Annotated in this window: 116 protein-coding genes (1 of these 116 running past the window's edge); 27 read left to right on the forward strand and 89 right to left on the reverse strand. The window is 33.2% G+C overall.

The annotated features are described in order from the left end of the window. The 32 genes from GXM16_RS08405 to GXM16_RS08560 form a co-directional block, all read right to left on the reverse strand. Window positions 1–662: the 5' portion of an oligosaccharide repeat unit polymerase gene (locus GXM16_RS08405; protein WP_163393947.1), read on the reverse strand. Its footprint begins 526 nt before the window's first position; 662 of the gene's 1,188 nt are visible here — the first part of the coding sequence; the start codon lies at window positions 660–662; its stop codon lies beyond the left edge, outside the window. A gap of 69 nt (window positions 663–731) precedes the next feature. Further along, window positions 732–1,625, reverse strand: coding sequence for a glycosyltransferase family 2 protein (locus GXM16_RS08410; RefSeq protein ID WP_163393948.1), 894 nt, complete (start codon window positions 1,623–1,625; stop codon window positions 732–734). A gap of 15 nt (window positions 1,626–1,640) precedes the next feature. Beyond that, on the reverse strand, window positions 1,641–2,606 hold the full coding sequence (locus GXM16_RS08415; RefSeq protein ID WP_163393949.1) for an NAD-dependent epimerase/dehydratase family protein: 966 nt from the start codon (window positions 2,604–2,606) through the stop codon (window positions 1,641–1,643). Continuing rightward, window positions 2,600–3,043: a dTDP-4-dehydrorhamnose 3,5-epimerase gene (locus GXM16_RS08420; RefSeq protein WP_163393950.1), complete on the reverse strand. Its 444-nt coding sequence runs from the start codon at window positions 3,041–3,043 to the stop codon at window positions 2,600–2,602. The genes GXM16_RS08415 and GXM16_RS08420 overlap by 7 nt, the downstream gene beginning before the upstream one ends. Next, window positions 3,031–4,146: a CDP-glucose 4,6-dehydratase gene (rfbG, locus tag GXM16_RS08425; RefSeq protein WP_163393951.1), complete on the reverse strand. Its 1,116-nt coding sequence runs from the start codon at window positions 4,144–4,146 to the stop codon at window positions 3,031–3,033. The genes GXM16_RS08420 and rfbG overlap by 13 nt, the downstream gene beginning before the upstream one ends. Next, complete coding sequence (rfbF, locus tag GXM16_RS08430) at window positions 4,131–4,928, reverse strand: glucose-1-phosphate cytidylyltransferase (RefSeq protein WP_163393952.1); 798 nt, start codon at window positions 4,926–4,928, stop codon at window positions 4,131–4,133. Before rfbF ends, rfbG begins: the two co-directional genes overlap by 16 nt. 92 nt (window positions 4,929–5,020) lie before the next feature. Next, window positions 5,021–6,220: a glycosyltransferase family 4 protein gene (locus GXM16_RS08435; protein WP_163393953.1), complete on the reverse strand. Its 1,200-nt coding sequence runs from the start codon at window positions 6,218–6,220 to the stop codon at window positions 5,021–5,023. A gap of 20 nt (window positions 6,221–6,240) precedes the next feature. Further along, window positions 6,241–7,143 (reverse strand): NAD-dependent epimerase/dehydratase family protein, encoded by a 903-nt coding sequence (locus tag GXM16_RS08440; RefSeq protein WP_163393954.1) that lies wholly within the window; start codon window positions 7,141–7,143, stop codon window positions 6,241–6,243. A 58-nt stretch (window positions 7,144–7,201) separates the two neighbouring features. Next, window positions 7,202–8,728: a lipopolysaccharide biosynthesis protein gene (locus GXM16_RS08445; RefSeq protein ID WP_163393955.1), complete on the reverse strand. Its 1,527-nt coding sequence runs from the start codon at window positions 8,726–8,728 to the stop codon at window positions 7,202–7,204. Further along, a complete protein-coding gene (locus GXM16_RS08450) occupies window positions 8,729–9,901 on the reverse strand; it encodes a hypothetical protein (RefSeq protein ID WP_163393956.1) in 1,173 nt (390 codons plus the stop codon). 21 nt (window positions 9,902–9,922) lie between these two features. Continuing rightward, window positions 9,923–10,660 carry an oxidoreductase gene (locus GXM16_RS08455; protein ID WP_163393957.1) on the reverse strand — a complete coding sequence of 246 codons (738 nt, stop codon included), beginning with the start codon at window positions 10,658–10,660 and terminating at the stop codon, window positions 9,923–9,925. 73 nt (window positions 10,661–10,733) lie between these two features. Continuing rightward, complete coding sequence (locus tag GXM16_RS08460; RefSeq protein WP_163393958.1) at window positions 10,734–12,032, reverse strand: glutamate-1-semialdehyde 2,1-aminomutase; 1,299 nt, start codon at window positions 12,030–12,032, stop codon at window positions 10,734–10,736. An 8-nt stretch (window positions 12,033–12,040) separates the two neighbouring features. Further along, window positions 12,041–12,787: a cytidylyltransferase domain-containing protein gene (locus GXM16_RS08465; protein WP_163393959.1), complete on the reverse strand. Its 747-nt coding sequence runs from the start codon at window positions 12,785–12,787 to the stop codon at window positions 12,041–12,043. Further along, window positions 12,787–13,803, reverse strand: a complete 1,017-nt coding sequence (locus tag GXM16_RS08470) for a Gfo/Idh/MocA family protein (RefSeq protein WP_163393960.1) — start codon at window positions 13,801–13,803, stop codon at window positions 12,787–12,789. The genes GXM16_RS08465 and GXM16_RS08470 overlap by 1 nt, the downstream gene beginning before the upstream one ends. Continuing rightward, entirely contained in the window at window positions 13,803–14,852 is a 1,050-nt protein-coding gene (locus tag GXM16_RS08475; protein WP_163393961.1) for a nucleotidyltransferase family protein, read from the reverse strand. The genes GXM16_RS08470 and GXM16_RS08475 overlap by 1 nt, the downstream gene beginning before the upstream one ends. Continuing rightward, window positions 14,839–15,951 carry a UDP-N-acetylglucosamine 2-epimerase gene (gene neuC, locus GXM16_RS08480; protein WP_163393962.1) on the reverse strand — a complete coding sequence of 371 codons (1,113 nt, stop codon included), beginning with the start codon at window positions 15,949–15,951 and terminating at the stop codon, window positions 14,839–14,841. Before neuC ends, GXM16_RS08475 begins: the two co-directional genes overlap by 14 nt. Next, window positions 15,948–16,970 (reverse strand): N-acetylneuraminate synthase, encoded by a 1,023-nt coding sequence (gene neuB, locus GXM16_RS08485; RefSeq protein WP_163393963.1) that lies wholly within the window; start codon window positions 16,968–16,970, stop codon window positions 15,948–15,950. The genes neuC and neuB overlap by 4 nt, the downstream gene beginning before the upstream one ends. 2 nt (window positions 16,971–16,972) lie before the next feature. After that, window positions 16,973–17,599, reverse strand: a complete 627-nt coding sequence (locus tag GXM16_RS08490) for an acetyltransferase (protein WP_163393964.1) — start codon at window positions 17,597–17,599, stop codon at window positions 16,973–16,975. Beyond that, a complete protein-coding gene (locus tag GXM16_RS08495; RefSeq protein ID WP_163393965.1) occupies window positions 17,589–18,734 on the reverse strand; it encodes a LegC family aminotransferase in 1,146 nt (381 codons plus the stop codon). The genes GXM16_RS08490 and GXM16_RS08495 overlap by 11 nt, the downstream gene beginning before the upstream one ends. A gap of 2 nt (window positions 18,735–18,736) precedes the next feature. Next, entirely contained in the window at window positions 18,737–19,924 is a 1,188-nt protein-coding gene (locus GXM16_RS08500; protein WP_188726535.1) for a UDP-N-acetylglucosamine 4,6-dehydratase, read from the reverse strand. Between the two features lie 35 nt (window positions 19,925–19,959). Further along, window positions 19,960–21,024: a Wzz/FepE/Etk N-terminal domain-containing protein gene (locus GXM16_RS08505; RefSeq protein ID WP_163393966.1), complete on the reverse strand. Its 1,065-nt coding sequence runs from the start codon at window positions 21,022–21,024 to the stop codon at window positions 19,960–19,962. 106 nt (window positions 21,025–21,130) lie between these two features. After that, window positions 21,131–23,551, reverse strand: coding sequence for an SLBB domain-containing protein (locus GXM16_RS08510; protein ID WP_163393967.1), 2,421 nt, complete (start codon window positions 23,549–23,551; stop codon window positions 21,131–21,133). A 49-nt stretch (window positions 23,552–23,600) separates the two neighbouring features. Beyond that, a complete protein-coding gene (gene rfbB / locus GXM16_RS08515; RefSeq protein WP_163393968.1) occupies window positions 23,601–24,647 on the reverse strand; it encodes a dTDP-glucose 4,6-dehydratase in 1,047 nt (348 codons plus the stop codon). Between the two features lie 12 nt (window positions 24,648–24,659). Next, window positions 24,660–25,667 (reverse strand): mannose-1-phosphate guanylyltransferase, encoded by a 1,008-nt coding sequence (locus tag GXM16_RS08520; protein ID WP_163393969.1) that lies wholly within the window; start codon window positions 25,665–25,667, stop codon window positions 24,660–24,662. A gap of 30 nt (window positions 25,668–25,697) precedes the next feature. Beyond that, a complete protein-coding gene (locus tag GXM16_RS08525) occupies window positions 25,698–26,981 on the reverse strand; it encodes a nucleotide sugar dehydrogenase (protein ID WP_163393970.1) in 1,284 nt (427 codons plus the stop codon). A 292-nt stretch (window positions 26,982–27,273) separates the two neighbouring features. After that, on the reverse strand, window positions 27,274–27,750 hold the full coding sequence (locus GXM16_RS08530) for a UpxY family transcription antiterminator (protein WP_163393971.1): 477 nt from the start codon (window positions 27,748–27,750) through the stop codon (window positions 27,274–27,276). Between the two features lie 11 nt (window positions 27,751–27,761). After that, entirely contained in the window at window positions 27,762–29,153 is a 1,392-nt protein-coding gene (locus GXM16_RS08535; RefSeq protein WP_163393972.1) for a UDP-glucose 6-dehydrogenase, read from the reverse strand. Between the two features lie 22 nt (window positions 29,154–29,175). Further along, window positions 29,176–30,159 (reverse strand): SDR family oxidoreductase, encoded by a 984-nt coding sequence (locus tag GXM16_RS08540; RefSeq protein WP_163393973.1) that lies wholly within the window; start codon window positions 30,157–30,159, stop codon window positions 29,176–29,178. 10 nt (window positions 30,160–30,169) lie between these two features. After that, window positions 30,170–32,623, reverse strand: a complete 2,454-nt coding sequence (locus GXM16_RS08545; protein ID WP_163393974.1) for an exopolysaccharide transport family protein — start codon at window positions 32,621–32,623, stop codon at window positions 30,170–30,172. A 13-nt stretch (window positions 32,624–32,636) separates the two neighbouring features. Further along, complete coding sequence (locus GXM16_RS08550; RefSeq protein ID WP_163393975.1) at window positions 32,637–33,428, reverse strand: polysaccharide biosynthesis/export family protein; 792 nt, start codon at window positions 33,426–33,428, stop codon at window positions 32,637–32,639. A gap of 69 nt (window positions 33,429–33,497) precedes the next feature. After that, window positions 33,498–34,118, reverse strand: coding sequence for a recombination mediator RecR (recR, locus tag GXM16_RS08555; RefSeq protein ID WP_163393976.1), 621 nt, complete (start codon window positions 34,116–34,118; stop codon window positions 33,498–33,500). Window positions 34,119–34,297: 179 nt separating this feature from the next. Next, entirely contained in the window at window positions 34,298–34,663 is a 366-nt protein-coding gene (locus GXM16_RS08560; protein WP_163393977.1) for a CoA-binding protein, read from the reverse strand. A gap of 153 nt (window positions 34,664–34,816) precedes the next feature. On the opposite strand from GXM16_RS08560, the gene GXM16_RS08565 reads away from it, so the two are divergent. Beyond that, entirely contained in the window at window positions 34,817–35,446 is a 630-nt protein-coding gene (locus GXM16_RS08565; RefSeq protein WP_163393978.1) for a MarC family NAAT transporter, read from the forward strand. 81 nt (window positions 35,447–35,527) lie between these two features. On the opposite strand, the gene ctlX is transcribed toward GXM16_RS08565, so the two are convergent. From ctlX to rpsL, 37 genes are all read right to left on the reverse strand, one after another. Then, window positions 35,528–36,463, reverse strand: a complete 936-nt coding sequence (gene ctlX, locus GXM16_RS08570) for a citrulline utilization hydrolase CtlX (protein ID WP_163393979.1) — start codon at window positions 36,461–36,463, stop codon at window positions 35,528–35,530. 65 nt (window positions 36,464–36,528) lie between these two features. Beyond that, window positions 36,529–37,443, reverse strand: a complete 915-nt coding sequence (locus tag GXM16_RS08575) for a dimethylarginine dimethylaminohydrolase family protein (protein WP_163393980.1) — start codon at window positions 37,441–37,443, stop codon at window positions 36,529–36,531. Between the two features lie 64 nt (window positions 37,444–37,507). Continuing rightward, a complete protein-coding gene (locus GXM16_RS08580) occupies window positions 37,508–38,785 on the reverse strand; it encodes a citrate synthase (protein WP_163393981.1) in 1,278 nt (425 codons plus the stop codon). Between the two features lie 155 nt (window positions 38,786–38,940). Next, window positions 38,941–40,233, reverse strand: coding sequence for a phosphopyruvate hydratase (eno, locus tag GXM16_RS08585; RefSeq protein ID WP_163393982.1), 1,293 nt, complete (start codon window positions 40,231–40,233; stop codon window positions 38,941–38,943). Window positions 40,234–40,343: 110 nt separating this feature from the next. Continuing rightward, window positions 40,344–41,453, reverse strand: a complete 1,110-nt coding sequence (gene carA / locus GXM16_RS08590; protein WP_163393983.1) for a glutamine-hydrolyzing carbamoyl-phosphate synthase small subunit — start codon at window positions 41,451–41,453, stop codon at window positions 40,344–40,346. 239 nt (window positions 41,454–41,692) lie between these two features. Further along, entirely contained in the window at window positions 41,693–42,184 is a 492-nt protein-coding gene (gene rplQ, locus GXM16_RS08595; protein WP_091496644.1) for a 50S ribosomal protein L17, read from the reverse strand. Between the two features lie 63 nt (window positions 42,185–42,247). After that, window positions 42,248–43,240, reverse strand: coding sequence for a DNA-directed RNA polymerase subunit alpha (locus tag GXM16_RS08600; protein ID WP_008464329.1), 993 nt, complete (start codon window positions 43,238–43,240; stop codon window positions 42,248–42,250). 21 nt (window positions 43,241–43,261) lie between these two features. After that, complete coding sequence (rpsD, locus tag GXM16_RS08605; RefSeq protein WP_007803679.1) at window positions 43,262–43,867, reverse strand: 30S ribosomal protein S4; 606 nt, start codon at window positions 43,865–43,867, stop codon at window positions 43,262–43,264. 91 nt (window positions 43,868–43,958) lie between these two features. After that, on the reverse strand, window positions 43,959–44,342 hold the full coding sequence (gene rpsK / locus GXM16_RS08610) for a 30S ribosomal protein S11 (RefSeq protein ID WP_007803677.1): 384 nt from the start codon (window positions 44,340–44,342) through the stop codon (window positions 43,959–43,961). 8 nt (window positions 44,343–44,350) lie between these two features. Then, the gene (rpsM, locus tag GXM16_RS08615; RefSeq protein ID WP_012022478.1) at window positions 44,351–44,725 is read right to left on the reverse strand and encodes a 30S ribosomal protein S13; all 375 of its coding nucleotides are present in this window, start codon (window positions 44,723–44,725) and stop codon (window positions 44,351–44,353) included. A gap of 2 nt (window positions 44,726–44,727) precedes the next feature. Beyond that, the gene (gene ykgO / locus GXM16_RS08620) at window positions 44,728–44,844 is read right to left on the reverse strand and encodes a type B 50S ribosomal protein L36 (RefSeq protein ID WP_002987490.1); all 117 of its coding nucleotides are present in this window, start codon (window positions 44,842–44,844) and stop codon (window positions 44,728–44,730) included. A gap of 12 nt (window positions 44,845–44,856) precedes the next feature. Beyond that, entirely contained in the window at window positions 44,857–45,072 is a 216-nt protein-coding gene (gene infA, locus GXM16_RS08625; protein WP_007136545.1) for a translation initiation factor IF-1, read from the reverse strand. A gap of 7 nt (window positions 45,073–45,079) precedes the next feature. Next, window positions 45,080–46,426 (reverse strand): preprotein translocase subunit SecY, encoded by a 1,347-nt coding sequence (secY, locus tag GXM16_RS08630; protein WP_163393984.1) that lies wholly within the window; start codon window positions 46,424–46,426, stop codon window positions 45,080–45,082. 12 nt (window positions 46,427–46,438) lie between these two features. Next, window positions 46,439–46,891, reverse strand: coding sequence for a 50S ribosomal protein L15 (gene rplO / locus GXM16_RS08635; RefSeq protein WP_163393985.1), 453 nt, complete (start codon window positions 46,889–46,891; stop codon window positions 46,439–46,441). An 11-nt stretch (window positions 46,892–46,902) separates the two neighbouring features. Next, window positions 46,903–47,085 (reverse strand): 50S ribosomal protein L30, encoded by a 183-nt coding sequence (gene rpmD, locus GXM16_RS08640; protein ID WP_017495010.1) that lies wholly within the window; start codon window positions 47,083–47,085, stop codon window positions 46,903–46,905. A 12-nt stretch (window positions 47,086–47,097) separates the two neighbouring features. Next, window positions 47,098–47,622: a 30S ribosomal protein S5 gene (gene rpsE, locus GXM16_RS08645; protein ID WP_157486071.1), complete on the reverse strand. Its 525-nt coding sequence runs from the start codon at window positions 47,620–47,622 to the stop codon at window positions 47,098–47,100. Window positions 47,623–47,625: 3 nt separating this feature from the next. Then, entirely contained in the window at window positions 47,626–47,976 is a 351-nt protein-coding gene (gene rplR, locus GXM16_RS08650; protein WP_017495012.1) for a 50S ribosomal protein L18, read from the reverse strand. An 11-nt stretch (window positions 47,977–47,987) separates the two neighbouring features. After that, a complete protein-coding gene (gene rplF / locus GXM16_RS08655; protein WP_031456036.1) occupies window positions 47,988–48,530 on the reverse strand; it encodes a 50S ribosomal protein L6 in 543 nt (180 codons plus the stop codon). Between the two features lie 18 nt (window positions 48,531–48,548). Then, window positions 48,549–48,947, reverse strand: a complete 399-nt coding sequence (rpsH, locus tag GXM16_RS08660; RefSeq protein WP_017495014.1) for a 30S ribosomal protein S8 — start codon at window positions 48,945–48,947, stop codon at window positions 48,549–48,551. A 104-nt stretch (window positions 48,948–49,051) separates the two neighbouring features. Continuing rightward, the gene (rpsN, locus tag GXM16_RS08665) at window positions 49,052–49,321 is read right to left on the reverse strand and encodes a 30S ribosomal protein S14 (RefSeq protein ID WP_031456037.1); all 270 of its coding nucleotides are present in this window, start codon (window positions 49,319–49,321) and stop codon (window positions 49,052–49,054) included. A gap of 3 nt (window positions 49,322–49,324) precedes the next feature. Beyond that, complete coding sequence (gene rplE, locus GXM16_RS08670) at window positions 49,325–49,876, reverse strand: 50S ribosomal protein L5 (protein WP_007803652.1); 552 nt, start codon at window positions 49,874–49,876, stop codon at window positions 49,325–49,327. 2 nt (window positions 49,877–49,878) lie between these two features. Beyond that, a complete protein-coding gene (rplX, locus tag GXM16_RS08675; RefSeq protein ID WP_053470828.1) occupies window positions 49,879–50,193 on the reverse strand; it encodes a 50S ribosomal protein L24 in 315 nt (104 codons plus the stop codon). Window positions 50,194–50,204: 11 nt separating this feature from the next. After that, window positions 50,205–50,573, reverse strand: a complete 369-nt coding sequence (rplN, locus tag GXM16_RS08680; RefSeq protein WP_007803649.1) for a 50S ribosomal protein L14 — start codon at window positions 50,571–50,573, stop codon at window positions 50,205–50,207. A 2-nt stretch (window positions 50,574–50,575) separates the two neighbouring features. Beyond that, the gene (gene rpsQ, locus GXM16_RS08685) at window positions 50,576–50,836 is read right to left on the reverse strand and encodes a 30S ribosomal protein S17 (protein WP_007803646.1); all 261 of its coding nucleotides are present in this window, start codon (window positions 50,834–50,836) and stop codon (window positions 50,576–50,578) included. Window positions 50,837–50,853: 17 nt separating this feature from the next. Next, window positions 50,854–51,045: a 50S ribosomal protein L29 gene (rpmC, locus tag GXM16_RS08690; protein WP_163393986.1), complete on the reverse strand. Its 192-nt coding sequence runs from the start codon at window positions 51,043–51,045 to the stop codon at window positions 50,854–50,856. Window positions 51,046–51,058: 13 nt separating this feature from the next. Beyond that, the gene (gene rplP, locus GXM16_RS08695; RefSeq protein WP_017495016.1) at window positions 51,059–51,484 is read right to left on the reverse strand and encodes a 50S ribosomal protein L16; all 426 of its coding nucleotides are present in this window, start codon (window positions 51,482–51,484) and stop codon (window positions 51,059–51,061) included. Window positions 51,485–51,503: 19 nt separating this feature from the next. Beyond that, window positions 51,504–52,265, reverse strand: a complete 762-nt coding sequence (gene rpsC / locus GXM16_RS08700) for a 30S ribosomal protein S3 (protein WP_007803635.1) — start codon at window positions 52,263–52,265, stop codon at window positions 51,504–51,506. Between the two features lie 5 nt (window positions 52,266–52,270). Then, the gene (rplV, locus tag GXM16_RS08705) at window positions 52,271–52,684 is read right to left on the reverse strand and encodes a 50S ribosomal protein L22 (RefSeq protein ID WP_007803631.1); all 414 of its coding nucleotides are present in this window, start codon (window positions 52,682–52,684) and stop codon (window positions 52,271–52,273) included. Window positions 52,685–52,690: 6 nt separating this feature from the next. Then, window positions 52,691–52,969: a 30S ribosomal protein S19 gene (rpsS, locus tag GXM16_RS08710; protein ID WP_012022488.1), complete on the reverse strand. Its 279-nt coding sequence runs from the start codon at window positions 52,967–52,969 to the stop codon at window positions 52,691–52,693. 6 nt (window positions 52,970–52,975) lie between these two features. Next, window positions 52,976–53,800 carry a 50S ribosomal protein L2 gene (gene rplB / locus GXM16_RS08715; protein WP_008464287.1) on the reverse strand — a complete coding sequence of 275 codons (825 nt, stop codon included), beginning with the start codon at window positions 53,798–53,800 and terminating at the stop codon, window positions 52,976–52,978. 9 nt (window positions 53,801–53,809) lie between these two features. Next, a complete protein-coding gene (gene rplW / locus GXM16_RS08720) occupies window positions 53,810–54,100 on the reverse strand; it encodes a 50S ribosomal protein L23 (protein WP_012022489.1) in 291 nt (96 codons plus the stop codon). Between the two features lie 7 nt (window positions 54,101–54,107). Continuing rightward, window positions 54,108–54,737, reverse strand: a complete 630-nt coding sequence (gene rplD, locus GXM16_RS08725) for a 50S ribosomal protein L4 (protein WP_163393987.1) — start codon at window positions 54,735–54,737, stop codon at window positions 54,108–54,110. Beyond that, the gene (gene rplC, locus GXM16_RS08730) at window positions 54,737–55,354 is read right to left on the reverse strand and encodes a 50S ribosomal protein L3 (protein WP_163393988.1); all 618 of its coding nucleotides are present in this window, start codon (window positions 55,352–55,354) and stop codon (window positions 54,737–54,739) included. Before rplC ends, rplD begins: the two co-directional genes overlap by 1 nt. A 402-nt stretch (window positions 55,355–55,756) precedes the next feature. Further along, on the reverse strand, window positions 55,757–56,062 hold the full coding sequence (gene rpsJ, locus GXM16_RS08735) for a 30S ribosomal protein S10 (RefSeq protein WP_007803605.1): 306 nt from the start codon (window positions 56,060–56,062) through the stop codon (window positions 55,757–55,759). A gap of 10 nt (window positions 56,063–56,072) precedes the next feature. Continuing rightward, a complete protein-coding gene (gene fusA / locus GXM16_RS08740) occupies window positions 56,073–58,229 on the reverse strand; it encodes an elongation factor G (RefSeq protein WP_163393989.1) in 2,157 nt (718 codons plus the stop codon). Between the two features lie 10 nt (window positions 58,230–58,239). Beyond that, window positions 58,240–58,716, reverse strand: a complete 477-nt coding sequence (gene rpsG, locus GXM16_RS08745; protein WP_026727879.1) for a 30S ribosomal protein S7 — start codon at window positions 58,714–58,716, stop codon at window positions 58,240–58,242. A 24-nt stretch (window positions 58,717–58,740) separates the two neighbouring features. After that, window positions 58,741–59,124: a 30S ribosomal protein S12 gene (gene rpsL / locus GXM16_RS08750; RefSeq protein WP_007136570.1), complete on the reverse strand. Its 384-nt coding sequence runs from the start codon at window positions 59,122–59,124 to the stop codon at window positions 58,741–58,743. A gap of 181 nt (window positions 59,125–59,305) precedes the next feature. Between rpsL and GXM16_RS08755 the strand changes: the two genes are divergently transcribed. The 4 genes from GXM16_RS08755 to rlmB all read left to right on the forward strand — a co-directional run bounded on the left by GXM16_RS08755 (window position 59,306) and on the right by rlmB (window position 66,422). Further along, a complete protein-coding gene (locus GXM16_RS08755; RefSeq protein ID WP_229684279.1) occupies window positions 59,306–61,009 on the forward strand; it encodes a BamA/TamA family outer membrane protein in 1,704 nt (567 codons plus the stop codon). Between the two features lie 84 nt (window positions 61,010–61,093). Continuing rightward, on the forward strand, window positions 61,094–64,168 hold the full coding sequence (locus tag GXM16_RS08760) for a SusC/RagA family TonB-linked outer membrane protein (RefSeq protein ID WP_163393991.1): 3,075 nt from the start codon (window positions 61,094–61,096) through the stop codon (window positions 64,166–64,168). Between the two features lie 17 nt (window positions 64,169–64,185). Beyond that, window positions 64,186–65,598, forward strand: coding sequence for a SusD/RagB family nutrient-binding outer membrane lipoprotein (locus tag GXM16_RS08765; RefSeq protein WP_163393992.1), 1,413 nt, complete (start codon window positions 64,186–64,188; stop codon window positions 65,596–65,598). A gap of 89 nt (window positions 65,599–65,687) precedes the next feature. Further along, window positions 65,688–66,422, forward strand: a complete 735-nt coding sequence (gene rlmB, locus GXM16_RS08770; RefSeq protein WP_163393993.1) for a 23S rRNA (guanosine(2251)-2'-O)-methyltransferase RlmB — start codon at window positions 65,688–65,690, stop codon at window positions 66,420–66,422. Between the two features lie 114 nt (window positions 66,423–66,536). Here the strand turns inward: rlmB and GXM16_RS08775 are convergent, their stop codons facing one another. Then, on the reverse strand, window positions 66,537–67,304 hold the full coding sequence (locus tag GXM16_RS08775) for a rhomboid family intramembrane serine protease (RefSeq protein WP_163393994.1): 768 nt from the start codon (window positions 67,302–67,304) through the stop codon (window positions 66,537–66,539). A gap of 217 nt (window positions 67,305–67,521) precedes the next feature. On the opposite strand from GXM16_RS08775, the gene GXM16_RS08780 reads away from it, so the two are divergent. Next, a complete protein-coding gene (locus GXM16_RS08780) occupies window positions 67,522–68,799 on the forward strand; it encodes a replication-associated recombination protein A (RefSeq protein WP_163393995.1) in 1,278 nt (425 codons plus the stop codon). Between the two features lie 14 nt (window positions 68,800–68,813). Here the strand turns inward: GXM16_RS08780 and GXM16_RS08785 are convergent, their stop codons facing one another. The 4 genes from GXM16_RS08785 to GXM16_RS08800 are packed head-to-tail and all read right to left on the reverse strand — an operon-like array spanning window position 68,814 to window position 71,450. After that, a complete protein-coding gene (locus GXM16_RS08785) occupies window positions 68,814–69,557 on the reverse strand; it encodes a hypothetical protein (RefSeq protein ID WP_163393996.1) in 744 nt (247 codons plus the stop codon). Between the two features lie 2 nt (window positions 69,558–69,559). Then, window positions 69,560–70,246, reverse strand: coding sequence for a YjjG family noncanonical pyrimidine nucleotidase (locus tag GXM16_RS08790; RefSeq protein WP_163393997.1), 687 nt, complete (start codon window positions 70,244–70,246; stop codon window positions 69,560–69,562). A 3-nt stretch (window positions 70,247–70,249) separates the two neighbouring features. Beyond that, on the reverse strand, window positions 70,250–70,939 hold the full coding sequence (gene radC, locus GXM16_RS08795) for a RadC family protein (protein ID WP_163393998.1): 690 nt from the start codon (window positions 70,937–70,939) through the stop codon (window positions 70,250–70,252). Window positions 70,940–70,949: 10 nt separating this feature from the next. Further along, a complete protein-coding gene (locus GXM16_RS08800) occupies window positions 70,950–71,450 on the reverse strand; it encodes a GNAT family N-acetyltransferase (protein ID WP_229684278.1) in 501 nt (166 codons plus the stop codon). Between the two features lie 53 nt (window positions 71,451–71,503). Between GXM16_RS08800 and GXM16_RS08805 the strand changes: the two genes are divergently transcribed. Next, a complete protein-coding gene (locus GXM16_RS08805; protein ID WP_163393999.1) occupies window positions 71,504–72,133 on the forward strand; it encodes a DUF1287 domain-containing protein in 630 nt (209 codons plus the stop codon). A 101-nt stretch (window positions 72,134–72,234) separates the two neighbouring features. On the opposite strand, the gene GXM16_RS08810 is transcribed toward GXM16_RS08805, so the two are convergent. After that, window positions 72,235–73,590 carry a UDP-N-acetylmuramate--L-alanine ligase gene (locus GXM16_RS08810; protein WP_163394000.1) on the reverse strand — a complete coding sequence of 452 codons (1,356 nt, stop codon included), beginning with the start codon at window positions 73,588–73,590 and terminating at the stop codon, window positions 72,235–72,237. 64 nt (window positions 73,591–73,654) lie between these two features. Beyond that, on the reverse strand, window positions 73,655–74,314 hold the full coding sequence (locus GXM16_RS08815; RefSeq protein ID WP_229684276.1) for a tetratricopeptide repeat protein: 660 nt from the start codon (window positions 74,312–74,314) through the stop codon (window positions 73,655–73,657). Window positions 74,315–74,476: 162 nt separating this feature from the next. On the opposite strand from GXM16_RS08815, the gene GXM16_RS08820 reads away from it, so the two are divergent. After that, window positions 74,477–80,764 carry an alpha-2-macroglobulin family protein gene (locus GXM16_RS08820; protein WP_163394002.1) on the forward strand — a complete coding sequence of 2,096 codons (6,288 nt, stop codon included), beginning with the start codon at window positions 74,477–74,479 and terminating at the stop codon, window positions 80,762–80,764. A gap of 99 nt (window positions 80,765–80,863) precedes the next feature. Here the strand turns inward: GXM16_RS08820 and GXM16_RS08825 are convergent, their stop codons facing one another. From GXM16_RS08825 to hpt, 5 genes are all read right to left on the reverse strand, one after another. Beyond that, the gene (locus GXM16_RS08825; RefSeq protein ID WP_163394132.1) at window positions 80,864–83,008 is read right to left on the reverse strand and encodes a S46 family peptidase; all 2,145 of its coding nucleotides are present in this window, start codon (window positions 83,006–83,008) and stop codon (window positions 80,864–80,866) included. A gap of 176 nt (window positions 83,009–83,184) precedes the next feature. Continuing rightward, window positions 83,185–84,186, reverse strand: coding sequence for a GTPase ObgE (gene obgE, locus GXM16_RS08830; protein ID WP_163394003.1), 1,002 nt, complete (start codon window positions 84,184–84,186; stop codon window positions 83,185–83,187). Window positions 84,187–84,274: 88 nt separating this feature from the next. Next, window positions 84,275–85,549 (reverse strand): hemolysin family protein, encoded by a 1,275-nt coding sequence (locus GXM16_RS08835; RefSeq protein ID WP_163394004.1) that lies wholly within the window; start codon window positions 85,547–85,549, stop codon window positions 84,275–84,277. 200 nt (window positions 85,550–85,749) lie between these two features. Beyond that, complete coding sequence (locus GXM16_RS08840; protein ID WP_163394005.1) at window positions 85,750–86,322, reverse strand: adenylate kinase; 573 nt, start codon at window positions 86,320–86,322, stop codon at window positions 85,750–85,752. A 71-nt stretch (window positions 86,323–86,393) separates the two neighbouring features. Further along, window positions 86,394–86,924, reverse strand: a complete 531-nt coding sequence (hpt, locus tag GXM16_RS08845) for a hypoxanthine phosphoribosyltransferase (RefSeq protein ID WP_163394006.1) — start codon at window positions 86,922–86,924, stop codon at window positions 86,394–86,396. A 183-nt stretch (window positions 86,925–87,107) separates the two neighbouring features. Here hpt and GXM16_RS08850 point away from each other — a divergent pair, with 183 nt between their 5' ends. From GXM16_RS08850 to GXM16_RS08890, 9 genes are all read left to right on the forward strand, one after another. Further along, on the forward strand, window positions 87,108–88,385 hold the full coding sequence (locus GXM16_RS08850) for a PQQ-dependent sugar dehydrogenase (RefSeq protein WP_163394007.1): 1,278 nt from the start codon (window positions 87,108–87,110) through the stop codon (window positions 88,383–88,385). Between the two features lie 221 nt (window positions 88,386–88,606). Then, on the forward strand, window positions 88,607–90,703 hold the full coding sequence (locus GXM16_RS08855; protein WP_163394008.1) for a TonB-dependent receptor: 2,097 nt from the start codon (window positions 88,607–88,609) through the stop codon (window positions 90,701–90,703). Between the two features lie 25 nt (window positions 90,704–90,728). Then, on the forward strand, window positions 90,729–91,280 hold the full coding sequence (locus tag GXM16_RS08860) for a hypothetical protein (RefSeq protein WP_163394009.1): 552 nt from the start codon (window positions 90,729–90,731) through the stop codon (window positions 91,278–91,280). Between the two features lie 51 nt (window positions 91,281–91,331). Further along, window positions 91,332–92,480: a 5-(carboxyamino)imidazole ribonucleotide synthase gene (locus GXM16_RS08865; protein WP_163394010.1), complete on the forward strand. Its 1,149-nt coding sequence runs from the start codon at window positions 91,332–91,334 to the stop codon at window positions 92,478–92,480. Between the two features lie 36 nt (window positions 92,481–92,516). Continuing rightward, the gene (locus tag GXM16_RS08870; protein ID WP_163394011.1) at window positions 92,517–92,735 is read left to right on the forward strand and encodes a hypothetical protein; all 219 of its coding nucleotides are present in this window, start codon (window positions 92,517–92,519) and stop codon (window positions 92,733–92,735) included. 72 nt (window positions 92,736–92,807) lie between these two features. Beyond that, the gene (gene purE, locus GXM16_RS08875) at window positions 92,808–93,293 is read left to right on the forward strand and encodes a 5-(carboxyamino)imidazole ribonucleotide mutase (RefSeq protein WP_134150459.1); all 486 of its coding nucleotides are present in this window, start codon (window positions 92,808–92,810) and stop codon (window positions 93,291–93,293) included. A gap of 151 nt (window positions 93,294–93,444) precedes the next feature. Beyond that, window positions 93,445–93,657, forward strand: coding sequence for a hypothetical protein (locus tag GXM16_RS08880; RefSeq protein ID WP_163394012.1), 213 nt, complete (start codon window positions 93,445–93,447; stop codon window positions 93,655–93,657). 53 nt (window positions 93,658–93,710) lie between these two features. Next, a complete protein-coding gene (locus tag GXM16_RS08885) occupies window positions 93,711–95,738 on the forward strand; it encodes a M3 family metallopeptidase (protein ID WP_163394013.1) in 2,028 nt (675 codons plus the stop codon). Window positions 95,739–95,888: 150 nt separating this feature from the next. Continuing rightward, on the forward strand, window positions 95,889–96,548 hold the full coding sequence (locus GXM16_RS08890) for a SanA/YdcF family protein (RefSeq protein WP_163394014.1): 660 nt from the start codon (window positions 95,889–95,891) through the stop codon (window positions 96,546–96,548). Window positions 96,549–96,585: 37 nt separating this feature from the next. Here the strand turns inward: GXM16_RS08890 and GXM16_RS08895 are convergent, their stop codons facing one another. The 4 genes from GXM16_RS08895 to GXM16_RS08910 form a co-directional block, all read right to left on the reverse strand. Further along, window positions 96,586–98,136, reverse strand: a complete 1,551-nt coding sequence (locus GXM16_RS08895; RefSeq protein WP_163394015.1) for a hypothetical protein — start codon at window positions 98,134–98,136, stop codon at window positions 96,586–96,588. A gap of 120 nt (window positions 98,137–98,256) precedes the next feature. Continuing rightward, a complete protein-coding gene (locus tag GXM16_RS08900; RefSeq protein ID WP_163394016.1) occupies window positions 98,257–99,816 on the reverse strand; it encodes a hypothetical protein in 1,560 nt (519 codons plus the stop codon). 161 nt (window positions 99,817–99,977) lie between these two features. Beyond that, window positions 99,978–100,292 carry a hypothetical protein gene (locus GXM16_RS08905; protein WP_163394017.1) on the reverse strand — a complete coding sequence of 105 codons (315 nt, stop codon included), beginning with the start codon at window positions 100,290–100,292 and terminating at the stop codon, window positions 99,978–99,980. 793 nt (window positions 100,293–101,085) lie between these two features. Further along, entirely contained in the window at window positions 101,086–102,348 is a 1,263-nt protein-coding gene (locus GXM16_RS08910) for a cation:proton antiporter (RefSeq protein WP_163394018.1), read from the reverse strand. Between the two features lie 137 nt (window positions 102,349–102,485). Here GXM16_RS08910 and GXM16_RS08915 point away from each other — a divergent pair, with 137 nt between their 5' ends. The 8 genes from GXM16_RS08915 (at window position 102,486) to GXM16_RS08950 (ending at window position 107,877) form a co-directional block, all read left to right on the forward strand. Then, window positions 102,486–102,989: a GbsR/MarR family transcriptional regulator gene (locus GXM16_RS08915; RefSeq protein ID WP_163394019.1), complete on the forward strand. Its 504-nt coding sequence runs from the start codon at window positions 102,486–102,488 to the stop codon at window positions 102,987–102,989. Between the two features lie 498 nt (window positions 102,990–103,487). Next, a complete protein-coding gene (locus tag GXM16_RS08920) occupies window positions 103,488–103,931 on the forward strand; it encodes a hypothetical protein (protein ID WP_163394020.1) in 444 nt (147 codons plus the stop codon). A 2-nt stretch (window positions 103,932–103,933) separates the two neighbouring features. Then, the gene (locus GXM16_RS08925; RefSeq protein WP_163394021.1) at window positions 103,934–104,281 is read left to right on the forward strand and encodes a hypothetical protein; all 348 of its coding nucleotides are present in this window, start codon (window positions 103,934–103,936) and stop codon (window positions 104,279–104,281) included. A 17-nt stretch (window positions 104,282–104,298) separates the two neighbouring features. Next, the gene (locus GXM16_RS08930; protein WP_163394022.1) at window positions 104,299–104,685 is read left to right on the forward strand and encodes a hypothetical protein; all 387 of its coding nucleotides are present in this window, start codon (window positions 104,299–104,301) and stop codon (window positions 104,683–104,685) included. 79 nt (window positions 104,686–104,764) lie between these two features. Continuing rightward, window positions 104,765–105,547, forward strand: a complete 783-nt coding sequence (locus GXM16_RS08935; RefSeq protein ID WP_163394023.1) for a fatty acid desaturase family protein — start codon at window positions 104,765–104,767, stop codon at window positions 105,545–105,547. Between the two features lie 3 nt (window positions 105,548–105,550). Further along, entirely contained in the window at window positions 105,551–106,471 is a 921-nt protein-coding gene (locus GXM16_RS08940; RefSeq protein WP_163394024.1) for a TIGR01777 family oxidoreductase, read from the forward strand. A gap of 3 nt (window positions 106,472–106,474) precedes the next feature. Further along, window positions 106,475–107,422, forward strand: coding sequence for a hypothetical protein (locus GXM16_RS08945; protein ID WP_163394025.1), 948 nt, complete (start codon window positions 106,475–106,477; stop codon window positions 107,420–107,422). 2 nt (window positions 107,423–107,424) lie between these two features. Beyond that, a complete protein-coding gene (locus GXM16_RS08950; RefSeq protein WP_163394026.1) occupies window positions 107,425–107,877 on the forward strand; it encodes an SRPBCC family protein in 453 nt (150 codons plus the stop codon). Window positions 107,878–108,061: 184 nt separating this feature from the next. Here the strand turns inward: GXM16_RS08950 and GXM16_RS08955 are convergent, their stop codons facing one another. From GXM16_RS08955 to GXM16_RS08970, 4 genes are all read right to left on the reverse strand, one after another. Further along, complete coding sequence (locus GXM16_RS08955) at window positions 108,062–108,469, reverse strand: DUF1842 domain-containing protein (RefSeq protein WP_163394027.1); 408 nt, start codon at window positions 108,467–108,469, stop codon at window positions 108,062–108,064. 335 nt (window positions 108,470–108,804) lie between these two features. Beyond that, complete coding sequence (locus GXM16_RS08960; RefSeq protein ID WP_163394028.1) at window positions 108,805–109,365, reverse strand: AidA/PixA family protein; 561 nt, start codon at window positions 109,363–109,365, stop codon at window positions 108,805–108,807. 80 nt (window positions 109,366–109,445) lie between these two features. Beyond that, window positions 109,446–109,994, reverse strand: coding sequence for an inclusion body family protein (locus GXM16_RS08965; protein WP_163394029.1), 549 nt, complete (start codon window positions 109,992–109,994; stop codon window positions 109,446–109,448). Between the two features lie 376 nt (window positions 109,995–110,370). Next, the gene (locus GXM16_RS08970; protein WP_163394030.1) at window positions 110,371–111,183 is read right to left on the reverse strand and encodes a UbiA prenyltransferase family protein; all 813 of its coding nucleotides are present in this window, start codon (window positions 111,181–111,183) and stop codon (window positions 110,371–110,373) included. A 221-nt stretch (window positions 111,184–111,404) separates the two neighbouring features. Here GXM16_RS08970 and gcvP point away from each other — a divergent pair, with 221 nt between their 5' ends. Further along, entirely contained in the window at window positions 111,405–114,254 is a 2,850-nt protein-coding gene (gene gcvP / locus GXM16_RS08975; RefSeq protein WP_163394031.1) for an aminomethyl-transferring glycine dehydrogenase, read from the forward strand. Window positions 114,255–114,728: 474 nt separating this feature from the next. Further along, window positions 114,729–115,259, forward strand: a complete 531-nt coding sequence (locus GXM16_RS08980; RefSeq protein ID WP_163394032.1) for a hypothetical protein — start codon at window positions 114,729–114,731, stop codon at window positions 115,257–115,259. The last annotated feature ends 84 nt before the right edge of the window (window positions 115,260–115,343 follow it).

Below are 115,343 nucleotides of genomic sequence, written 5' to 3' on the forward strand. Positions count from 1 at the left end.
CCAACAATTTGATTTAAAATAACATCAAATCCAATTAACTCACCTATCCCTCTTGATTTTGTAGCATAAATAAATAAAAAAGGAGCTATTAAAATTCCATATTTTAAAAATCGATATATCATTTGCCTATATATGCTAAATCTTTCAAAAGCTAAACCAATAAAAAAAACAAAAAATATAGAAATAATTCCACTCCTACTGCCTGAAAGTGTAACATAAGCTACATAAAATATAATTGCCTTAATAACATTCGATTTCTTTTTCTGAACAAATAATAATATTAATAATAAAGTAAAGGGGTTGAGAAAAAGAAAGATATAATTCATTAATGTACCATTCGATTCTCCACTTAAAATGGTTTCATACCCACCAGTAAAATAAAAAGTGATTAACTTTAAAAGTACCGCAAAATAAAAAAGAACATTAATTGGTTTTCCTTCAATATTTGGGCTTATATAATCTTCTTTTGATGGAGTAAATTTCAATATAAAAACACTGATTAGTATAGGAATTGAAATCAACAGAACTGCTTTAATCAAAGACGGATAATCTACCAAATCTGAGTATATTGGAGTAATCCCAAAGAAACAATAATAAATACATGGTATAAAAACATGCAAAATTAAAAAATATAATAAAATTGCAATGATTGCTTTTTTCATATAATCCTGATGTAAAAAACACTCATAAAAACCACCACAATTTGATTTGATGTCTCTGAGTGTTATTCTTTACGATAAATTCGCTATATTTTTTAACAAAAAATATAGCGATCTTAATTTAATCTTTACTGTTCCATTAATAGCAGATTTCATTAGAAACGGAGTTCCTATTTTAAAATCCTTATTTTTATAATAAACCCAACCAGTATGATAATCTAATGCTGCTTTAATTTTGGCTTTATTTGTTTGGTTTTCTTCCAAATCAAAAAACTCCTGATACAGCACTCTATATCTATTTATTTGACGTTCATCAGTCACCGTAAAATTATCATTACCAACAAAATAACATCCTAGCTGTTTTGGAATATAATAAAATCTTACACCCATTCTTGCTAAATTTATCCAAAGGTGAAAATCCTCCAAACCGGCAATTTCTTTAGTTTCTTTGAATCCATTTGTTTTATGAAAAATCTCTTTTCTTACACAAACAGATGAGGTCGGAATTACATTCGTATTAAACAATAAGTCATAATATGAATTCGCTTTGCTTAATTTTCTTGGTTTCAACTTTCCAAATTTCAAACCTCCTTTTATGACAGTTAGGTTGTGATAAAGAAAATCAACATTATCCAAGTTTAATTTTGATATATATTCCAATTTATTATGCTCATATAAATCATCCGAATCTAAAAAACAAATCCACTCTCCTTTTGCATTTGCGGCTCCAATATTTCTTGGTCTTGCTGGCCCTCCTGAATTTTCAGTTAGATAAATATACTTCAAATTCATTTTTTTTTCATATTCTATAATTACTTCTTTGGTATTGTCTGATGAACCATTGTCGCAAACTATGACCTCAAAATTTTTATAGGTTTGAGTAACTAAAGAATTTAAACATCGTATTAAATCGGAAGATCTGTTATAGGTTGGTATAACTATCGAAAACATAAAAGATTTATCCATTAACTAAATATGAAATTAAATACTATTATTTCTAAACTGTTTTGATTCCAAATAGTCAAAAAGATCATTAATCCCGTCTTCAAGAGACCATTTTGGATAAAATCCTATACTGCTAATCAGGCTATTATCTATTTCAAATACTGATTTAGTGATGTTGCTCTTACCTTCGGCTGCTTTAATTGAAAGTTTCGTTCTGTAACGATTTTCAAAGACTCCCTTTATTTTTTGGGCTATTTCCATAATAGAAAGCGTTGTTGCCGAACTTAAATTATAAGTCAAATGTGACTTTTCTGTTTCCAAAATAGTCTGAACTCCCCTGCAAACATCCCAGCCGTGTATAAAATCCCTTAAGGGAGAACCATCTGATTGCAATACAATTTCTTTTTTATCGTGGGCCATTTTACACAAATCATTTATTACAAGCCACCAACAATTATTTTCTTCAAATAACGGTGCTCCATAACTATTTGAAAGTCTTACCACACTACAATCTACAACTGAATTTCTATTATAATAATCACAAATTACTTCGCCTATCTGATGAGTCAGTCCATACGGATTCTGAGGTCTTAGGGAGTGAGTTTCCAAAATATGCTCATTACTTAAATTACCATATACTTGAGCGGTTGAAAAATAAATGAATTTATTAAGATTTTGTCTAGAAAATATATCCAACAGAGACCAGACAGGTGTTATATTAACAGAGCTGACAAGCCCTGGAGATGAATTAGACTGCCGATGATCCAGAGAGACTAAATGAATTACGATATCATAATTATCATCTGCCAGTTCTGTCATCAACTTTTCATCTCTGATATCTCCAACTATAACTTTTTCCATTTTAGATGTCCAGCTGTAGTCTGAAGGAATTTTTGAATGGCATAGAGAGGTTACTGCATAACCTTCATTAGCCAGATGTAGACAAAGACGTGCGCCAATGTAACCGCCCCCTCCTGTAATGAGAATTTTTTTTTTTACCATGAATAGGCTATATCAGATACGTTTTCTTTTCTTTCTATTTCATTTGGGTCATGTTCTATACTTGCCAAATTCAATAACAAATTATAGGTCTTGCCTACACCATTGAATGCCACCCAAACACCAGGAGGGATTGTAATTCTTTGATAATTATTATCTCCTAAGGTAATATCAAAGAAAGAATTTTTGGTTATACTATCTTCTCTGTCGTCATAAATCACAAATCGAATTTCCCCCATCGGAATTACAAAATTCAAAGTCATTTCGAGATGTTTTTTCCATGGTTTAGTATCTCTATTATGAATTGTAGAAAAATACGCCTCTCCAAAACCAGAAAAGCCTGCATCGGATTTTTTCATTCCATGAAATACATCTCCTTTAGGATGATGAATTTTTTTTAGAGGTGTAAGCAAAACTCCGTCTACAGTTATCTTGTCCATGCTATATTGCTAAGTTTCGCCAATTTTTCATATCCTTCAATCTGTGATTTTGTATAAGTAAACATATCAATGTTATTCTTATAAAATTCATAGTACCAATCACTGGTATATTCAATCAAAGTATTATAATCAAGTGTTGGTTTCCACTGAAAATGAAACAACGCTTTATCGCAATTTAATTTCAACAGACCTGCTTCATGAAATTTGGTATCACCAGTTACCTGATACGCATCTTTAGAGTTTTCAAAATGCCAGCGCACACTCATATCTTCCAATATTTCCTGAACTGTATGATTATATTCCGGTTTTGGTCCAAAATTAAAACTTTCCCCATTAAGAGAATGATCTTTATGTAAACGTTCCCCCAATTGCAGATAGCCACTAAGTGGTTCTAAAACATGCTGCCAGGGCCTGGTTGCTTTTGGACTTCTGATTTCTACAATCCTGCCTTCGCTCCAGGATCTCATACAGTCCGGTATAATTCTGTCCAAAGCCCAGTCTCCGCCTCCGATTACGTTTCCAGCACGAGCAGAGGCTATTTGTACCAAACCATTCTCTTTTTTGAAAAATGAATGATAATATGATTTAAAAATCAATTCTGCCGCACCTTTACTTCCGCTGTAAATATCTTTGCCTCCAACACTATCTGTCTCTTTATACCCATAAATCCATTCTACATTGTCATAACATTTATCACTTGTAATTATGATTGCCGTGCAGTGCTTGTTATAGGTTCGCAGAGCTTCAAGAACATTAGTTGTCCCCATTACATTTGTTGAGATTGTATCAACTGGCTCTGAATACGATAATGACACTATTGGCTGAGCTGCTAAATGAAATACAAAATCAGGCTGTATATCATTAATTATATTTTTCATTGCATCTAAATCACGAACATCCGCAAAAAAATGGTTCATTTTTTCTGCTAATCCCAATTCTGAAAACATTGAAGGAGTTGTAGGTATTTCATTCGAAACACCATAAATATCAGCACCCAAGGCAATCAGCCAAGTACAAAGCCATGATCCTTTAAAACCGGTGTTACCAGTAATTAAAACTTTTTTATTGCGATATACATCTCCAAAAATTATTTTTTCTCCCATTTTACCCAAGGTGCCTGATTATTATTATAAAGTTCATTTAATAAAGAATATTCTCTTGAAGTATCCATAGGCTGCCAAAAACCGTCGTGCTCAAAAACTTTTAACTCACCCAATTCAACCAATTTTTTCATTGGTTCTTGTTCTAACACTAAGTCCTCTGCATCACTAAGAATATCTAAAAATTCTCTGTTACATACAAAATAACCTCCATTAATTCTTCCACCACTAGCCTGAGGTTTTTCATTAAACCCGGTTATTGTGGTACCATCATCTCCAATTCCAAGTTCTCCAAATCTTCCTGGTGGTCTGACTCCTGTCAACGTTACCATTTTTCCGTGTGATTTATGAAAGGTTACTAAAGCGTTGATATCTACATCCCCAACTCCGTCACCGTATGTTAACATAAAATAAGGATCATCCCCAATGTATTTCTTGATTCGTCGTACTCTGGCCCCGGTCATTGCTTTAATACCCGTCTCTGCTAAAGTAATTTCCCAACCATCTTCATCGTGGCTTGTTTCAGAAATTATTTGCTCAGATTTCATCCCTAATTTTATTGTTATGTCGGAACTTCTAAGCTCATAATTGATAAAAAAATCTTTAATAACTTCACTCTTATACCCCATACATAATACAAAATTGTTGTATCCATAATGGGCATATGTTTTCATGATATGCCAAATTATAGGTTTCCCTCCAATTGGGATCATTGGCTTAGGTATATCATCAGCCACATCCCGAATTCGTGTACCGTATCCTCCACAGAGTATTACTGCTTTCATAATTGTAATTATTCTCGTTGGTTTTTTTTTACTATTTTTATTCGTAAAACTAAAGCTATATTATTTATTAGTTCCACACTAACAATTTTGTTTTAAAAATCAAAAAAAGATTTTAATCCTTTACTGAAACTATTTTCAGAAAATTTATACTTAATTGTATTTAAAGAATTCTTCACTACTTCATCATAATCTTTAAATTCACCTAAAACATATTTGATCTTTTCAGTTAATAATTTTGAATTCGCTGCTGGAACAAGAAATCCATTTACTCCATCTTCAATAATTTCAGGAATACCGCCAACATTAGTTGACACCACTAACCTACTATTAGCCATTGCTTCAAGAACTGAATAAGGCAAACCTTCCCATAATGAAGGAAAGACAAACAAATTAAACCTTTTAAGAATTACACTAATATCTCCAGCGTAAAAACCAGTAAATTCAACCTTTTCTTGAATCCCTTTTGTAATGCAATATGTTTTTGCAAATTCTAAATCAATCCCGGAACCTACCATAACTAGTTTTAAATTTGGTAAATGTGGTAAGAGTTGAGCAAAGGCATCTAATAAATAAAATATACCTTTAGATTTTTCAATACGACCCACATAACCCAAAATATATTCGTGCATAGTGACATCATAGGTTACTTGAGCTTCTGGTATAATATCTATAGAATCATTTGGCAGACAATTATATAATACTTCTAATCTTCCAAATGCTACAGAACGTGTTTTTAAAAATTCTTCGGCTATTTTAGCAGAATTTACAATAAGCTTATCAACCTTTTGAAAAATGCCTTTGTAGATAAAATCAATTACTGATTTTGTTTGTGGCATCGAAACAACTGTCAGCCAAACTTTAATATTTTTAGACTCTGCTACATCTACACAATCTAAACACGTTAAGCCTCCAGGATAGCCTCCATTACAGCAAATTACTAAATTATAATTTTCATCTTCAATAAATTGTTCGATTCTTTTAAAGTTAATTTTCTTGAAAGCAAAGAACAAAAAATATTTGAAAAAATAAACCATCGTTTTGGAGAAAAATAACAGAAATTTACTTTCACTTATCGTTTTTATTTTATCATATAAATTATAAATTGATAAAATATTGATTTCATGATACGTATACTTTATCCTTATTTTATTAAAATCTTCTTTAAATATTCCTCCCTTATTAGAAAGTATATCTACAGAAAAATCCTTAGGTATATTATTTATTATGTCGACCAAATATTGATTACCTCCACCTCTTTGATAATTTTCTGTATATACAAGTATTTTTTTCATAAAATTAAATGGAGCGATTATTAAAACAAATTCTTACATGAATTTTCTATGTCAATTTTTGCTTCCCAGCCAGTATGTTTCTTTAGCTTAGTGTTATCTCCATAACTGACTGGTACATTTACTTGCTTAAAAAGTTTGTCATCGACGACAACCTGTATGCTTTTTCCTGATGCCTTTATTAAAGAATTAAGAATATCACTCATTGAAATTCCTTTACCACTACAAACATTATAAACTTCACCTGATTTGCCTTTAAACAAAACGCTTAAAAATGCTGCAATCACATCATTTACGTCTAGATAATCTCTTTTTGATGAAAGACTACCTGTATGAATAATACCCTTATCATTGCATTTGTTTATTTTATCAATGAAAGCACCTATTGCTAATTTATTAGAAATAAAAGGACCTATCACATTAAATGTTCTTACAACATTAATATTTAGTCTTTGAGAATAGAATTTAAAATATTCAGTCTGAATCGTTTTAGAAAGACCATAATAGCTAAGTGGATGAAGTTTTTCTGATTCTGATATTGGGAAATTTTTGTTCTCACCATATTCTGCAGCTGACCCAACCAAAAGAATATTATCAATAACTAAATCATGTAGTAAAACAATCTCAAAAATTTTCCTTGGAAGTTCAGCATTAATAGAAAGACAATTATCCAAACTAACATTATCAATCACACCGGCTAAATTTATAATGTAATTAGGTTTTATTTTTAGAAGAAAATCAGTTAGTGCAAAACTATTTGTCAAATCCAATAATTCATAATTTAAACCCTCAATTTTATAATGAATAGTTTTATTTCCTACAAACAAAAATTCATATTCATCTAATAAATTATTATCAACAACATATCTTGCTAAATTACTTCCTATGAAACCGTTTGCTCCAAATACAACAATTGATTTTTTCATTTTACTTCTTTAAGATTCATCAAGCCCAAATAACATTCTTTGAGAATAATTTTCATATTTATTTATTTTTTATACTTTTCAAAATTTGCTGTTTCCAGTTTTGAGAGCTAAAATACTGTATCACAAATGAGATTATTAAGACTCCTCCAATAGCAAAAACTACAATTAGCAAATTTATTGCTGACTTCTCTTTTGGTAAGAAATATCGTATAAAAAAGCAAACTCCAATCAAAATCAAAACTGGGAAAAACATAGGAAGAAAGATTTTTTTAATTGAAGAAAATAAATCTAATTTCAAATACAAAATCATGAGTCTAAATAAAAATAAAGCTGATAAGAAAAAAGCAACAAATTTAAAAATAGCAAATGATTTAACACCTAAAAAATGAACTGTGAAAGCTATACCAGCCCAAAAAACAAAAGGGAGTAAAGTATTTATGAAATATAATACATTTTGACGTTCTTTAGCAATTAATATTGAATTAGTTGGGTAAGTTATAAATGCAAATAAGTTACATAACACCAAAAGCTGCACAATCTCTATTGATTGGCTATAATCACTTCCAACCCACGTAAAAACTATTGAACTTGATAAAATCGTTATTACAATGATTGGAAAAACAATTATTGGTGCAAAAAAAGATACAATTTGTAAATAAAAAACTTTTAGTGCGTTATCATCCTCAACACCCACAAAATGATTGAAACGAACATTAAAAGGAGAAAAAAGAATACCTAAAATACTTCTAAAAAAAGATAGAACAGTTAGTCCAATAGAATATATCGCAACCTGGTTTGCTCCCAAAAACTTACCAATAGCAATAGAATCAAGTTCATAATACAAAATCCAGGATATTGTTATAAACAAACTTGTAAATGCCAAACCCTTTGTTTTGTCGAAAACAGATTTATTAAAACATATAGAACTGAAGAGCAATTTAAAATTATAATTGTATCTTATTCTTGCAATATATAAGGTTATTAATGCTGAAATAAAATTGATAATCTGTATAAATAAAAAATATCCAACAATATCATAGCTCCCTTTTCTAAAAAACCAGAGTACAGACAAGATTTTTAAAACGTTACCTGTAATATTAGTTCTTTGCATGATAAAATCTTCCATACGGATACCAAAAATCATTTGTTGTAAACGTTGAAGAAGAGTTGTAGGGGTAAATATTGCTAATATTAATAGTAATTCAGATGCTATATCATACTCACTAGAGCTACTAATGCCTTTTACTAAAATTTCAGGTTTCTGACTCAGAAAAAAAAATCCAATTGAAAATAAAGAAAGAAAAATCAATAATATAAAATTAGTAAATCCAATTATTTTAATTTCCTGATTTTTATCTCCTTTAGCAAAACACTCTGCCGCATATTTTTGACCTGCACCCATAAATCCTAAATCAGCATAAGCAAGAAATATAGAAAAAGAAATACAAACTGAATAAATTCCATAAATTGTAGGTTGAGAAGTCAAATATGGAATTACGACCAACATCGAAAGAAAATTTAGAACAAGAGAAATGGCTTGCCAAAAATAGATTTTAAGATAATTTTTTGTGTAAGATTCTTGCATTTAGAGACTTAATATTGTTTCGGTAAAGATTTCGGAAGAAACCAAATTCTGACTTTTTACGGAAGTCAAGTATCTGTAAGTATATTCTGAATATCTAATACAATTAGGTTTATCTAAAACTATTTCAGCTGATTCAATCTCATCAATATTTACCATATGGGAATTAAGAATTTTTGAAAAATGAGCTATTAAATTATAATAATTAGGCATGATATCCTTAATTGAATCTGAGGTAAGTGTTAAAATAGGCTTCATGTTTAACACTGCGAAACTTATAGAAGTAGAACAATGAGCTATTACAAACTCTGAATTTCTAGTCAATTCAGCTGTTTTATTAAAAAAAGATTTCCTTTTATTAAAAAAATCCTTTTCTCTATACTTATCTGCTTTAGGATGTGCAGCAATAACAACCTCAACATTAAATTTCTTTTCTAATAAATCAAAAAAACGATTCAAATTTTCATAATATTCTTTTGGTTGTATTGTTTTAATTTTTAACATCTCAAAATCCGGGTGAAAAGGAAAATATTCGTCTAAAAAAACACAATATTTATTTATTAATAACCTTTCTGAATCTTTAGTTTTTACATACTTGTCATAATCAAAAGAATTAATATCTATAATTTTTGACGTTTTATTTTCGATGTCACTACCAACACCGATTGTTTCAATGCCGTTTATACCAGCTCGAAAAATCAAGTCATGAGGTTTAACTATTCCGCTTTTTTTTAAAAAATAGGCATATTTATTTTTTAAAAAAACCAATAATAAATTAATATCTAAAGCTTTCTGAAATTTAAGAAAAACATTCCCGATACGAGAAGTTGCTACATGAAAAGGTAATGCTCCTCTTGCAAAAAAAGATGTTTTGCATTTGTATTTCGATAATATTCTATACAGGGTAAGCACTCTATATTCGAACGTTATATTACTTAAAAACAATGTATCTAATCTATTCTGTCGCTTTATAAAGCTTTCTAATACAGAAAATGAATTTATTTTAAATATAAAATTATCTTTCAATTGATTATTTAAAATACCTTTAAAATATATCTCCGATAAGTCCCAATACTCAATTTCAATATTTTTATCTTTTAAATTTTGAAAATAAAAATCTTCCTTAGTCTTCTCAGTTAATGGCTGGTAACCTATAAATACAACTTTACTAATCATAGCAAATTACTTCATTTAAAATCATATTACGCTCCATCCACCATCAACAACAAGATTATGTCCGGTTATGTAAGAAGCTTCATCTGTTAATAGAAAGGCGACTCCCGAAACGATATCTTTGGGACTGCCCATACGTTTCATCGGTACCTTTTTATTGTAATTATTCACGAATGATTCCGGTTGATTGTCAAAAATTCCTCCAGGAGAAACTGTGTTTACACGGACTTGGTAAGAGCCATAATAAGACGCTAAATATCGTGTAAAATTATTTAAACCTCCTTTAATAGCAGAATACGCCGCAGGCATGGTCATTTCTGTCCCTTCATAAATAGTAAAATCAGGTCCCACTAAGCCATATATAGATGACATATTGATAAGTGATCCAAATCCTTGAATTTTCATTTGTTCTAAAACAACTTGTGAACATAAGAAATAACCATTCAAATGCATGTCTACATTCTTACGCCACGATTCAAGAGCTATGTCTTCAAATTTAGTCCCCCAATCTTTAGTTCTTGGATAGGCATTGTTTACCCAACCATCTATTCTGTTATATTTTTCTATTATTGCTGCTATCCCTTCTTTAACAGAATCTTCGACTGTGATATCAATAATAAAATCATCATAACCTTGCTCCTCAAAATAAATATCAGCAGCTATAACAATTGCACCATGTTCACGAAATGTTGAAACCATTTGTTTCCCCAGTAAACCGTTTCCACCTGTTACAATAATTACTTTATCTTTAATTGAAAACATATTAATATTTAATTCTTAATTGAAAATCTTTTATAAAGACTATTTCTTTTATTAGATTTAATTGTAAAATGCATTAATTATATTTTCTAAATACTGGTTTGATAACAGGAGATTTTAAAAAATCATCTAAACCACTTTCTAATGCTTTTGTATAAATACTTAATGCGTGCTTTGCAGCAGATAGCGTAATATCTAATTCTGATTCTTGATGAGAATAAGAAACAGCTATATATGGCATCATTACTTTTTTCTCTAACATTTCCTGAGCAAATAAAGTGCGCATCGCTAAACTAACATTGCCTACGTTGTCTTTGGCAACATAATTTGGAGAGCAAGGATATCCTTCTACATGAAATTGATCCTGAATTCCTAATTCTTTAGATATAGTATTTATTCCAGTAATTAACTTACTTCCATAATCCCAGAAGTGCTCAACTACTCGATCTCTTTTTAAGATTTCCATCGTTTTGATAAAGGCTCCTAAAGCACTCATTTCTGCACCATGAGTTGTTGATGTTAAAAAAATTCTTTCAGCCCCTTCTTCCAGTATTCCTCCAATCTGCATAATCTCTTTTTTTCCAGCCAGGGCTGCCACTGCAAAACCATTCGCCATCGCTTTACCGAATGTACATAAGTCAGGTTCAATTCCATAGTAAGTTTGAGCCCCTTGTAAATGCCAACGAAAACCAGTAATCATTTCATCAATAATAAAAACTGCTCCATTTACTTTACATAAAGCTTGAACCTCCTTTAAAAAATTAGCTTTTGGTTCAACTGTTGTTGCAGCTTCTAACATTACTCCGGCAATCTGATTTGGGTATTCCTCAAAAAGTTTTTTTAAAGAATCAATATCGTTGTAATTAAATTTTAAAGTAAACTGACTGGCTACTTCAGATGTTCCTCTATTTATTACTGTGGATCCAATAAACCAATCATCATATGAAAAAAACGGATGTTCTACAGGGATAGCTACAAATTTTCTTCCAGTATATGCTCGTGCTAATTTAACTGCCGCTGTAGTAACTGCTGAACCATGTTTTGCAAATTTAACCATATCAACCGACGGAATTAATTCACATAATAATTCAGCTGCTTTCAATTCAGTTAATGATGCTCTTGTCAGATTATTGCCTTTTAGGATTTCTTCATAACATGCATCTGCCACTTCCTTATTTCCATATCCTATATTAACAGAACGCAGTCCCATTCCGTAATCTAAATATTTATTTCCATCTGGTGCGTATACGTAAGCACCTTCTCCTCTTTCTAAAATTGGAGGTGCATTGGATGGAAATTGATCATCTCCTCTTGAATAAGTATGCGCGCCTCCCGGAATTACTTTATGTAGTCTTTGTGAATATGATTTTTCCATATCAAAAATTAATTTTCCTCTTGTTTTTGTTTATTAAAATTTGACCAATAAATATCATCAAGATGACTGTTTAATTGTGACCACTTGTTTTTTATTACTAAATCAATTAATTTATTATCTGGCACATTTAAAACATCAATACTTGATATTATAGCCTTAAAAAAATCAGCATCTGCTTCGTAATCCAAAGTCATTCTAATTTTTGCTATATCACTCTCAAATTTTAATTGAATTACATCAATTTGATCTTTGTCAAATATTTTTCCCCACCCTGTTTCTAATTTATTAGATTCAATCCCTTTTAGTGAATTTTCTAAAAAAGCTTTACTATAGCCAGTAGCATTCATACCTAAAGGTAAACCTACAGTATAAACCATATTAGATCCATTCAACAAACTATCTATAACTAACCTTGTTGCTTCAGTAGAACATAAAATATCATCTCCGTCGATTGAAATTATATAATCTATATTGTGTTCACGCGCGCATTGCAAATGTCGAAAAGGAATATTTTCATCAGATCCGTAAAATACTTCTACTTCATTTGAATTAAAAATTTCTTCAAATTTTTTATTTTCAGATTTTACAGAAGTGGCGATGAATAATTTTATCTCATTTTTTTCAATATTTTGCTTAAATGCAACAGAAAAACGTTCAACAAGATACCTGATTAATGGTTTTTCATCTACTTTTATTAAGTGTTTCTCACTTAATCTGTTAGATCCTAATCTTGCAGTTATAAAAATTCCAACCATTACATTTTTTTAACAATATTATTATCATCTGAATTTTCAACAGCATATAATACTTTTAAAACTTTATGATCATGTTCTAAAGTATTTGGAAAGCGATTTTCCTTTTTTATAGCTTTTAAAAAGGCAGACATTTCATCTATATACATTTGCTCCGTAATATTTTTATTATACCCACTTTGAGCGGAAATTGTTTCATATTTTATTTCTTTCCAATTACCTGTCTCTGGATCAAATATTTTTATCATATTATCATCCCAGTTCCAGTACAATTGTTTTTTATCCCCGTTAATTACCAAGCGTCTAGTTGCATATCTTGACACAACATCAACTGATAGATTAAATATAAATTGACCATAATCCATTAATAAATTATAGGTATCATCGATATCATCCGCACCTTTTATCTGAATTGTATTTTTGTAAAAACCAACTACTCTTTTAGGAAAACCTAATATTAAAGTAATCCATGTCAATTCAAAAGGAACAATCTCTCTACCTCCTCCAGTTTCTTTATTAGAAACATAATATTCACTCACGTCTTCATAAGTATGCCAATCGGGTAAATATTGCCCTGAATGATATAAAAAGTTGGATATTTTACCAAGCTCTCCGTTTTGTACAAATTCTGCAATTTTTTTTATTGCTGGATGAAAAAACAAGGTACATGAGGGAGCTAAACAAATCCCTTTATCATTTCCTTCTTTAATCATTTGTTCAAAATCTGTATCAAGAACACTGGCTTCAATAAATGCTGGAATATGCAGTTCTAAAGACTTCTTCATATAAACATGATGAATAGCAGGAGGCAATGATATAACAAATGCATCAAATTTATAACTACCTATAGCTTCTTCAAAACTGCTTACTACACCAATTTGATATTTCTCTAAAGATTCGTCGCGACGATCTTTTCTATTATCAAGACCAATTATGTTTTTAATTCCAAGAGCTTGTAAATTTCTAATTCTTCTTTTACCCATCGAACCTAAGCCAATAACAAGTATAAAATTATTCATTATTTAAATTTTATATAATTTATATCTTTTTGTGCCTTCTCAAAATCCTCATGCTTTCCGACATCGAGCCAATACCCAATAAATGGGTATGATATTACTCTTAAATCATTCTTAATCATCTCCTCCATTAAATCAGTTGCATTAAAAAAAGTATTCTGAGGTATAAACTTTAACATTTCCTTTTTTATCAAATAAATTCCACCATTTGAATAATAAGTATAAGTAGGCTTTTCTTTAAAACTTTTAACAATTTCATTATTTATCTCCAAAACGGCATATGGAATACTTACTTGATATGGGATTGTTAAAACTGCCAAATCAGCATCTTGTCTTATAAATTCAAGAAAAAATTCTTCATAATCAACATTAGTCAGTAAATCTGAATTAGTAATTAGAATATAGTCATGTTTAAAATTATTAATTTTGGAAACAGCACCAACAGTCCCTAGAGGTTCATTTTCCCAAATATATTCTATTTTGATATTTTTATCTGCTCCTTCACCAAAATGATCTTCTATTTGCTCGCCTAAGTATTTTAGTGATACCCAAAAATCATCAATCCCAAACAAAGTCAAACGATCAAGATTATGTTCCATTATCGCTTTACCTCCAACTCTCAGTAAGGGTTTTGGAGTAGAATCCGTCAGAGGCTGTAAACGCTGCCCCCGACCTCCTGCCATAATAACTGCATCAATGGGCAAATAAGATCTTATTTTTCTAAAATTAATAACATTCACTACTTGATAATTATTATCGACTACAGGAACAATTCTAAAATCACCTTCTCTGTATTCAATAATTTTCGATAAATTATTTTCTCCTCTGGTAATGTATCTAGGATTATCTTGTATTATTTCGTCTACATAACTATCTATCGTAAAACCTTTGATTAATCCTCGTCTTACATCGCCATCGGTAAGCGCACCAATTAATTTATAATCATCATCCACTACGAAAAGAATTGCATCTGGAGACAATTTGTCAAATTGAAGTAATGCTTCTTTAACTTTACTCTTTGAAGGAATTAAATGGTCTTTATATACTCTCATAAAAATCTTTGATGATTTTAATTATATTATCTACTGCATTACTTTTATAATAAATATTGTCCCCATTATAAGCTTTAGCTGCATCGGCTTTTTTAACAGAAGAGAGAATTGCTTCCTCTTCAAACCTGCAATTTATAATGTTACTGCTTTGTGCTCTTCCTTTTTGTCTATCCCCAACATTAACAACATATTTTTTGAACGAGGCTGCCTCTAAAATCCCGCTGGAAGTGTTACCAAGCAACATTTTAGCATAATACATTGCCGAAAAATAATTAGTTTTTCCAAAATTCTCAATTAACAAAATTCTATTAGGAATTTGTTTTTGTAATTTTTCAAGAACCTGTCTATATATGGTTCCTTGAGTATCTGCATTAGGCATTGTAATTACTAGAAATTTATCCTCAGAAATCTTTTTCAAAGCTTTACCCATTTCTTCTGCATATTGATTATTATCATATAATGACATTGTTTCAGGATGAAATGTTACTAAAACATAGTCCTCATTTGGAATAGCGAATTTATTATAAAAAATTTCTCTTTCTATTGGCAAAAAGGAAGCAATATTATCCAAACTTATTGATCCAACACAATATATATTCAGAGTACTTCCTAATAAGGAAACTATTTTTTCTTTAAAGTTATTTGTTGCTGCAAAATGAAGCGTAGCTGCTAAAGTAATTTGATGTCTGTATATATTATCTATAGCTCCCAGAGTGGTTTCACCTCCGTGTATGTGTCCAAATTTTATACCATACGGTATACCGGCCTGCACAGCTGCACTCATTTCAAATCTGTCTCCCAGACACAATACCAAATCATAGGAATTACTTTTCCAAAAGTCTGCAAATTTTAAAACAGTTATACCATAAGATGTAGAAATCGATTGTTCATCATCGTTTGAAATTAAGGATGCTATTGTGTGAACGCAATTATATTTATCATTTTTAATATCCTTTAATGTATATCCGTGCAATCTAGATAAGTGAGTACCAAATGCAATGATTTCCATTTCAAAAAATGTATCTTTTTTAATTTTTTGAAGCAAAGGTAAATATATACCATAATCAGCTCTAGAACTTGTTAAAACACCTATTTTCATTGTATATCGGAAAATAAAAGTTTATCAAACTTAATTTTATTAGCAATCAATTTTTTACCAACTACGTTTTCCCATTCCATTGGAGATATACCGTCACCAGGTCGTAATGAAATAAGATCGTTATCAGTTATAATATGACCAATGGATAAATCTTTATTAAGATAAATGCTTTTTCTAGCAATAACAATATTCTTTTTCTCACTTTCACTTGGCACTTTTTCCCCATCACCACTCAAAGCTAATTCAATGTTACGAATTGTTTTTACCATTTCTTTTAATTCGTATGGCTCGAGTGATGCAGCATGATCTGGTCCTGGTAATGTTCTGTCTAAAGTAAAATGTTTTTCTATAATTTTTGCACCTAATGCAACAGCTGCAATAGGAACTTCAATTCCAAGAGTATGATCAGAATATCCTATTTGTGTATGAAATTTATCTTTTATAGATAACATTGCCTTAAGATTAACATCTTTCATGGGTGTTGGATACTCTGTATTGCAATGCAAAATCGAAATTTTTTCTTTTTCCATTCCAAATTTAATCAGTACTTCTAAAGCATTTTCAATTTCTTTTTCAGAACACATACCTGTCGACACAATCACAGGTTTACCGCACAAAGCTACAGCCCTTAAATATGGATAATTTGTTATTTCCCCACTTGGGATTTTGAAAAAAGAAAACCCCAAGTCATTTAGATATTTTATACTTTCAATATCAAATGCTGTTGAAAAAAACTTAATATTTTTTTCGGTGCAATAAGACATTAATTCTAAATGATCCTCGTGGCTTAATTCAAGATTCTTCAACATTGAATACTGAGAGTCATCACCATCGTTGATATTTACACTCTGATAAGTAGCCTTTTTAGCAGATTTAATAACTAAATTATCTGCTTTAAAAGTCTGGAATTTCACATAATCTGCTCCAGCATTAACTGCAGCATCAATTAATTTTTTTGCTATATGAATATCACCGTTATGATTAACCCCTGCTTCGGCTATAATAATTACTTTATCCATATTTATATTATTTTTCCCGGATTTCCAACAACTTTTTTTCCATCTGGGATATTAGTTATGACAACTGCTCCTGCACCTATTACCACGTCCTTTCCAATTATGATACCTTGTTTTACCACTGCATTAGCCCCTACAAAACTTCTTTCGCCAACTTTAACATTTCCTGCTAATACAGCTCCAGGTGCAATATGAACAGCATCAAGTAAATTGCATTCATGCTCAATAATGCATCCGGTATTTAAGATTACATTATTTCCAACTTTCACTAATGAATTGACAGTTACATTTTTATTAATAAAAGTACCTGAACCGATTATAGCGTTGTTTGAAATCTGAGCAGTTTTATGAATAATTGTTTGAGTTAACTTTCCCTTCTCTTCAATTAGTTTTGCAATATTCTGTCTCAATTTATTATCTCCAATACCTAATACAAAACGAATTTCGCTTGATGTCCATCCGATAAAATCACTTTCGTTCTCAAATCCCAAATAAGTTAAATTATAAGGATTCGAATTTGATTCTTCTTTATCTGAATATCCAACAATACTAAAACCATTCTCCAAAACTGTTTCTGCAACGACAAAAGCATGGCCAGAATATCCAACAAGAATGACTTCGCTATCTGACACTACTTGGTATATTAACAATTCTTTCTTCTAAAAATTCTGCATTAAGCTGTCTATCTCGTTGACAATTTAGGTACATCGGTAAACGATACATAAGTTGCCATATAGGTCTGGTCATCACTGCATCTTCATTTGTAGTTTTCAAAAACAAATCTCGTTCTTTTCTATTTTCCAACTCAACACACATCAACCAATAATTTGCTTTAGTATTTGGAATTTCAGTTCTGAATTTTATTCCTTGGTTTAAAAAAAAAGATTCATAATCCTTTGCTAATTTTCTCTTGTTTTTTAAAAACCCCTCGAGCTGTTCTAATTGGGCACATGCCAAAGCTGCATTTAAATTAGGCATCCTAAAATTATATCCCATTTCATCATGAACATATTCATAAGGATGGGGTACTTTTGCAGTTGTTGTAAGATGCTTTCCTTTCTCTCCTAAACCAAAATCATTAGTAACAATAGCACCTCCTCCTCCACAAGTAACTATTTTATTCCCATTAAAGGAAAAAGCACCCAGCTTACCAAAACTTCCGGTTGGTTTGCCCTTGTATTCACTCCCTAATGACTCTGCTGCATCTTCAAGAATAGGAATCTTCCATACCTCACATACCTTCATTAATTCATCTAGATGAACAGGAAAACCAAAAGTGTGCATAGGTAAACAAGCACTTATTTTTTTGCCTGTTTTTTTATTATAACAACCATCCTCACGTAAATCACCGAATTCTTCTAAAAATAGAGAAACTGATTTAGGTGATAAGCCCATAGTATCTAAATCAACATCTATAAAAACAGGTGTTGCATTCTGATATGTTATAGCATTTGCAGTAGCTACAAATGTTAGTGCCTGTGTTAAGACTTCATCACCAGACTTGACTCCTAATAGTCTCAATGCTACCTGAATAGCAGCCGTTCCATTAACCACCGCAACAGCTTTTTTAGTAGCTGTTAGATCTTGCATCATGCTTTCAAATTGATCAACAAACGGACCAACAGAGGACACAAAAGTAGAATCTATAGTTTCAATTAGATATTTCTTTTCATTTCCTCCAAAATAAGGAATATGTAGAGGTATGAAACTTTCTGTTTTATATTGTTCTTTTATAAAAGAGATAGTAGAATTAATAGTGTCAGTCATAACTACATTTTTGAATCTAAATACTTTCCGGTTTCTTTATGTCCAAAATCAGGAATCATTATATGAAACAAATTAAGGATTTCATTTTTATTCCATACCTTACTTGATTTCATATTAGCTATCTTCATTGAAAAATTTTCCAGCTTATCATGCTCGAAGTTAGCTTCATTTTTTATAAGTCCAAAATTTTCAAACCGTTCCATATCTAACACTTCATTTTCGGTAAAAAATTCCTCAAAATCTTTTTCACCTGTAGTATCACTAACTGTAAATAAACATGGCCACTTTTTTTGTTCAATTAAAACATCTGCATTATCTCTTGCTTCTTGTTCTGTTTCGCACTGATAAGCTTCATATCCTAATTCTGCCAAATATTTTACCGCAACATCAGCAAATGTAATTAAGTGCAACGTTTCACTTAACTTAGGAAAAAAAACATCCCTATTTTCACCAAAAATGCACGACATTAAACATAGCTCTCCTGATTCCTTCGGAGTAACGAAATACCGTTTAATATCATTTGGAGCCACAATTGGTTGTCTTTTTATAATTCGTTGATTAAAACCGTGTAATAATGATCCATCGGAAAAGGCAACATTCGCAAACCTAGCAGTTGAAATTTTAATTTGCTCACTTCTACGCATCAAAAACATTTCCATAATTTTTTTTGAAGCTCCCATCATGTTAACAGGATTAGCTGCTTTATCAGTTGATACACAAAAATATTTCTTAGTACCATTTTCGATTGACTGCTCTAATGTCTTGTCTGTATTAAAAACATTTACGTCAATCATACGCATTAAAGTAAAAGGATCTTTTTCACTTCTAACATGCTTTAGAGCAGATAAATTTAGGACATAATCATATTTACCATCCCATTTAATAAAGGCATCATATTCAATCGATCCGATATCAAGCGCAAAAGTTTGGAAATCTCCATCAATATATCCATAAGAACTGCGTAAGTCACGAACTAATTCTACCATATTATTCTCGCTTATGTCAACAACATGTAATTTAGCTGGATTACGCTTAAATATCTCTTTAGTCACAGCCTGACCAATAGAGCCTGCTCCACCAATAACTAAAAACGAGGAATTTTTAATAATTTCAGACAATTCATTTTCATACTTTAGAATATCCTTATAAAAAATCTCTTCTTCTCTACCTATTAGTTTTAAAATATTCATTATAATTTTAGTTTATTAAATATAACTTTCGATAATTAAGCATTTAACACTTTCAAAAATTTCCTTACTATCAAAAAAGCAACAGTAAAAAGTCCAGCCAAAAACCCTCCAAAAACAATCCCTTTAGCTTTTCCAAAACGCTCCTTAGGCAATGGTAAGATTGGGCGGTCAATGATCTGAATCAAAGGTGTTTCTTTACGCAGTGCCACTTTAGCTAATTCACATTGTTTGACTAATTCTGTAAGTATAGCTGTATTGGCCTGCACATCAACCTGTCTTCTGGCTGAAGGAGCCCTGCGAACATTAAGAGCCGGGTTCAAACCAAAAGTATTATCATTGGCAATAGCCACACCGGTAATAGCAGCATTTAATTCTGCACGTACAGAATCAACCTGATGTGCTAAAATTTCCATGTTCATTCGTGCTTTTTTGCTTTTGGTATCTACATAAAACTTACCAACTTGCCTTGCAAGCGCTTCACAAAAATACAATGAGAATAATTCGTTGTTAGATGATACATCCATTGATATAATGGCTACTTTTTTATCCTTTTGAGCTACCGACAATGAAGATTTTGACAAATTTTTATAAATCTCCCCTAATATACTATCGTGTACACGGGTGAAATAATTACGCTTGCTATTAGGTAAAAATTGAATATTTTTAAATTTAGGTTTATCATTCCAAGCCTTTCTCCACTCATTGTCCTGAATATACATTTCTGCTAAAGAAATCTCTTTCCCGTTGACATTAACCGGTGTTAATAAGGTCTTTTCTACCATAGCACGGGATTTAAACAACTCATTCAAATTGGAACCTGTAAATATAGTACCGCCCCCTCCGCCTATGTCAAAACCAAAAGAACTCGCCAATCCTAAAGCACCACTCATACCTCCTGTTTTTTCATCCTCCAATGCAAAGGTTAAAGTAGCTGTATACACAGGTTTTTTAAAAAATGAATAAGCTAATCCCAAAACCGCACCAATTACTCCTGCCAAAACAATAATTTTCCATTTCGACAACAAATAGCAACACCATTCTTTCCCTTTTTGAAATAACATCTTTAATGATATTTCGTCGTTAAGATTTTGTTCATTCATGCTTATATATGTTTCATTCTGAATCGTTTTTATTATCTATTATATTCTATGATTCATTCTTATAATCTAAGCTCTAAGAGCTCGCTAAGATAAAATCAAAAAAGACCTACTTAAAAGCTGTAACTATCAGTAATGCCAAACTAGTAATAACACTTCCAATACTTACCCATTCTCCTGTAGATAATTTTTTAGTTTCGGGTTTTTCCGGAACTACAATTTGAGAGTCAGGTGTTACTTTAGGATATGATCTAAAGAATAAAAAGGAACCAGTTACTGCTGCCTTTCCATTAGGATAGATAATATAGGCTTTTTTCTTCCATCCCTTGCTATCAACTCCTCCTACTGCGTTGATGTAATATTTGAAACCTTTACCATTTCTATAGGGAATTTCAGAGTTTAACAAAACATTACCTGTTACTTTAACTCCTTCATTTAATGTCAAAATTTCTATTTCATCATCTGGAAACAAAGTCACATTAGAATAATGTTCTTTATCTTTCACAATTTTTTTCCAATCAACAGGAATAGTAACATACTTTAGTTCGTCTTTTAATTTTTTAGCAAGATCTTCTTTCAAAGTATCATTTTTAGCTAAGTTCAAATCTACTCTTTCTATTTGATCAATTTGTTCCTGCTTAATTGGTCTTTTAATTTTCATTCCTTCTAAATTCGCAACAGAAGTTAGTCCCCCAGCCCTCATTACTATATTATAGACAGATTCCTTTTTGTTAGCTAATACATATTTTCCCGGGTATGAAACTGCCCCGCTAATTGTTACCATTTGTGGTTTTTCATAAACTGCCATTCTTCTGATATTAACAACATCAAAAGGTTTTAAGGCAAAGTTTTTTACCTGCTCATTATTATCCGCAGTAATTTCTAATTCTACCAATTCAATACGTTTTGGATTAGCATCATCAATTTCATCAGACTTTATCATTCTGGCAATTTCTACTCTTTTTGAAGCAGACCCGGTTAATCCTCCAACCTGTACGACTAAATCATTTAATGTTAAATTTTCATAAAACGCATATTCTCCTGGGTTTTTTACTTCTCCATCAATAGTAACTTTATATTCTTCTCTAAAATCTAAAATGGAATATACTGTCACTTCGTCTTCTCTTTTTAATTCGATATCTGCATTTAAATCTCCCGCTAAAGCACTTTCTAAATTTACATTTACTATTTCAGTCGTTAAATCAGATTTTAAACGAATAATTCTTGCCCTTTTAGTGTAGGCATCTTCTTTAAGCCCTTCAGCTCTGGTAATAAGGTCTGAAATTCTCATTCCTTCATTATATGAATAATAATCCGGTCTGAATACAGCTCCTTCTATTTTTATACGGTTTTCGAATCGGTTTAAAATTTTTGTGATTCTGAAAACATCTCCTGACTGCGGTACATATGACGAAAATTCACTTTCGTTAATATCATGAACCTTAAATTCTTTTCCTGTCTTTTGCAAAACATTTACTGATGCTGTATATGCAAATTCATTAAAGCCGGAAGCAAAATTTAGCAAATCCGAAAATTTTTCACCTTTTTTCATTTCAAAAATCCCGGGCCTCTTAACTTCACCTTCTACAGTGACCCTTTGGGTATAAACCGGAATTCGAATCACATCGTTTTCTTTTAAACTTACATTGTCAGACTGATCTCCTTTAACTAAAAAACGGTAGATGTCAACATTTTTATAAACCTTGTTATTTCTAATTAGTTCAATATTTCTGTAACTGCCGTTTTTCCCCGGTCCTCCGGCCAGATGTAATGCGTTATAGACAGTTGCCAATGATGAAATTGAATAATTCCCGGGTTGTTTACCGCCTACAATAGTAATTTTAATAGTTCTTATTCTGCTTAAGCTAACACTAACTTGTGACTGACCTGATCTTACAGTACTATAGACTTTTGCAATTGCAGCCTTAATTTTTTGAGTAGCAGCCTCAATAGATATTCCTGAAACGGAAATTTGTCCTACATATTGAATGGATATTTTTCCTTCAACATTTACGGGTATACTGGCATTATATTCCTGTACTCCGTACACACTTATCTGAAGTTCATCACCTGGACCCAAAACATAATTCACAGGAGTAGCTAAATTTGAGTCTGGTTCAAAATTTAAAGTAGGATTATCAAATAATTCAGATCCGAATATTAATGCATTTACAGAGTCCTTAACTTTATTATTTACAATTTTATCCTGAATACGTCCTGCCTCCTTTTTATTTACAGAAGTCTTTTCATCATTTTTTTTATTTAAAATACTAACTGATCCTTCGTTTACTCTTTTCTTTAACTTTGAAAATTCTGCAGCGCTCATTCCTTTGGATAAAGCCATAGACTCGGCTTGCTCAATTGTCATATTATTATTTTGCAGTTGAGTTCTTATTTTAGCAATATCGCTATCAGATAAATAATCGACTTTTAAAGTACTCAAATCACTTGCTTTCATTAAATCCTGAGCATTTAACTGAAAAGTAAAAAAAGTAAAAAACAATAAAACAAGAACTGTAATATTTTTCATATTTAATGATGTTTTGATTTTGATAAGAAATTCAAATCAGAATAAAATTTTAAGAATATTGTTTTTTATAATAATCCTTATAAGAACCAGAGGTTACATTTTTTAGCCATTCATCGTTTTCTAAATACCAATTAATGGTTTTTTCCAAACCTTCTTCAAAAGTTACTGAGGGTTTCCAGCCGAGTTCTTTATTAATTTTTGAAGCATCAATTGCGTAACGTAAATCATGCCCTGGCCTGTCTTTTACATAAGTAATTAATTCCTGGGATTTCCCTTTTTCTCTTCCTAATTTTTCATCCATAATCTGGCATAATAATTTAACCAAATCAATATTTTTCCACTCATTAAAACCGCCAATATTATACGTTTCATGGTTTTTTCCTTCATGAAAAACTAAGTCAATAGCAATAGCATGGTCTTCAACAAAAAGCCAATCGCGAGTATAATTACCATCCCCATAAACAGGTAATGGTTTATTATTGATAATATTATTGATGAAAAGTGGAATTAATTTTTCAGGAAAATGATATGATCCATAATTATTTGAACAGTTTGTTAAAACATATGGCAAACCATAGGTTTCTCCGTATGCCCGCACAAAATGATCTGAACTAGCTTTTGAAGCTGAATATGGTGAGTTTGGATCATATGGCGTGGTTTCTGTAAAAAGCCCCTCATTGCCTAAAGAACCATACACTTCATCTGTACTGATATGATAAAATCTCTTTCCCTCGAAATTATCTTTCCATTGTTTTTTAGCTGCATTAAGCAGATTCATGGTTCCAATAACATTTGTTTTCACAAATGCCAATGGGTCTTCGATTGATCTGTCAACATGAGATTCTGCTGCTAAATGTAATATTCCGTCAAAATTATGAATTGAAAAAAGTTGGTTAATAAAAGTTTCATCAACAATATCACCTTTTACAAAATTATAATTAGGCTGATTTTCTATATCTTTAATATTCTCGAGATTACCGGCATAAGTTAAAGCATCTAAATTGTAAATTTGATATTCAGGATATTTATTTACAAAACGTCTCACTACATGTGAACCAATAAATCCTGCACCACCCGTTATAAGTATTTTTTTCATTTCGAATTTAATTTAATTTAATAACTCTGAATTTTGTTTTTCTAACTCACTATATATATCTTTTACATCCTGAGAGCTTTCCTTTTGTAAAATTAAATTAGCCGTATCTGTATATACAAAAATCGTATTTTTTACTCCCAAGAAAGTAGTGTGTTTATCACAGCCTATAACCATATTACCATCCTTATCAATTGGGTGGCCATTAGAAACCAAATAATCGTAGACTGATTCAAAAGAACCTAAATCAGACCAGGAGAATGATGCAGGCACTACTTTAATTTTCTTACTGCGCTCCATCACAGCATAATCTATACTAATTGATGGAATCTCTAAAGATGTTTCTAAATCTAAAAACCCGTCTTTGTTTGACTCCCAGACTATTCTGGATTTTTCATAGACTTCAGGCTGAAACTGTTTTAACTCATCCAGAAGTACACTGGCTTTAAAACAAAACATTCCACTATTCCATAAAAAATTACCTTTTGCAATAAAATCTTTAGCAGTTGTTTCATTTGGTTTTTCCCTAAATGAAATCACTTTATCACCTTTTGATTCTATATAACCATAACCTGTTTCTGGCTTGGTTGGAATAATTCCAAAAGTTACGATAAAACCTTCCTTCGCTTTTAAAATTGCCTGACGTATCGCATTATTATATTCTTCCATTTTATCAATAATATGATCTGATGGGGTTACTATTAGTATGTCGTCTGGATTTGAAGCAAAAGCTGCAAATGCAATTGCTGCTGCCGTATTTCTAGGAGTAGACTCAACGATATTGATATATGAAGTTTTAGATTTTTCCATTACCTTACCGCTTAAATGATGGTTATCAACATTTCCAACGACCATTACATTATCTGCTAAATAACTATTTCGTTCAACAGTCATTTCAAATAAAGATTTACCATCAAATATTTCCAAATATTGCTTAGGCTGACTTTTACGGGAAAGCGGCCATAATCTGCTACCTACACCACCGGTTAATATAACATGCGTGATTAAATTGTTTTCTTCCATTTTTTTAAATAAAAAAAAAAGAGTTTAAAACTATAGTCTACTATTCGCTATAGTTCCTAAAACTCCTTTTACATCGTATATTAAACTATTTGTTTTTTGAATTTCCAGAAAATTTAATTTTAAAAAATCAGAGTGTGAAACTCCTAAAACTATTGCATCAAATTGTGCTTTTGGGACAACATTTGTTATTGCTAGTCCATATTCTTTTTCAACTTCTTCTATATTCGCTATGGGATCAAATATTGTAACTGAAATACCATACTCCTTTAATGCTCTTATAACATCTACAATTTTAGTGTTGCGTACATCAGGGCAATTTTCTTTAAAAGTAATTCCAAGCATCAAAAGCTCAGCATTATTCACAGAAATACCTTTTTTAATCATTAATTTTACCACCTGAGATGCTATATATTCGCCCATGCTATCGTTTAAACGGCGGCCTGCTAAAATTATTTCAGGATGATATCCAAATTCTTGTGCGCGCTGTGCAAGATAATAAGGATCAACACCTATACAGTGTCCTCCTACTAAACCTGGTTTAAAAGGGAGAAAATTCCATTTTGTAGCTGCAGCAGCTAATACTTCCTGCGTATCAATATTCATCAGGTTAAATATTTTTGCAAGCTCATTAACAAACGCAATGTTAATATCTCGTTGTGAATTTTCAATAACCTTAGCTGCTTCAGCAACTTTAATTGTTGGTGCAAGATAAGTACCCGCAGTAATAACAGATTTATAAAGTGCATCTACTTTTAAACCAATTTCTGATGTAGAACCAGATGTAATTTTCAAAATTTTCTCTACTGTATGCTCTTTATCACCAGGATTAATTCTCTCGGGTGAATATCCGGCAAAAAAACCCTCATTGAATTTTAATCCTGATACTTTTTCTAAAACAGGTACACATTGTTCTTCTGTCACACCTGGATACACTGTTGATTCATAAATAACAACATCACCTTGTTTTAGCACCTTACCTACTGCTTCGCTTGCTTTATACAAGGGAGTTAAATCCGGACGATTATTTTTATCTACCGGAGTTGGAACAGTTATTATAAAATAATTACAATCTGAAATATTTTTTAGATCTGAAGTACAGTATAGACCTTTTTTCTCATCTAGTGTATCAATCAATACATCTTGCAAAACAGTATCCTCAACTTCTAATGTAGTATCAAGACCTTGCTTTAAACTTATAACTCTTGATTCATTAATATCAAAACCTGCTACAAGATATTTTGTAGCAAATAAACGAGCCAAAGGTAAACCTACATAACCTAATCCTATAACGGCTATTTTTACGTTATTATTCATATTTTTCCTTAATTTCGTTTATCACATTGCACGGCTTCGCCATTCAAAGTCACATATGACATGAATATCAAAAAATTCAATTTCAGCAAATATAGTACAATAAGTCAATTTTATCAACCTTGAAATAGTCTTATAATTAATCAAAAAAAAATAAAATTTAAATCCCTGTAAGTCAACAAACAAAAAATAAATTTCAAAAAAAAAGCAAAAAATCATTAAACTTAATGACTTCTGCTTTTTTTTAAACTTATGAACCTTGCTCGAAGAAAAAATAATACTTTTTTATTTAAAATTATAACGTGTCTTTTTTGTATTTAATCTTCAAAAGACATCCTAAAGATTCTAAAACCAAAATATAATGAGTGTTTGTTACTTCCTGTACTACAGCGTCCTGACTACTAAAAACTCCCGTTTCTAATTTTATCTTATCCCCTTTTTTATATGGTAATATACAAACATCAGAAATATTTGTATTTGAAAGATTTTCTTTTATTGCTGTAATTTCTTCATTTCGAACAATTGCCGCTTTGCCTAACCAAAATAAATAACGTACTACTCCTGAAACCTGAAACACAGAATTTCTATCCATATCAGGCAATTTAACAAAAACATAAGAATTAAACAGAGGAATTTCAACTTTTTTCTTTCTGTCAGACCATTGTTTTATTTGAGTAATTATTGGGCAATAGCACTCTATACCTATTTCATTCAGTTTTTCTGCTACTTTTTTTTCCCATTTAGGCTTCGTATAAACAACATACCAATTCATGCGATTCATTTTTAAGAACCTATTGCGTTGTAAATAAAACCAATTTTATTTAATTCTTTTGCATTTAATATATTTCTTCCGTCAAAAACAAAAGCTGGCTTTTGCATGGAATCATATATTTTTTGCCAATCATATTTTATAAACTCATCCCATTCCGTAAGAATTGCAATTGCATGCGCTCCTTCACACGCCTGATAAGGACTTTCAAATGTCAGAACAGCATCTGCATTTTCTGAAGGCTTTCTTGTATCTAAGTAATCTAAATCGCTTAAAATCTTATTTTTTGAAACCTTTGGATCGTAAACTGATATTTTAGCCTGTTCGTTTATCAAATCATTTGCCACATATATTGCCGCAGATTCACGTGTGTCGTTTGTATCTTTTTTAAATGCCCATCCCAAAAAAGTTATTTTTTTATCAGCTACCGTATTATATAAAGTCTGAACGATTTTATTTGAAAATCTTCTTTTTTGATAGTCATTCATAATAATCACTTGTTCCCAGTAATCAGCAACTTCATTTAATCCGTAAGATTTTGCGATATAAACCAAATTTAGAATATCCTTTTGAAAACACGAACCTCCAAACCCTACGGAAGCCTTCAAAAACTTAGACCCAATACGACTATCCATTCCAATAGCACGAGCTACTTCATTTACATCTGCGCCAGTTTTCTCACACAGTTCAGACATTGCATTAATTGATGAAATTCGTTGTGCTAAAAAAGCATTTGCTGTAAGTTTAGACAATTCAGACGACCAAACATTTGTAGTCAGGATTTTATCTTTACTAACCCAATTAGCATACACATCTACTAAAGCATTAATCGCATCATTTCCCTCTGGAGTTGAATCCCCTCCTATAAGAATCCTGTCAGGATTTAATAAATCAGTAACAGCAGTTCCCTCTGCTAAAAATTCGGGATTAGAAAGAATTTGGAATTGTACACCATTTCCTGTATTATCTAAAATACTTTTTATAGCCTCAGCAGTTCGAACAGGCAAGGTTGATTTTTCGACAACTATTTTATTGCTTTTAGCCACTTTCGCAATTTGTCTGGCACACAACTCTATGTATTTTAAATCTGCGGCCATCCCTTTTCCTTTACCGTAAGTTTTAGTAGGTGTGTTTACTGAAATAAAAATAACCTCAGCTTGATCTATGGCTTGTTCAACATTGGTTGAAAAAAAAAGATTTCTACCTCTGGCTTCAGCTACGACTTCAGAAAGTCCTGGCTCATAGATTGGCAGGTTATCTGTATTTGGATCATTCCAGTCTTTTATTCTCTGTTCATTCAAATCAACAACAGTTACTTGAATATGTGGACATTTTTGCGCAATTACTGCCATAGTTGGACCTCCTACATAACCTGCACCGATGCAACAAATTTTTGTGATTTTCATATTTTCTTTATGTACTTCCTTTTTATTTTAAATTATTCCAATACCAATATACTGCTTCTTTCAACCCATCTTTAAGTGAATATTCAGGATTATACCCTAACATCATTTTGGCTTTTTTAATACTTGCTAATGAATGGGGTATGTCTCCAATTCTTGTTTCTCCATAAACAATTGGTACATCAGCAATTTTCGAATCAAATTCTGCTAGATATTTTTTTAAATACCTAACTAAATCATTCAAAGTATTCCTATCTCCAAATGCCGTATTATAAACCGTATTTATTGCTTCAGAATCATCAGACGAAATAGCCAGAGCATTCATTTGAATTACATTATCAATATAAGTAAAATCCCTTGAATAATTTCCATCACCATTAATTACAGGACTTTCATAATTCATTAATTGCATCACAAATTTAGGGATTACTGCTGCATAAGCCCCTTTTGGGTCTTGCCTTCTTCCAAAAACATTAAAATAACGCAAACCTATAGTTTCCAGTCCATATGTTTTGCCAAAAATTTCTGCATATAATTCATTTACATATTTAGTAATTGCATAGGGCGACAATGGTTTTCCAATTACCTCTTCTACCTTAGGCAGCCCCTCAGAATCCCCATATGTAGAAGAACTTGCAGCATAGATAAAGCGTTTTACCTTAGCATCACGTGCAGCAACTAACATATTTAAAAAACCTGTGACATTAACATCATTAGTAGTAATCGGATCATTTATTGACCTCGGAACAGAACCTAATGCAGCCTGATGCAATATATAATCTACTTCCTCAACAGCCAAATTACAATCAGACATATTTCGAATATCACCTTCAATTAATTTAAAATTCTTATTCGAAATAAAATCTTTTAAATTGTGACGATGTCCGGTTGAAAAATTATCTAAACAAATTACTTTTTGTCCGGATTTTAAAAAATACTCACATAGATTAGAGCCAATAAAACCTGCCCCGCCTGTTATTAAAATAGTACTTTGAGCGTTCAATTTCATCTATTTTAAATTATTGCTTTTTAAATCTTTTAAAAATACTTTTAGGAAACCATACTTTTTTTTCCTCATCATGATAACCATTTGAATATGCCCCATAACCCCCATAATATCCATAACCATATGCAGATCCATATTTTGCTTTGTTTTCAAAACCATTTAAAATAATGCTGACATTACTTAACTCCCCCCTTTTAACCCGGTTGTTTAGTAAAGTTATCATTTCTTTTTTTGAATAATTCTGTCTCACCACATACAAGGTAACATCACTAAACTGCATTAATTCCAGTGCATCCGAAACAAGTCCAACAGGAGGCGTATCAAGTATTATATAATCATATGTTCTTTTAAGCTCTTCTATTAATTCGCCCATTACTTCACTTATAATTAATTCTGAAGGATTAGGGGGGATTGGTCCAGAAAGAATAACATCAAGATATGGAATCTGAGTTTTATTTACAATTTCAGAAAGAGTCTTTTGCTTTATCAAATAATTGACAACACCGTATTGATTTACCAAATTGAATTCGTCCGCCAATCTTGGTTTTCTTAAATCCATTCCTATTATCACTGTCTTTTTTTCACTCAATGCAAAAACTGTTGCAATATTAATTGAGCAGAATGTTTTTCCTTCTCCACTAATTGAAGATGTAATCATTAATGTTTTTGCTCCGTCTAATTGCCTTTTTTTATACATAAACTGCAGCGAGGAACGAATACCTCTAAAAGCTTCAGATAAGGCCGATTTTGGTTTTTGAAAAACTGCTAAACTGGTATTTTCTTTATTAATACCTACAACTCCTATTAATGGAATTTGTGTTTGTCTGCTAATATCATCGGCATTTTGAATCGTATTATTAATAAAAAAAAGCAGGAAAACAATAATTAATGGAACCAAGATACCTAAAAACAAAGCTAATACATAATTCACAGAAGTTTTTGGCCCAATCAATCCTCCGCCTATATCTTTTGCACTATCTATAAAATGTATATCAGATAAATTAGATGCCTTTACAATCTCTGCTTCATTTCTTTTTTGAAGAAATGTACTATAGATATTATCGCTTAAATCATACTTCCTTTTGATTTTCAATAATTCTTGTTGTTCCTCCGGAAGTTTTTTAATACTACTCTCAGCTTCGCCGATCTTGTTGTTAACTAAAGCTAAATCATATTGTAAAGATGACTTGGCAGATGCTATGTTTTCGAGTAAAACATTTTTCACAGCTACCATTTGATTATCAAAATCTTTAAAAATTTTATCGCTTTTAACAGCATATGCCATTTCAGATCTCTGAGCGGATAAAGCAATAATTTTCGAGACGTTTGTAACGATATTTGGATCTTCAATTCCTGCAACAGTTGGCGCAGGTAGTTTAGAATAATCAACGCTATTTTTTAAATATGCTTTTAAAGAATTGTAATAGGCAATTTTGCGTGTTAATGCATCTCTTTCAACATCAAAATTGAGAATCTTCTCAGAAACCTTTTCTCCCCCTTCTTCTATTTCATATATATTTTTATCCTTTCTGAAAGATTTAAGTTCATTTCCAGTTTCTTTTAACTGAGATTCCATTGCCACTAATGTACTATCAATAAAGGCTATTGTATTTGTAGCGAATTGATTTTTACCATCTAATTGCATCTTGATTAGCATTCTAACAGTCGAATTCAAATATTCAACCATTCTGGCTTTATTTGTACCTTGTAGGGACAATGTAAGAATAGAACCGGCTTTTTCATCAGCTTCCACGCCAATTCCTCTATATCGGGAAACTATTGCATCAAAATCATTAAATCTAACAAAATACTCTCTTCCAGTATAATAGCCAGGATTATCGGTTATTTCTAAATTCAAATTCAAAAATGGCAACACAACTTTTTCACCAACTTTATATTTTTTAACAAATTCAACAGGCTGAACTGTTGTATTGCTATAACTATTATTAGAATATGTAATTAGTGAAACCGAATTATTCTCAAACGGAATCCTAATTTCATATTCATTTGGACTTAAAAATTTAATACTAATTAATGTCCCCGCTAATTGAGGTTTTGTTTTATCAATGTTAACATAAAATGGTACGGCCCCATAAACATCAATCATATTATACTCTCCTTTTTCAAGATAATCTATATAATACTGTAATTTATCTACCACTAATTCATTGTGAGACCTGGATTGCAGAATAGTAGAAATACCACTTACCTGATCTGAAATACCACCCCAGTTAAAAACCAAACTTGTATTTGAAGTAAAAAAAGGATTACTTTCTTCTTTAATCGAAATTAAAGTTTTCATGTTATAAATCTTTTCTTTTCGAATATTAACCTGATAAGCTATGGTAAACGCAATAATTAAACTGGCCAGAAACAATTTCCAATACCCAAAAATTTTTAGCAAAAATCCTTTAAAATCAAAACTTGAATGATTTTCAAAAATGGAAAAATCTTTTATATCTAACATCTCTTGAGTTTAGTTAATTTTTGATAATTAAGTATACCGTTGTAGCCAATGACAATAAAGTTATTATAGTGCCTATTGACTGAATACCGGTTTGCCCTGTTCCCCAAGTTTTTTGCTTCAATGGTTTTACATACACATAATCATTCGGTTGCAAGTAATAATAAGGTGATTTCATTACATTTACATCTGTTAAGTCAACATCATTCATCTGAACACCTGTTGGTGTTTGACGTATTACAGTCACCGCTTTGCGATCACCAACAGTAGTAATATCACCCGCATTTGCAATTGCTTCCATAATGTTTACATGTTCCTTAAATAATATTTTAGTACCTGTACTTCCTACTTCACCGTTTATTGTATATCTGAAACCTCCTAATTTAACGGTAACAAATATATTGGCTTCTGTTTTAAAGTATTCTTCAAGTAGTTTTTTTTCAATTTTGACACGTACTTCTTCAAGTGTATATCCAATTACATTAATTTCGCCTAAAATTGGCATTCTTATATTTCCATGATCATCAATGACAAATCCATTAAAATACAATTCAGATTCTGATTTAGCTCCACTTGTATTTGAAGTTTCTGAAGACTTAAAAATAGCAACCAACTTAGGATCTATTGCTTTAATATCTATACTTAAAACATCATTAACTTGTAATCTGTAAGGTTTTGATTCAACCGCAGAAACGGTAGTTTCATTTCCGGCTGTTCCTGTATCCTGTAAATACACTAAATCTTTTACTGGAATACATGATGTAAAAAACGTACTAATCAGTAATAAATAAAAACAGTTTTTTGTCATTTTTAAAATTTTATAAGCAAATATAGCTATTCCTGCAATTTTCAGAAAATCTTACTTAATTTGTATTTATTAATTGTTTCTAAATGTTTTTTCGAAAGGTACACGGTGTAAAATACTACGGCCAAGTGTAATTTCATCCGCATATTCTAATTCATCTCCTACTGAAATCCCCCTTGCAATTGTAGAAATTGTAATTTCAGAATCAGCAATTTGTTTATAAATATAAAAATTTGTTGTGTCACCCTCCATTGTTGAACTTAAGGCAAATATAATTTCGACAACTTTCCCCAACTTTACTTTTTCTACCAAAGTTGTGATATTTAGCTGACCTGGCCCAACTCCTTCTATAGGGGAAATCTTCCCCCCCAAAACATGATAAACCCCTTTATATTGTCCTGTATTTTCAATAGCCATTACATCCCTGATATCTTCAACAACACAAATGGTCTGATGATTTCTAGCCGAATTAGCGCAAATCCCACAAAGCTTTGTATCCGAAATGTTATGACAATTTTCGCAAAATTCAATATCTTTACGCATATTTAATAATGCCTGTGATAAAAAAACTGTTTGTTCTTTTGGCTGTTTTAATAAATGAAGCACCAAACGCAATGCTGTACGTTTACCTATTCCCGGCAATTGCGACATTTCATTAACTGCTTTTTCTATTAATTTCGATGAAAATTCCATGAAACAAAAGTAATATTTAAATGGTTTAATTGGAGGATCGAAAAAACTTACATATTGTATCTGCTGACACGAAGTTTTTCATAAACTTTATTTCTAGCCCTGATGGAAAAGACATCCTTTTGTGCCGGGGTTCAGCGCAAAAGATATAGTGTACAGCAGGAAATAGCTTCTAAAAAAAATTAATATTGATTTGTTGCTAATAAAACTAATGTACAGGCAACTTCAATTTTAATATTATTAAGCTCAAGCAATTGATACAGCTCAGGATTCTCAGTCCCTGGATTAAAAATTACCCTCTTAGGCTGTGCCTCTACAATATAATTATAGTAATCACGCTGACGAACCGGATTTAAATATAAAGTGACTGTATCTATATTAGTGACTGGAATAGCCTTAGTATGGATTTTTACTCCCGCAACTTCTCCGGCATTCTGACCTATTGCCAAAACAGTATGCCCTTTTTGAGTCAGTATGTTTATTGCTCTAAAAGCATAACGTTCCGGTTTTGTTGTGGCCCCAAGAACCAAAGTTTTTTTATTTTTCATTATTTTTGAATATATCACAAAAGTAATCAAAAAGCTCGAATTTTCTGTTCTTTATTCATTTAGAAACAATAAGGAAAAAAATACAATATCCTAACGTCATTCTAGAACAAAATCTTAAAATTTAATTACTTTTACTTACCAATTAAACACGTTATGGATTTATTCATTTATTTATTTGCTGCTCTTTTCTCTGTTTTAAATCCAATTGGGACTGTACCTATCTTTGTAGGACTTACTCATGATGACACTGACGGTGAACGATCCAGAATTTCTTTATGGACTGCTATTAACGTTTTTATCATTTTGATTGTTTCTTTTTTTATTGGACAATATGTACTGACTTTTTTCGGAATCAGTATTGATGCACTTCGTATTGCAGGCGGGCTTGTGATTTTAAACTCAGGTTTTTCATTGTTATCCGGAAAAATCAGCAAGAAAAGAGGAATTAACAAAAAGATTGAAAACGATGCACAAAAGAGAAATGACATTGCATTAACCCCATTAGCAATTCCGATGCTGGCAGGACCTGGATCTATTTCTTTATTAATTGCTTTTTATCAGGAGCACCATGAAATGGGAGAAATAGTTATTTCAAGCTTAGCTATTTTGGCAATTTCAATAACAATTTTTATTATTCTAAAAAGTGCACATTACTTGGCCCGTATTTTAGGAGCTTCAGGTATTGTCGCTATTTCCAGAATAATCGGTTTTATCGTAATTGCCATAGGAATTCAATATATAGTGAGTTCTATAATTAATATCGTAAAAGGAAATCTGATGTAGATTCTTCAGATATTTTTAAATATGAAATTCCAAACTCCAAAACTGTAGTTCAGTTCTAGGAATTTGGAATTTTAAATTAAATTAGCTTCTTGGCAAAAAAACTTCAGCCATCATGCACCTTGCACTCCCGCCTCCACAAGCTTCAATCGTGTCTAAACTTGAACTTAAAATTTCAGCATGCTTTTCTAATTGTTTAATTTGTTTTTCAGTCAGACTCTGATGCGCTGATGTACTCATAACAATATATTTTTTATCATTCTTACCTCGTACCTCTAACATATTACCTGCAAAGTTATTCACTTGCGCTTCCGTAATCAAAATGATTTCTTTATTGTCTGCTTTCAGGTTTTCCAAAACCATTTTACGCTCCTTTTTATCATCAATACTATCCGCACAAATGACCGCAAATGTTTCACCTATACACATCATTACATTAGTATGATAGATGAGTTTGCGTTCGCCATCTACCGTTTGAAAAGCTTCAAAAATTACCGGAGCATAGTCAAAATCTTCACAGAATTCGATAACCAATTCCTCATCTGCGCGAGGTGATAATGCGCAATATGCTTTTCCGTTAGCTCTGTCTAAAAGTAAACTTCCTGTTCCCTCAAGAAAAATATTATCTTCTTCTGCAGATGTATAGTCCATGATATCGCTAATCTCAAAACCTTTTTCTTCTAAAACATCCAAAATATCTTCCCGACGTTCCTGACGACGATTTTGAGCAAACATTGGATATAATGCTACTTCTCCATTTTCATGAAAAGAAATCCAGTTGTTTGGAAAAATACTATCCGGTGTATCTGTTTCTAATGTATCTTCTACCACTGTAACATCAACACCAACTGCTCTTAGTTTTTCTACAAAAACATCAAATTCCTGTCGCGCTTTTGCATTTACTGTGCTTGGCAAAAGCCCTTCCAATACTTTTTGATAATAGTTGTTTACAGCTGTTTGCTCATTCATTCTGAATGCAACCGGACGTATCATCACTATTGCATTAGTTGTTTGTTTCATAATTTTTATATTTTTTATTCAGGTTTCAGGTTAAAGTATAAATTAAACAATATAAACCTAAAACATTAATCTCTAATCAATGGCAAAGTTGAGCATCTCAGCAATCCTTCCTGCTTTGCGATTTCAGCATACGGAATTTCTTCAACTATAAAACCTTTAGCCCGTAACCAGTTGTTTAATCTGGTAAAATTCTTCTCAGAAACTACAATATTTTCATCGATTGAGAATACATTAGAAAACATATTATACATTTCATTTCTTTCTATATGAAATAAATTTTCTTTACCAAAAAGTTTTACCAAATACATATAATCAGCTTCTTCGCGAAAGCCTCTCTTATAAATAATCCCTTTATCTTTTCCAACAGGCTGAAAACAACAGTCTAAATGTAAAGCATTGTCACGGGCTTCAATTTTGGATTTGACCAGATCAAACTCTTTTACAATTTTATTCGGAAACAAATTTTTAATATAATTCACTCCGTGCATGTTGGTTCTTGCAGTTATGTAATCTTTATAATCACTCCCTTTATAAGTCCCAATAAAAATATGATCATTCCAAAGCATAACATCCCCGCCTTCAATATGAACTTCCTCTGGAGGGCGAATCACTTTTAAAGGATCAATTTGATCAATTACATACTGTATTGCATCAAGTTCGTGTTCTCTGTCAGGCAAAATGTTTGATTTGACAAACACATCACCAATTACAAAACCAATATCTCTGGCAAAAATTTGATTGTAATTTTCTATCGTTTCCGGACGATAAACATTAATTCCATATCTTTGAAAAACAGCATTAAAAGCTTCCATTTCAACAACCATATCCTTTTCAAGAGGATAAGTACCTGCTTTAATATGTTCCAATGATTTAGGATCATAAGCTTCCTCAATTGACGGAGTTGGCCCATTTTGAACAGCAGAACCCAAAACTACTGCACGGAGTCTTGAAGTTTCGTTCTTAATATTTAATTGCAACATAATTATTAGATTTTGTTGCAAATATAAAAAAAAGCCCCACAGTTAAGTGAAGCTTTCAATATGATTATTTATTAGATTTAAACTCTCTCAATGGATGACCTGTATAAATTTGTCTTGGTCGTCCAATTGGTTCTTTATTTTCACGCATTTCTTTCCATTGTGCAATCCAACCCGGCAATCTTCCAATAGCAAACATAACAGTAAACATGTCAGTTGGAATCCCTAATGCTCTGTAAATAATTCCAGAGTAAAAATCAACGTTTGGATATAGGTTTCTTGATTTAAAGTAATCATCTTCAAGAGCTGCTGTTTCTAGTTTTCTTGCAATATCTAAAATCGGATCTTCAACACCTAACGTTTCTAAAACTTCTTTAGCTGCTTTTTTGATAATTTTAGCTCTTGGATCAAAGTTTTTATAAACTCTATGCCCGAATCCCATTAAACGGAATGGGTCATTTTTATCTTTTGCTTTCGCTAAAAATTTATCAGTATCTCCACCATCTTTATTAATATCTTCTAGCATCTCAAGAACTGCCTGGTTTGCACCACCATGAAGAGGTCCCCAAAGAGCAGAAACTCCTGCAGAAATAGAAGCATATAAACCTGCATGCGATGAACCAACCATTCTTACTGTAGATGTTGAACAGTTTTGTTCGTGATCAGCATGTAAAATAAATAATTTATCCAACGCATCAATAACAACTGGACTTGCTTTGTAAGGCCCGGTAGGCAATTGAAACATCAACTGCATAAAGTTTTCTACATACCCTTTTGTATTATCATAGTAATTTAAAGGATACCCCATTGACTTTCTATATGTCCATGTTGCAATCACAAGAAACTTAGACATCATTTTACAGATAGCCTCATACATTTCTTTGTCATTATCAACATTAACAGCTTTTGGATTGAATGCCGTTAATGCACTAGTTAAAGCTGACAGAACCCCCATTGGGTGTGCCGTTTTTGGAAAACCATCAATAATATTTTTCATTTCTTCGTTCACCAAAGAATGTTTTTTGATGTCATTTTCAAATTGTTCTAATTGCTGAGCAGTTGGCAACTCTCCAAAAATTAAAAGATAAGAAGTTTCTAAAAAACTAGCCTTTTCAGCTAATTCTTCTATTGAATACCCTCTGTAACGCAGAATTCCTAATTCTCCATCTAAGAAAGTTATTTCACTTTTGCAAGAGCCAGAGTTTTTATAACCAGGATCAATAGTAATAATACCAGTTAAGTCACGTAATTTGTTAATATCGATAGCCGATTCATTTTCACTTCCTGTGATTACCGGAAGTTCAACTTTCTTACCATCTACTTCTAATGTAGCTATTTTTGACATAATATATGGGAAATAATTCTTTAAAATAATAATTTATCAAATCTAAGGAATTTAACACTAATTAAAAAAGGAATAATACTATGAATTTGTTAAAACTCCAAAAAAAAGCCATCCGTTTACACGAATGGCTCGATTATACTATATAACTCTTTAAATTATTTGATTTTAAAAGCACTTAACCCCGGAAAATAAGCAGTACTTCCCAATTCTTCTTCAATTCTTAATAATTGATTGTATTTAGCCATACGATCAGAACGAGAAGCAGATCCGGTTTTAATTTGTCCACAATTCAAAGCAACAGCTAAATCAGCAATTGTATTATCTTCTGTTTCTCCTGAACGGTGAGACATTACAGATGTATAACCAGCGTTTTTCGCCATGTTTACCGCTGCAATAGTTTCAGTTAAAGTGCCAATTTGGTTTACTTTCACCAAAATAGAATTAGCAATACCTTTTTCAATACCAGTTGACAATCGAGCAACATTAGTAACAAATAAATCATCACCTACTAATTGAACTTTATCACCAATTTTTTCAGTTAAAGCTTTCCATCCATCCCAGTCATCTTCGTACATACCGTCTTCGATAGAGATAATTGGATATTTAGCAGCAAGTTCAGCTAAGTACTGAGCTTGTTCTTCAGAAGTTCTGATTTTTCCTGTTTCCCCTTCAAATTTAGTGTAATCGTATTTACCATTTACATAAAACTCAGAAGCAGCACAGTCAAGAGCGATCATAATTTCGTCGCCGAAAGAATAACCAGCTTTTTCAACTGCTAATTTAATAGTATCTAAAGCATCTTCAGTTCCACCAGCTAAGTTTGGAGCGAAACCTCCTTCATCACCTACTGCTGTACTTAAACCTCTATCGTGTAATACTTTTTTCAAGTTGTGAAAAATTTCAGTTCCCATTTGCATTGCATGCGTAAAAGAAGTTGCTTTTACTGGGAAAATCATAAACTCTTGGAATGCGATAGGCGCATCAGAGTGAGAACCACCATTGATGATATTCATCATTGGAACTGGTAACGTATTAGCAGAAACACCACCTACGTATCTGTATAATGGCAAGCCAAGTTCGTTAGCAGCAGCTTTTGCAGCAGCTAAAGAAACACCTAAAATAGCATTAGCTCCTAATTTAGATTTATTTGGAGTTCCATCTAAATCAATCATTAATTGGTCAATTGTATTTTGTTCGAAAACAGAAGTCCCAACCAATTCTTCAGCAATAATAGTATTTACATTATTCACTGCATTCAAAACACCTTTACCTAGATAAGCCTTACCTCCATCACGTAATTCAACAGCTTCGTGCTCTCCAGTTGAAGCTCCAGATGGAACCGCAGCTCTACCTAAAACTCCATTTTCAGTTACTACATCTACCTCAATAGTAGGATTCCCTCTAGAATCAAGAATTTGTCTTGCGTGAACTTTAATTATAATACTCATTATTTTTGTTTTTTATTAATAAATTATATTTTTTTTCGAAATTATAAAAATATTTAATACTATAAATGCATTTTAGACATTAAACATCTTTATTTATTAACTACATCGTTTTAGACCTTACTTCTTTTAATATTCTCCACAAATTGGTCAAACAAATATGACGAATCATGTGGCCCTGGGCTAGCTTCTGGATGATATTGAACTGAAAAGCAATTCTTGTTTTTCATTCTCATCCCCGCAACAGTATCATCGTTAAGGTGTATATGAGTAAGCTCCAGCTCAGCATGCCCATCTAAAGCTTCTCTTTTTACAGCAAAACCGTGATTTTGAGAAGTAATCTCACCTTTACCTGTAAGAAGATTTTTTACTGGATGATTAATCCCGCGGTGTCCTCCAAACATTTTATAAGTTTGGACGCCATTTGCTAAAGCAATGATTTGGTGTCCTAAACAAATTCCAAACAAAGGTTTATTATCTGAAATAATATTTTTAGCAACCTCTATTACTCCGTAAAGAGGGTCTGGATCTCCAGGTCCGTTAGACAAGAAATATCCATCAGGATTAAATGCGCTTAATTCCTCATAAGTTGTATTATAAGGAAATACCTTAATATAGCAATCTCTTTTCGCGAAGTTTCTTAAAATGTTCTTTTTTATTCCTAGATCTAACGCAGAAATTTTATACGTAGCATTTTCATCTCCAACAAAATAAGGTTCTTTTGTAGATACTTTTGATGCCAATTCAAGACCTTCCATATTTGGAACGTTTGCCAATTCCTTTTTAAGATCTTCAATTGAAGTCCCATCTGTACAGATAACAGCATTCATTGCTCCATTATCACGAATATAACTTACTAAAGCTCTAGTGTCTACATCAGAAATACAGATTAGATTTTGTTTGGTAAAATAATCTTCCAAACTTCCAGAAGCCCCAGCTCTAGAATAATTAAAACTAAAATTTTTACAAACTAAACCAGCAATCTTCACGCTATCTGATTCAACTTCTAAATCATTTATACCATAATTCCCAATATGCGGATTCGTAGTAACCATAATTTGACCATAATAAGAAGGATCAGTAAAGATCTCTTGGTATCCAGTCATTCCAGTATTAAAACAAACTTCACCAAAAGTTTTACCGCTAATACCGATAGACTTTCCATGAAAAATAGTTCCATCACTTAGTAATAAAATGGCGCTTTGTCGTGTTGTGTATTTCATTCCTTAATTTGTATTGTTTTTTTAATTGTGTATGAAGTAAAACCTCATTTGTAATTAGATATTTTGCAAATTTACTTCTTTAAAATAGCCCCTCCAAGATTTTTTAAAACTTTCAATCGTAAAAATAAAACCGATCATTTTAAATAAGTTAGATTTTTACAGCTTTAAAAAAATCAAAAAAAAAGGATAAACTAAAAATTAGTTTATCCTTGATTTTTATAGAATGATTACTTTCATAATTATTCAGAAGCTTCAGTAGTCGTTTCTGTTTCAGCAGCAGGAGCTTCTGGAGCAGCAGTTTCAGCTTTTTTAGCTTTACCACCACGACGGCTTTTAGCTTTTTTAACTTCTTTTTTACCTCCGTTGTAAAGTTCATTGAAGTCAACAAGTTCGATCATCGCCATATCAGCGTTATCTCCCAAACGATTTCCAACTTTAATGATACGTGTGTATCCTCCTGGACGGTCACCTACTTTAGCAGCAACATCTCTGAACAAATCAGTTACAGCGTATTTGTTACGTAAGTAAGCAAAAACAATACGACGATTGTGAGTCGTATCCTCTTTTGACTTTGTAATTAAAGGCTCAACGAATTGTTTAAGCGCTTTAGCTTTAGCAACAGTAGTGTTAATACGTTTGTGCTCGATAAGAGAACAAGCCATATTAGCCAACATAGCTTTTCTATGTCCAGTCTGTCTGCTTAAGTGATTGATTTTTTTTCCGTGTCTCATGACGTGTTTTTTAAAACCTTCATCTTGCTTCTATCCTCTTTGGAGAGCAAAATACGAAGTGGTTTATTCTTTATCTAATTTGTATTTAGCTAAATCCATTCCGAAAGTCAAATTCTTCACTGCAACAAGTTCATCAAGTTCAGTTAAAGATTTTTTACCGAAATTACGGAATTTCATTAGGTCATTTTTATTGAACGATACTAAATCACCAAGTGTATCAACTTCAGCCGCTTTCAAGCAATTTAATGCTCTCACAGATAAATCCATATCAACAAGCTTAGTTTTAAGCAATTGTCTCATATGCAATGACTCTTCATCATACGATTCTGTTTGTGCAATTTCGTCAGCCTCAAGTGTAATTCTTTCATCAGAAAACAACATGAAATGGTGAATTAAAACTTTAGCAGCTTCAGTAAGAGCATCTTTTGGATTGATAGATCCATCAGTTTTAATTTCAAAAACTAATTTTTCGTAATCTGTCTTTTGCTCTACACGGAAATTTTCGATTGCATATTTTACATTTTTTACCGGAGTAAAAATAGAATCTGTAAAAATTGTTCCAATTGCAGCATTCTGTTTTTTGTTCTCTTCAGCAGGAACGTATCCTCTACCTTTCTCGATTGTTAAATCGAAGTTCAATTTGATTTTAGAATCTAAATTACAGATAACAAGGTCTGGGTTCAGAACTTGGAAACCTGAGATAAATTTTTGAAAATCGCCTGCTGTTAATTGGTCTTTACCAGAAACAGAAATAGTAACTGATTCATTATCGATATCTTCAATCTGACGTTTGAAACGTACTTGTTTAAGATTAAGGATAATTTCTGTAACGTCCTCAACAACACCTGAAATAGTAGAAAACTCATGATCTACACCTTCGATACGAACAGATGTAATTGCATAACCTTCTAACGCTGAAAGCAAAACTCTTCTAAGTGCATTACCAACTGTCAATCCATAACCAGGCTCTAAAGGTCTAAATTCGAATTTACCTTCAAAATCGGTTGAATCGATCATGATAACTTTATCGGGCTTTTGAAAATTAAATATTGCCATAAATTTCGACTAAGTCAATTATTATTTGTTGTACAACTCTACGATTAATTGTTCTTTAATGTTTTCTGGAATTTGAAGTCTTGCAGGTACAGAAACGAAAGTTCCTTCTTTAAGATCATTGTTCCAAGTAATCCATTCATAAACATGACTTGAATTTGACAAAGAACGTTCGATAGCTTCTAAAGATTTAGATTTTTCACGAACTGCAACTTTATCACCAGGCTTAAGGTGGTAAGACGGAATATTTACAACTTCACCATTTACAGTAATGTGTCTGTGAGAAACTAATTGTCTTGCACCTCTACGAGATGGAGCAATTCCCATTCTAAAAACGACATTATCCAATCTTGCTTCACATAATTGTAAAAGAACCTCACCAGTAACACCTTTAGTAGCTGATGCTTTTTTAAATAAACCTCTGAATTGTTTTTCTAAAATTCCATAAGAATATTTAGCTTTTTGCTTTTCCATCAACTGAACAGCATATTCAGATTTTTTACCTCTTTTTTTAGCCATCCCGTGTTGTCCAGGAGGGTAATTTCTTTTTTCGAAAGATTTGTCATCTCCGAATATTGCCTCGCCAAATTTACGAGCAATTCTAGTTTTAGGACCAGTATATCTTGCCATTTCTAAAAAATTAATTTAAGGTAGAGATTATGAATTCAGGTCATATCCTTCGATAATCGTTATTCTACCTTGTTATACTTAAATAATATTATTAAACTCTACGTCTTTTTGGAGGACGACATCCGTTATGTGGCATTGGAGTAACATCGATAATCTCTGTAACTTCAATTCCACCGTTATGAATAGAACGAATAGCAGACTCACGTCCGTTTCCTGGTCCTTTTACATAAACCTTAACTTTTTTCAGTCCAGCCTCTAGAGCTACTTTACTACAATCTTCTGCTGCCATTTGAGCTGCATACGGAGTATTCTTTTTAGAACCTCTGAATCCCATTTTACCAGCTGAAGACCAAGAAATAACTTCGCCTTTCTTGTTTGTCAAAGAAATAATAATATTGTTGAAAGTGGCAGAAATATGAGCTTCACCCGTTGATTCAACGATAACTTTACGTTTTTTTGCAGTTGCTTTAGCCATATTACTTATTATTTAGTTGCTTTTTTCTTGTTAGCAACAGTTTTTCTTTTACCTTTTCTTGTTCTAGAGTTATTTTTAGTTCTTTGTCCTCTTAATGGAAGTCCAGATCTGTGACGGATACCTCTATAACAACCAATATCCATTAAACGTTTGATGTTCAAAGAAACCTCAGAACGTAATTCTCCTTCAATTTTGTAAAATGAAACCGCATCACGAATTGCTCCGATCTCGTCATCATTCCAATCTTGAACTTTTTTATCCTGGCTAACCTGAGCTTTTTCTAAAATCTCAATAGCTCTACTTTTTCCTAATCCGAAAATATAGGTAAGTGCAATAACACCTCTTTTGTTTTTTGGGATATCTACCCCTGCTATTCTTGCCATAATTATCCTTGTCTTTGTTTAAATCTAGGATTCTTTTTGTTTATTACGTACAGTCTCCCTTTTCTACGCACGATAATGCACTCGGCACTTCTCTTTTTTACTGATGCTCTAACTTTCATAGTAATTATCCTTTAATATCGATAAGTAATTCTTGCTTTTGACAAATCATAAGGGCTCATTTCCAGTTTCACTTTATCACCAGGTAATAATTTGATGTAATGCATACGCATTTTACCAGAAATATGAGCAATTACAATATGTCCATTTTCTAACTCTACACGGAACATCGCATTTGACAATGCTTCAATGATTGATCCGTCTTGTTCTATTGCTGATTGTTTTGCCATAAATATATTAAGCTACCGCTTTTCTATTTTTACCAGTCTTCATTAAACCATCATAATGTTTATTTAACAAGTATGAATTGATCTGCTGAATAGTATCTATTGCAACACCAACCATAATTATTAAAGAGGTACCTCCAAAAAACATTGCCCAAGATTGTTGTACATCCATAACACTTACAACAATAGCTGGAAACACAGCAATTAGAGCAAGAAATAAAGATCCTGGAAAAGTTATTAAAGACATCACTTTATCAAGAAAGTCTGAAGTTTCAGCACCCGGCCTAACACCTGGGATAAAACCACCACTTCTTTTTAAATCATCGGCCATTTTGTTAGTAGGTACTGTAATCGCAGTATAGAAGAATGTGAATACAATAATTAAAGTTGCAAAAACAAAATTATACCAAAACCCAAACATATTACTAAATGTTCCAACAATAGATTGTGATGTATCTGATTTAGACAATCCTGCGACAGCAGCAGGTATAAACATAATTGCCTGAGCAAAGATGATTGGCATAACTCCAGAAGCATTCAGTTTCAGCGGTATCCATTGTCTGTTACCACCAGCCAAATCCTGCTCATAATCTCCAGTTGTTGTACGACGAGCATATTGAACCGGAATTCTACGTACTGCCATTGTAAGTAATACACAAGAGATAATAACCAACAACCATACAATAATTTCAATAACCAACAACATTGGACCACCATTGTTATTAGTAACTCTGGTCGTAAATTCTTGTATAAAAGCTTGTGGTAAACGAGCTAAAATACCAACCATAATCAATAATGAAATTCCATTTCCAATCCCCTTATCAGTAATTTTTTCTCCAAGCCACATAGCAAAAATTGTACCTGTAACCAAGATAATAACAGAAGAAAACAAAAACTCAGGAGAGTTAAACCCTAGTAAAAAAGCATTACTAGGAAGTGTTCTGTATAAATTATAGATGTAAGTCGGACCTTGAACCAATGTAATAGCAATAGTTAACCAACGGGTAATTTGATTAATCTTTTTTCTACCGCTTTCTCCATCATTTTGAAGTTTTTGCAAATATGGAATCGCAATTCCCATTAACTGAACAACAATAGAAGCAGAAATGTAAGGCATAATTCCTAAAGCAAAAACTGAAGCTTTAGAGAAAGCACCTCCGGTGAACATGTCTAAGATAGATCCTAAACCATTTTTAGTTTGTCCCGCTAAACCAGTCAATTGAGTTGCATCAATTCCTGGAAGCGTAACGTGTGCTCCAAAACGATATACTAAAAGCAATCCTAATGTAATTAAGATTCTATTTTTCAGTTCTTCGATTTTCCAAACATTACTTATTGATTCAATAAATTTCTTCATACAATAGAAAAATTATATTGTTACAGCCTCTCCACCAGCAGCCTCAATAGCAGCTTTTGCAGTAGCAGTAAATTTGTGAGCAGTTACTTTTAATTTTGCCTTCAATTCTCCTCTACCTAAAATCTTAACGATTTCATTCTTTGTAGCCAAACGGTTTGCCACGAAGTCTGCCATAGATACAGAATCAGTAATCACACCATTGTCTACTAATAATTGAAGTGTATCTAAATTAACACCTTCGTATTCTTTACGATTGATGTTTGTGAAACCAAACTTAGGTACACGTCTTTGAAGTGGCATTTGACCTCCTTCAAAACCAATCTTTTTAGAATAACCAGAACGAGATTTTGCTCCTTTGTGACCTCTTGCAGAAGTACCACCTTTTCCAGAACCTTCTCCTCTACCTAATCTTTTATTTTGATTGTGTGTTGACCCTTCAGCTGGTTTTAAGTTACTTAAATTCATAACAGTATTTGTTATTTAGCTTCTTCAACAGAAACTAAGTGTTTAACTTTGTTTATCATCCCAAGGATAGCAGGATTTGAATCATGCTCTACAACTTGTCCCATTTTACGTAGACCCAAAGCTTCCAAACCTCTCTTTTGAGAAAGAGGACAGTTGATTTTGCTCCTTACTTGTTTTACTAATAATTTAGCCATAATTTCCTTGAATTAACCTTTAAAAACTTTTTCTAAAGAAACACCTCTCTGTCTTGCAACAGTATGAGCGCTTCTCATTTGCAATAAAGCATCAAAAGTTGCTTTTACTACGTTATGAGGATTTGATGATCCCTGAGATTTAGACAATACATCATGAATACCTACTGATTCAAGAACTGAACGAACAGCTCCACCAGCGATAACTCCTGTACCATGAGAAGCAGGAATTAAAAATACACGAGCACCACCAAATTTTCCCTTTTGTTCGTGAGGAACAGATTGTCCATTCAAAGGAATTTTTACTAAATTTTTCTTAGCATCTTCTACTGCTTTCGCTATTGCTTCAGAAACATCTTTAGATTTTCCTAATCCATGACCAACTACTCCGTTTTCATCACCTACAACTACAATAGCAGAAAAACCGAAAGCTCTACCTCCTTTTGTAACCTTAGTAACACGATTAACACTTACCAGACGATCTTTAAGTTCAAGACCACTAGGTTTTACCAATTCTACATTTTTGTATTTAGACATAATATATTAGAATTTAAGTCCAGCGGCTCTTGCGCCTTCTGCTAATGATTTAATACGACCGTGATATAAATAACCACCTCTGTCAAAAGTAATGGTATCAATCCCGGCTTTCAACGCTTTTTCAGCAACTAGTTTTCCAACTGCAGCCGCTACTTCCACGTTAGTACCTTTTCCTATTTCTTTTTCTCTTGAAGATGCAGCTAATAAAGTAACTCCATTTACATCATCAATAAGTTGAGCGTAAATTTCCTTATTACTTCTAAATACAGATAATCTAGGGTTAGCAGCAGTACCGCTAATCGATTTTCTAATTCTGAATCTAATTCTCTGTCTTCTATCAGATTTTGTTAATGACATAATCTTATTTTTTAAGCTGATTTACCTGCTTTTCTTCTTAATACTTCACCCACAAATTTAACACCTTTTCCTTTGTATGGCTCAGGCTTACGGAAACCTCTGATTTTCGCAGCAACCTGTCCTAAAAGTTGTTTATCAAATGATGTTAATTTTACGATAGGGTTTTTTCCTTTTTCAGATATTGTTTCTACCACTACTTCAGGAGCAACTTCCAAAACAATATTGTGAGAATATCCAAGAGCTAAATCTAACTTTTGACCTTGGTTTGAAGCTCTATAACCAACTCCAACTAATTCAAGTTCTTTTGTAAAACCTTCAGATACACCAACAATCATATTACTAATCAATGATCTGTACAATCCGTGTTTTGCTCTTTGGTCTTTATGATCAGACGATCTTTCTACTAAAGCTTGATCGCCTTCAACTGTTACAGTTACGTCCGAAAACTCCTGAGTTAGTTGACCTTTTTTTCCTTTTACTGTAATAATACCGTCTTTAACTTCTACAGTTACTCCAGCAGGGATTACAATTGGGCTTTTACCTATTCTTGACATCTTATTTAGTCTTTAAAATTAGTATACGTAACAAATTACTTCACCACCTACATTTAATTGCTTAGCTTGTTTTCCTGTCATCAAACCTTTTGATGTAGAAACAATAGCAATTCCTAATCCGTTAAGGATTCTTGGTAATTTGGCAGCACCAGCGTACTTACGTAAACCTGGTTTACTAATTCTTTGGATATCTTTAATTACAGGCTCTTTAGTATCTTTATCATACTTCAAAGCAATTTTGATTGAACCCTGAACAGAGTTGTCCTCAAATTTGTAACTCAAGATATAACCTTGATCAAATAAGATCTTGGTTATTTCTTTTTTTAGATTAGAAGCCGGAATTTCAACAACTTTGTGGTTTGCAGCCACAGCGTTACGAACTCTGGTCAAATAATCTGCAATAGGATCTGTATACATATGTATTTGATTGCGATTATGGTTTTCGGGAAACACTCGTTTCCCGAACCTTTAATCAATTAAAATTATTTTTTGGTTTGCAAAAGTAATAACTTATTGCGAGATTACCAAGACGCTTTTTTAACTCCAGGAATTAATCCATTATTAGCCATCTCACGAAAAGTTACACGAGAAATACCAAATTGACGAATATAACCTCTTGGTCTACCTGTTAATTTACAACGATTGTGCAAACGAACTGGCGAAGCATTTTTAGGTAATTTTTGTAGACCTTCATAATCTCCAGCTTCAAGCAAAGCTTTTCTTTTTTCAGCGTACTTAGCTACCGTTTTCTCTCTTTTCACCTCACGGGCTTTCATTGATTCTTTAGCCATGTCTTAATTCTTTTTAAAAGGTAATCCTAATTCAGCCAATAATGACTTTGCTTCCTTGTCTGTTTTTGCTGTAGTAACAAAAGTTATATCCATTCCTGAGATTTTGTTTACTTTATCAATATCAATTTCAGGGAAAATGATTTGCTCCAAAACTCCAAGATTGTAATTACCTCTACCGTCAAAACCAGTAGCTTTGATACCACTAAAATCTCTAACACGCGGCAAAGCAGAAGTAACAAGTCTATCTAAAAACTCATACATTCTTTCACCACGCAAGGTAACTTTTGCTCCAATAGGCATCCCTTTTCTTAATTTGAAAGACGCAACGTCTTTCTTAGAAATTGTAGATACTGCTTTTTGTCCAGTGATCTTTGTTAACTCATCAACTGCATAGTCGATAAGTTTTTTATCAGATACAGCTGCACCAACTCCACGGCTCAAAACGATTTTTTCAAGTTTTGGAACTTGCATTACGTTTGTATATCCGAACTCTTCTTTAAGAGCAGAGATTACCCTACTCTTATATTCTTCTTTTAGTCTAGGTGTATATGCCATTACTATAGTACTTGATTAGATTTTTTTGAAAATCTTACTTTCTTATCTCCTTCTACTCTAATACCAACTCTAGTTGTTTCCTTAGTTTTAGGATCAATTAGAGAAATGTTAGAAATTTGAATAGAAGCCTCTTTCTTAACGATACCACCTTGAGGGTTTTTAGCACTTGGTTTAGTATGTTTTGAAACCAGGTTTACACCTTCAACGATCGCTTTGTTTTTTTCACGGTAAACACGTAAAACTTTACCTTCAGCACCTTTATGGTCTCCGGCAATTACCCTTACGATATCTCCTGATTTTATTTTTAGCTTTATCATCTTAAAACGAATTAAAGCACTTCTGGTGCTAATGATACAATTTTCATGAATTGTTTTTCACGAAGTTCTCTTGCTACCGGACCAAAAACACGAGTTCCTCTCATTTCACCTGCAGCATTCAAAAGAACACATGCATTGTCATCGAAACGGATATAAGAACCATCAGCTCTTCTCACTTCTTTTTTAGTACGTACAACAACTGCAGTTGAAACAGCTCCTTTTTTTACGTTTCCGTTTGGAGTTGCATCTTTGATAGAAACTACAATCTTGTCACCAACAGAGGCATATCTTCTTTTAGTACCTCCTAAAACACGAATAGTTAAAACTTCTTTAGCTCCCGTGTTATCTGCTACTTTTAGTCTTGATTCTTGTTGTACCATAATTATTTAGCTCTTTCTAAGATTTCAACTAATCTCCAACATTTCGTTTTACTCAAAGGACGCGTTTCGCTAATTCTTACAGTATCTCCAATGTTACAGTCGTTTGTTTCGTCGTGTGCAACATATTTCTTAGTTTTTAACACGAACTTACCGTATAATGGGTGTTTTACTTTTCTCACTTCAGCAATAACAATAGATTTATCCATTTTATTAGAAGTAACAACACCTATTCTTTCTTTTCTTAAATTTCTTTTTTCTTCCATCTTTCAGCAGAATACAATTATTGTAACTCTCTTTTAGTTAACTCCGTAGCTAATCTTGCAACTGTTCTTCTTACACTTCTAATTTGAAGTGGGTTTTCAATTGGAGAAATAGCGTGAGCCATTTTTAGGTCAGCATATAGTTTCTTAGTTTGACTAAGTTTTTCTTGCAACTCCGCTGCAGAAAGATCTTTTATTTCTGATTGTTTCATAATATAAATTTAATTATGCTTCGAAATCTCTAGCAACGACGAACTTAGTTTTTACTGGAAGTTTTTGAGCTGCAAGACGTAAAGCCTCTTTTGCAACTGACAATGGAACTCCTCCAACTTCAAACATAATTCTTCCTGGTTTAACAACAGCAGCCCAATACTCAACTGCTCCTTTACCCTTACCCATACGTACTTCAAGAGGTTTCTTAGTAATAGGTTTGTCTGGAAATATTTTAATCCACAATTGTCCTTCTCTCTTCATGTAACGAGTTGCAGCAATACGCGCAGCTTCGATTTGACGTGAAGTTAAGAACATTCCATCTTCATGCACAGATTTAATACCAAACATTCCATTAGAAAGTTCATGCCCTCTTTGAGAGTTACCTTTCATCTTACCTTTTTGTACCTTACGGTATTTTGTTCTTTTAGGCTGTAACATTTTTCTTTAGTTTAAAAATTTACTTTCTCTTACGAGCGTCTGGTTTACCACCTTTATTAAAGGGTTTTCTATCTCCTCTTGGAGAATCTCCACCTTTACCACCACCAGTACCAGATTGTTTTTTATCCATTCCTGCAAGTGGAGAAAGATCTCTCTTTCCATAAACTTCACCTTTCATGATCCATACTTTGATACCCATTCTACCATAAGTAGTGTGAGCTTCAGCCAAAGCATAATCAATGTCTGCTCTGAAAGTTGATAGAGGAATTCTTCCTTCTTTGAATCCTTCTGAACGTGCCATCTCTGCTCCATTCAAACGACCAGAAATCAAAACTTTGATACCTTCAGCGTTCATACGCATAGAAGCAGCAATAGCCATTTTGATCGCACGTCTGTAAGAAATACGGCTTTCGATCTGACGAGCGATGCTTGTCGCCACAAGATAAGCATCTAATTCAGGTCTTTTGATTTCAAAGATGTTGATTTGAACCTCTTTGTCAGTAACTTTCTTAAGTTCCTCTTTTAACTTGTCTACCTCTTGACCACCTTTTCCGATAATGATACCTGGTCTGGCAGTAGTGATAGTAACGGTTACAAGCTTTAAAGTTCTCTCGATGATCACTTTTGATACACTAGCTTTTGATAAACGGGCATGGATATACTTTCTGATTTTGTGATCTTCGGCAAGTTTATCACCGTAATCATTTCCACCATACCAGTTTGAGTCCCATCCTCTGATGATACCAAGTCTATTTCCAATTGGATTTGTCTTTTGTCCCATGCTGCTTAAGAATTGCTTTGTGTGTTATTGATAGCTCCAAGCACGATTGTTACGTGGTTAGAACGTTTTCTTATTCTGTGTGCACGACCTTGTGGAGCTGGACGAAGTCTTTTTAACATCATTCCACCATCTACTCTGATCTCTTTAACAAATAATCCAGCTTCTTCTAAATTACCTTCGCTATTTTTTTGCTCCCAGTTATTGATTGCAGATAATAATAGTTTTTCTAATTTTCTTGAAGCTTCTTTAGAACTGAATCTTAAAATGTTAAGTGCTCTTTCTACCTTCTGACCTCTTACCAAGTCCGCTACTAAGCGCATTTTTCTAGGTGAAGTAGGGCAGTTATTCAATTTTGCGAAAGCGATAGACTTATTAGCCTCTTTTCTCGCATCTGCTGTTTCTCTTTTACGAACTCCCATTGCTTCTTATTTTTTACCTTTATTTTTTGCTCCAGCATGACCTCTAAAAGATCTAGTTGGCGAAAATTCTCCTAATTTGTGACCTACCATGTTTTCTGTTACGTAAACTGGTACAAATTGACGACCGTTATGAACTGCAATAGTTTGTCCAACGAAATCCGGAGTAATCATAGAAGCTCTAGACCAAGTCTTAACTACACTATTTTTACCACTTTCTACGTTTTCCTGAACTTTCTTGTCTAATTTATAATGAACGAAAGGTCCTTTTTTTAATGAACGTGCCATATCTTATTATTTCTTTCTACGTTCTACGATATACTTGTTACTCGGGTTTTTCTTAGAACGAGTTCTGTAACCTTTAGCTGGCAATCCGTTTCTTGAACGTGGGTGCCCTCCAGAAGAACGTCCTTCACCACCTCCCATAGGGTGATCAACTGGGTTCATCGCTACCGGTCTAGTTCTAGGTCTTCTTCCTAACCATCTTGTTCTACCTGCTTTACCAGATACAACCAATTGGTGATCAGAATTAGAAACAGCTCCAATTGTAGCCGAACAAGTTAACAAGATTAATCTTGTTTCACCAGATGGCATTTTAATTGTTGCATATTTTCCGTCTCTTGCCATTAACTGAGCAAAAGTTCCAGCTGAACGAGCGATAACAGCTCCTTGTCCTGGACGTAACTCAATACAAGATATAACAGTTCCAAGAGGAATTCTGCTTAAAGGCAAAGTATTACCAATCTCTGGTTGAGACTCTGGACCAGAAACTAATTTCTGACCAACTTTCAATCCGTTTTGAGCGATAATATAAGTTTTCTCTCCATCAGCATAAGCCAACAAAGCGATAAATGCAGTACGATTCGGATCGTATTCTATTGATTTCACAGTAGCCGGAATTCCGTCTTTAGTTCTTTTGAAATCAATAATACGATATCTCTGCTTGTGACCACCACCCGTATAACGCATGGTCATCTTTCCTTGACTATTTCTACCTCCAGAGTTTTTTATCGGCGCTATCAAAGAGCGTTCCGGCTTATCAGTTGTAATGGCGTCATAACCATTCACAACTCTAAATCGCTGACCTGGGGTAATAGGTTTTAATTTTCTTACTGACATTTTTCTATCTTAGATATTGTTGTAAAAATCAATTGTTTCTCCTTCTTGTACTTGAACAATTGCTTTTTTAATTGCATTTGTCTTTCCACTGATTAAACCACTTTTAGTGTATTTAGTAGATCTATCCGGTCTCACATTCATTGTATTAACCGAAACAATAGTTACACCATAAGCAGCTTCAACAGCTTTCTTAATTTGAACTTTGTTTGCCTTTTTGTCAACAACGAATCCAAAGCGGTTTAGAACTTCACTTTCTTTGGTTACTTTTTCCGTTACTATAGGTCTGATAATGATGCTCATATTCCTATTATTTACTTAAATTTTCTTCAATTAACTCTAAAGAACCTTCCAAAAGCACTAAATTATTAGCGTTTAATATTGCGTAAGTGCTTAATTCTGAGCTAGTTACGACGTTTGAAGCCTTTAAATTACGTGACGACAAATATACATTTTTATTTGACTCACCCAATACAAATAGAGATTTTTTATTTTCTAACCCTAAAGCTTTCAAAACGTTAATGAAATTTTTAGTGTTTGGTACATCAAAATTAAAGTCTTCAAGAACAATAACATTTGACTCTTTTGCTTTGATTGAGAAAGCTGATTTTCTAGCCAATCTTTTTAACCCTTTATTCAATTTAAATGAATAACTTCTTGGCCTTGGTCCAAAAACCGTCCCACCACCTTTAAACAACGGGTTTTTAACACTTCCTGCACGAGCAGTACCTGTACCCTTTTGTTTTTTAATCTTACGCGTACTACCAGTTACTTCAGCTCTTTCTTTAGCTTTGTGAGTACCTTGTCTTTGATTAGCAAGATATTGCTTAACATCAAGATATACAGCATGATTATTTGGTTCAATTGCGAATACTGAATCAGAAAGTTGAACTTTTCTACCAGTATCTTTTCCGTTGAAATCTAATACTTTTACTTCCATTACTTCTGAATGATTACGTAAGAGTTTTTGTGCCCAGGAATACACCCTTTAACAACAAGCAGGTTCTTTTCAGTAACTACTTTTAAAACTCTAAGGTTTTGTACTTTTACATTATCTCCACCCATTCTTCCAGCCATACGCATTCCTTTGAATACTCTAGATGGATAAGAAGAAGCTCCTACAGAACCCGGCGCTCTTAAACGGTTGTGCTGACCATGAGTAGCCTGTCCAACACCACCAAAACCGTGACGTTTAACAACCCCCTGGAAACCTTTACCTTTAGACACACCTTGTACGTCTACAAATTCTCCTTCTTCAAAAATAGAAACATCAATAAGATCTCCTAATTTTTGTTCAGTTGCAAAATCTTGGAATTCAACGACTTTTTTCTTAGCAACAGTTCCAGCTTTTTTAAAGTGCCCTAAAGCAGCTTTAGTAGAATGTTTCTCGTTTTTGTCATCGAAACCAAGTTGCAACGCTTCATACCCGTCAACACCTTTGGTTCTGACTTGGGTAACAACACACGGCCCAGCTTCGATTACTGTACAAGGAATGTTTTTCCCGTTTTCGTCGAAAATACTAGTCATGCCGATTTTTTTACCAATTAACCCAGACATAAATATTAATTATTAATTACTAAAATTCCCTTCAATTTGAAAATAACAGAAATTTTCAAACAGGGAGTGCAAAAGTAGACATTAAAATTGAATATACCAAACAGTTATAAAAATTAAATTGCTCATTATCAAAATCCAAGCATCTAAAACCATCAAAAGAGATTTTATTCAGCAGAAAAATCAAACCGAATTTCCGAAACCACAATCTATTCACACCAAACAATTACTCAACAAATTCAAAACAAAAAAACATCTAAACCTCCTTAAAACAAAGGTTTTTACAAAAATCAATCAAAACTTTAAATCTGTAAAATTCAATTTCAAACAAACAAAAGCAAGAGCATGGGATAAAAAAAAGCGAGACATTTCTATCTCGCTTTTTATATAAAATACAACAAAAAATTATACTTTTATCTCCACTTCTACTCCACTTGGCAATTCAAGTTTCATTAAAGCATCAATAGTTTTAGATGAAGATGAATAAATATCAATCAATCTCTTGTATGACATTACTTCAAATTGCTCTCTCGCTTTTTTATTAACGTGCGGAGAACGCAATACAGTGAAAAGTTTTTTGTGAGTTGGCAACGGAATTGGACCTGTTACAACTGCTCCAGTAGTTTTTACTGTTTTTACGATCTTTTCAGCAGATTTATCTACCAACATGTGATCGTAAGATTTTAGTTTTATTCTGATTTTTTGACTCATTTTCTTAAAATTAAGCGTTACCTTTTGCTTTTTTGATTACCTCTTCTGAAATATTAGAAGGTGTTTCTGCATAGTGAGAGAACTCCATTGTTGAAGTAGCTCTACCAGAAGATAATGTTCTTAATGTCGTTACATAACCAAACATTTCTGATAAAGGCACATCTGCTTTGATAGTTTTAGCACCATTTCTATCACCCATGTCATTAACCTGACCTCTACGACGGTTCAAGTCACCCACGATATCACCCATGTTTTCTTCAGGAGTAATAACTTCGATTTTCATGATTGGCTCAAGAATAACAGCTCCAGCAGCACGTCCAGACTCTTTATAACCCATTCTAGCAGCTAATTCAAAAGAAAGAGCATCAGAATCCACAGGGTGGAAAGACCCGTCTAATAAAGTTACTTTTAAACTATCAACAGCATACCCAGCTAATGGACCTGTTTTCATAGCCTCACGGAAACCTTTTTCAACAGCAGGGATATATTCTTTAGGAACGTTACCACCTTTTACCTCATTAACAAACTGTAATCCTACAGGAACTTTACCATCAACTTCATCAGCAGGCTCGATTCTAAATACGATATCACCGAATTTACCACGACCTCCAGATTGTTTTTTGTAAGTTTCTCTATGTTGAGCAGATTTTGTGAATGCTTCTTTATATTCTACTTGAGGCTCACCTTGGTTCACTTCAACTTTAAATTCACGTTTCATACGATCAACTAAGATATCCAAGTGAAGCTCACCCATACCAGAAATAATAGTTTGACCTGAAGCCTCATCTGTTCTAACTGTAAATGTTGGATCTTCTTCAGCTAATTTAGCTAAAGCCATACCCATTTTATCAACGTCAGCTTTAGTTTTAGGCTCAATAGCAATACCAATTACTGGCTCAGGGAATTTCATAGATTCCAAAATAATTGGATTCTTTTCATCAGATAAAGTATCTCCAGTTTTGATATCTTTAAATCCTACAGCAGCTCCAATATCTCCAGCCTCAATAAATTCGATTGGATTTTGTTTGTTAGCGTGCATTTGGTAAATACGAGAGATTCTCTCTTTGTTACCAGAACGAGTATTTAAAACATAAGAACCAGCATCTAAACGTCCAGAGTAAGCACGGAAGAAAGCTAAACGACCTACGAACGGGTCAGTTGCAATTTTAAATGCTAAAGCAGCAAACGGCTCTTTTACATCTGGTCTACGTAAGATTTTCTTTTGATCTTCTTCTAATAATTCAGCATCATCAGGGTGAATTCCTTCAATACCTTCTTTATCTAATGGAGATGGCAAATATTTACAAACTGCATCCAACATAAATTGAACACCTTTGTTTTTGAAAGAAGAACCAGCAAGCATTGGAATGATTGCCATATCAATAGTCGCAGCTCTTAAAGCGTTGTTGATTTCTTCTTCAGTAATAGAATTCTCATCCTCCATGTACTTATCTAAAAGATTTTCGTCATAAGTCGCAATCTCTTCGATAAGAATAGAACGGTAATGCTTAACGTCATCAACCATATCAGCTGGAATATCAACGATATCAAAAGTAGCTCCTTGAGTTTCATCATGCCATACAATAGCTTGATTTTTCACTAAGTCAACAATACCTTTAAAATCAGCTTCATCACCAATAGGCAAAGTAATTGCAACCGCATTCGATTTCAACATATCTTTAACCTGTCCGCATACAGCTAAAAAGTTAGCACCTTGACGGTCCATTTTATTTACGAATCCCATACGAGGAACTCTATATTGATCAGCAAGTCTCCAGTTAGTCTCTGATTGAGGCTCAACACCGTCAACAGCACTAAATAAGAAAACTAAACCATCAAGTACACGCAAAGAACGGTTTACCTCTACAGTAAAGTCAACGTGTCCAGGAGTATCAATAATATTAAAGTGGTATGGTAATGATTCCGGAAGCACTTTACCTTGTTCAGTTGGAAAATTCCAAGTACAAGTTGTTGCAGCAGAAGTAATAGTAATACCTCTTTCCTGCTCTTGCGCCATCCAGTCCATAGTAGCCGCCCCATCGTGCACCTCACCAATTTTATGTGACTTTCCAGTATAAAAAAGAATACGCTCAGTTGTTGTTGTTTTACCAGCATCAATATGAGCAGCGATTCCGATATTTCTTGTATATTTTAAATCTCTAGCCATTTCTTACGAATTAAAATCTAAAGTGAGAGAATGCTTTATTAGCTTCTGCCATTTTGTGAGTATCCATTCTTTTCTTAACCGCAGCACCTTCTTCTTTAGCAGCAGCTAAACACTCAGAAGCTAAACGTTGTGCCATAGATTTTTCATTTCTTCTTCTAGAATAAAGTATCAACCACTTCATTGCCATAGAAATTTTTCTGTCTGGACGGATCTGCATTGGAATTTGAAATGTAGCTCCACCAACTCTACGGCTACGCACTTCTACGTGAGGCATAACGTTTGTTAAAGCATCTTTCCAGATTTCTAATGAAGTTTTCTCATCATTTTGTTTTTTAGTTTCAATGATGTCAATTGCATCATAAAAAACTTTAAAAGCTGTAGATTTTTTACCATCCCACATTAAGTTGTTTACAAAACGTGTTACCAATTGATCGTTAAACCTTGGATCCGGTAAAAGTGGTCTTTTCTTTGCCGCTCTTTTTCTCATGTCTTTTTCTTAAAAGTTTTTAAATTACTTTTTTGCTTCTTTTGGGCGTTTAGCACCGTACTTAGATCTTCTTTGCGTTCTTCCTGCAACACCTGACGTATCAAGCGCCCCACGAACGATGTGATATCTAACACCTGGTAAATCTTTTACCCTTCCGCCTCTCACTAATACTATCGAGTGCTCTTGTAGATTGTGTCCTTCTCCCGGGATGTAAGCATTCACCTCATTACCATTTGTCAAACGTACACGCGCAACTTTACGCATTGCAGAGTTTGGTTTTTTTGGTGTAGTAGTGTAAACACGCGTACAAACCCCTCTTCTTTGAGGACAAGAATCTAAAGCAACCGATTTACTCTTCTTAGTGATCTGAGTTCTTCCTGTTCTTACTAATTGTTGAATTGTTGGCATAATTAATACTAAAAATTAATATGATATTAAATTCCCGCTTTTTACGGGGTTGCAAATGTATAAAATAAATTCCACTATACAAACGTTAAATCATTAATTTTCAATAAGATTATTTAGGCTTATGATTTTACAAACAAAGAATGGATATTTGCAATACTTTTAATAAATGAAACAATTGCCCTTGAAACAGTTACTACATATAATATATTTTTCTATAATAAGCATTTCTGGTTATGCTCAAAATTTTAATTTAAAAATTAGCGGTACCAACAAAACAGAAAATGCAATTATAGATTCATTAAACTACACCAAAAAACATTCGAATATCAAATCTGTTGTTGATGAATCAATTTCAAACATAGAAAAACTCTACAAAAAAGGATACTTAGACATCAAAAAACTTGAAAATTATAAAGAAAACGACTCTACATACACCTACAAATTCTCACTTGGCAACAAAATAAAACACACCTATATATATATAGGTAGAAATAATTCATTTTTCAACCTATTCAAAACTAAAAATGACACTATAATTATCCCATATGAAGAAACCGAAAGCTATATAAATCAAAAAATAATTGATGCAGAAAAACAAGGCTATGCATTAAGCAGATTAAAATTAGAAAACATCCGTAGAAAGAATTTGATAATTTATGCTGACTTAAATTTTAATTCTGAAAAAAAACGCAATATTAATTCCATTGTAATAAATTACACAAATAACAATCGCAAGGATTATTTTCCCAAAGGACACCTAAAACAACTCAATAAAAAATACCTCAACAAAACTTTTAACCAAAAAATAACCAAAGAACTTTACGATGATATAAATAATTTTGGATTCATAAATCAAACAAAATATCCTGAAATATTATTCACAAATGATTCCACAAAAGTTTATGTATATATTGAAAAAAGAAAAGCAAATACCTTTGACGGATATATTGGATTTTCAAATGATGAAAATAAAAAAGTGAATCTAAACGGATATCTTGACATAACATTACAAAACACTCTTCAGGCAGGTGAACAATTTTCCCTGTATTGGAAAAGCGATGGCAAACAGCAAAAAACCTTTAATACAAAATTAGAAATCCCATATATTTTCAAATCTTCACTTGGCATAAAAGCTCAATTAAACATTTTCAAACAAGACAGCACATTTCAAAACACAAAAACCGGAATTGACTTAGGCTATTATATCAAATACAATTCAAAATTATACTTAGGATATCAGTCAACAGAGTCAAGCGATATTCAAAACACGAACAACACAACGATAAGTGATTTCAAAAACACTTTTATAACTTCAACATTTGATTATACAAAAACAGATGCTGTTAATTATTTGTTATCCAAAAAGGCCAATATTAATTTTATTTTAGGATTTGGCAAAAGAAACACAAACAATCAGCCTGAAACAATTTCTTCCAGCAATCAATTTTACACAAATTTAAATTTCTCTTATAACTTCGAACTAAACGAAAAGAATTTCATTAACATAAATTCACAAAATTTTTATCTTAACAGCAAAAATTATATCATTAATGAATTATTTCGATTTGGAGGAATATATTCCATTAGAGGTTTTTTAGAAAACAGCTTACAGGCAAATTTATTCTCTTCAATTCTTACAGAATACAGATATCTTGTTTCAAAAAATTTATATGTAAATTCAATTCTTGATTATGGAATATATCAAGACTTAACAAGAAATGAAAACAAAACCAAAATAGACAAATTAACAGGAATCGGAGCAGGAACAACTATTTTAACCACTAATGGAATATTAAAGATTAACCTTACAAATAGTCTTGTGAATGGCCAAAATTTAAAATTATATAACACTATCATAAACATATGTTATAATGTTAAATTTTGATATTTACCGAAAAAACATTTTTATTTATTAGGATAGTTAACAAATTATTAAGAGTTTTGCGATACTAATTCAAAATATTTAAAAATGAAACTAAAGTTCAATGGATTTTTAGTGCTTTTATTGGCACTAGTTGCGCAAATCACATTTGCACAAGAAAGAGCTGTTTCCGGAACAGTTTCTGACAATGCAGGAATGCCTCTTCCAGGTGTGAGTGTATTGGTAAAAGGAACAAAAGCAGGAACACAAACAGACTTTGATGGAAAATTCTCTATTAAAGCATCACCAAACCAGGTTTTGGTATTTAGCTACATTGGGATGAAAACTCAGGAGGTAGCTGCAAGTTCAACATCTATTAATGTGAGTTTGAAAGACGATTCTGTAGAACTGGAAGGCGTGGTTGTTACCGCTTTAGGTATCAAAAGATCAGAGAAATCTTTAGGATATGCAGTATCAAAGGTAACATCAGAAGAACTTTCCCGATCAGGTGAACAAAACGTTTTACAAGCTTTAGCCGGAAAAGCTGCGGGTGTACAGGTTATTGGTACAGGGGGTACTCCAGGAGCATCAAGCAAAATTATTATTAGAGGTATTAATACTATTAACAGAAATTCTGACCCGTTAATTGTTGTAGATGGAGTGCCAATTGACAATACTACAAGTCAAACTACCGCAGGAGACAATCCTTTTAACGCGAATCTATCAGGTATCAACAACTCAAACAGAGCTTTAGATATCAATCCTGATGACATTGAAAGCGTATCAGTACTTAAAGGTCCTGCAGCTGCAGCCCTATATGGAGAAAGAGCTGGTAATGGTGTTATCCTTTACACTACAAAAAAAGGTAGAGCCGGTAAAGGTTTAGGAATTGATTTTTCTACTTCAATGGCAATTGATAAAGTAAGTCAATTACCTGCAAGACAAAACAAATATGTACAAGGAGATTTAACAGCTGGAGTGCCAACTTACAGAACCAATACCCCTCAAAGCTGGGGGCCGTCTGCAGAGTCATTAGGAATGCCAATGTATAACAATGTCGACAACTTTTTTCAGGAAGGCATAACTTACACAAATAACATATCCTTTTATGGAGGAGACAACAAAGCAACTTACAGAGCTTCATATGGAAATGTAACCCAAACAGGTATGATTCCAGAAACAGACTTAAAAAGAAATACCCTAAGAGTTGTTGGGGATTTAAAGTTAAGTGATAAATGGAAAACCGGAGGTAGCTTACAATATACTCATACAACTAACACATTAGCTCAAAACGGAAGTAACGTTTCTGGTGTTATGTTAAGTTTACTACGTTCTGTTGGTAGTTATGATTTAAGAAACTACAAAGACGAAGAAGGAAACAACTTGAATTATGTCCCTAACTATGACAACCCTTATTTTACTGTAAATGAAAATCCTGCAACAAGTGATGTAAATCGTGTTTTTGGAAATATGTTCTTGACATATACACCTGGTGATTGGTTATCTTTAACAGCTAAGGCCGGTATTGATACTTATTCAGACTACCGCAAACAAATATTTGCAATTTCATCTAATGGAGATAGTCTTGGTGGAATTGGTGAGGTTGCATTTAACAACATTACCAACAAAGAATTTTATGGTGACTTTATTGCAAGCGGATTATTGCCGTTAAAAACAGAATGGCTAAAAATTAATTATACAGCTGGTCTTAACTTACGTTCATTCCAAAATACTGATGTATTTTCCAGAGGTAAACAGCTTGCTGTAAGAGGAGTTTACAACTTAGGCAATACAACACAGCGATATGCTTCTAATACAGAAGAGAACATTATGTCAAGAGCCTTATTTGGGCAATTAGAATTTGACATTAAAAACCAGCTTTTTGTTACAGGCTCCATTAGAAAAGAATGGTCTTCTACCTACGGAACTAACGCTAATAGTGCAATTTTCCCAGCAGCTTCAGCTTCATGGGTAATAACAAGTTCATTTGATTTACCTGAAGCAGTAAGTTTTGCGAAGCTAACTTACGGATATGGAGAAGTAGGTATCGCACCGGCAACTTACAGAACTATAAGCACCTTTACGTCTCCATTTATGACAGATGGCTTTACCGATGGATTAAGCTTCCCTTATAATAATACAAACGGTATGACAGTTTCCGGCGAATTAGGAAATCAGGACTTAAAACCAGAAAGAGTATTAGGACATGAAGTAGGTTTAAGCACCAAATTTTTTGACAGCCGCTTATCATTTGATATTAATGCTTATTACAAAACATCTAAGGACTTATTAATTGTTTTACCATTACCAGCATCATCCGGATTCACATCAGTATATCAAAATGCTGCTGAATTAACAAACAAAGGACTAGAGGTTGAATTAGGATATGATATTTTTAAGAAAGGAAATGCTTTCCAATGGAATATCAACGCAAACTGGGCTATAAACGTAAATGAGGTAACCGATATTGCTGGTGGCTTAGATGAAATCTCGATTGAAACTGCTTTTGGATCAATCGGTTATTATGCTGTAAAAGGACAACCATTAGGAAGTTTTTACGGAAGAAAATGGGAACGTGATGCTAATGGAAATAAAATTATTGATGCAAACGGTATTCCAGTAATAGCTGACGGCGGAAATGTAGGAAACTTAGGAAATTCTGCCCCAAAATGGACAGGTGGAATCAGAAATACATTTACCTTCAAAAGAGTTACTTTATCAGGATTATTAGATATCAGATACGGAGGAACTGTTTACAATGGAACATTAGCCAGATTGCATAATTTTGGTGTATCTGAAGCATCCGGAGACAGAGAAAGAACTTATATTGTGGATGGAGTTAAAGCTGACGGAACTCCCAATACTACACCAATATCTGCACAGGATTATTTCAGAAAATATCTCGGCGATGGTGGTGGAGCTGAAGAACAGGCTACTACTGATGTTAACTGGATTAGATTACGTGATGTTACTCTAAGCTATGATTTTGATGTAAAAAGATTTACAGCTATCAGTTCAGCACAAATATCATTTACAGGTAGAAACTTATGGTTAAATACCAATTATGAAGGTGTTGACCCTGAAACCAGCTTAACTGGAGCAGGATCAAGAATCAATGGATTAGATTACTTTAATAATCCTGGAAGCAAATCATTCATAATGACTGTTAAAGTAGGTTTTTAAATTTAATATAAAATAAAATGAAAAAATATATAAAAAGTATAATTCTTTCAGCTGTTAGTATTAGCTTACTAACCGGCTGTCAGACTGAATTAGACACCTTTAACGAAAACCCTAATGACCCAACAACCACCACTCCAAGTTTATTATTGGCAGCAATGGAATTATCTACGTTTTCGACACACACTAGTGGACTAATCAGAGTTTCTAGTATTTTTGACCAGCATTTAGCCGGAACAAATATTGGACAATTAGAAGACCCTCAACGCTACGTACTTTCAGAACAAGATGTAAATAATGAATGGAATACGATTTATGGAACCTCATTAATAAGTGGTCATATCTTAAACCGTGATTTTGCAGTTAACTATCCTTATTATAATGGCATTGGCCAGGTATTAACGGCTATTAACTTAGGTTATGCAACTGATGCCTGGGGAGATATCCCTTATGATGAAGCTTTTAGAGCGGCAGAAGGCATCAGAGCACCAAAATACAATACTCAGCAGGAAATCTACCAAAGATTACAAACCATTCTAGATGAAGCTATTGTTAATTTAAAAAAACCAGCTTCCAGTAACCTTTCAGTTCCTGGTAGTGATGATTATATTTTTAATGGAAATACCGCAAAATGGATTAAAATTGCATATGTCTTAAAAGCAAGATTTGCCTTAAGACTAACAGAGGTCGACTCTAATGCAGCACAAAAAGCTTTAGATTTTATTACTGCATCTGGTATAAGTTCAAATGCTGATGATGCTAATACTTTTTTCACTACTAATTCAAACGAATTAAACCAGTGGTATGCCTATAATGTTGAACGTAGAGACTACATGAAAATGGGTAAATACTTTGTAGATTATTTAGTTACAAATAATGACCCTAGATTACCCTTCATGGTCCAAGAAAAATCTGGTACCTATAAAGGAAATGCTCCTGAGGATTACTCTACGACATCATCTTCTTATATAGGAGGTTACTTTAATCCAGGTCTACCAATTACACAAAAAGGCTTCGCTAATCCAGATTGGTCAGTAGGAATAGTAACTTATGCTGAAGCAAAATTTATTGAAGCAGAAGCTAAAGCCAGATTAGGTCAAACTGCTGGCGCACAAACTGCATTACAAGAAGCTGTAACTGCTTCTGTAACGAGAATTACTGGTGTTGCGCCATCAGCCACTTTCTTAGCGAATGCAACTGCTACATTTGATATTGCTAACATTATACAACAAAAATATATTGCTTTATTCTTAACCATGGAGCCATATAATGATTACAGAAGAACTGGTTTTCCAGCTTTGGTGCCTAACCAAAATTCTACTACTAAAACTATTCCTGTAAGATTTCCAACTCCATCGGATGAGAGAACTTCTAATCCAAACGCTACTGTCGTTAGTAACATAACTTCTAAAATTTGGTGGGACGCTAATTAATTATTAGTTTAAAAAACTAAATAAGTAAAACCACTCTGTTCATTCAGAGTGGTTTTTTTTATATAAAACATTATACCTACATTTGCAACATGGAAAAAGAACATCAAATATTTGGAATCAGAGCCATTATAGAAGCCATTCAGGCAGGAAAAGAAGTAGATAAAGTATTCATCCAAAAAGAAATTTCGGGTGAGTTAATGAAAGATTTGATGAAAGTGATGAAACGCGCTAACATTAATTTTTCCTATGTTCCTGTGGAAAAACTAAATCGCTTAACACCAAATAATCATCAGGGAGCTGTTGCTACTATATCCCCTATTGGATTTATAGATCTGGAACATCTTGTTGAATCTACAATTGAATCCGGTGCAAAACCTCTGTTTTTAATATTAGACCAGATTTCCGATGCAAGAAATTTTGGTGCAATTATCAGAACTGCTGAATGTACAGGGGTAAATGGTATTATTGTGCAAAAAGCGGGATCTGCCCCTGTCAACGGAGATACTGTAAAAACTTCTGCGGGAGCAGTTTTCAATGTTCCTATTTGTAAAGTTGAGCATATTAAAGACGCTATATTTTATCTTCAGGGATCAGGAATAAAAACGGTAGCTGCAACTGAAAAAACAGAACAAAATATTTATGATTTAGAATTGAACGAACCTGTAGCTATTATCATGGGATCTGAAGACAGAGGAATTAACCCTTCCGTTTTAAAAATTGTAGATGAAAAAGCAAAACTTCCCATGTTTGGTTCTATTGGTTCATTGAATGTTTCTGTTGCCTGTGGAGCTTTCTTATATGAAGCTGTTCGCCAGAGAAACTAAAAAGTTTAATTTTATATCCAAAAGAACATAACACCTCAATTGAGGTGTTTTTTGTTAACTAAGATTCGGTATTCAACGATTTAAATAGAACTTATCATAAATAAAAACTAATTATTACAAACTTTTGTCTTCTGCTTTTGGTTTGGTCATAATATAATTAACAGGAATATCAGAATTAAAATAAGATAATATTATTTCAGACTCTGCTTCCGGAACTTCTGTATTTATAAAGTTTCCATTTTCATCGAAATGCTTCATAAAGGGGTCCTGAGCAGGATCAAAATCAGGTCTTTGCCAGTCGTAAACAATTGGTTTTGCATATTGAGGAACTTTATAAAGTAAAGACATACTAAATCCGGTTATAAAACCTGCCAAATGTCCCTCCCAGGAAATATTCTGATCAACATCTGGAAAAACATACCAAATCATTCCTCCATAAAGTAAAACTACTGCGAATGATAATGCTACTAAACGATAATATCGGGTCTGAATACCTTTAAAAAATATAAAACTTACCAAAACATAAATTAATCCACTAGCCCCGATGTGATAATTTTCACGACCTATAAACCAAGTAATTAAACCCGAAAACAGAATTCCATAACCAATGACCCCTAAAGCTTGTTTGGGATAAAAAAACTGTAATGCCGGGAATAATACAATAAGCGGAATCGAGTTATTATAGAGATGATTTAAATTTTCATGAATAAACGGACTGAATACTACACCCTGCAAACCTGAGAAATCCCGTGGATAAATTCCGTTTTGATAAAAATCGAAATCAAAACGAATCTGAACCCAATAGATAATCCACAGAAAAAGGATAAAAAAAGCCGGAAGTCCAACTAATGAGTTAGTAAACTTAAAATGGTTATCGCTCATGTTTTTAAAATCAAATACTACTTTTATCATCAAAAAACTATCCAATTACAATTTACTGATAATTTGTCAGCAAAACAGAAATATCCCGGACCACGATTAATAGCCCTGATGGAAGCGGCATCCTTTTTTGGCTTTTTCTGCCAAAAAAGATATAGCGGACAGCAGGAATTAGCTCCTAAAAAAATAGAATTAAAATTGAAACTCGTAATTTTACAAAATGGAAGCACCTTTAGCAGAACGCATTCGCCCACAGAAATTAGAAGACTATATTAGTCAAAGTCATTTGGTTGGACCAAACGGATCCTTAACGCAGCAAATTTCGAAAGGAATTATTCCTTCAATTATTTTTTGGGGCCCTCCAGGAACTGGAAAAACAACTCTTGCGCAGATTATTGCTCAGGAATCCAAAAGACCTTTTTATGTACTGAGCGCTATAAACTCGGGAGTTAAGGACATTAGAGACGTCATCGAAAAAGCAAAACAAAGCGGTGGTCTTTTTACTGCTAAGAATCCGATTTTATTTATTGATGAGATTCATCGTTTTAGCAAATCGCAACAGGATTCCCTTTTAGCTGCTGTTGAAAAAGGGTGGATTACATTAATTGGAGCCACTACAGAAAACCCAAGTTTTGAGGTTATTCCTGCATTATTATCACGTTGTCAGGTCTATATTCTAAATGCTTTTACAAAAGATGATCTGGAAGCTTTGTTGCATCGGGCTATGAAAGCAGACTCTTATCTTGCATCAAAAAAAATAATTTTAAAAGAAACTGAGGCAGTATTAAGACTTTCTGGCGGAGATGGACGAAAATTACTCAATATTTTTGAACTAGTTATAAATGCTACATCTGGTGATGAAATAACAATCACAAACGACCGTGTTCTTGAACTCGTCCAACAGAATACTGTTTTGTATGACAAAACCGGAGAACAACACTATGACATTGTTTCTGCTTTTATAAAATCAATAAGGGGAAGCGATCCTAATGGAGCTGTATATTGGCTTGCCAGAATGATCGAAGGCGGAGAAGATGTAAAGTTTATCGCCCGAAGAATGCTTATTTTATCAAGTGAAGACATTGGGAATGCGAATCCTACGGCTTTTATTATGGCAAACAACACGTTTCAGGCTGTTTCTACTATTGGTTACCCAGAAAGCCGGATTATATTAAGCCAATGCGCTATTTATCTGGCTACTTCGCCTAAAAGCAATGCGTCTTATATGGCGATTGGAAATGCACAGCAATTAGTAAAGCAAACAGGTGATCTTCCTGTTCCGATTCACTTACGCAATGCACCAACAAAATTGATGAAAGAATTAGGCTATGGCGAAGATTATAAATACTCACATGACTATGCCAATAATTTCGCCGAACAGGAATTTTTACCGGATGCTATAAAAGAAACGGTTCTTTACAATCCGGGAAGCAATTCAAGAGAGAACAGCAACCGCGAATTTTTAAAGAACCGCTGGAAAGATAAATATGGCTATTAAAACCAAAATGATATTTAAAATTTAACTGAAACTTTCTCAGAAACCAATTTGTCGTCTTTATAATATTCAAAAAACCACTGATTGTCTTTTGCATTTAAGGTTCCCTGAACGCCATCTTTAATTGCTATAAAAGAATCCGGACGTGAAGTTTTCATTAATTTCATTACTACTTTTGGCGTTTTATCAATTAACTGAAAACCTGTTTCTGTAGGCTGAGCATATAATAAATTAGGATCAGAAATATCCGCTTCAGGTGCTGCAGCATTTGTAGTTACCGGAACTGTTGATGTTGTCACAACAGCTGTAGGTAAAATAGCCGAAGCTGCACCGGTTTTACCATTATATTTATACTGCAATTTATATATCGAAGTAAAAGCTAAATCAAGGCTTTCTCTGTATGCTGTTTCGTATTCTTTCTCTTTACTTCTACCTATTTCAGAGGTATATACTACTTTTCCATAACAGTCTTTTAACTCTACAAAAAGTTTTGTAACCAAAAAAGCATTGTCTCGTTTTACATCTGCATATAGTAAATCGCATCGGTTCATCAATTCAGCCGGAAGCTGATCATTTTCATAATAGGCATTAAATCCTGCCTTTGCGAAATTTGCTTTTGTCATTGTAGAAAGCCTGTACGGATTTATCCCTTTTGCAAAATCAAATTTTATCGGTACAATTACTGCTTTAAAATCATTTACAGATTGAGAAAAACCAATTAGGGACGTGAATAAAATAAGCAATAGAAATTTAATTTTCATAATTATAAATATTTTTTGAGTTCTAATAAATTATTTATTTGTTTAATATTTTCAGGTGCTGCAATTTTTTTATCATTAAAAAAAATTGCATCCAAACCTGCATTCAAAGCGCCATTTACGTCAGCATCGAGGCAGTCACCAATCATGATGCAATTTTCTTTTGAAGCCTTCGCCAGATTAACAGCATAATCAAAGATAATACTATTTGGCTTTTTTACACCAGCCAAATCTGAATTTGTAATAGTACTAAAATAACCTGAAAGGGCTGCATTATTTATTTTTTTATCCTGAACTCCGGCAAAACCATTCGTTATAATATGCAACTTATATTTTGGTTTCAGGTATTCTAAAATTTCAATTGTTCCTTCAAAAAGATGATTATTATCTGTTAAAAATTCAATATAATCATTTGCAATCTGATTAATATCATCATCTGAAATAACAAAATCCAAAGCATCAAAGGAGTGCTTCAGTCTGTTATAACGTAATTCCTGATGCGTAATTTTATCGTTCTGATATAATTTCCAGCAAGCCTGATTTACAGGAATGTACTTTTGGATAAAATCCTGACAGGAAATTTCAGGAAATTTACTTAGAAAAATTCGATTAAAGGCTAATTCTGAATTTCTGTCAAAGTCCCAAAGTGTATGGTCCAGATCAAAAAAAACATCGGTAATATTTTTATTCATAACTCATAAAATTCCTTCATCTGCAAAACTATAATATTTTGTTTCAGTTATAATAAGATGATCCAAAACTTTAACATCTAAGCTATCTCCAGCTTGTTTTATTTTTTTAGTGATCTGCTTATCTGCATCACTCGGTGTTAACCCACCGGAAGGATGATTGTGGCATAAAATCAAGCCTGTTGCACCATTTTCTAAAGCTACCTTAAATACTAAGCGCACATCTACAATAGTTCCGGAAATACCACCTTTGCTTAATTGCGATTTCAAAATCACTTTATTGGAATTATTCAGAAAAAGCACCCAAAATTCTTCGTGTGGAAGTTCACCAATAATAGGCTGCATGATTTCAAAAACAATTTTACTGGATGTAATTTTTGTTAATTCTACAGTGTCCTCGGCTCTTCGGCGTCTTCCTAATTCCAGAGCTGCAATAATTGCAATAGCCTTTGCCTCCCCTATTCCTTTAAAATTCGTAAGCTGACCCAAAGACATTTTTCCCAATGAATTTAAAGTATCAACGCTAGCCAAAATTCTTTTACTCAAATCAACTGCCGACTCGTTTCGGCTACCGGAACCGATTAAAATGGCAATTAATTCGGCATCGCTCAAAGCATTTTTGCCTTTCAGCATTAATTTTTCGCGGGGACGGTCGTCTTCTGACCAGTTTGTAATAGGAAAATGTGCTACTTCCATTGGCGTATATTTAAATAATGTTTTTGCTCATACAAATACTGTTTGTCAGGCCTATATAAGGTTCATAATTTTCAATTATTTCGAAACCCATTTTTTGATACAGATTTATTGCTTCCAACTGCTTATATAAAGTCTCTAAAATCAGCATTTTAAAACCCTGCTCTATTGCTTTACTTTCGACTTCCTTAATAATTTGCTGCGCTATTCCCAGCCCTCTTACCTCAGGCAAAACAAACATTCTTTTCAATTCGGCAGCAGTTTCACTATACTTTTTGAAACAGCCACAACCTACTGGTCGATCATTTAAATAGAGAATAACCACATTTGGATTGAATTCAATTACATTATTACCCCAATAATCCGTTTTTAATTCCGGATAGCGCTCCCATAAAAAAGTATCGAAAGTGTTGTATAAAAATATGAAATCAGGATTTTCGCTTGTTGTGTGGACAACTTTATTTTTTTTGAGCATATAATTGTAATCAATGTTTTCAAAAATAAGAAAAATCATTCATTAAAAACAATTTGTTATTTTGATTATTCTTAATTTTAAAACAAAAAAAGATGAAAACCATTTCTACAGTTATAATATTGTTTTCTATTTTTTCCTGTAATCAAAAAGAAAACAACAGCTTAGCCTTTCTTAAGACAAATCAAACTACCGCAAAAACTTTTGAGGAAAAACTTTCAGAAGCAGCAATATCTATAATTGATCCATCGATAGATTATGATCCGGCCTATTTTGCAATAGCATATCCAAATGGTGATGTACCCAGTAACAAAGGTGTTTGTACAGATGTTGTTATTCGTGTCTATCGAAAATTAGATATTGATTTGCAAAAAGAGGTCCATGAAGACATGAAAGCTAATTTTAATCTTTATCCAAATTTAAAAAAATGGGGAATGACTAAAACCGATACCAATATCGACCATCGGAGAGTTCCGAACCTGGAAGTTTTTTTTGAAAGAAAAGGAACAAAATTACCTGTTACTGAAAATGGAAAAGATTATAAAACTGGTGAAATAGTTACATGGATGATCAATAACAAACTCCCACATATCGGAATCGTTACCAGCAAAAAATCAGCTGATGGAGAGCGAAATCTAATTGTTCATAATGTTGGAGGCGGACAGGTTTTAGAAGATTGTTTGTTTGAATATAAAATTGTCGGACATTTTAAATATGAAAATTAGAGAATGAGATAATGTGCCAGTGAGGCAATTTTAAATTACAGTAAAAAAAAAGCCGATTGTACACAACAATCGGCAAATTATCTAATTTTCAAATTGACTAATTATCTAATTAATTCTTTTACTTCATCAAAATTTAATCCGCCGTAGTTTCCTGAACTCATTAAAAGCAAAGCAGAATTATCCAGATTTAAGTTGAATAAATATTCTTTGAATTCGGTTGGATTGGTATAAATAATTAAATCTTCTCTATTGAATGAAGTTGCGATCTGCTCATAAGTTACTTCTTCCAATTGCTTGATTTTTACTGCATCCGGTGAATAAAATACAACTGCAACATCAGCATATTCTAAAGCGCCTTCATATTCTTTTAAAAATTCAGCATTTAAACTACTGTATGTGTGTAATTCCAAACAAGCTACTAAATTCCGGTTTGGATATTGCTCTTTTACCGCTTTGGTAGTTGCAACCACTTTACTTGGTGAATGTGCAAAATCTTTGTAAGCTACTTTTCCTTTTCCTTCTGCAATTTTTTCCAATCGTTTTGAAGCACCTTTAAAGCTTGCAATTGCTTCGTAGAAGTCGGCTTCATCCACACCCATGTTCTGGCAGATCCATTTGGCTCCGGCTAAATTATTCAGGTTATGTGCGCCAAAAACTTCGATTGGCATATCGCCTTCCGGGGTTTCTAAAAGTGTTACACCATCATTTACAGTATAATTTGGCGTATGGTAAGGTAATTTTCTAATTGGGTTTGTTGCTGCTTCTGAAACACGTTTTACTTCAGGGTCATTTTCGTTGTAAACCAGGATCCCTCCATTTGTAATTTTAGCAATAAAAATTTCAAATTGTTCGACGTAATTTTCATACGTTGGAAAAACATTGATATGATCCCAGGCAATTCCTGAAATCAGGGCAATATTTGGCTGATATAAGTGAAACTTCGGACGACGGTCTATTGGTGAAGACAAATATTCATCTCCTTCCAAAACCATAAAATCGTTTTCTTCTGTTAGATGCACCATGGTATCAAAACCTTCCAGTTGCGCACCAACCATATAATCAACTGCTACATTATGATAATGCATGACGTGCAAAATCATCGAAGTAATGGTTGTTTTTCCATGAGAACCACCAATTACAACGCGGGTTTTATTTTTTGATTGTTCGTATAAAAATTCCGGGTACGAATAAATTTTTAAACCTAATTCCTGTGCTTTCAGCAATTCGGGATTATCTGCTTTTGCATGCATTCCTAAAATAACTGCTTCAATATCTGAGGTTATTTTTTCAGGAAACCAACCCATTTCTGCAGGAAGGATTCCTTTTTTTTCCAGTCTTGATTTTGAAGGTTCAAAAATAGCATCATCGCTTCCTGTAACCTGATATCCTTTGTTATGTAATGCTAATGCTAAATTGTGCATGGCGCTTCCGCCTATGGCGATGAAATGTGTTTTCATTTAAAATTTCAATTTTTAAGTTCTAAATCCCCGATAATCTTAGAATTTAGTATGTGCTATTTGATTATTTTGAGTCAAATTTTCGCTTTAATTCCTGAGCTTTTTTAGGCTCTTTTAATTTGTTCAAATATAAATTATATAATTTTTGAAATGTAACTTTTGAATTGCCAATTTCATGTGCTTTTTTATAATTTTTTTCTGCCGAATCGTATCTTTTAAAATACTCATCAATTCTGCCTTTAGACAGATAACCATCAACGGGTGATAATTTCGCCAGTTCGTTAGAATATTTCAGGGCTTTCGATTCACTTCCGCCAACTATTCCGGGCAATTGCAAATACAATTCGATCAACGCCCAGCGTGCTGGAAGATGTTTTGGATCTAAGGCTATCGCTTTTTCAAATGAAGATTTCATGTCATCTACCATTCCGAATGCCTTAATTTTATTCACTTGTAATGCACGCATTCCTAAAGATCCTCCATACTTATAAAAATAATCTGCTTCTGTTGGTTTTAACTGTTTTAGCTTTTTATAATATAAAGCTGTTTTTTCCCATTGTTTTTCTTCTGCAGAAATATCGGCCAAACGTTCCAGAGTCTTAATATCATTGGGATAATGTTTTAAATTCTTTTCAAAGACAGCTTCAGCTTCTTTATATTTTTTGGCATGAAATAACTTTTCCCCCTTTTCAAAATTGGATTGTGACCATAAAAGAAATGGCATCAAAACGAAAAAAATTATCAGCTGTCTCATCTATCAAAAATAACGAAATATAGAATCGATTATTTGCTTTTAGAGATAAATTAGTAATTTGTACGAAAATTATTTTACTCCTCTCCCAACCTTTTTACAAAAAACACTCTCTATATAAGTAAAACCCACTTTATGAAAAAAATTGTACTTGCTCTTTTGTTGCTGACTTCTGGCCTATTTGCACAAACGGATAAAAAATGGAATAAAGTTATTGCTCTTGAGAACGAAGGCAAGGTCAAATCTGCCAGTGGAATAGTAACTGAAATTTATAAAAAAGCTGTATCCGAAAAAGATGAAGTGCAGATGATAAAATGCTTTTTTTACCATTCAAAATATTTACAGGTTGTGGATGAAAACGCCCAGACTAAAATCCTTAACAATCTCAAAAAGGATATTGACCGGGTTTCTATTCCGTCAAAAGCTATCTTAAATTTTGTTTATGCAAAATGCCTGAATGATTATTATTCCAACAATCAATATATTTTGTATGACAGAATAAACACTTCAAGTCTGGATGAAGATTTTATGACATGGACAGAAACTACTTTTAATGATCAAATTAATAATGCTTACAAAAAGACCATAGAAAATGAAGCCGTTTTAAAAAACACACCACTGACAAAATACGAAGCTGTATTTGATTATTTGACTGATGAAGAGTTTAAAAACCAAACTTTATATGACTACCTTTTAAAAGAAAATATTGTCTACTATTCATCAAAAATAAAAGAATGGGAAATAGACAAAAAAGAATTTTCAAAGCATAAAAAAGAACTATTGGCAAATTCAAAAGATTTTATAAACCTGAATCTGGATTTTGTGACTAACCAGCCTCTGAAAGAAGTTTTAAATCTATATCAACAACAGGAAAAAATTCATCCTGGTTCAGAAAATCAGTGGGGAAGAATACAATTTTGTAAAAAATACGTAATTGAAAACAATGAAGACTATCTTTTATCGCTAATTGATTTGCAGAATATTTCTACGAATGAAGAATTAATTCAAAAAATCAGATTAGAAAAAGCACTGGTTTATCTTCAGCTTGCCTCAAAAAACACATACCCTGATTATAAAATTAAAGCGGCCAAATTACTGGACAGTATTTTGGTCGTTAATAATCATTCTAACACTTACAAACTAGCCAGCCGCGAAAAAAAACAGCTCAACTCAAAAAGCTTATATGTCCAGCTTCAGGAAAACAATTATAAGGATGAGAACACAAGAGCTTTTATAAAATACAACAATATTGACCACTTAAAAGTTTCATTTTTCAAAATCACCCAAAAACAATTAGCCGAATTAAGTAAGTTCCCCAAATATTCAGATATTTTGACACACTCCGTTCTGGAGAAACAAAAACCAATAGTTTCTAAGGACTACACTCTTCTAAACAAAAAAGATTATTTTCAATATTCTACAGAAATACTTTTACCTAAACTTGAAAAAGGCTGTTATGTAATTTATTTTGAAAGCAATTCTCTCATAAAAAATGCAAAGGCGTTTGCTTTTGATTTTATTACAGTTTCAAATATTGCTGTTTTGGCTAAAAAGGAAAATTTAAAAGATATTTTTCAGATTGTAGACCGAAAAACAGGATTTCCATTAGAAAACGTAACCATACAAACACCTAAACAAATTATCAAAACAGACAATAATGGCGTAGCATCGTTTGAAAAAATAGAAAACAATTATTATAGCGACGATTATATCCAATTTTCAACACCAAATGATACACTTTCAATTCGCAAAAGAAATTTAAATAGCGTTTACGATTATAGCAACCATTCTACAGAGAAAACCAAAGGAAAAGTCAGCTTTTATTTGGACAGAGCTATTTATCGTCCTGGTCAGAAAGTATATTTTAAAGGAATCGCTACACAAAAAAACAACGACAAAACCTCTGTTTTACCAAACTCGGTTTTCAAAATTGCCATTACAGATGCCAACTATAACGATTTTAAAGAATTTGAAGTTACCACTAACGAATTTGGATCATTTTCTGGTGAATTTGATTTACCTAAAAATGGAAAAAACGGTTATTACGGAATCAGGATTGTAACCCCAAACGATCATAAAAACAGATTCATTTATGACCCGGAAAAAGAGGAATATGCAATCTGGAATAGTGTTGAATTTGAAAACTCACAAACTGATTTTAGGGTCGAAGAGTATAAACGTCCAAAATTTGAAGTTAAATTCGAACCTAAAAAGCAGACTTTTCAGGTTAACCAGTCTGTAAAAATAAAAGGAAATGCAACAGCATTTGCAGGAAGCCCTGTTTCTAATGTCTCTGTTAAATATCAAATTAGCCTGAAACCCTATGTTAATGAAAATGGTCACTACTATTTTAAAAATGGAAAGTCTGAAACGATTTCAAATGGAGAAACACAAACTGATGCTACAGGAAAATTTGAAATAAATTTTATTGCAAAACCATCTGAAAATTTAACAAAAGAAAAGCTTCCCGTTTTTGAATATCACATCAAAGCCAGTGTAACAGATATAAACGGAGAAACCCGTGATGCCTCTACATCAATCAAAGTCGGTTATCATGATTTAATTTTAGGAACCTTTATTCCTGCTCAGATTGAAACTAAAAACAAAAATGAAATTATATTAAGCAGTACCAACTTAAACGGCGAATTTGCAGCTGTTAAAGGCGAACTAAAAATCTATTTTGCAAGTCCGTTATCTCATAAACTCAAAAGACGTATTTTTCAACAGCCTGAAATAGAATCAATTTCCAAAGAAGATTTCGAAAGATTATTTCCGTATGAAAAAAACGAAACTGACGAATCCGCAGATTCCCTGGTTTACACCAAAAAAATTGATACTGAAAAAGATAAAAAAATAGCCCTTAACTTTATTTCAAATTACAAATCAGGCAATTATAAAGTTGTTTTTTCGGCAAAAGACACTTTTCAAAACAATATTGAAAGCAGCAGCATTTTCCAGCTTTTCCAAAACAAAGACAGATTCAATTTTTCTAAGCTTTTCACGGCTGAACAAATCAATAAAGATGCAAAAAAAGATGGCTTTGTATTGATAAAACTAACTTCTGTAATTCCTGATCTTTATATCAGTACTTACGGCAATTATAAAAGCAAACAGTATATCGAGACCAATATTCGTTTGCAAAACCATGAAGGCTTTGTCAAAATCCCAATAAAAAAAGAATTTGAAAAAGCGATGAATGTCAGTTTTCAAAGTGTTTTTGAAAACGAAAGTCATACTGCCCAAATAAACGTAACACTAAAAACAGATGAAAAAGGCCTCGAATTGGATACTGCAACTTTTAGAAATAAAATAGAACCCGGAAACAATGAAAGCTGGTCTTTTAAACTAAAATCTATTAATACTAATACAGAAAGCGAAATCCTGGCTTCAATGTACGACAATTCTTTAGACCAGTTTTACCAAAAAAAATGGCCGGATTTAAAATTCTCTGAATACCATGGTAATTATGCAACATACAAAACCGGGCTAGGGTTTGAAAACACTTCAGGGTACCTGCATAATCTAAATCCTCTCCCGAATAAAATAGAACTCAGCAATGAAAACAATATAAAGCTGATGTGGTTCGGGTTTAACTTTCATGATTCTTTCACATTACATCAACAAAGAGAATATCAAAAACAACTTAATAAAAAAATAAAGAAGCCTGTAGATACTAAAAAGATCTCCGGAATCATAACAGATCAAAACAACTTACCTGTTCCAGGGGTTTTGATTTCTATAAAAGGAACCCAGCGAAAAGCAACTTCTGACGTTGATGGCTATTATGAAATAGAAGCCGCAAAAAATGAAGAATTATTTTTTAGCTGTATTGGCTATAAGAGTCAGTCAATCTCAATAGAAAACATAAAAGAAATCAACATTCAACTCGCTGATGATATAGATAATTTAAAAGAAGTGGTCGTTGTGGGTTACGGTTCCCTAAAAAAGAAAGATAGTACAGGAGCAGTAGCAATGGTTGTAGAAGAAGACAACAATGTCTATAATACGGCAGGAGTTGATGAACCATTGCAAGTCGGATCATTCAAAAAAATCACTGAAAAAGACCTGGAAGCCTTAAACCGGATACAAGCTCGAAAAAATTTATCAGAAACCGCATTCTTCCTTCCCAATTTAAAAACAGATTCTAAAGGAAGAGTGAGTTTCAATTTTACTTCACCCGAAGCTTTAACAGCCTGGAAACTTCGTTTGATGGCACATAATAAAGATGCTGTTTCCGGTTATTTGGAAAAAAGCGTAGTAACTCAAAAAGAACTGATGGTTTTGCCTAACTTCCCACGCTTTTTTAGAGAAAAAGATACAATTGTAATCAGTGCAAAAATTTCGAATGTTACCGCCAAAGCCAAAACCGGAATCTCCGTTTTACAATTCTTTGACGCCACTACCATGCAGCCCATTGATGCCAAAATGCTAAATGCTGATAATATAAAAAACTTTACAATTCCGGCTTACGGAAACACAAAGGTAAACTGGAAAATTACAATCCCGGAAGGTTTGCAGGGCGTTCAATATAAAATTTTGGCTAAATCAGATAGTTTCTCTGATGGTGAAGAAAGCATACTTCCGGTTCTAACCAATAATATGCTGGTTACAGAAAGTATTCCGATTTGGGTTCGCGAGAATTCTTTCAAAGAATATACGTTTGAGAATTTAAAAAATAATACTTCAACAACCTTAAGAAACCATCAGTTTACTTTAGAATATACGTCAAACCCAACATGGATTGCAATTCAGTCCCTTCCGTATCTGATGGAATATGAGCATGAATGTGCCGAGCAGACTTTTGCCCGCTTTTATGCAAATGCTTTGGCTTCTGAAGTTATTTCGAGTAATCCGAAAATCGCAACTGTTTTTGAAGACTGGAGAAAAAACGGAAAACTGAATTCTAAATTAGAAGAAAACGAAGAATTAAAATCAATTATTCTCGCTGAAACACCATGGCTGAAAGATGCCCAAAGTGAAGAGGAAAAGAAAAAAAATCTGGCTCTTTTATTTGATTTGGAAAAGATGAAAACTTCTCAGGAAGCGACTTTTCAAAAACTAAAACAAAAACAAAAAGCTTCAGGAGGATTTTCGTGGTTTGACGGAAGTGACGAGAACGAATATATTACCAGACATATTCTGGCAGGTTTGGGACATTTGTCTAAATTGAGCAAAGGCCACGCTTCGCAAATTGATGAAATTGCAAAAACCGGAATTCCATATATAGATTCTAAATTTCTGGAACATTATAGAATCAGAACCAAAAACATCAAAAAAGCTGACAAACTCATTTGGATTAATCCGCATTTTGATTTGCATTATCTTTACGCCAGAAGTTTTTATCTGGAGAAATATCCGCTTTCTGATACATTAAAAAAAGCGTCCAAATTATATTTGGAAACAGCCAAAAATAATTGGCTTTCTTACTCCCTTTACGAAAAAGGAATGACTGCCTTGACCCTAAATCGTTATGGAGAAAAAGATACGGCCAAAAACATTTTGGAAAGCTTAAAAGAAACGTCTTCCAACAACGAAGACTGGGGAATGTACTGGATTGCAAATAAACCAGGCTGGTACTGGTATCAGGCACCAATTGAAACTCAGGCTTTATTGATTGAGGCTTTCGCCGAAGTGACAAACGACACCAGATCTGTTGATGCGATGAAAGTGTGGTTATTAAAAAACAAACAAACCAAAAACTGGCCAACGACAAAATCTACCACAGAAGCAGTTTATGCGTTATTGATGCAGGGAACCGACTGGCTGAGTGTAAAGGACAACACTATTGTCAAACTGGGAGATGAAAAAATCATGACCAAAAAATTAGCTGAAAATGAAAAAGAAGCTGCAACGGGTTATATCAAAATGAACTGGAAAGCAGACGAAGTGAAAAAAGAAATGGCTTCAATAAGCATCGAAAACAAATCGAAAGTTCCGGGTTTTGGCGGTGTGTACTGGCAGTATTTTGAAGATTTAGATAAAATCAAAACCAATTCGGGAGCCGTTTTATCAGTTGCAAAAGAATTGTATCTTAAAAAGAGTACTCTCAAAGGAAATGAATTAGAAAAAATCACCTCTAAAAATCCATTAAAAACCGGTGATTTAGTAACGGTAAGATTGATTATTTCTTCTAAAGAAGATACAGAATATGTACATTTAAAAGACATGAGAGCCTCCTGTTTTGAACCTGTAAATGTACTTTCAGAATATAAATACAAAGATGGTTTAGGATATTATATGAGTACAAAAGACGCTGCAACTCATCTTTTCTTTGATCATGTAAATAAAGGAACTTATGTAATAGAGTACGACATCCGTGTCAATAACAGCGGTGAGTTCTCAAATGGAATTACCACTATCGAAAGTATGTATGCACCGGAATTTACCAGTCATACGAAAGGGATTCGGGTTAAGGTGAACTGAAATTCCAAATTTTAAATTCCAAATTCCAAAAGAAATATCGATAAAAAACCCGACAAGTTTCAGAACCTGTCGGGTTTTAATTTTATAAATAAATTGAAATTATTTCGCAATCGTTAATTCGTCAATAATGTTTTTGGCTCCGGCATATTTGTCGATAATCCAAAGTACGTAACGAATATCTACGTTGATTGTTCTTTGTAATTTAGAGTCAAAAATTACGTCTCCGGCCATTGCTTCGATGTTACCATCAAAAGCAATTCCGATTAACTCTCCTTTTCCGTTAAGAACCGGAGAACCTGAATTCCCTCCTGTAATATCATTGTCTGTTAAGAAGTTTACCGGCATATATCCAGCTTTATCAGCATATTGACCAAAGTCTTTTGCTTTGTTCAATTCTAATAAACGAGCCGGCAAATCAAATTCCTGATCACCTGCTTTATACTTTTTCACCATACTTTCCATAGTAGTATAGTTGTTGATTTTAGCATCGTTACGAGGATCTGTAGGCAAAGCACGAACTTTTCCGTAAGATAATCTTAAAGTAGAGTTTGCGTCCGGATATTTAACTGTATTCAGTTTTGATTCTCTTAAACCTTCTACCAAAACGCGGTAAGCAGTTGCAAATCCGTCATCAGCTTTTGCCTGATCCGGTGATTTAGCACGATATTTTGTCAATAAATCGGTAGAAATAATATACAAAGGATCCAATGGAAGTGCAGCTGGTTTTGGACTTGCCAGATATTCTAACACTTTTTCTTTAGATGCAAAAAAACTGGTTTCAGTCGCTTTTGCTATATCTGCTGTAAAATCACCGTTATTAGCTGCTTTCATTTTAGCAATTTGTGGTGCTAAACCGTATTCTGCCGCTTTAGAAGCATATAAATTTAATTGTGCGGTTAATACATCTTTTTCTAACGGAGCATAAAATTCACCATAAATATCCTCAACCATTGCGTTGATTTTAGGCAGCATTTCTGCTTTTTTAGCATCATTTTCTTTAGAATAGGCAATTAATGCATTTCCTAAAGTTGCCGGTCCAGTTGCAAGAGCTGAAGTACGTAAAAGCTGAATCAAATAATTATCGTGAGTTGCTTTTAAATTTGTTTCTCTGTAATAATCATTTATCGTTGGAATAACATTTTCGTATTTCTCTTTATTAGCAGGTTTACTCGCCCACTCATAGAATTTATCTTCCTGCGCAGCTTTTATATCTACTGTTCCGGCTTTGGTCAACGCATCAATCATACCCTGACGGTTTTTCCAGTAATTTGCAGTCGAAGCATATTTAGACGCATATTGTAGACGAACAGTAGCATCTTTATCCATATACTTTTTCATTTGGTCCATTCCGGTTTTAGCACCTTCAACCCATGCAGGATAAGCATATTTTATGTTTTGCTCGATTCCGCCAGCCGGCATCCAACGGTTTGTTCTTCCCGGATACCCTAAAATCATGGCAAAATCATTTTCTTTTACTCCTTTAATGCTTACAGGCAGATAATGTTTTGGCTGCAAAGGCACGTTGTCTTTAGAATACTCTGCAGGATTTCCGTCTTTGTCAGCATATACTCTGAACATTGAGAAATCTCCTGTCTGACGAGGCCATTCCCAGTTGTCAGTGTCTCCACCAAATTTACCAACACTTTCAGGAGGAGTGCCTACTAAACGAACGTCTGTATAATCCTGATAAACGAAATAATAATATTCATTTCCCTGAAAGAAAGGACGAACCGAAACTGTATATTTCCCACCTTCGTTATTTTCTTTTTCGATTAAAGCAATTTCCTGCTGAATGATTTTGTTTCTTTCTGTTTCTGTCATGGTAGGATTTACTTTGGACAAAATTCTTTTAGAAACATCATCCATACGCACGAAGAAACGAACGTATAATGATTTTGGTTTCATTTCGGCACTTTTTTCTTTTGCCCAAAAACCATCTTTCAAATAATTTTGCTCAGCAGTTGAAAGTTCAGCAATTGCATCGTAACCACAGTGGTGATTCGTTAAAACCAATCCGCTTTTTGAAACGATTTCAGCGGTACAACCTCCATTGAATTGTACAATAGCGTCTTTTAAACTGTGATGGTTAATGCTGTAGATTTCTTCGGCAGTCAATTGCAGACCCATTTTCTGCATATCTCTGTGATTCAGCCTTTCGATAAACATTAAGAACCACATTCCTTCATCGGCTCTTACAGGAAATGCCATAAGGCACATCGTTAAAAATAAAACTATTCTTTTCATCATAATATTTGAATTAGTCTTGCGAAGATAATTCATTTTCACAATTTCATCATGCAATTGTCTTTGAAAATGCAATCTGTTGATCTTATTTTATAATTAAATTACGAATTTAACATTAGTAAAAACAAAAAAATGCTCTGTTTCCAGAGCATTTTTAATATAAACTTTTGATTTTATTATTCATTCAACATTTTCCAAAGCTTATCTTTTAAATCTGTCAAACCTTGCTGGGCAACAGATGAAATAAACATGTATGGTACACCTTTAAAAGAAACATCTAACTCCGCTTTTAATTCGGCTTTGAGTTCGTCGTCCAGCATATCACATTTTGATATCACCACAAGACGTTCTTTGTCAAGCATCTCAGGATTATACTGGGTTAATTCATTTACCAGAATATCATATTCTGCTTTGATATCCGGAGTATCTACCGGAACTAAAAACAGCAAAGTCGAATTACGCTCGATATGACGCAGGAAATAATGCCCTAAACCTTTACCTTCTGCAGCACCTTCAATAATTCCGGGAATGTCGGCAATTACAAAAGACTGGAAATCCCTGTACGCTACAATTCCTAAATTTGGTTTTAAAGTCGTAAACGGATAATCAGCAATTTTAGGTTTTGCTGAAGTCAGTACAGACAATAATGTCGATTTTCCTGCATTTGGAAAACCTACCAATCCAACATCTGCCAAAACTTTAAGTTCGAGAATAACATCCATTTCTAAACCTGGCAAACCTGGCTGGGCATAACGTGGCGTTTGATTTGTCGAACTTCTAAAATGCCAGTTTCCTAAACCTCCTTTTCCTCCTTTTGCCAGAATCTTTTTTTCACCGTGTTCAGTAATTTCAAAAAGTGTTTCTCCGGTTTCTTTGTCTTTTACTACAGTCCCAAGAGGGACTTCAATGATTTTATCTTCTCCGTCTGCCCCTGTACTTCTGTCAGAACCTCCATCTCCACCATGACCGGCTTTAATATGACGGGCAAACTTTAAATGAAATAGTGTCCAGAGTCCTTTATTCCCTACTAAATACACATGTCCTCCACGGCCTCCGTCACCTCCGTCAGGACCTCCTTTTTCAATAAATTTCTCTCTATGTAAATGTGTTGATCCCTTTCCTCCTTTTCCGGAAGAAACGTATATCTTAACATAATCTACAAAATTTCCTTCTGTCATTTTTTCTTGTTTATCTGTAGTTTCAAGTTCAGGTTTCAGGTTAACAGCATTGAGCAAACTTGGAACGTGAAACGTGAAACAAAATTCTCTACTCTTTTAAAGCTTTTACTAACACTTTATCAATCTTCACACCGTCCATATCTACAACTTCTAATACGAATTTTTGCCAAATTAATTTTTCACCTTCTTTTGGAATATGCGAAAGCTCGGTCATGATCATTCCGCTTACGGTGTTTACTTCGTAATCGTTTGTCAGTTCATCTAACTCAAAATAGGTTAAGAAATCATGTAATGAATAATGTCCGTCAACCAGCCATGATCCGTCTTCTCTTTCTATTAATTGAAACTCGTCTTTATAAAAATCGGAGGCGTCTCCTACCAAAGCTTCCAAAATATCGTTTAAGGTAATCATACCCTGAAAAACACCATATTCATCAGAAACCAATGCATAGTGAACACCTGTTTTTTTGAAGTTCTCTAATGCTTTGTAAGCTGTTGTCTGTTCCATCAGATAAGGCGCTTCAGACGTTATTGTTGCCAGGTCAAAATTGTCTTTCTCAATATTGGCAAAAATATTTTTTAAGGTTACAACACCTACTATATCATCATAATTATCTTTGTAAACCGGATAAATAGTATGAAGATCATGCAAAACCAATTCTTTTATTTTGGCTTTATCCGTATTTAATGGCAGCATATCAACCGATTTTCGGTGTGTCATTAACGAACTTACTTTACGGTCTCCAATGTGAAAAACACGTTCTACGATGTCCTGTTCAATTTCCTGAACTTCACCAACTTCAGTTCCTTCTTTAATAATGGCTTTAATTTCTTCCTCAGTAACTTTTCCGTCAGCAGTTGGTTTTATTTGAAGTACATTCAATAAAAAATCCGTTGACGAGGTAAGCAGCCAGATAAATGGTGCCGTAATTATCGAAATTACTTTCATTGGCATAGCCACCATTTTAGCAATGGATTCGGGATAATTTAGACCGATTCGTTTGGGCAGTAATTCACCTAAAACCAATGAAAAGAAAGTTAAAACGACAACCACAATTCCAACTGCAACTGAATTAGCATACGGTTTTAAAATTTCAAATCCGCTGACAAAAACCTGAACATCGGTTGTGATTTTATCTCCCGAATAAATACCTGTCAAAATTCCGATTAAGGTGATTCCGATTTGTACAGTCGATAAAAATTTGTTTGGGGAATTGGCTAAATCGAGTGCTGTTTTAGCGCTTTTATTTCCTTTTTTTGCAGCAGTTTCAAGTCTGTTTTTTCTGGCCGAAATCAATGCGATTTCTGACATCGAGAAAACTCCGTTTAATAGTATTAGAAAAAATATTATTAGTATTTCCAATTTGTGGCTTGTTCGTTATATAATAGTTCGTTAATGTAATTTGTAACCTGATCGTGTTATAGCCCAGATGGAAGAGAAAAGCCCGGAGCTAAAAAAACTAATTTTTCCTGCCAGAAAACAGCGACCGGAGGAAGCTCGTTTTATGGTTTGGAAAAATAGTTTTTTTAGCGAGGACTTGTAACGTACAGCTGGAAAAGCTTCTACAAATTATCTATAACTGACGTTAATCTTTCTGTAATTTCTTCAATTGTTCCGATACCGTTTACGGCATGAAATTTATTCTGCTCTTTATAATATCCAATTAACGGAGCTGTTTTTTCGTTGTATTCCTGATATCTTACACGAATTTTGTCTTCGTCCTGATCGTCAGCTCTTCCACTAGTTTTTCCTCTTTCAAGCAAACGGGCTACCAAAATTTCGTCATCAGCTTCTAAAGCGATTGTTGCGGTAACTTTTGAACCAATTGTTGGTAAAAATTTATCTAAAGCCTCAGCCTGATTGATTGTTCTTGGGTATCCGTCGAATAAAAATCCTGCTGTATCCGGATGTTTTTTTACTTCATCAATTAACATTTCGGTAGTTAATTCGCAAGGAACCAATTCTCCATTGTCCATAAAACCTCTTGCTTTTTTACCTAGTTCAGTATCATTTTTTAAATTGAAACGAAAAATATCTCCTGTTGACAGGTGTGTCAAATTGTATTTTTCTTTTAAAAATTCTGCCTGAGTTCCTTTTCCTGCTCCCGGCTTTCCAAATAAAACGATGTTAATCATAATGAATGTAATTGTTGTGACTCCTTATTTTAAGAAGTTTAAAATGAATATATAGTTGTGTTTGTTTAAAATTATTCTGCTAACTTATAGACTTCGGGTAAATTTCTCCCTAAACCATCGTAGTCAAGGCCATAGCCTACAATGAATTTGTTTGGAATCCTGATTCCTACGTAATCTATTTTAATATCTTTTTTATAGGCTTCCGGTTTAAAGAATAGGGTTGCAATTTTAAAATGCTTTACATTTTGCTCCTTAAACTTCTGTTTCAATTCTTCAATTGTATTTCCTGTGTCAATGATATCTTCAATGAGCACAACACTTCTTCCAGAAAGATCCTGATTGATTCCGATTAATTCTTTAACCGAATTGGTGCTTTCTGTTCCTTCATACGATGCCATTTTAATGAATGAAACTTCGCAGGGGTTTTTATATTTTTTTAAAAAGTCTGAAACAACCATAAATGCACCATTCAAAACTCCGATAAAAATTGGAGTATCATCTCCAAAATCATCTTCTACGTGCGCCACTATTTTGGATAAAGCAAAATCAATTTCTTTTGCCGAAATAAATGGAACAAATTGTTTATCGTGAAGTTGTATCATTATTTTTGTTCTTTAAAATAATGGACAAAGATACAGAATTACTACCAAACTGTAAGTATCTAAATGTTATAGTAGCGGTACTTTTTTATGAATGTTAAATATCAGTTAATATTTACAAAGGTTTTGGGGTAACTCTTTCAGAATCATTAAATTGTTATTAAACAAATATTTAATCAAAAAAACATGAAAATTGCTATACAATTATTATCTGTATCCTTATTAACCGTCATAACAGCCTGCAATGGTCAGGTTAAAAAAGAAGAAAAAGAAGCGCTGGCAAAACAGCCTGCCAATGTTGTAAAAACTGCAATTGGAGATATTACGCTTCCTCCACCTTATGCAACAGAATCTAAATCTAAAAACAGTAAAGTTATAGGATGGCCGGAAGGAAAAACACCAAAAGCGCCGGAAGGTTTTACTGTTACAAAATTTGCTGACGGCTTTAGCAATCCGCGCTGGTCTTATATAGGGCCAAACAATGATATTTTTGTTGTGGAAAGCGGGACAAGAATGAGCAAAAACCAAATCATAATTTTGCGTGACAAAGATAAAGACGGTGTTTTTGAAACCCGGGAAGTGTTTTTGAAAGACCTTAACAAACCTTTAGGGATGCTTATTCTAAAAGACTATTTTTATGTTGCCAATACTGACGGGCTTTACCGTTATCCCTATAAAAACGAACCTTTAAAATTAGAAACCAAGGGCGTGAAAATTGTTGAGCTTCCGGCCGGAGGCTACAACAATCACTGGACCAGAAGCCTTCTTACTAACCCTGAAGGAACAAAAATTTATATTGGCGTTGGTTCAGGAAGTAATGTTGGAGAGAATGGCATGGACAAAGAAATTCGCCGCGCAGCAATTTTAGAAATCAATCCTGACGGAACCGGCGAAAAAATTTACGCTGAAGGTCTTAGAAACCCAATGGGAATGGACTGGAATCCGGCCAATAAAAAAGAGCTATGGACTGCAGTGAACGAGCGTGATGAACTGGGAGATGATTTGGTTCCTGATTATATTACCAGTGTAAAAAGAGGCGGTTTTTATGGGTGGCCATATTCTTATTTCGGCAGTATTCCTGATCCGAGATGGAAAGGAGAACGAAAAGATTTAATCGAGAAAGCAATTGTTCCTGACGTTCCGGTTGGTGCACACACTGCTTCTTTGGGACTGGCTTTTTATACTAAAAATGCCTTTCCTGCAAAATATAAAAATGGGGCTTTTGTAGGTCAGCACGGTTCCTGGAATCGTTCTGTAATTTCTGGTTATAAAGTGCTGTTTGTTCCTTTTAAAGACGGAAAACCATCCGGAAAACCGGAAGATTTCTTAACCGGTTTCATTTCCGATGCTGAAAAAGCGGAAGTGTATGGCCGCCCAGTTGCGGTTACGGTTATGAATGACGGATCGCTTTTGGTAAATGATGACAGTGGAAATACGATCTGGAAAGTTACTGCTAACAAATAAAATTCCAATCTCATAATTATCAAGATAAATTCCAAATCCCAAACTTTACGATAATTATTTAAACAAATAGAGACATACTATTCGGGAAGCTTAAAAAAGGCGTTTCACTTGTTTTAAAACACATAGCTATGTGTATTTAGCAAGTGAAACGCCTTATAATCGAACTGAAACTATGTGTCTATATGTTTAAAAATTAAGCTCTAAAACTAAACTATCCCTTTATGCTTTTTAAAAAATATTGTTTTTTACTTCTTGTTCTAATTGTTTCTCAAAACACTTTTGCCCAGGAAGAAAAAGGCAAATCTATTAATACTGCTCAACCGGAAAAACTGGAAGAAGTCATCATCAGTTCCTTTCATATTAATGACAGCCTTCAAAATGCTCCGGCTTCTATTGGCATTTTATCCAAAAAAGAGCTGATACAAAATAACGCTACGGATATTACTAATGTTGTCAATACAATTCCGGGTGTTTTTATGCAATCTTCGAATTTTACCACAACCCGAATTTCAATTCGCGGAATTGGAGCCAGAACGCCTTATGGTACAAACAAAATAAGAGCTTTTTACGGCAGTATTCCGCTTACTTCCGGGAACAGCGAAACGGTAATTGATGATATTGATTTAGAAAACCTGAATCAGATGGAGATTATTAAAGGACCGCTTTCGAGTATTTACGGAGCAGGACTGGGCGGAGCGATTTTGATTTCGCCACAGCTTTCAAAAAATAATGGACAGACTGCCTCGATAAGTTCTTTATTTGGTTCTTTTGGATTATTAAAAAACAGTTTGAATTATAGTCTGGATGAGAAAAATTCAAGTCTGAATTTAAGTTATCATAATCTGAAATCTGATGGCTGGCGTGAAAACAGTGCTTATAAACGTGAAGGAATTACACTTGCCGGAGAATTATTCAGAAGACAAAACAACAAGCTTACTTATTTCTCTAATTATACGTATCTGAAAGGTTATATTCCGAGTTCAATTAATAAAGAGACATACGACGATAATCCAAAGTCCGGAGCATCAACGTGGGTTGCTTCAAAAGGATTTAAAGAATACAAATCGACTTTGGCAGGACTGGCTTATGATTTCAAAATCAATGATCATTTGCATAATTCGACTTCTGTTTTTATCAATTACAAAGACAGTAACGAACCCAGACCTTTTGATGTTTTGCGTCAATATACTTTTGCTTCGGGCGCAAGAACACAGTTTTCAGGAGATTTCAAAATTAGAAAGCTGAAAAATCAATTCATTTTCGGAATGGAATATTTTACAGACAATTACAACGGAAACACTTTCGAAAATTTATACAAACAAAATAATGGACAAGGCAGTTTACAAGGCAATCAGCTGACTGAAACAGACCAAAAAAGGCATTTTTATAATCTATTTTCGCAAATCAGATCGTTACTTTCTGAAAAATTCGAGCTTCAATTGGGCTTAAATTATAATGAAACTCATTTTGAACTGACAAATTTTCTTCCTCAAAAAACGGCAACTGAAAAATACCGTTATGACGGAATTTTTTCGCCACAGCTTTCTTTATTATTCAAACCAAATCAGCAGCAAACATTCTATTTTTCAGCAAGCCGTGGATTTTCACTTCCTGCTACAGAAGAAACACTAACAAGCGAAGGGAAAATCAATACCAGCATCAAACCTGAAAATGGCTATAATTTTGAAGTTGGCGGAAAATTTTACTTTTTCAACAAGAATCTTTATACCGAATTTGCTGTCTATCGAATGGAAATAAAGGATTTACTGGTTGCCAAAAGAATTGGCGATGATCAATATGAAGGTGTTAATGCCGGGGAAACACTGCATGAAGGAATCGAAATTATTTTAAAGCACAATTGGCAAATGAATCCCTTTTTAAACCTGAACTCTTACTTTGGAGGTTCTGTTGGAAAATATGAATTTAAAGAATTTGTCGATAGCGGAAATGATTATTCCGGAAATAAATTAACCGGGGTTCCGTCAAATAAAATCAATGCAGGTTTGATTTTAAATACCCGTTTAGGAATTTATCTGAATGCCGATTATCAATTCGTGGATGAAATTCCGATGAACGATGCCAACACCGCTTTTTCTGATTCTTATAATATTGTAAACTTAAAAACAGGTTATCGTTTTGAAATTTTGCGTAATCTCAATACTAATTTTGCTTTTGGCATCAATAATCTGACCAATGAAAAATATGCTTCCTTAATTTTACCAAACGCACTTCCGGTTGGGACTTCATCACCGAGATATTATTATCCGGGGCTTCCTGTAAATTACTATGGAACTATATCCTTAAATTATTTATTTTAGGGGCTGAATCAATTAAACTCAAAAAATGCTTTCTGAACTACAGGAAAAACTTGATTATGTAAATGCTTATAGAGAAAATCGGCTAAAAGCAGCACAGGAAATTTTAGAAAATCCTGCACTCTTTAGTGAATTAGTTTCAATTTGTTTTACGCCTTCAGACAAAAACAATCATAAAGCCTGCTGGATTTTAGAATTTGTCTCTTACGAAGAATTACTTTGGCTGCAGCCACATCTTGATTATTTCTGTTCGAATTTGAAATTTCTAAAAGAGGAAAGTTCGCTAAGGCCAATTGCAAAAGTCGTTCAGCTATTGGTAAAATCACATTATAAAAAAGACGAAAATAAAATCTTTTTATCCGAAGAAAATCTGCAGGACTGTATAGAAGCAAGTTTTGACTGGCTGATTAATGATGTAAAAGTTGCCACAAAAGCCTATTCGATAAGAACTTTATTTATTTTAGGCAATCACTACGACTGGATTCATCCTGAATTGAAAGTCATTATTGATAAAGACTTTGGAGATCACTCGGCAGCTTACAAAGCTGTTGCAAAGGAAGTTTTGAAGAAAATTAAATAGCATTTTCCAATTTAATCCTTATAAAGTATCTTTGCAAAAACACAATGCAAAATGAATTATTTTTCTTCTGATTTTAAATTAGGAATATTAGGCGGCGGACAATTAGGTAAAATGCTTTTGTTCGACACCAGAAAATTTGATATACAAACTTACGTTTTAGACCCAAGCGACGAAGCACCGAGTAAAATTGCCTGCAATAAATTCTTTCAGGGCGATTTGATGGATTATGAAACGGTTTACAATTTCGGAAAACAAGTTGATGTTTTGACTTTTGAAATTGAACTCGTAAATCTTGAAGCTTTAACGCAATTAGAAAACGAAGGTTTAAAAGTATATCCGTCTCCAAAAACCTTAAAAGGAATTCAGAATAAAGGCGTTCAAAAACAATTTTACGCGGAGAAAAATATTCCAACTGCTCCTTTTGAAAGATTTGAAAATTTAGAAAATCTAAAAGCAAAAGCACAAGATTTTCAACTTCCTTTTATTTGGAAATGCACTGAATTTGGTTACGATGGAAATGGCGTAAAAGTGATTCGTCAGATTTCAGATTTAAATACCCTTCCAAATGTAGAATGCATTGCCGAAACTATGGTTCCGTTTAAAAATGAACTTGCTGTAATCGTCTGCAGAAACCCGTCAGGCGAAATCAAAACCTATCCGGTTGTTGAAATGGAATTCCACCCTGAAGCCAATCAGGTAGAATATGTAATCTGTCCGGCAAGAATCGACGAAAAAGTAGCCGAAAAAGCCCGAGCAATTGCCTTGCAAGTTTCTGAAAACTTCAATCACGTTGGACTTCTGGCAGTTGAAATGTTCCAGACTCAGGACGACGAAATTTTAGTAAACGAAGTAGCTCCACGTCCACACAACTCCGGACATTATTCTATCGAAGCCAGTTATACATCCCAATTCGAAAATCATTTACGCGCTATTTTAGATCTTCCGTTAGGAAATACCGACAGCAAAGTGGCCGGAATTATGGTTAATTTAGTCGGTGCAGAAGGTTTTTCCGGAGAAGTAGTTTATGAAAACATCGAAACCATTTTAGGATGGAATGGTGTTACGCCACATATTTACGGTAAAAAACAAACACGTCCGTTTAGAAAAATGGGGCATGTTACGATTGTAAATGAAGATATGGCTGAGGCAAGACGAATTGCTGAGGAGGTTAAGAATACTATTAGAGTGATTAGTAATTAGTAATCGTTTGATTAACTTAAATCAAAAATATAACCAATGGGATTTCTGGATTTTTTTGATTTATTAGATAATGCTTCAAAAGCAGTTAATATTCCAAGCTCAATTAAAATTCATTTTGAAAAGTTTACAGATAAAAATGAATATTTTGGAGAGAGAATTAAAAGTTTTATTAGCTTATTTCTTTTAGTATTATTTTTAACTCTATTAATCTTTGGAATTATATTTTTAATTTATAAAAAAGCAAAACAATTCTAAATAAACAGTTTTTTGGATTCAGTTTCCATTATAACCTGAAACTTTAAACCTGAAACAAAACAAACAAAACACATGAGCAAAGTAGCCATCATAATGGGAAGTATCTCAGACATGCCAGTCATGCAGGATGCGATTGATATATTAAAACAATTTAATGTTGAAGTTGAAGTAGATATCGTATCGGCACACAGAACGCCGGAGAAATTATTCGATTTCAGTAAAAATGCACATACTCGTGGTATTTCGGTAATTATTGCCGGCGCGGGTGGTGCGGCGCATTTACCTGGAATGGTGGCTTCAATGTCTCCGCTTCCTGTAATTGGAGTTCCGGTAAAATCAAGCAATTCTATCGATGGATGGGATTCAGTTTTATCTATTTTGCAGATGCCGGGCGGCGTTCCTGTTGCAACGGTGGCGTTAAACGGAGCAAAAAATGCCGGAATCTTAGCAGCGCAAATTATCGGAAGCCATGACAAAAAAGTTTTGGATACGATTATTGCTTACAAAGAAGAATTGAAAGCGGCTGTTAATAAAGCTGCTGAAGGTTTGAAAAAATAATTTCACTGAGATACACAAAGGTTACACAGAGACACGCAAAGATTTTGTGCATCTCTGTGTTTTTTTCTTAGTTAAGCTCTGCGAAATAAACTTAACGAATCATTATTATTCTTTTTTAAAGAAAAACTTAACTTTGAGAAAAAATGACAAAATGATTATTAAACCTTCTAAAATAGCATTGACAGAGATTGATAATCATCTCATTCAGAAAACATCTGACTTAACTCCATCAAAAGAGCATCTTTCGGAATTACAAAAACAAAAAATAGATGAAGCGATTTATTCTTTAGATAATAATAAAGGGATATCTCATGATTTAGTTATGGAAGAAACTAAAAATCGTTATTCAAAATATTTTAAATAAATGAATCGTTAAACACATAAGGTTTGAAAACCTTGAGGAATAAAAATGACTATATGAGCATCTTAACACAATATTTCAATACCAAACATAACACAGCACCTTTTTCGCAGATTAAAATCGAAGATTATTTCCCGGCTTTTCAGGAAGGAATTGCTTTGGCGAAAGCTGAAATTGATGCAATCGTAAACAATCCTGAAGCCCCGACTTTTGAAAATACGATTCTGGCAATGGAATATTCCGGTGACATTTTAGATCGTCTTTCGAGTATTTTCTTCAATTTGAATTCGGCAGAAACGAATGACGAAATGCAGAAAATTGCTCAGGAAGTTTCGCCTTTATTAGCTGAATTTGGAAATGATATTACGCTGAATGCCGAATTGTTTTCGAAAATCAAAACAGTTTACGACCAAAAAGACAGCTTGAACCTCAACCCGGAGCAAACCACTTTATTGGATAAAAAATATAAAAGCTTTTCCCGAAACGGAGCTAATTTAGCTGAAGACAAAAAAGACCGCTTACGCGAAATTGATAAAGAATTATCTAAACTAAGTTTGCAGTTTGGTGAGAATGTTTTAGCTGAAACGAATGCTTTTGAATTGCATTTAACCAACGAAAGTGACTTGGCCGGATTACCGGAAGGAACCATTGAAGCCGCAAGATTGTTAGCCAAAGAGAAAGAAAAAGAAGGCTGGATTTTCACTTTAGATTATCCAAGTTATGTTCCGTTTTTGACTTATGCTGATAATCGTGAACTGCGTAAAAAAATGGCGATTGCTTTTGGTGCGAAAGGTTTTCAAAACAACGAATTCAATAACGAAGAGAATGTTCTGAAAATTGCTAAACTTCGTCATGAAAGAGCAAATTTATTAGGGTATAAAACCCATGCGCATTTTGTTCTGGAAGAAAGAATGGCACAAAGCCCGGATAAAGTTTTTACTTTCTTAAATGATTTATTGGCTAAAGCAAAACCTGCAGCCCAAAAAGAGTTTGCTGAATTAACTGCTTTTGCGAAGGAACTGGACGGAATCGAGCAACTTGAAAAATGGGACAGTGCTTATTATTCTGAAAAATTAAAACAACAGCTTTTTAATCTGGATGATGAAAAGCTGAAACCTTATTTTCAGTTGGAAAAAGCATTAGAAGGTGCTTTTACCGTTGCTAATAAACTTTTTGGATTAACATTTACCGAAGTTTTTGATATCGACAAATACCACGAAGAAGTAACAACTTATGAAGTTCGAGATACTGAAAACAATTTGGTTTCGATTTTCTACGCTGATTTCTTCCCAAGAAAAGGAAAGAGAAATGGTGCCTGGATGACTTCATTCAAATCACAATATGTAAAAGATGGCGTTAACGAAAGACCTCACGTTTCGAATGTTTGTAATTTTACAAAGCCAACCGAAACAAAACCTTCGTTATTAACTTTTAATGAAGTAACAACTTTATTCCACGAATTTGGACACGGTTTACACGGAATGCTTGCCAATACAACATATCCGAGTTTATCCGGAACTTCTGTTTTCTGGGATTTTGTAGAATTGCCAAGTCAGATTATGGAAAACTGGTGTTACGAGCCGGAAGCTTTGGCTTTGTTTGCGAATCATTATGAAACAGGAGAAATTATTCCGATTGAATATGTTGAAAAAATTAAAGAAAGTGCCAGTTTTCAGGAAGGTCTGGCGACTTTACGCCAATTGAGTTTTGGATTACTGGATATGGCATGGCACGGACAGGATCCAACCGGAATTACTGATTTAAAAGCATTCGAAACAGCTCAATTTGCCAATACCCAACTGTATCCTGATGTAAAAGAAAATGCGATGAGTACCGCTTTTTCACATATTTTTCAGGGTGGTTATTCTTCCGGATATTACAGTTACAAATGGGCAGAAGTTCTGGATGCAGATGCTTTTGAATATTTTCAGGAAAACGGAATTTTCAATGCTGAAGTAGCGAAAAAATTCAAAGACAATGTACTTTCTAAAGGAGGTACAGAGCATCCAATGACTTTGTACAAACGCTTCAGAGGTCAGGAACCAAAACCGGAAGCTTTGTTGAAAAGAGCGGGGCTTCTTTAATATTTTTAGATTTTAGACTTCTTAGATTAATAGATTTTTTTAAAACCGAAGTATAAATACTTCGGTTTTTTATTCCCTTTGGTTTTAACCATAAAAATAAATTTACTTATCTTGACTTAAATTTTAACATTAATCTTATATAAATTTAGTTTGAAAAAATATTTAAAAATAGCTCTTTATCTGGCGATTATCGGATTGGTTGCCATTCTTTCTGTGAATTATCACGTAAAATCATCTACCAAAAAGTATATTCATTATTCTTTGAGAAGGTTTCCTAAAAATGATGTTGGAATTATTTTTGGCGCCGGAATCAACGGGGATCAGCCAAGTAAATATCTTAAAGACAGACTCGATGCCGGAATCCGTTTGTACAAAGCAAAAAGAATCAATAAAATATTACTTTCAGGAGATAATGGCCGCGTGGAGTACGATGAATTATCAGTGATGAAAAACTATTGTTCCCGACATGGAGTTGACACCACTAAAATATTTATTGATTACGCCGGTTTCGACACCTATTCTACAATGTACAGAGCGAAATACATTTTTAAAATAAAAAAAGCAACTTTAATTTCGCAGGAATATCATTTGAATCGCGCCCTTTATATTGGAAGAAGTCTTGGAATAAAATCAGCAGGTTATTCCGCTAACAAAGGAGAATATCGTGGTTACCAATATGTCAGATTCAGGGAATATATTTCGACATTTAAATCTTTTTTTGATGTTTTACGAAATCGTGAACCGCATTTTTTAGGTAATCCAATTAATATAAATGGTCCTTCAAATTATTCTAAAGAGGATAAGAGATAATAAGAATCAAAGCAGCAATAATATCTGAACATTTAAACTATTCAGCAAAAGGATAAACAATTTCAACGGCAACCAACTGACAGGAAGAATCTTCGATACTACTGTCCGGAGGTCTGTATCCAGGAGGTTGTGGTTTAATTTTTACTGCTATTGAATTATTCGATTCATTTCCGAACTCGTATGTATATGGGAATATTTCTGACGGATTTCCTACGGATTTTCCTAAAAAGCTAAATTTTGATGATTTATTTGTTTTAAAGTAGTTTTTTACTTTTTTGGCATTACAATCTGTAAATGTTATGTACAATTCAAGAAATTGACTAAACACAAAGGAATTTATAAATCCAAAATCTCCCCCCTCTTTAAAGTTAAAATTTGGTTCACTATTGAATACATATCCTGTAATATCTGTTGGAGGCGGATAACCGTTTTTAATTGCATCTTTTACGGGGTCCGAAAGCATCCAGCCTGTATTTGTCATAATATCGAAAGGCACCGGACTAACTCTTAATTGTGGATTAATCACCGGATTATTAACTATTGCCTCTACAACATAAGAGGTCCCTGAAAATGTTTCTTTAAAAACGCTGCTACTCATTCCGCTTTCTAAGGTATTGGATAAAAATCTTAACGGAGGTATCACAATTTGGTTTATTTCTGACACATCTACTTTTAAAAGTCCCGAAGACAATTTAATTACATTATTGTTATTTGTATAGGAAACAACCGGATTATTATTTAGCTGGTTAATAATATCTTCAGGATCACTTCGTTCAAACAACAGCCCGGGAATTAGTTTTGTAGTTCCTGTCAGGGAAAGTCCTTTGTTTTCATTGGTTGGCCTTAGCAAATTATTTATTATAACCCCTAAAGAATGAATAGCATAAGCAATACGCGATGTTATTTCACCGAAAGCTCCGGATATTTTGAAAATGCTTATCATCAATTCTATCATCTTATTCGGAACTGTTTTGGGAATTTGATTGTAAATATTTCCAAACTCGTCAATATGTTCGTAAGGAAATGAAGGTTTTTGTTTTAAGGTTGAAATAAATTCAGGATTAATCCATACTGTATTTAGGGTATCCGTAATCTGAATTAATGCAATATCAGTATTAGTTTCATTTAATTTACTTATACTTTCTGGTTCAAATTCAGACACATAAGCGTTCCATACAGGAATAAGTTCTGTTACTGTAGAAGCAACATCAGTATTTATTCGTTGTTGTTCCTTCTTATCGTTTTGTGATAACTGATATCTTAATTTCATATAAACACTTAAATAGCTGTTTATAAAAGAATCTAATGTCAAACCTGCCTGTCTTACTCCGTATTGAGTTCCTTCTCCTGAAATTCTTTGATTCAAAAAATTATTATACAAGCTTGCATTAATAGATCCTGTCGCGTCCTTAAAATAAAATGAAGCCTGTCCACTGGATGTACCTGTTAAAAATTGAAGTTTATCTGAATTTGGCAATTGTAAAATGATATTAGACATATATTCTGCATAAATCTGATATTCTGCAACAGCATCGCATATGCTTTCCGTACTTCTTTTATTATCGGTATTAGGCAGTAAAGTTTCCATAGACGTTCATTTAATTTATTGATTAGTGGTTTCTTTTTTTTTGGCATATAAAAAATAAAACAAGAGGGTTATTAATCTTTTATGATTAACAACCCTCTTTATTATTCTGTATCTAATAAATTATGCAAAAGGATATTCTACTCCTACAGCAACTAACTGTGATAACGATTGATTGATACTATCAGTTCCCGGAACATATCCCGGTGCCAGAGGTTTCACTGTAACTTTAATAGAAGTGGCTGTTTCTTCACTATAAGAATAGGTATAACTTGCAGATTGGCTTGCTCCCCCTAAACGAATTCCTAAGAAATAAACACCCGTATCTATATGCTCTTCAAAGTATTTTCTAACTTGTTTGCTGTCACATTTATCAAAACTAATATTGATTTCCAAAAATTGGCTAAATACTAATGAATTGATGTAACCAAAATCTGCACCTTTATCGAAATTAAAATTAGGTTCACTATTAAACACATAACCTGTGATAGCTGTCGGAGCCGGATAACCGTTTTTAATCGCATCTTTTACAGGAGAAGTTGACATCCATCCCTGTCTTGTTGAGATGTTGTAAAGAAGAGGGCTGCTGCTCATAAGAGGGCTGAGTGTTGCATTATTAACTACGATTTCTACTCTAAAATCAGAGCCGGAATAATCTCTTTCAAAAATACTTGTTTTTGCTCCCCCACTTACTCCAACAGAAAAGAATGACAAAATTGGAATTGATATTCCTGCACTAACAGACGCTTCAACATTTAATGTTGTTTCACTCGATTTAGTAACTCTTTTTGAAATTCTGTATACTGAAGATGGAGGATAAGTACTAAGCTGTTCTACTAAAGCATTTGGTCTTGCCGGCTCAAATTTCAATCCCGGAATTGCTTTATCTGATCCGGTAATTGACATTCCACCATTTCCATCATCTCCTGTTGTTGGTTTTTGAATATTGTCAATAATCCCTGCCAAAGTTTGTGTTGCATTAGCAATATCTGCTGTGATGGCTCCTGCCGCACCTGACTTATTAAATACCTCAATCATGTAATCTCTCATCTGTTTAGAAACTGATACCGGTATTCTATTGTAAATAACATTGAAATCATTTAAATGGGTATAAGGAAAAGAAGAATCTTTTTCCAACGTTTCTTTATATTCAGGGTTAAGCCAAACAGTATTTAAAGTATTGGTCATTTGAATCAAAGCTATATCAGTATTAGTCGCATTAAGCTTTTTAACATCTTTTGGCTCAATTGCTTCAAACCAGGCATTCCAAACCGGAATAAGTGCTCTTACTGTTGAAGCAACATCTGCGTTCACTCTTTGTTGTGTTGCTTTGTCATTTGGTGACAATTGATATCTTAATTTTGTAAATACACTAAGATAACTGTTTGTAAATGCATCTTGTGTAAGTCCTACCTGATCAACACCATTAATTGTTCCTTCTCCTTCAATTCTTTGGTTTAATAAATTATTATACAAAGTTGAGTTTACAGCACTCGTTGCGTCATCCAAAAAATAGAACGATGCCTGGGCACTTGATGTATTAGTTAATAATTTCAACTTGCCAGGGTTTGGAAGCTGCTTAATAATATTTGACATATATTCAGCATAAACATCATATTCTGCTGGTGTGCCAATAGTTTTTACCGTTGCATTTTCTTTTAAAATTTCTTGTAAAGTTTCCATGATAAATAGTTTTTTTGGTTCTTACTCATAAGGCTTTTCAGGTTACGCCTTCGCTTTTTATACTGTGCGAAACAGTTCGTTTTTTTAGTGGGCTCTGCTCCACTATAATGTATTAACATTTTAATTTCCTTGAGGTCAGTGTGACATAATCTTTAATAATATCAGCTAAACAGATTATTTGCATCTTTCAGTAATAAACCCGATAGCAGACAATGATTTGGATTTCCCGGAATTGGAGCTTTCAAAACCCTTCCGCCTTTTTGTATTATCTTTGTGGCTATTGATGTCCGGGTTCCAAAAGCACGCATTGCCAGAGGCATTCCTTGTATAATTTCTGCAATATTGTCTGAGCCTTCAATTCCATTTACACTAGCATCTAATAACCGGCCGTGTTGGTCTACTTCCTCGCTGGAAAAAGGTTTCAAATTGGCATTTTTCAGACCTCTTACTATAGTTCCTTTTGTAAGATCTCCCATAATAATTTACTTAATACTTTTATAAGCTTCATGCCTATAAATTTTTTACTAGCCACCAGACTTTCTGGTGTTTTTAGCTATAATCCGGAATAGTTTTTTGAACAAACTGTATCAATCAAACTGCATTTCATTTTTTATTTGGAATAAAAATTCGGTTTACAATGTTAAACAGATTGCTTTTTCTACCACTCTTGGTTTTATCACGCCCCAGATCTGCAGTATTTAGTTCATGATTAAATTCTATTTGTACAAATAATGAATATTAGTTAGTTTAAATTCTACTGTATTACAAACAAACCCAATATCCACTTACCTGATTAGCAAATGCTGACCAGTATAATTTTCATTTTGATCTTTACCCGGTTTACTTAATGCTTCATTAATTTTCTCTTTGGATGTAAGTATTCAGGCAATATGGTATTCAGATCAACAGTAACATTTCTTTTGTCACGTAGGGTTTATTTCTTAATCTTAAAGAATTCCCTGATCACCATATCTTCTATTTCTTAATCAAAATTACCTCTGATAATCAGATATATACATTAAAATGTCATAAAAGGAAGATTCTTTGACATAAGAAATAAAATCAGACACATAAGACTCCCATTACAAAAAGGGAATTATTCAAATAAACTTGTTTAATTCGCAAGAGATTGCAGATAATAGAAATTAAGCCCATAAAAAAGTCCGGTTTGATTTATAACTTATGTTATAGTAACAAATGATTAAAAAAAAAGGGTCATTTAGATAGCTTAACACTACTAAATGACCCTTTTTTTTATTTAATAAGCTTTTATTCTTTCTCTAAGACTCGTTTTGCCAATTTTCCAACAGTTAGCCCTTGTACTACAATTGAAAATAAAACGACAATATAGGTTACTTCAAGCAGCAGGTTTTTATATTCTCCTTCCGGCATCGAAAGTACAAGAGCAATGGAAACTCCACCACGAATCCCTCCCCAAACCAGGACCATCAGAGATCCTTTGTTATAAGCAGATTTGATTCCAAAAAACTTAAAGATATCAAAGAATTTCCATGGCAAAACTATAGAGGTCAATCTTGAAAACAACACAATAAAAATAGCTACAAAACCTGTTAGTAATTGTTTATTCAAATCTGGAAGTAATAACAATTCAAAACCAATAAATAAGAATAAAACAGCATTTAGTATTTCATCGATTAGCTCCCAGAACTTTCCTAAGTAATCTTTGGTAATTTCGCTCATGGCTACTTTTTTACCATAATTCCCAATAATTAATCCGGCGACAACCATTGCCAGCGGACTGGAAACGTGAAGGCTTTGGGCAACTAAAAATCCTCCTGTTACAATCGAGAGCGTGATTAAAACTGAAACTTTATAATCATCAATTTTCTTCATAACCTTAGAAGCTGTAAATCCGAAAACCACTCCTAATAAAAGTCCGCCGATTCCTTCCTTTATAAATAACCAGCTGATTGAGCCAAATGTTGCATCAAATGTTGGATCTGTAGCCATTTTAAGGACAACAGCAAACATTACTACTGCAACTCCGTCGTTAAAAAGAGATTCTCCAACGATTTTGGTTTCTATTCTTTTAGGAACCTTGGCTTCTTTCAAAACTCCCAGCACCACAATTGGATCAGTTGGTGAAATTAAAGTTCCAAAAACCAGACAAAATATATAAGGAATATGAATTCCGAAAAGGGGTGTAATATAAAAAAGCAGTAAAGAAATAATTAATGCTGACAACACTACGCTTACCGTAGAATAAATCATAATTGGGACTTTTTGTTCTTTAAGATCAGAAATGTTCACATGCAATGCACCAGCAAACAAAAGAAAGTTCAACATAGCCCCCATTAAGATTTCGTTGAAATCAAATTGCTTTATTAACTCAAAAAAATGTTTGGTAGTTGCCGGAAAGTAAGAATCTCCCAAAAGACGAATTCCAACAGAAACCAGCATGGCTATAATCATGATTCCAATCGTTCCCGGAAGTTTTAAAAATCTCAGGTTTAAATAGGCGAAAAAAGAAGCAAGTACGATAAGTACTGAAAAGGTGTAGTATAATTCCATAAAAGTGATTTTTACAAAAATATCCTTCTCATTATTTAATCTAAAATTTCAAGGGTTGAATTAACATAACTTTACAATTCGCAAAATAACTTTCAATTATTTTTGAAAGTTTAAAAACTTTTACTTACATTTGAACTATGGAATTCAAAGAAGCAAAAAATAAGTTTGTACAAACCTGGGGAGCATTAGGTTCTCAATGGGGCATTAATAAAACCATGGCACAGATTCATGCTTTATTGATGGTTTCGAATGAAGCTGTTTCGATGGAAGACATTATGGAAGAATTGCAAATTTCCCGTGGAAATGCAAGCATGAACCTAAGAGCTTTAATGGATTGGGGAATTGTTTATAAAGAATACAAAGCCGGAGAAAGAAAAGAGTTTTTTACTGCTGAAAAAGATTTAGACGAATTGGCGGTTAAGATTTCAAGAGAAAGAAGCAAAAGAGAAATTAAGCCTGCTTTGAAAATCTTAAAAGAAGTTTCGACAATCGAAGCAAAAGATTCTGCAGAGGAAAAACACTTTGTAGATCAGACATCCAAACTTTATGATTTTGTTTTAAAGGCAGATAATATGTTAGATAAAATGACCGAATTTAATGAAAACTGGTTGGGGCGTCTGGTTATGAAAATCATGAAGTAAAAAATTTTAATTAAAACTTTCATTTTTTTCTGAAAGTTTAAAACAATCAATAACTATGAAACTGCTACTAATAATAAACAAAAAAAATTGCATTGTTCGCAACTTTAACATTGTTCATAATCATTTATTTTGGATTGTTAGCCCAAATAGTTTTGGGAATTATTCAGGTTATCTCAGCTATTTATTTGACAGCAAAAATCTATTTCAAATCAGATTATGCTAAAAAAAATTTATCGAATTATTGGATAGTAACAATCACAGAACTCATTTTAGTTTATTGGTTATTCTACAATTTCCAAGAAACTTATGATACTGTAAAATGGCTCATTATGTTAGTTTTCCCCATGTCAATTGCAATTTATTTTTATATAATAATGAAAAAAATTGTTGAGGAATATGAATTAATTAATAATTAATAATTAATAATTATAGAATAGATTAAATATCAATAGATTCCTATTTCTTCTAAAATTTTATCTACAATCAAAAAAGTAAATTATGAATACAATTATACCCAATTGGCTTATAATTCTCAGTGGATTAGGCCAGATATTCACCGCTTTAATCTATCCTTACATTCGTCACAATGTTTTTGACTGGTACAATGATGTCAAACAACTTAAGCCTCTAAATCAGGAAATCGTCAAAACTTACGGCAGATATATTCAGGGATTAAATTTTTGTTTTGGATTAATCGCTATTGTCTTTACAACTGACTTGAAAGAACAATCTGCATTGGCAGTTGCTTTGACCGGATTGATCGCTTTGTACTGGGTTGGAAAAGTAACAACTCAAATTGCCTATTATTCGATGTATCAGATTCCGCAGAAAATGATATTCAAGATTGGAAGCTATGGTATGAATACTCTTTTTGTACTCTTTGCTGTGGTTAACAGCGTATTGTTTGTCCACAATTTAATTGGTCACTATAAATTATTCTAATCATGAACCTCAACCTCATTGGGTATTTTATTTACCTCAGCATTACGATTTTCATTATTCTGAAAGTTGGAAAAATCTGCTACAGAAACGGTAATATTTACGTTTCTGAATTGATTCCCAATCACGCTGACATTTGCCAAAAGATTAATCAGGTTTTATTAATGGCGTATTATCTCTTAAACATTGGTTATTGTGCGATGACTCTCATTTCATGGGAGAAAATAATTTCTTCCACAGCATTAATCGAAATAATTTGTTTAAAAACAGCTGTCATCATTTTTATTATCTCAATTCTGCATTATCTCAACATTTTTATTATAACAAAATACATTCAAAAATTAATCAAATAACTAAAATCCAAACAATTATGGAAACTACAAAAATTTTAATCGGTTACAGTATTTATTTACCAATTGCATTATATCTTACCTATTACGTTTCTAAAATACTTTTCAAAAATGGTAAAATCTTTATGCTGGATATTTTTAAAGGCCGTGAAGACATTGCAGAAGCGACCAACAGACTTTTTGAAACCGGATTTTATCTTTTAAATATCGGCTTTGCCTTAATGATTTTACAATTACAATTAGGACAAGACAGTTATCAGGAACTTATTGAAAGATTAAGCTACAAAATTGGCGGATTTTCTATTTATCTTGGCGTAATGTTATTCTTCAATTTATATTTCTTTTTTAGAGGAAAAAAAAAGGCTAAAGAAGCTCAACAAGAAGAACGATTGGTTTTTAAAGCTTAAATTTTAAAGGACTATTCCTAACAGGTTTTAAAAATCTGTTAGGATAATCTACTCTAAAATAATCCTTAACTTTTAGAAAATGACACATCAGGAAATAGTTAAAAAAGTAGAATGGAAAGATTTAAAAGATCTTACCTTCAAAGAAATGCTGATCGAAAACAACTTAACAATTCCGTGGTTTTTAATTTCGATGACCCTTGCTTATTTTGGGTATTATATATTGGCCCTTCCATTTTCAGCTTTTTTCTTTTTAACCGGATTAAGACAAGTCCATAATGGTTTTCATAATTCACTTGGCACCAATAAATTCCTGACCTGGTTTTCACTTTATTCAAACAGTATTCTTATGATGGTTTCTATACATGCCGTTAAATTTAATCACATAAGACATCATAAATATTGTTTAACGGATGAAGATTACGAAGGAAAATCTGCAGGAATGACCTGGTACGGAGCAATTTTGTATGGGCCTGTCCATATGTTTTTGATTCATAAAATCACCTTACAATTAGGAAATAAAAATTACATCAGAAATGTAATTTTAGAACTAACTTCTATCGCAATAGTGGTATTTCTTGTTTTTTATTTCAATATTTATTTTTTGATTTATCATTTTATAATTATGGTCTTCGCCGAATTTCTGATGGCTTTTTTTGCGGTTTGGACTGTGCATCACGATACCGAAGAATCTCCGGAATATGCCAGAACACAAAGAAAAGAATGGAAAAACAAAATTACCTTTAGCATGTTTTATCATTTAGAACATCATTTATTTCCTGCAGTTCCAACCATTAAACTGCCCGAACTGGCAAGAAGAATTGATGATGCTTTTCCAGATATTGAAAAAAAAGAAACTTTTTAAATTATGAAAAAACTCGTAATCGCAGCCGGAACAGGTTTTCTTGGACAGGTTTTAGTAAATCATTTTAAAGATAAATTTGAAGAAATCGTAATCCTGACCCGTGGAAATTCAACAACTGTTGACAGAGTAAAATATGTAAACTGGAATGCGAGAACTTTTTCAGGTTGGGAAAATGAATTGGAAAATGCCACGGTCTTAATTAATCTGGCAGGAAAATCTGTTGATTGTCGTTATACTAAAGAAAACAAAAAAGAGATTCTGTTATCCCGAATTGAAAGCACGAAGGTTTTAAACAAAGCGGTTTTAAATTGTAAAAATCCCCCGAAACACTGGCTGAATTCATCAACCTCAACAATATATCGTTTTTCTTTGGATAAGGAAATGGATGAAACTAATGGTGAAATCGGAAATGACTTTTCTATCAACGTAGCACTTTCATGGGAAAAAGCATTTTTTAAAACAGAAACACCAAATACTTTAAAAACAGCTTTACGAACTTCTATCGTTTTAGGAAAAAATGGAGGTGCTTTTATTCCTCTATACAATTTGGCAAATTTTGGTCTTGGAGGAAAACAGGGAAAAGGAAATCAGTTTGTAAGCTGGATTCATGAAGAGGATTTTGCACGAGCTATTGATTTTATCATTCATAAAGAAATCACAGGTGTTATCAATGTCGTTTCTCCAGAGCCCATTCGGAATGCAGATTTCATGGAGAAACTTAGAAAAATAGTTGGTTTTCCTTTTGGAATTCCAATAAACACTTTCTTATTAAAAATTGGCTCTTTCATTATTCGAACAGAAGCAGAACTGGTTTTGAAAAGTCGAAATGTCATTCCGAAAAGGCTTTTGGAAAACGGATTTACATTTGAGTTTGAAAATGTAAACGATGCTTTTAAGAATTTAATCAAAAAAGATAAAAAATAATCCATGAAATATTTAAAAATAATTTTAATCCCTGTCCTTTTCGCCTTAGTACTACGAGTTGTATTTGGTGTTTCTCTCCTTGATGATTTTCTATCTGTTATGACCTGGACCTTTTTCATACTTGTTCCGGTTGCTATTGGCGCTTTAACAGTTTATTATTCCCCTTTAGAAAAAGTTAAATCTGTGTCTTATAGATTTTTTGCACCATGGGTCCCCATTATTCTTATAATTGGACTAACAATTTTAATAGGTCTGGAAGGCTGGGCTTGCTGGATCATGATTTCTCCGCTCTTTTTTATTTTTGGCTCTGTTGGCGGATTAATCGCCGGACATTTTAAAATTAGAAAATCGGAAGAGAATGAAATGCTAAATCTCTGTGTATGGGTTATACTCCCTTTTGTAATTGCTCCAATTGAAAAGAGTATTCCGTTGAATCCGGAAGTATTTAGAACATACACTTCAATCATCATAAACAGTAATGACAAAACAATTTGGAATAATGTAACTTCCGTCAAAGAAATTAAAGAAAAAGAAGATTCTTCAACCCTGACAAAATGGCTCGGTTTCCCAAAACCAATCAAGGCCGAATTAGACAAAGAAGAAGTTGGAGGTTATCGAAAAGCAATTTTTGAAAAAGGTCTCATTTTTAATGAAACAGTTACGGAATACAACGATTTAAAATTAATGCGTTTTAAAATAAAAGCGAACACTTATGAAATTCCATCAACCACTCTGGATGAACACATTTTGATTGGTGGAGAATATTTTGATATGCTCGATGGCACATACGAATTAGAAAAAATATCCAAAAATCAATATAAACTAATTCTTTATAGTAACTTTTCAATGAAAACCACATTCAATTCATACGCGGGAATTTGGGGAAAATGGATTATGAAAGACATTCAGAATAATATTTTAAAAGTAATCAAAGAGAGAAGCGAAAACTAAAAATGACAACCATTCATCTGATCACAAAAATAAATGCTCCAATAAAAACAGTATTTGATGTATCAAGAGATATCGATATTCATCAGCAATCTGCAGCACCTTCAAAAGAAAAAGCGATTGCCGGTGTGACTTATGGTTTAATCAGTTTAAATGAAACGGTAACCTGGAGAGGAAAGCATTTCGGTTTTTACCTGACTCATAAAAGCCGAATTACAGCAATGGATTTATATAACTATTTTGTAGATGAAATGGAAGAAGGAAAATTTAAAAATTTCAGGCACCAGCATTTTTTTGAAGAAATAAACGGAGTTACCATAATGACAGATCAACTGCAATATGAAACTCCGTTTGGCATTATCGGGAAATTATTCGATGCCCTGTTTCTCAAAAATCATCTGATTTATTTTCTTATGGAAAGAAATAAAATTCTCAAAAAAATAGCAGAAAATCAATAGACATATTTTCAAATCAACAACTTTAATCATCCTAATTTTTTAAACTTTCCCCCAAAAAAGTATAATCCATTAAGTGATTAGCACGAACAAACTCTTGAAACAATTTAACTTTTTTATTAGTCTTAATAAAGGCTCCCATAACAACATAAGCCCTTTTTAAGTAGTTTTTTTGCATAAAATTAATTTATACTAATTCAGCCTGTTTGGCAGATTTCACAGGAACATTTTCTACATTATGTCCATAATATGAAAAACCTCCTGTTCCGTTCCATTCGTTGTCGATTGCCAAATGAGCATCAAAGCTGGCTAAGAAAGAACCAATTGCCGGTGGAGGAACTGAATGAACATATTGTCCTTTTAAGCTAACAACCTGTGTAAATTTTCCGATTCCGGTTGCAAATATTTTTCCTGTTACCGGAACTACGATATGGCTATCCGGACCTTGTATAGCCTGAGTGATCACTACTGTACCAGATACTGAGTGCTGTGATGGTACGACAACTAAACTAAATGATGCAACTGGAGCACCTGGTAATCCAACATTTCCGATTGTGCCTTTTGCTAAATAAGCACCTGCTAATAGATCTGACATAACTTTAAATTTATATTTTTCTTACTCATAAGGCTTTTCAGAACCGCCTCGTTTTTTTTAGTGGGTTCTGCTCCACTGATTTAATTTATTATCCTATCTATCAATAGAATAGTATCTGCTATATCAAAACTATATCAGATAAGTAGATTTAAATATAAAAATGTTATGAAAGGGAAATTTTAAGCCATGAGGAAGGCAAATAATGATATCAGGTTATTCCTATATTGAATTCTCCTTAATACAAAATAACAATCACAACAAAAAACAAGAAAAACATTAAAGCTTTAATTTTCAACAAGCTGAAAAATTTAAAATATCTGTTAATTTAAAATTAATTAATCCCCATTATTAATGTTAATCTCTAAAGGAAACCAAAAACGACCATATAAATCCTGTTGATTCCCATCTGAATTTAAATAATACAGCGAGAAGTATATTTTAATTTTGCATTTTCCCGGATGAGAAACTATCGATTCAAACCATATTACATTTTGATTGGTATTAGTAGCAGGCAATCCATCTTCACTATTTTCATTGTTTGAAACAGTTTTTATGGATAAACAAACTGGCTTAAAGTGAACAATACTTTTTTTTAATGATTTGTAATTTGGTATTTGATTCAAAATAATAGCATCTGATGAATTTCCATCAATAGAAATTCCGGAAATAATCATTTTGTTGGTGCATTTAGGATCAACAGAAACTGCATGCAGAGAATTTATACCTGAATCTCCATTTTGTTTTTGACAAACTACAAACCAATTATCTCGTTTTATTTTGATAGGTTTTGCTATATCGATATCCAGATCAGAGTATTTACTTTTAATTGAAACTGTATCAATTACAATCAAAATTTCAAGTGCAGTTTGTTGAATAATTGGAAGAGAGGTGTCCATTTTGATTGCTTTTAGATTAAGAAAACACGAACTAAAAACAGTTCGTGTTTTCAAAAACTTTATTAGTTTTCAATAAATAATTAAGCTGGAACTACAACTTGTGGATCCCAATAGTAGTATCCATATAATTCTTGTGTCTGACCGTCAGAGGCAAGAGTATAAACAGCGATGTATACATAAAAATTCTCAGTTCCTCCTCTGGCAATTTTAGAGTCATAACTCGTAAAATTCTGAGTAGTCAAAACTGGAGGAATACCATTTGGCTGATTTGGATCAGGCTGTACAGCTCTGTTTCGTGTAACAATATCAGTCGTAAAATTATTAAAGACTTTGTCTCCTGCCCAGTATTTAATTCCGTAAAGGATTACAGAATCATCAGAGTTTTGCTGGATTGATGTCCCTCTAAAAGAAACATAATCTCCTGCATTTGCTCTAAAACTCAAATCTGCTGTACCCTGGCCGGAAACAATACCTCTTGGACTGTAGCAAATCATATACTGACTGCTATGATTTATCCCTACTGGGTTATTAGGATCTGAATTTTTAGAAAAATTATTCTTGATATATTCTGTATCTATTACAACAAGAATATCGATTTGTGCCGATGAGGCTGCTGAACTTTGGCTCATGATTACTATTTGTTTATTTCCCTACTCTTAAGGCTTTTTGGGATTACTCCTCCGTTTTTTTCTGTACGAAACAGTTCGTTTTTTCACAGTGGGTTCTGCTCCACTTTTAATTTTGCTGCTTTTAACTAAAATTCCAGGAACAAGGTTTATAAAACTCTGAAAATCAAATTAAAAAATTAAAAATAAATTTTGCTAGCTTTTTATTTCTGACCCAAAACTATAGCAGACTTTGAAAAAAAATGAGAAAAATGTTACAAGACAGGAAATCTTGGTTATAAAGACAAGGAAAAACAGTCTTTTTAAATTAAAAAAAGTAGGAAAGGAATCCGATATTATTAAACGTATTTAATAAATTGATCCTGTTAAAACAATATGGCTACAAAAAAACAACCATTAGCCACCAAAGAATGGGTACACTTTCGACCCAAAAAGAAGTATAATATTTAGATCGATCAGGATTTGCACATGCAATAAACAGCATTAAAATGACAACCATAATAAGATTTATTACGGCATCACGATAATTAAATGTAGAGATTAAAATTTCTAAAAGCCAAAACGGAATCAGTAATAAGAAGCCTAAAAATTTAGTTCTGTTTACCCCGATTGTCTGTGGAACGGTTTGAAGATGCGGGTCATCATTCGCTAAATCAATAATTTCAAAAACCAGAATCAGTACAAAAACCAATATAAAACGCTGAATTGATTTTATAAAAAAATCAGATGTCAGGCTAATTTCCGCATTGATCAAAGGTAAAACCAGCGTCGCTCCTACCCAGCAAATAGCAACAATATAAATTTTTACTCCTGCCCAGTTTCTGGCATTTCTTCTATTCGGAAAAAAAGGCAAAGTATACAGTGCCGTGACAGCAAAAATTCCAACGGAAACAATTTGGGTAATTCCCTTCAAATGGAAGAAGTAATAACCCACTAAAATCATCGAAATAAAACTGAAAACAGCAATAATTTTAAGCTGAGTCCCGATTGGATTTCTCTTTATACGAACAAGCGCATCATATTTAACAAAATTATACCCCACAATTGTCCCAAAAAAAACAAACAAGGCTATTGGTTCATAGTACTGAATATGAAACACATGAAACGTAATCCGTACCAAAGCATAACACGACAAAGCCACGTGAATACTGCTGTTTAAGTAAAAATCAAATATCTGTTTCAGTAGTTTCATTCTTCAAATCTAATCAATTGTTAATAAACCAACCCATTGGTTGAAAAATTCATAAAAATTGAAGTTAAAAATACCCATTAAATTATTAATAATACTTAATTTTGCGCCACAAAAAAACAACACATTTACTATAAAATGTAATAAAGCTTGTGTTCTGCTGATCAAATTAAAGAATACAGGATAAAATTACATTCTTTTAAAAAAAAATTAGATAGCTACAAATGAGAACAGATGCTTTTGCTTTAAGACACATTGGCCCAAGAGAAACCGATCTTCCATACATGTTGAAAACGATTGGAGTGGAATCGATTGAACAACTTGTTTACGAAACACTTCCGGATGATATTCGTCTAAAAGCACCTTTGAATTTAGATCCTGCCATGACAGAATTCGAATATGCAAATCATATTCGCGACTTAGGAAAGAAAAATAGAACATTTAAATCATATATAGGTTTAGGATATCATCCAACCATCGTTCCGGCTCCAATTCAAAGAAACATCTTCGAAAACCCGGGATGGTATACGGCTTACACACCGTATCAGGCAGAAATCGCTCAGGGACGTTTGGAAGCTATTTTAAATTTCCAGACTACAGTTATCGAGTTAACCGGAATGGAAATCGCAAACGCTTCTTTACTGGATGAAGGAACGGCTGCTGCAGAAGCTATGGCGTTATTATTTGACGTTCGTACCCGCGACCAAAAGAAAAACAATACACACAAATTCTTCGTTTCTGAAGAAATTTTACCTCAAACTTTATCAGTACTTCAAACACGTTCAACTCCAATCGGAATTGAATTGGTTGTTGGAAACCACGAAAACTTTGATTTTTCAAATGAGTTTTTCGGAGCGATTTTACAATATCCGGGAAAATACGGTCAGGTAAACGACTACAGCGCTTTTGTTGCTAAAGCAAAAGAAAATGAAATTAAAGTTGCCTTTGCAGCAGATATTTTATCATTAGCGACTTTAACTTCTCCGGGAGAAATGGGAGCTGCGGTTGTAGTGGGAACTACTCAACGTTTTGGTGTACCAATGGGTTATGGTGGTCCTCATGCTGCTTTTTTTGCTACTAAAGATGAATACAAAAGATCTATGCCGGGGCGTATTATTGGAGTTTCTATTGATGTAAATGGAAACCGCGCTTTACGTATGGCGTTAGGAACCCGTGAACAGCACATCAAACGTGAAAAAGCGACTTCAAACATTTGTACTGCTCAGGTTTTATTAGCTGTTATGGCCGGAATGTACGCGGTTTACCACGGACCAAAAGGTTTAAAATACATTGCAAACAAAGTTCACGCATCAGCAGTTACAGCTGCTGAAGCTTTAAATAAATTAGGAGTTTACCAAACCAACACGGCTTACTTTGATACTATTTTAGTAAAAGCAGATGCTCAAAAAGTAAAAACGGTTGCGGAGAAAAACAAAGTAAACTTCTTCTATCCTGATGCTGAGAGCATTTCGATTTCGTTTAACGAAACGACTTCTGTTGCTGACATCAACCAAATTATAAAGATTTTTGCTGAAGCTTTAGAAAAAGAAACTTTCACAGTTTCTGAATTAAGTGAAGCAAGTCAATTACCGGCTTCTTTAGAAAGAACATCTTCTTTCTTAACGCATGATGTTTTCAACAATCATCATTCAGAAAGCCAGTTGATGCGTTACATCAAAAAATTGGAGCGTAAAGATTTATCATTGAATCACTCGATGATTTCGTTAGGTTCTTGTACAATGAAATTAAACGCAGCTTCTGAAATGCTGCCTTTATCTATGCCAAACTGGAACAGTATTCACCCGTTTGCACCCGTTGATCAGGTTGAAGGTTACCTTACAATGCTGAAAAGATTAGAGCAGCAATTAAATGTGATTACAGGTTTTGCCGGAACAACTTTACAGCCAAATTCTGGAGCTCAGGGAGAATATGCTGGTTTAATGGCAATTCGTGCTTACCACATGTCAAGAAATGAAGGTCACCGTAATGTATGTTTGATTCCTTCATCGGCTCACGGAACAAATCCAGCTTCTGCAGCGATGGCGGGAATGAAAATTATCGTTACGAAAACAACTCCGGAAGGAAATATTGACGTAGAAGATTTAAGAGAAAAAGCAATTGAGCACAAAGATGATTTATCTTGCTTAATGGTAACGTATCCTTCTACTCACGGAGTTTTCGAATCTTCAATTATCGAAATCACAAAATTAATCCACGACAACGGCGGATTAGTATATATGGACGGTGCAAACATGAACGCACAAGTTGGATTAACAAACCCTGCTACAATTGGTGCTGACGTTTGTCACTTAAACTTACACAAAACTTTCGCGATTCCTCACGGAGGCGGCGGACCTGGAGTTGGACCAATTTGTGTGAACGAAAAATTAGTTCCGTTCCTGCCAACCAACCCAATCTTAAATGTTGGTGGTGAGCAGGCAATTACTGCTATTTCATCTGCACCTTACGGATCTGCTTTGGTTTGTTTGATCTCTTACGGTTACATCACCATGATGGGAGCTGAAGGATTAAAAAGCTCTACAGAACACGCGATCTTAAATGCGAACTACATGAAAGCACGTTTCGAAGGTCACTATCCAATTCTTTACACAGGAGAATGCGGAAGAGCAGCTCACGAAATGATTTTAGATTGTCGTGCATTCAAAGAAAACGGAATCGAAGTTGGTGATATCGCAAAACGTTTAATGGATTACGGTTTCCACGCTCCAACAGTTTCTTTCCCGGTTGCCGGAACTTTAATGATCGAACCTACAGAATCTGAAGATTTAGCAGAATTAGATCGTTTTTGTGATGCGCTTATCTCAATCAGAAAAGAGATTGAAGAAGCAAAAGCTGATGATAAAAACAATGTATTGAAAAATGCTCCTCATACATTAGCCATGTTAACTACAGACAACTGGGATTTCCCTTATACAAGAGAAAAAGCAGCGTATCCGTTAGATTACATCGCTGAAAATAAATTCTGGCCATCTGTTCGTCGTGTAGACGATGCATACGGAGACAGAAATTTAGTTTGCAGCTGTGCTCCTATTGAAGCTTACATGGAAAACTAATTTTTTAGTTTTTAATTATTATACTAGACCCGACAAGTTTTTTAAACCTGTCGGGTTTTGTTTTTTAGTTGGTTTCAAGTTGCTGTAGAGAACTTGAAACCTGAAACTTGAAACTTTTTTAAACAAAAATAATAATCAAGGCGTGTCACCATTTAAAGAAAGACCTAAATATGCGTTACATTCAGGAGGCCTTTTTTTAAATGCTGTCGGGCTATCCGGGCTACTTCGGTAGCTTCCTCCTATCCCTCACGCGATCAAAACTACAAAGACCATCAGATTTTTTTAAAATGTTGTATTTAATTTAATGTGTAGTTGGCAAATAGATTTTAATTATTTGAAATATAGGTGCTTGTAGTGATGTTTTAAGTGAACATAAATTTGTAATCAATAAAATCCGTTTTGTGATTTGGAAAAGAAAATAATACATTTGAGAATAATATATGATCAAAAATTAGCAACAACGAAAACCGAACAATGAATTTCACGAATATTACAAATAAGATTAATTGGCGTATAATAGTCGTTCATATTGTTGCGACATTTTTTATCATCTTCGCTACTAAACAATTTGCACAACTTAATGACATAGAACTTATCAAATTAGTAGATAAGTATGGTGTTGAAAATTCAATTAAACAATTGAAAAACGACCCCAACTCTCCAAGTCGAATTGCATATTATTTATTCTGGAACGGTGCTTCAAATTTAATTGGGCTGATAATTGCATTTTTAATATCATTAATCATATGTATACAAAAGAAGGTATTTTGGCTTAATGGGCTGATTGTTTTTATTGTCGGACTAATATTTAATAAACTTGGTTTATTAAATGGCCATACTATTTCCAGAATATTTTTTTCATTTTATGAATTGTTTCCCCACGCTGCAGTTCAATGCAAATTTTTTATTAACGGCACAATATTATTTCTTACAGCGATTTTTATATTTTTTAATAAGTGGACGAACAATTTAACTTTGAATTCTATGCTAACAAAAGATTCTTAAAAGAATTATATCTAAATTTTCCATGTTTCAATTACTTAAGAAGATATGAAAAATTAGTGTAATGAAGTGTTTGTTTGATTTTCG

This window comes from Flavobacterium limi (assembly GCF_010645075.1).
In the GTDB taxonomy this organism is placed as follows: Bacteria; Bacteroidota; Bacteroidia; order Flavobacteriales; family Flavobacteriaceae; genus Flavobacterium; species Flavobacterium limi.

What these genes read in the sequence shown, in the direction of transcription:
- GXM16_RS08410 (WP_163393948.1), bottom strand. Translation starts at nt 1,625, where the DNA reads ATGGATAAATCTTTTATGTTTTCGATAGTTATACCAACCTATAACAGA.
- GXM16_RS08415 (WP_163393949.1), bottom strand. Translation starts at nt 2,606, where the DNA reads ATGGTAAAAAAAAAAATTCTCATTACAGGAGGGGGCGGTTACATTGGC.
- GXM16_RS08420 (WP_163393950.1), bottom strand. Translation starts at nt 3,043, where the DNA reads ATGGACAAGATAACTGTAGACGGAGTTTTGCTTACACCTCTAAAAAAA.
- rfbG (WP_163393951.1), bottom strand. Translation starts at nt 4,146, where the DNA reads ATGGGAGAAAAAATAATTTTTGGAGATGTATATCGCAATAAAAAAGTT.
- rfbF (WP_163393952.1), bottom strand. Translation starts at nt 4,928, where the DNA reads ATGAAAGCAGTAATACTCTGTGGAGGATACGGTACACGAATTCGGGAT.
- GXM16_RS08435 (WP_163393953.1), bottom strand. Translation starts at nt 6,220, where the DNA reads ATGAAAAAAATACTTGTATATACAGAAAATTATCAAAGAGGTGGAGGT.
- GXM16_RS08440 (WP_163393954.1), bottom strand. Translation starts at nt 7,143, where the DNA reads ATGAAAAAATCAATTGTTGTATTTGGAGCAAACGGTTTCATAGGAAGT.
- GXM16_RS08445 (WP_163393955.1), bottom strand. Translation starts at nt 8,728, where the DNA reads ATGCAAGAATCTTACACAAAAAATTATCTTAAAATCTATTTTTGGCAA.
- GXM16_RS08450 (WP_163393956.1), bottom strand. Translation starts at nt 9,901, where the DNA reads ATGATTAGTAAAGTTGTATTTATAGGTTACCAGCCATTAACTGAGAAG.
- GXM16_RS08455 (WP_163393957.1), bottom strand. Translation starts at nt 10,660, where the DNA reads ATGTTTTCAATTAAAGATAAAGTAATTATTGTAACAGGTGGAAACGGT.
- GXM16_RS08460 (WP_163393958.1), bottom strand. Translation starts at nt 12,032, where the DNA reads ATGGAAAAATCATATTCACAAAGACTACATAAAGTAATTCCGGGAGGC.
- GXM16_RS08465 (WP_163393959.1), bottom strand. Translation starts at nt 12,787, where the DNA reads ATGGTTGGAATTTTTATAACTGCAAGATTAGGATCTAACAGATTAAGT.
- GXM16_RS08470 (WP_163393960.1), bottom strand. Translation starts at nt 13,803, where the DNA reads ATGAATAATTTTATACTTGTTATTGGCTTAGGTTCGATGGGTAAAAGA.
- GXM16_RS08475 (WP_163393961.1), bottom strand. Translation starts at nt 14,852, where the DNA reads ATGAGAGTATATAAAGACCATTTAATTCCTTCAAAGAGTAAAGTTAAA.
- neuC (WP_163393962.1), bottom strand. Translation starts at nt 15,951, where the DNA reads ATGAAAATAGGTGTTTTAACAAGTTCTAGAGCTGATTATGGTATATAT.
- neuB (WP_163393963.1), bottom strand. Translation starts at nt 16,970, where the DNA reads ATGGATAAAGTAATTATTATAGCCGAAGCAGGGGTTAATCATAACGGT.
- GXM16_RS08495 (WP_163393965.1), bottom strand. Translation starts at nt 18,734, where the DNA reads ATGACTGACACTATTAATTCTACTATCTCTTTTATAAAAGAACAATAT.
- GXM16_RS08500 (WP_188726535.1), bottom strand. Translation starts at nt 19,924, where the DNA reads ATGAATATTTTAAAACTAATAGGTAGAGAAGAAGAGATTTTTTATAAG.
- GXM16_RS08505 (WP_163393966.1), bottom strand. Translation starts at nt 21,024, where the DNA reads ATGAATGAACAAAATCTTAACGACGAAATATCATTAAAGATGTTATTT.
- GXM16_RS08510 (WP_163393967.1), bottom strand. Translation starts at nt 23,551, where the DNA reads ATGAAAAATATTACAGTTCTTGTTTTATTGTTTTTTACTTTTTTTACT.
- rfbB (WP_163393968.1), bottom strand. Translation starts at nt 24,647, where the DNA reads ATGAAAAAAATACTTATAACGGGTGGTGCAGGATTTATTGGTTCACAT.
- GXM16_RS08520 (WP_163393969.1), bottom strand. Translation starts at nt 25,667, where the DNA reads ATGGAAGAAAACAATTTAATCACGCATGTTATATTAACCGGTGGTGTA.
- GXM16_RS08525 (WP_163393970.1), bottom strand. Translation starts at nt 26,981, where the DNA reads ATGAATAATAACGTAAAAATAGCCGTTATAGGATTAGGTTATGTAGGT.
- GXM16_RS08530 (WP_163393971.1), bottom strand. Translation starts at nt 27,750, where the DNA reads ATGAATTGGTATGTTGTTTATACGAAGCCTAAATGGGAAAAAAAAGTA.
- GXM16_RS08535 (WP_163393972.1), bottom strand. Translation starts at nt 29,153, where the DNA reads ATGAAAATCACAAAAATTTGTTGCATCGGTGCAGGTTATGTAGGAGGT.
- GXM16_RS08540 (WP_163393973.1), bottom strand. Translation starts at nt 30,159, where the DNA reads ATGAAATTGAACGCTCAAAGTACTATTTTAATAACAGGCGGGGCAGGT.
- GXM16_RS08545 (WP_163393974.1), bottom strand. Translation starts at nt 32,623, where the DNA reads ATGTTAGATATAAAAGATTTTTCCATTTTTGAAAATCATTCAAGTTTT.
- GXM16_RS08550 (WP_163393975.1), bottom strand. Translation starts at nt 33,428, where the DNA reads ATGACAAAAAACTGTTTTTATTTATTACTGATTAGTACGTTTTTTACA.
- recR (WP_163393976.1), bottom strand. Translation starts at nt 34,118, where the DNA reads ATGGAATTTTCATCGAAATTAATAGAAAAAGCAGTTAATGAAATGTCG.
- GXM16_RS08560 (WP_163393977.1), bottom strand. Translation starts at nt 34,663, where the DNA reads ATGAAAAATAAAAAAACTTTGGTTCTTGGGGCCACAACAAAACCGGAA.
- GXM16_RS08565 (WP_163393978.1), top strand. Translation starts at nt 34,817, where the DNA reads ATGGATTTATTCATTTATTTATTTGCTGCTCTTTTCTCTGTTTTAAAT.
- ctlX (WP_163393979.1), bottom strand. Translation starts at nt 36,463, where the DNA reads ATGAAACAAACAACTAATGCAATAGTGATGATACGTCCGGTTGCATTC.
- GXM16_RS08575 (WP_163393980.1), bottom strand. Translation starts at nt 37,443, where the DNA reads ATGTTGCAATTAAATATTAAGAACGAAACTTCAAGACTCCGTGCAGTA.
- GXM16_RS08580 (WP_163393981.1), bottom strand. Translation starts at nt 38,785, where the DNA reads ATGTCAAAAATAGCTACATTAGAAGTAGATGGTAAGAAAGTTGAACTT.
- eno (WP_163393982.1), bottom strand. Translation starts at nt 40,233, where the DNA reads ATGAGTATTATAATTAAAGTTCACGCAAGACAAATTCTTGATTCTAGA.
- carA (WP_163393983.1), bottom strand. Translation starts at nt 41,453, where the DNA reads ATGAAATACACAACACGACAAAGCGCCATTTTATTACTAAGTGATGGA.
- rplQ (WP_091496644.1), bottom strand. Translation starts at nt 42,184, where the DNA reads ATGAGACACGGAAAAAAAATCAATCACTTAAGCAGACAGACTGGACAT.
- GXM16_RS08600 (WP_008464329.1), bottom strand. Translation starts at nt 43,240, where the DNA reads ATGGCAATATTTAATTTTCAAAAGCCCGATAAAGTTATCATGATCGAT.
- rpsD (WP_007803679.1), bottom strand. Translation starts at nt 43,867, where the DNA reads ATGGCAAGATATACTGGTCCTAAAACTAGAATTGCTCGTAAATTTGGC.
- rpsK (WP_007803677.1), bottom strand. Translation starts at nt 44,342, where the DNA reads ATGGCTAAAGCAACTGCAAAAAAACGTAAAGTTATCGTTGAATCAACG.
- rpsM (WP_012022478.1), bottom strand. Translation starts at nt 44,725, where the DNA reads ATGGCAAGAATAGCAGGGGTAGATATCCCAAAAAACAAAAGAGGTGTT.
- ykgO (WP_002987490.1), bottom strand. Translation starts at nt 44,844, where the DNA reads ATGAAAGTTAGAGCATCAGTAAAAAAGAGAAGTGCCGAGTGCATTATC.
- infA (WP_007136545.1), bottom strand. Translation starts at nt 45,072, where the DNA reads ATGGCAAAACAATCAGCAATAGAACAAGACGGATCAATCATTGAAGCA.
- secY (WP_163393984.1), bottom strand. Translation starts at nt 46,426, where the DNA reads ATGAAGAAATTTATTGAATCAATAAGTAATGTTTGGAAAATCGAAGAA.
- rplO (WP_163393985.1), bottom strand. Translation starts at nt 46,891, where the DNA reads ATGAATTTAAGTAACTTAAAACCAGCTGAAGGGTCAACACACAATCAA.
- rpmD (WP_017495010.1), bottom strand. Translation starts at nt 47,085, where the DNA reads ATGGCTAAATTATTAGTAAAACAAGTAAGGAGCAAAATCAACTGTCCT.
- rplR (WP_017495012.1), bottom strand. Translation starts at nt 47,976, where the DNA reads ATGTCATTAACAAAATCTGATAGAAGACAGAGAATTAGATTCAGAATT.
- rplF (WP_031456036.1), bottom strand. Translation starts at nt 48,530, where the DNA reads ATGTCAAGAATAGGTAAAAGCCCAATTGTAATCCCTGCTGGAGTAACT.
- rpsH (WP_017495014.1), bottom strand. Translation starts at nt 48,947, where the DNA reads ATGTATACAGATCCTATTGCAGATTATTTGACCAGAGTTCGTAACGCT.
- rpsN (WP_031456037.1), bottom strand. Translation starts at nt 49,321, where the DNA reads ATGGCTAAAGAATCAATGAAAGCCCGTGAGGTGAAAAGAGAGAAAACG.
- rplE (WP_007803652.1), bottom strand. Translation starts at nt 49,876, where the DNA reads ATGGCATATACACCTAGACTAAAAGAAGAATATAAGAGTAGGGTAATC.
- rplX (WP_053470828.1), bottom strand. Translation starts at nt 50,193, where the DNA reads ATGATAAAGCTAAAAATAAAATCAGGAGATATCGTAAGGGTAATTGCC.
- rplN (WP_007803649.1), bottom strand. Translation starts at nt 50,573, where the DNA reads ATGGTACAACAAGAATCAAGACTAAAAGTAGCAGATAACACGGGAGCT.
- rpsQ (WP_007803646.1), bottom strand. Translation starts at nt 50,836, where the DNA reads ATGGAAGAAAAAAGAAATTTAAGAAAAGAAAGAATAGGTGTTGTTACT.
- rpmC (WP_163393986.1), bottom strand. Translation starts at nt 51,045, where the DNA reads ATGAAACAATCAGAAATAAAAGATCTTTCTGCAGCGGAGTTGCAAGAA.
- rplP (WP_017495016.1), bottom strand. Translation starts at nt 51,484, where the DNA reads ATGTTACAGCCTAAAAGAACAAAATACCGTAAGGTACAAAAAGGTAAG.
- rpsC (WP_007803635.1), bottom strand. Translation starts at nt 52,265, where the DNA reads ATGGGACAAAAGACAAATCCAATTGGAAATAGACTTGGTATCATCAGA.
- rplV (WP_007803631.1), bottom strand. Translation starts at nt 52,684, where the DNA reads ATGGGAGTTCGTAAAAGAGAAACAGCAGATGCGAGAAAAGAGGCTAAT.
- rpsS (WP_012022488.1), bottom strand. Translation starts at nt 52,969, where the DNA reads ATGGCACGTTCATTAAAAAAAGGACCTTTCGTTCATTATAAATTAGAC.
- rplB (WP_008464287.1), bottom strand. Translation starts at nt 53,800, where the DNA reads ATGTCAGTAAGAAAATTAAAACCTATTACCCCAGGTCAGCGATTTAGA.
- rplW (WP_012022489.1), bottom strand. Translation starts at nt 54,100, where the DNA reads ATGAGCATCATTATCAGACCTATAGTAACGGAAAAAGTAACCAAAGAA.
- rplD (WP_163393987.1), bottom strand. Translation starts at nt 54,737, where the DNA reads ATGGAAGTAAAAGTATTAGATTTCAACGGAAAAGATACTGGTAGAAAA.
- rplC (WP_163393988.1), bottom strand. Translation starts at nt 55,354, where the DNA reads ATGTCTGGGTTAATTGGTAAAAAAATCGGCATGACTAGTATTTTCGAC.
- rpsJ (WP_007803605.1), bottom strand. Translation starts at nt 56,062, where the DNA reads ATGAGTCAAAAAATCAGAATAAAACTAAAATCTTACGATCACATGTTG.
- fusA (WP_163393989.1), bottom strand. Translation starts at nt 58,229, where the DNA reads ATGGCTAGAGATTTAAAATATACAAGAAATATCGGAATCGCTGCTCAT.
- rpsG (WP_026727879.1), bottom strand. Translation starts at nt 58,716, where the DNA reads ATGAGAAAAAGAGCGGCAAAGAAAAGACCACTTTTACCGGATCCAAGG.
- rpsL (WP_007136570.1), bottom strand. Translation starts at nt 59,124, where the DNA reads ATGCCAACAATTCAACAATTAGTAAGAACAGGAAGAACTCAGATCACT.
- GXM16_RS08760 (WP_163393991.1), top strand. Translation starts at nt 61,094, where the DNA reads ATGAAACTAAAGTTCAATGGATTTTTAGTGCTTTTATTGGCACTAGTT.
- GXM16_RS08765 (WP_163393992.1), top strand. Translation starts at nt 64,186, where the DNA reads ATGAAAAAATATATAAAAAGTATAATTCTTTCAGCTGTTAGTATTAGC.
- rlmB (WP_163393993.1), top strand. Translation starts at nt 65,688, where the DNA reads ATGGAAAAAGAACATCAAATATTTGGAATCAGAGCCATTATAGAAGCC.
- GXM16_RS08775 (WP_163393994.1), bottom strand. Translation starts at nt 67,304, where the DNA reads ATGAGCGATAACCATTTTAAGTTTACTAACTCATTAGTTGGACTTCCG.
- GXM16_RS08780 (WP_163393995.1), top strand. Translation starts at nt 67,522, where the DNA reads ATGGAAGCACCTTTAGCAGAACGCATTCGCCCACAGAAATTAGAAGAC.
- GXM16_RS08785 (WP_163393996.1), bottom strand. Translation starts at nt 69,557, where the DNA reads ATGAAAATTAAATTTCTATTGCTTATTTTATTCACGTCCCTAATTGGT.
- GXM16_RS08790 (WP_163393997.1), bottom strand. Translation starts at nt 70,246, where the DNA reads ATGAATAAAAATATTACCGATGTTTTTTTTGATCTGGACCATACACTT.
- radC (WP_163393998.1), bottom strand. Translation starts at nt 70,939, where the DNA reads ATGGAAGTAGCACATTTTCCTATTACAAACTGGTCAGAAGACGACCGT.
- GXM16_RS08800 (WP_229684278.1), bottom strand. Translation starts at nt 71,450, where the DNA reads ATGATTTTTCTTATTTTTGAAAACATTGATTACAATTATATGCTCAAA.
- GXM16_RS08805 (WP_163393999.1), top strand. Translation starts at nt 71,504, where the DNA reads ATGAAAACCATTTCTACAGTTATAATATTGTTTTCTATTTTTTCCTGT.
- GXM16_RS08810 (WP_163394000.1), bottom strand. Translation starts at nt 73,590, where the DNA reads ATGAAAACACATTTCATCGCCATAGGCGGAAGCGCCATGCACAATTTA.
- GXM16_RS08815 (WP_229684276.1), bottom strand. Translation starts at nt 74,314, where the DNA reads ATGCCATTTCTTTTATGGTCACAATCCAATTTTGAAAAGGGGGAAAAG.
- GXM16_RS08820 (WP_163394002.1), top strand. Translation starts at nt 74,477, where the DNA reads ATGAAAAAAATTGTACTTGCTCTTTTGTTGCTGACTTCTGGCCTATTT.
- GXM16_RS08825 (WP_163394132.1), bottom strand. Translation starts at nt 83,008, where the DNA reads ATGAAAAGAATAGTTTTATTTTTAACGATGTGCCTTATGGCATTTCCT.
- obgE (WP_163394003.1), bottom strand. Translation starts at nt 84,186, where the DNA reads ATGACAGAAGGAAATTTTGTAGATTATGTTAAGATATACGTTTCTTCC.
- GXM16_RS08840 (WP_163394005.1), bottom strand. Translation starts at nt 86,322, where the DNA reads ATGATTAACATCGTTTTATTTGGAAAGCCGGGAGCAGGAAAAGGAACT.
- hpt (WP_163394006.1), bottom strand. Translation starts at nt 86,924, where the DNA reads ATGATACAACTTCACGATAAACAATTTGTTCCATTTATTTCGGCAAAA.
- GXM16_RS08850 (WP_163394007.1), top strand. Translation starts at nt 87,108, where the DNA reads ATGAAAATTGCTATACAATTATTATCTGTATCCTTATTAACCGTCATA.
- GXM16_RS08855 (WP_163394008.1), top strand. Translation starts at nt 88,607, where the DNA reads ATGCTTTTTAAAAAATATTGTTTTTTACTTCTTGTTCTAATTGTTTCT.
- GXM16_RS08860 (WP_163394009.1), top strand. Translation starts at nt 90,729, where the DNA reads ATGCTTTCTGAACTACAGGAAAAACTTGATTATGTAAATGCTTATAGA.
- GXM16_RS08865 (WP_163394010.1), top strand. Translation starts at nt 91,332, where the DNA reads ATGAATTATTTTTCTTCTGATTTTAAATTAGGAATATTAGGCGGCGGA.
- GXM16_RS08870 (WP_163394011.1), top strand. Translation starts at nt 92,517, where the DNA reads ATGGGATTTCTGGATTTTTTTGATTTATTAGATAATGCTTCAAAAGCA.
- purE (WP_134150459.1), top strand. Translation starts at nt 92,808, where the DNA reads ATGAGCAAAGTAGCCATCATAATGGGAAGTATCTCAGACATGCCAGTC.
- GXM16_RS08880 (WP_163394012.1), top strand. Translation starts at nt 93,445, where the DNA reads ATGATTATTAAACCTTCTAAAATAGCATTGACAGAGATTGATAATCAT.
- GXM16_RS08885 (WP_163394013.1), top strand. Translation starts at nt 93,711, where the DNA reads ATGAGCATCTTAACACAATATTTCAATACCAAACATAACACAGCACCT.
- GXM16_RS08895 (WP_163394015.1), bottom strand. Translation starts at nt 98,136, where the DNA reads ATGGAAACTTTACTGCCTAATACCGATAATAAAAGAAGTACGGAAAGC.
- GXM16_RS08900 (WP_163394016.1), bottom strand. Translation starts at nt 99,816, where the DNA reads ATGGAAACTTTACAAGAAATTTTAAAAGAAAATGCAACGGTAAAAACT.
- GXM16_RS08905 (WP_163394017.1), bottom strand. Translation starts at nt 100,292, where the DNA reads ATGGGAGATCTTACAAAAGGAACTATAGTAAGAGGTCTGAAAAATGCC.
- GXM16_RS08910 (WP_163394018.1), bottom strand. Translation starts at nt 102,348, where the DNA reads ATGGAATTATACTACACCTTTTCAGTACTTATCGTACTTGCTTCTTTT.
- GXM16_RS08915 (WP_163394019.1), top strand. Translation starts at nt 102,486, where the DNA reads ATGGAATTCAAAGAAGCAAAAAATAAGTTTGTACAAACCTGGGGAGCA.
- GXM16_RS08920 (WP_163394020.1), top strand. Translation starts at nt 103,488, where the DNA reads ATGAATACAATTATACCCAATTGGCTTATAATTCTCAGTGGATTAGGC.
- GXM16_RS08925 (WP_163394021.1), top strand. Translation starts at nt 103,934, where the DNA reads ATGAACCTCAACCTCATTGGGTATTTTATTTACCTCAGCATTACGATT.
- GXM16_RS08930 (WP_163394022.1), top strand. Translation starts at nt 104,299, where the DNA reads ATGGAAACTACAAAAATTTTAATCGGTTACAGTATTTATTTACCAATT.
- GXM16_RS08935 (WP_163394023.1), top strand. Translation starts at nt 104,765, where the DNA reads ATGACACATCAGGAAATAGTTAAAAAAGTAGAATGGAAAGATTTAAAA.
- GXM16_RS08940 (WP_163394024.1), top strand. Translation starts at nt 105,551, where the DNA reads ATGAAAAAACTCGTAATCGCAGCCGGAACAGGTTTTCTTGGACAGGTT.
- GXM16_RS08945 (WP_163394025.1), top strand. Translation starts at nt 106,475, where the DNA reads ATGAAATATTTAAAAATAATTTTAATCCCTGTCCTTTTCGCCTTAGTA.
- GXM16_RS08950 (WP_163394026.1), top strand. Translation starts at nt 107,425, where the DNA reads ATGACAACCATTCATCTGATCACAAAAATAAATGCTCCAATAAAAACA.
- GXM16_RS08955 (WP_163394027.1), bottom strand. Translation starts at nt 108,469, where the DNA reads ATGTCAGATCTATTAGCAGGTGCTTATTTAGCAAAAGGCACAATCGGA.
- GXM16_RS08960 (WP_163394028.1), bottom strand. Translation starts at nt 109,365, where the DNA reads ATGGACACCTCTCTTCCAATTATTCAACAAACTGCACTTGAAATTTTG.
- GXM16_RS08965 (WP_163394029.1), bottom strand. Translation starts at nt 109,994, where the DNA reads ATGAGCCAAAGTTCAGCAGCCTCATCGGCACAAATCGATATTCTTGTT.
- GXM16_RS08970 (WP_163394030.1), bottom strand. Translation starts at nt 111,183, where the DNA reads ATGAAACTACTGAAACAGATATTTGATTTTTACTTAAACAGCAGTATT.
- gcvP (WP_163394031.1), top strand. Translation starts at nt 111,405, where the DNA reads ATGAGAACAGATGCTTTTGCTTTAAGACACATTGGCCCAAGAGAAACC.
- GXM16_RS08980 (WP_163394032.1), top strand. Translation starts at nt 114,729, where the DNA reads ATGAATTTCACGAATATTACAAATAAGATTAATTGGCGTATAATAGTC.